Origin of the sequence: Ferruginivarius sediminum (genome assembly GCF_003344765.1) — a bacterium.
In the GTDB taxonomy this organism is placed as follows: Bacteria; Pseudomonadota; Alphaproteobacteria; order Kiloniellales; family Rhodovibrionaceae; genus Ferruginivarius; species Ferruginivarius sediminum.
Genome location: NZ_QPMH01000003.1, coordinates 114086 through 229428 on the forward strand (window position 1 = coordinate 114086; position 115343 = coordinate 229428).

Below are 115343 nucleotides of genomic sequence, written 5' to 3' on the forward strand. Positions count from 1 at the left end.
GGCAGGCGGAGATGCGCGGCCGCTACCGCGACGGCCTGGCCCGGCTGCGGGAGATGCAGGCCGAACGCCTGCGCGCCGAACTGGCCAGCCGGGACAGCAGTAGCTTGACAAGCGATCCGGTGCTGGCCGCGACAGGTGACGGCGAGAACGGTACGGGCGTGGATAGCACGGGCGCGTTGCCGGAGCTTTCCGTGCCCAGGCTGCTGTCCCGGCTCGGCGGCGCGATCCAGGCGGCAAAACCGTGTGTCATGGCCAGTCCGCGCGCGCTTGCGGAGCTCGCCCCGCCGGGCAGTGTTCAGTTCGACCTCGTCATCCTCGACGAAGCCTCGGGCATAAGCCCGGAGATGGCGCTGGGCTCCATTGCCCGCGCCCCGCAGGCGGTCATCATCGGCGACGCGGCGGCGCCGACGCCCGGCGGCACGAAGGACACGCTGCTTGGCCTGGCCCAGCGGCAGGGGTTCCCGCTCGTGCGTCTCTCCACGTACTACCGCGACGCGCGCAGCGGCCTGTTCGCGCTGGCCGGGCGGGCCTTCCACGACGACGGCCCCACCGTCTTCGCCGGACCGGACGACACCGTGCAGGAGCCGCCGCTTACCAGCCGGATGATCGTCACCGGCTGCTATCTTGCGGGCATGAACGTGCAGGAGGCCCAGAAGGTCGCGGAAGCGGGCATCGACATGCTGAAGCAGGACACCCGCCGCTCCCTGGGCGTCGTCGCGGCGAGCGAGGCGCAGGCCGACGTGATCCGCGACATCATGGACCGCCTGGCCGCCATGGACCCGGCGGCGGCCGCGCGCCTGTCCGACACGCGCGAGCGCGGCGACGGGCCGGAGCCGGTGTTCGTCAAGCCGCTGCAGGACATCCAGGGCGACGTCCGCGACGTGATCCTGTTCTCCGCCACCTACGGCCTGGATATCGAGAGTGGCCGACTGGCCGGCCTCGACGGGCCGCTGACGGAGTCGGGCGGCGAGCGCTTCATTCCGGCCCTGCTCGGCGCCGCGCGGCAAAACCTGCACATCGTCACCTCGATGCACCCGAGCGACCTGGACAACCCCGGCACGGCGGGCGCCGGCCTGCGGGCATTGCAAGAGCTTCTGGCGCTGGCCGCCGAGCCGCCCGCCGGCGCGCTCTCCGCGCGCTCGCTGGAGCGCAACGAGCCCGCCAGGATGCTGCGCCAGGAGATGGAAGCCAGGGGCTTCGCGGTCGATTCCAACGTCGGCGTCAACGGCCACCACCTCGACCTCGCCGTGCGCAGCCCAGCGAATCCGAAGGCCTACCTGCTTGGCATCGAGTTCGACGGCACCGGCTATCGCGCGGCCCCGGCGGTTCGGGACAGCGACGCCATGTGGCCGGCGGCGATGGAGCGCCTGGGCTGGCGCGTCGTGCGCATCTGGTCCAGCGACTGGCAGGCCGATTTCGAGGCCGAGCTGGAAGCCCTGGAAAGCCACCTCCAGGAACTCGCCGCCGACGTCCCGCCCATGACCGGAACGGCCTCCGCCACGCCCGTCACCGTCGCCGCCTCCACGGACACCTCGGCGGGCGAAGCGGAGACGGCGGAACCCGTGAGGCAGGCTCGCTCTGCCGGGGAGTAGGCCGGGCAGACGACTGTTTATCGTTTATCGCCAGCCCCTCTTGGCTCCACGGAGGGGGGAGCTGTCCGCGAAGCGGATTGAAGGGCGATCCACGCCCACCTCACCCCCGACCCGCCGCCCCGTAACATCATGTTGACGGATGATGACGAATGATGACGTTTGCAAACGGTAACGGAATCTCCTGCGGCGGCGTCGGTTCCTGGCTCATGCATTGCTCCCGTCGGTTCGTCGTGCAAAGTCGGACGGGCAGCGTAGCGGGACGGTGCTGCGGTTCTGGAACAATGAAGTGCTGGAGAACATCGAGGGCGTGATGGAGCGGATTCTGGCGGCCATCCACGAGCGGCGACGGCCGTGATCCCCCTCAACCTGTCCCTCTCCCCCGACGCGGGGGAGAGGGGGCCATAAACGCACCTCTCCAGCTACACCGCACCATATGCGCCGAGTAGCCGTCCCCCCTCGATTATCGTCCCTTCTCCCCCGCGTCGGGGGAGAAGGACAGGTTGAGGGGGAAGCCGCAAACCCACCGACCTCACCCTTGCAGCCACTTCCGCAGCCGCTTCGCCGCCTCGGCCATTTCGGCTTCGGGGCCGGCGAAGGAGAAGCGCATGTAGCGGCGGCCGCGTGCCGGGTCGAAGTCGATGCCGGGGGTGGCGGCGACGCCGGTTTGGGCCAGCATGCGCTTGCAGAAATCCTGGCTGTCGTCGCTCAGGTGGCCGATGTCGGCGTAGATGTAGAACGCGCCGTCGGCAGGGGCCAGCTTGTCGAAGCCGGCCTTGGGCAGTTCTTCCAGCAGCAGGTCGCGGTTGCGGCGATAGCCGGCGACGACGAGGTCCAGTTCCTCGTGGCAGTCCATCGCCGCCAGCCCGGCCGCCTGCGAGACGGCCGGCGGGGAGATGTAGAGGTTCTGGCCCAGGCACTCCACCGGACGCCGCAGGTCGTCGGGCAGCACCAGCCAGCCCAGCCGCCAGCCGGTCATGGCGTAATACTTGGAGAACGAGTTCACGACGATCGCGTCGTCGCCGAACTCCAGCGCCGAGACCGCGCGGCCGGTGAACTCGATCCCGTGGTAGATCTCGTCCGAGATCAGGCGGATGCCGCGCGCCCGGCAGGCGTCCACCAGTGCCTGCATCGCGCCCTGGTCCAGCATGGTGCCGGTCGGATTGGAGGGGCTGGCCACGATCAGGCCGTCGATCCCGCCCTCGACCTTGTCCAGCAGCTCCGGCGTCGGCTGGAAGCGATGCTCCGGCCCGGTCTCCAGCCACACCGGCTCCAGGCCCAGCGCGCTGAGGATATTGCGATAGGCTGGGTAGCCCGGTGCCGCCAGCGCCACGCGGTCGCCGACGTCGAAGGCGCCGACGAAAGCCAGCATGAACGCGGCGGAGGAGCCGGTCGTCACCATGACGCTTGCCGGATCAACGCCGACGCCATAGGCCCCGCGGTAGTGAAGGGCGATACGCTCGCGCAGCTCGGGATAGCCGCAGGCGTCGGTGTAGCCGAGCCGCTCGGAACGCAGCGCCCGCTCCGCCGCGCGGATGGCGCCCTCGGGCGCGCCGTGGCCGGGCTGCCCCACCTCCAGGTGCAGCACGTCGCCGCCCGCCGCCGCCCGTTCGTTCGCCGCGCGCATCACATCCATCACGATGAAGGGCGACACGCCCGCCCTGTTGGAGACCTTCAACGCCATTGCCGTTCCCCTGTCGCGGCCGTCGTCGTCATTGTGCCCGCACCGCAAGGCCGTGAGCGCGCGGGTCGGTCGCCTGCTGGCACAGTTCCGGCGCGTTGCGTGGCCCGCGCGGACAGTAGATCGCGTTGATCCGCCCCTGCGCCGCGCCGGGCCGCAAATGGTGGTCGCGCCTGCCCAGGCCGTCGAGGACCGCCGGGGGCACGCCGGCCTCGTATTCCACGACGTCCGGCTCACCGGGATGATGCAGCCGCGCCAGCGCCAGCAGGTCGCGCAGCCGCACGCGGTCCGCGCGCTCGTCCCCGCCGTCCGAAACCAGCGTGGTCTTGCCCGTCGGGAATTGGTTGCGGTCGATCTTCTCGCCCAGGCTCTCCAGCGGGCTCAACGCCTGGACCAGAGCGAACTGTCCCGACGCACCGCCAGCCGCGCTGGCCGCAAGATAGCCGGTGCCGGTGAAGGGATTGGCGACGATAGCCGGGGCAAGGCCCGCACCCGCCGCCGCCTCACTCGCGCTGCCCGCAAGCAGGATGCCGGTGCCCTGGGCCTGCTTCCCGCTGCCGAACAGGCCGTTCATGGTGAAGGCGCAGGCGACCATGTTGCCGAAGCGGTCGACCGCCGTCAGGCCCGCCGTGGGCGCGTTCTCCGCCACCGAGCGCGGCGCCGGGCGCAACGCGGCCGCCGGCGTTGCCCGCTGCCGGTCGACGTCGTCCAGCAGCGCCTCGACGGCGGCCTCGTCGACGAGACTTTTCGTTTCCGGCCGCTGTGAGGCGGGCGTGCCCATCCAGGCGCGCTGTTCCGAGAGCGCGCGCTTCCACGCCTCGACCAGGAAGTGCGCGCGCGCCGGCGAGGTCGGATCGTCCATATCCGGCCCCTCCGCGGCCATCGCCCAAAGCTGGCCCAGCCCCAGGCCGCCCATCGCCGGCGGCGGCGGCAGGTAGAGGCGGTGGTCGTCGAAGGGCACCGCGATCGGCTCGACATAAGCCGCTTTATAGCCGCGCAGGTCGCCATCGCTCAGCGGCGCGCCGGCTTGTTGCGCGGCCTGTGCGAACCGCCTGGCGAAATTTCCGACGTAGAGATAACCGGCCCCGCGCCCGCGTATCCCGGCCAGCGCGGCCGACAGCTCCGGCTGGCTTATGCGGTCGCCGACGGCCGGCAGGCTGCCGTCGCGGCGCAGGTAGAGGCTGCGCGCCGCCTCGGTGAGCGTGCCCTGCCCCGCCTCCAGGTCGGTGTGGAATGCCCGGCTGACTTGATAGCCGAAGCGGGCCAGCCGCTCGGCGGGGGAGACCACCTGCGCCCAGGACTGCAGTCCATAACGCGCGTGCAGCGCCGCCATGCCGCGCGCCAGCCCCGGCACCGTTGCGCCCCTCGCGTTCCGCCTCGGCAGGAACAGCAGCGCCTCCGTCGCTTTCTCGCCACGTTTATGGACCACACAGGCACCGCCGCCGCCCAGCCCGACGCGCGAGGGCAGGGTGACGGTCATGGTGAAGGCCATGGCCGTTGCCGCATCGACGGCATTGCCGTTCTGGCCCAGTATGTCGCGTCCGACCAGGGCCGCGCGCGGCTCGTCGGCGGCGGCGATGCCGGCGAAGCCGGACACCGTCTCGATTTTCGCGACCTCCGGCTCGTCGGTGGAGGAGCAGGCCGCAAGGCCCGTCGCCGCGACGGCCAGGGCCGTCAGGCAGGATGTCATGAAGCGATGCATGAACGTCTTCCGGTCCGATTGAAACCACGCCCCGCGATGGCTAGGTTCTTCGTGAAGCACAGGGTTGCCGTCTTGCGCAAGAGCAGACCCCTCACGGCCGTCATTGTTATCCTCCTGGCGCTCGCCTGGATAGTGCTGCCGCTGCGCGCGCAGGCGCAGCAGATGCGCTTCATCCGCGACGCCGAGGTGGAGCATACGATCCGCGCCTATGCCACGCCGATGTTCGGGGCCGCCGGCCTCGATCCCTCGGCGATCGACGTCTACCTCGTCAACGACAACACCCTGAACGCCTTCGTCGCCGGCGGCATGAACCTGTTCCTGCACACCGGCCTGCTTCGCGCCGCATCGGGGCCGATGCAGGTGATGGGCGTGATCGCCCACGAAGCGGGCCACATCGCCGGCGGGCATCTGGCCAGCCGTCGGAAGGAACTGGAGAGCACGGTTCCGGCGATGATCGCCAGCACCCTCCTGGGCCTCGCCGCCGGGGTGGTGACGGGGCGCGGCGACGTCGGCATCGCGGTGGCCCGCGCCGGCCAGGGCGCCGCCATCACGAACCTGCTGTCATACACCCGCAGCCAGGAAGGCTCGGCCGACCAGGCGGCGGTCACCTACATGAACCAGGCCGGCTACTCGCCGGAGGGCCTGCTGGCGTTCATGGAGGTGCTGGAGGGCCAGGAGGTGCTGCTGACGAACAACCAGGACCCGTACCTGCGCACCCATCCGCTGACCGGCGACCGGATCGAGTTCCTGCGCCGCGCGGTCAAGGAGTCGCCCTACACGGGCCAGGACGCGCCGACGCGGCTGAGAGCGATGCACGCGCGCATGGTGGCCAAGCTGGACGGCTTCCTGGACGCGCCGCGCAAGACGCTGCGCAAGTACGAAGGCGAGACGACGCTGGCCGCGCGCTATGCCCGCGCCATCGCGCACTACCGCGAGCCGGACCTGGACAAGGCGCTGGAGATCCTGGACGGGCTGCTCGCCGAGCACCCGGACGATCCGTACTTCCACGAACTGAAGGGGCAGATGCTGTTCGAGCACGGCCGGGTGGAGCAGGCGCTCGACTCCTATCGCAGGGCGGTCGAGCTTCGGCCCGGCGAGCCGCTGATCCGCCTGGCGCTGGCGGAGGCCCAGCTTCAGACCAATGACCCGAAGTTGAACGGTCCGGCCCTGGACAACGTTCAGCGCGTGCTGAACAGTGAGGGCAACAATGCCTTCGCCTGGCGGCTGGCGGCGATCGCGCACGGAAGGGCCGGGAACACCGGCATGACAGCGCTGTCGCTTTCCGAGGGTGCGATGGCCAGGGGCGACATGCGCACCGCGCGCGAGCAGGCGGTGCGCGCGCAGAAGCTGCTGGAGGAGCACTCGCCGGCGTGGCTGCGCGCGCAGGACATCCAGCGCGAGGCGGAGCGCCGCCTGAAGAAGCGAGAGGGCTGAGAGCAGGCCGACGCGAATCCTCCGCCTCGCTGATCGGAAATATTGGCGCCGCCGGGCGCCCAGGGGAAATCAGACCAGGAGCATGCCGATGTTTCGTCTTGCCCAGCGCGGCCTCGCGGCCGCCGTCATGATACTTGCGGCCGCCGCGCTGCCCGCCGCCGCCCAGCAGCAGAGCGAGCCCACGGAAGTGCCGGAGAGCCTGAGCGGGCCGTTCGACGCGAACGAGACGAAGGCGATCCAGGGCATCATCCGCGACTACCTTCTGGAGAACCCGGAAGTCATCATGGAGGCGGTCGAGATCCTGCGCGAGCGCCAGCGTCAGGCGGAGGCGCAACAGCGCGAAGGCGCCATCAAGGCCCACAAGGCGGCGCTGACCGATCCCGGCCCTCTGCCCGTGCTCGGCAATCCCGATGGCGACGTCACCATCGTGGAGTTCTTCGATTACCGTTGCCCGTACTGCCGCAGCGTCGCCGACGACCTCATGGAGACAGTGGAGGCCGACGGCAACGTGCGGCTGGTGATGAAGGAGTATCCCATCCTGGGCGAGGAATCGGTCGCCGCCGCACGCGTCGCCATCGCCACCGCCGCGCAGGGCAAGTACGCCGAGTTCCACCACACGCTGCTCACCGAGGTGCGGGACATCAGCGGCGAAAAGGCCCTCAAGCTGGCCGAGAGCATGGGCCTCGACATGGACAAGCTGAAGGCGGACATGAACGACACCTGGGTAGACGAGGAACTGCGCCGCACCTTCAGTCTGGCGCAGGCCCTGTCGGTGAGCGGCACGCCGGCCTTCATCGTCGGCAACAAGATGGCGCCCGGCGCCGTCCCCGCCGAGCGCCTGAAGCAGATGATCGCCCAGGCCCGCAAGCAGCAGAGCTAGACCGCCACCGGGTCCTCCGGCAGGCCGGCGAGATAGCGCCGTCCGTCGAAGGTCAGCACCTGCCGCCGGTTCGCCCGCAAGAGGGTGTAGGAGCAGTGAATCCAGCCGGCGTGCGGGTCGTGCGGGCGGTGGAACTCCAGGATAAGCTGGTCGAAGTCCAGGTTGTCGCGGATGAACCGGGCGACCGCGAGGTTCGCGATTCCCGGCACCTCGAAGTCCGCCGCCTCGCCGCGCGTGTGCTGCGAATCCGGCGCCCCGCCGACGGCGGCGTTCAACTCGGCACTGCGATAGCCGCTGGACGGCGAGAACGGCACGCCATAGCGCTCGCGCACCGGCTGCAGCACGTTCCGCGCCAGGGCGCGCAGCGCCGTGACCGACTCGGGGCCCGGCGTGTTATCGATGCCGCGGCTGAGGGCCGTGCGGCTCTTCACCAGTTCGGCAAGCGTGAAATTGGGCGACAGGTACAAACGGCTCATGCAGGACTCCGGTTCGCTTCTCTCGCCCGCCCTTTTGACAATGAACCTTATACTAGGAATATTTCCCTGTCCAGCTCGAAAGTCACGCACCGCGTTGCGCGGTACCACGGGCATGTGCTAGCAGTCCCAACCGCCTGAAGGCGGCTGAGGAGACGGCCTTGGCGAACACTCCACGCATACTGATTCTGAACGGACCCAACCTGAACCTCCTGGGCACGCGCGAGCCGGAAATCTATGGCCGCGACACCCTGGCGGATGTCGAACGCCTGTGCCGCGAGCATGGCGCCGCGCGCGGGATGGAGATCGACTTCCGCCAGTCCAACCATGAAGGGGAGATGGTTGACTGGGTGCACGAGGCGCGCGAAAGCTGCGCCGGTATCGTGGTCAACGCCGGCGCCTATTCGCACACCTCGGTGGCCTTGCTGGATGCCCTGCTGGCGGCCCAACTGCCGGTGGTGGAGGTTCATCTTTCCAACCTGTTCAAGCGCGAGGCGTTCCGGCACCACTCGTACGTCACGCAGGCCGCGATGGGGCTGATATGCGGCTTCGGCAAGGACGGGTATCGCTACGCCATTGATGCACTGGCCGCGCGGCTGGGCCGCGAAGAGGGGACCTGATGGCCGACTTCGAATTCGACGAGGATCTGGTGCGGCGGCTGTCGCTGCTGCTTCAGGAGACCGACCTGACGGAGATCGAGTACGAGAACGCCGGCCATCGCATCCGCGTGGCCCGGCAGACGCAGCACGTCGTCGCCGCCCCGGCCGCCCAGCAGGCCGCGCCGGCCGGCCAGGGCCCGGCCGCGCCCGCACCGCAGAGCGACCAGAGCAGCGAGATGGTGCCGGCGGGTGCCGTCACCTCGCCGATGGTCGGCACCGTCTATGTCGCGCCCGAGCCGGGCGCGGCGCCGTTCGTCCAGGTAGGCGATCAGGTGCAGGAGGGACAGACGCTGGTCATCATCGAGGCGATGAAGGTGATGAACCCGCTGCCGGCGCCGCGGGCCGGCACGGTCACGCGAATCCTGGTCAGCGACGCTCAGCCGGTGGAATTCGGCGAGCCTCTGCTGGTCGTAGAGTAAACCGGACGCGGCGGGCGCGATGTTCGAGAAGATCCTGATCGCGAACCGTGGCGAGATCGCGCTGCGCATCCACCGGGCCTGCCGGGAGATGGGCATCCACACGGTAGCCGTTCACTCCACCGCCGACGCGGACGCGATGCACGTTCGCCTGGCCGACGAGAGCGTGTGCATCGGGCCGCCATCGAGCAAGGACAGCTACCTGAACATGCCGGCGATCCTGTCGGCGGCGACGATCACCGGCGCCGACGCCATCCATCCGGGCGTCGGCTTCCTGTCAGAGAACGCGGACTTCGCCAACATGGTGGCCGAGCACGGCCTCGCGTTCATCGGTCCGGACCCTCAGCACCTGCGCGTCATGGGCGACAAGGTGGCCGCGAAGGCGACGATGAAGGAGGTCGGCGTGCCCGTCGTCCCCGGCTCCGAAGGCGCTATCGAAACCGACGACGAGGCCTGGCGCGTCGCCGAGGAAATCGGTTATCCGGTGCTGATCAAGGCCGCCGCCGGCGGCGGCGGACGCGGCATGAAGGTCGCGCACGGCCGCGACGAGATGCACGACGCCCTGCGCCTCGCGCGGAACGAGGCCCGCAACGCCTTCGGCCACGACGCCGTCTATCTGGAGAAGTACCTGGGCCACCCGCGCCACATCGAGGTGCAGATTCTGGCCGACAAGCACGGCAACGTCGTCCACCTGGGCGAGCGCGACTGCTCGCTCCAGCGCCGCCATCAGAAGCTGCTGGAAGAGGCGCCCTCGCCGGCGCTGAACGCCGAGCAGCGGGCCTGGATCGGCAACCGCGCGGCGGAGGCGGCGCGCAAAATGGGCTATCACAGTGCCGGCACGCTGGAATTCCTGTACGAGGACGGCGAGTTCTTCTTCATCGAGATGAACACCCGCCTGCAGGTGGAGCATCCGGTGACCGAGGCGATCACCGGCGTCGATATCGTGCGCGAGCAGATCCGCATCGCCGCCGGCATGCCGCTTGGCATGTCGCAGGATGACGTGCATATCCAGGGTCACGCGGTGGAGTGCCGCATTAACGCGGAAAACCCGCGCACCTTCGCCCCCTCGCCGGGCGTGGTGCGCGACTACCACGCGCCCGGCGGGCTGGACGTACGCGTGGATAGCGGGCTCTACGGCGGCTATCGCATCCCGCCCTACTACGACAGCCTGGTGGCGAAGCTGATCGTCCGCGGCCAGACGCGCAACGAATGCCTGATGCGCCTGCGCCGCGCGCTGGAGGAATTCGTCATTGAGGGCGTGGACACGACAATACCGCTGCACCAGCAGCTTATCGGCGAGCCCGACTTCATCAACGGCAACTATAACATCCACTGGCTGCAGCGCTACGTCGACGCCTTGAGCGCGGAGTGACCCGCGCGACGACAGACACGCTCGCCACGCCCATGCCGCTGCGCTACATTTATTGTGGTTACTGAGCGGACGGGGCGCTATGGAGCTTACGCCGGATCTTCTGCTGCGCGCCTACGCCGTCGGCATTTTCCCGATGGCGGAGAGCCGGCGTGACCAGGAAATCCACTGGATCGACCCCGAGCTTCGGGGCGTGATTCCGCTCGACACCTTCCACGTGCCGCGCCGCCTGCGCCGGCGGATCCGCCACGGCAGCTTCCACGTCACCGCCGATGCGGCTTTCGGCGAGGTGATCGCCGGTTGTGCCGAGCCGACGTCCAACCGTCCAGACACTTGGATCAATCCGACCATCGAGCGGCTGTACAAGGAGCTGGCCGCCATGGGCTTCGCCCATTCGGTGGAATGCTGGCAGGATTCGCGGCTGGTCGGCGGGCTCTATGGCGTGGCGCTCGGCGGGGCGTTTTTCGGCGAATCGATGTTCTCGCGGGTCAGCGACGCCAGCAAGGTGGCGTTGGTGCATCTCGTCATGCGGCTGTGCAAGGGCGGATTCAAGCTGCTGGACACTCAGTTCACAACCCCGCACCTCAGCCAGTTCGGCGCCGTCGAGATCCGCCGCGACCAGTACCGGCACCTGCTCTCGCAGGCGGTCCCGGCCGCGGCGGAATTCCCGAAGGAGTTGACGGACGAGGAGGTCGAGGCCTTCCTCGGCCAGGAGTCGCGTCAGACTCCCTAACGTTGGCCGGGGCACCAGAACTCCACCGGACCCAGCATCCCTTGGATGACTGTACTCACCTCGCCACGCCTCAGGCCGATGTCGGACAGCGTCTCATCGCTCAGCCCGCGAAGCTCGCGCCGGGCCTGCCGCAGTGCTTTCGCGCGCTGGCGCTGAAGTGCCCGGCATTCCATGTAGTGGCCCAGGGCATGCAGCCATCCGGCAACCCGGCTGATCGGCTTGACGGCGGGCGTCTTGGGGAACGCGGTTTCGGTCGTGCATATCGTTGCAACCGTCATGTCAGGCTCCCGTTTATCGTTAAGTTTCCTTTACGGCTCACCGCGCCGTAGACTTCGATTATCATCAAAATACGACCTTGACAGCAGGGTCACAAACGATGTTTTCTCAGGCTACCTTTTAGGAAAGCTAACGCATCTCATGGCTCGACGCTTACCGCCTCTTAACGCACTGCGCGCATTTGAGGCCGCCGGGCGCAACCTTTCGTTCAGCAAGGCGGCGAACGAGCTGAACGTCACGCCGGCCGCCGTCAGCCATCAGATCAAGGGCCTGGAAGAGCATCTGGGCACGGCGCTGTTCCGGCGCGGGCCCCGCCGGCTGCTGTTGACCGACGCAGGGCAACGGTTGCTTCCAGGCGTGCGGCAGGCTTTCGCCGGGCTGGCGGAGGCGCTGGGCGAACTGGACGAGGCGCGGGACGGCGATTTCCTGACGATCAGCGTGGTGCCGTCGCTGGCCTCGAAGTGGCTGCTGCCGCGCATGGACCGCTTCCGCCGCGCCCAGCCGGACATGGAGGTGCGCTTCGACGCCACCAGCCATGTCGTCGATTTCGCGCAGGAGACCGATGTCGACCTCGCCCTGCGCCACGGCACCGGCGACTATCCGGGGCTGGAGGTCGAGCGCCTGACAGGCGGCACGCTGTTGCCGGTATGCAGCCCGAAGCTGCTAGAAGGGCCGTATCCGCTGAAAACGCCGGACGACCTGCGCCACCACACGCTGCTGCACGTCCCGTGGGAGGCCTGCTGCCCCACCGACCCGGACTGGAGCGACTGGCTGAAGACGGCGGGCGTCACCGGCATCGATCCGGATCGGGGCTCGCGCTTTAACCACTCCAGCTACGCCGTCCAGGCCGCGGTGGAAGGACAGGGCGTGGCGCTGGCTGACGAGGTGCTGATTTCCGACGACCTCGCCGCCGGGCGGCTGGTGTGCCCCTTCGGCACCGGGGCTTCGGGCGCAACGCCGTTCGCGTACTACTTGGTTTATCCACCCCAAAAGGCCAAATTGGAACGTGTGCGGGCCTTCCGCGACTGGCTGATGGACGAGATCCGCACCTACGAGGCCACATTGAAGAAGCAGGCAGAGGATACGGCTGCGTGAGCGAGCAACCCCAGAACCCGGATAGACCCACCCCGAATGGACCCACCCCGAGTGGACCGGCATGGCTGCGGCCAGTCGTCGACTACGGGCCGCTGGCCGTGTTCTTCGCGGGCTATATGTGGAAGGACCTGTTCTTCGCCACCGCCGGGCTGATGGCGGCCACGGCCGTCGCGCTGCTGCTGTCACTGGTGCTCACGCGCCGGATTCCCAAGCTGCCATTGATCACGGCGGCCATCGTCGGCGTCTTCGGCGGCCTGACGCTGTGGCTGGACGATCCGACCTTCATCAAGATGAAACCCACTATCGTCCAGGCCATCTTCGCAGCGATCCTGGGTGGCGGGTTCCTTTTCGGCAAGCCGCTGCTCCGCCCGGTGCTGGGGATGGCCATGCCCTGGCAGCTCAGCGAGCGCGGCTGGCGCATGCTCACCGTGCGCTGGGCGGCGTTCTTCGCCGTAATGGCAGTTTTGAACGAGCTGGTCTGGCGCACCCAGCCGACCGACATCTGGGTCAGCTTCAAGGTCTTCGGCATCCTGGTGCTGACCATGGGTTTCGCCGTCGCCCAGGTCCCGCTCCTCACCCGCCACAAGACAGGCGAGGCCCCCGGCGAGGGGTAGCCGCCGGAGCCGGCCGCTCAGTTCGCGGCATCGTCCTTCGAGTCGCCGCCTTCGTCCCGCACCAGGCAGTCGATGACCCAGACGTCATAGACCGGGTGCTCCAGCGCGTTGAGCGCGGGGGAGGAGGAAAACATCCAGCCGGTAAAGACGCCGATGGCCTCGCGGTCGGGGCGGATATCGACGATTTCGAGGAACGCCTTGCGCTCCGGCGGTTCTTCCGGCGGGGTCTTGTCGCAATGCCGGGCCGTGATCTCCAGCGAGCCGAAGCGTTGGCTGGCGCCGACCTCCACTTCGAACGTCGAGGTGCGCGCGGTGATCTTGTCGAGGCCCTGCATCACGACGACGTCGGCCTCCACCGCGGCCGCCGGGCCGGCCAGCGCCAGCCCCGCGCACAATGCGGCCATCGCCGGCCAACCGCGCGCCATCAGCCCTGCCCTCCGGCGCCGTTGCCGCCACGCTTGTAGGGATTGTTCAAGCCGTCGACGATGCCGTGCAGCACCTCGCGGACTTGTGTCTCGTCGCAGCCCATCAGAATGGCATCCTCCAGCGCGTCCTGCGCCATTTCGCGAATCTCGTCCAGATTCTCGTTCAGGACTTTGATCTTTTCGCGGCAGGACACGGGCTGCCCATCGGGCTGCACCCAGGTCGGAAACTCCGGCTTGGTTTCGGCAGGCATGCGACTGATCCCTCCTTCCGGATCCGGCCTTCAGAGGTAATCGCTGCCGGCGCGGGACGCAACGCCATAGGGTGGGGGCGTCTTACTGCTATGACGGCCCTTCAATCCGCCAGCACCGCCTTGAAGCGCAGCCGCACGTAGTCGGCGCTCCACTGGCCGGATTCGTCGCGCTGATGGACCTGGAGCGCCGCGCGAACCTCGGCGATGAAGGCGTCACGCTGGTCCGGCGGGACGTGGCTGAGGAAGCTTTCGGCGAAGGTGGCGAGCCAGCCGGAGATGTCCGCCGGCAGCGGCGTTGGCCGCGGAAAGTGCTCCATCCGCTCGACGGTGAAGCCAACGGCTTGCAGCTTCTCGCGATAAGCGTCGGGCGCCGGGAAGTACCAGGGCCACGCCGCCGAAAAATCGAGGGCGCGCTGCGCCATCGCGCTGGCAACGGCGCCGACGATGCGCGCCACGTTGCCGGCCCCGCCCATTTCGGCGATAAATCGCCCGCCCGGCTTCAGCACCCGACGCACCTCGGCCAGGACGGCGTCGGGTTTTTGCATCCAATGCAGCGCCGCGTTGGAAAGCACGGCGTCGAAGGCATCGTCCTTGAACGGGAGCGCGTGGCCGTCGGCGGCGCAAACCGCGAGGCCGAGCCTGCGCGCGGCCGTCACCTGCTCGACGCTGAGGTCGCTGCCGGCCACGTCGGCGCCTGCATCCGCCAGCTCGGCCGTCAGCCGCCCGTCGCCGCACCCAAGGTCGAGGATGCATTCCCCGGCTTGCGGTTGCAGCAGCTCCAGCAGCGGCCGGCCCAGTTCGGCGACGAATCCGGCTTCGCGGCGATAGCGGTCGGGGTCCCAGTGCTGGCCGTGGCCGGCGCCCCCGCCGCCGGACGTCATTGCGGGAACGCGCCGCCGCCGGCCTGTCCGCCGGAATCCGCCGCGCCCTGGTCGCCGCTGAAGATCAGGCGGCCGACCATGTCGACGATGTTGATGGCGCCCTGGGTGTACTGGATGGTGCCGCCACTCTCGATCATCTCTTCCATGCCGCCCGGCTCCAGCATGACGTAGTTGCCGCCCAGCAGCCCCTCCGGCACGATCCGGGCCGAGGTGTCCTGCGGCAGCTTGATCTGGTCGTCGATGGTCATGGTGACGTCGGCGAAATAGGTCTTCGAATCCAGCTTCTGCTCCACCACGCTGCCGATCTTGACACCGCTCATCCGCACGTCGGTGCCGGGCGAAAGACCGGCGGCGTTGTCGAAGCGGGCATGGACGCGATAGCCGCTGACGGTGGCCACGCCGGTCATCGAGAAGGCGAAGACGACGAACACTGCCGCGACCAGCAGAACGGCCGCACCCATGATCGTTTCGATCGCGTTCCGCCGCATCAGGAGGGCATCCAGGGCTCGTAATCGCCGGTGCCGCGCGCCCGCTTGCCGCCGCGAAGCGTGTGTCCGGGCGGGCGATAAGCCTCCGGCGTCATGGTGGGGTTCGGCTGGTGCGGCTTTTGCCAGGACTTCTTCTCGGGCACGCCGCCCTCGTTCGGGGGCGTTTCGATGGTATGGTGCAGCCAGGCGTGCCAGCGTGGCGGCACGCGGCTGGCCTCCGCATCGCCGTTGTAGACGACCCAGCGCTTCTCGCCACTGGCAAGGCTGCCGGGCGTGAAGCGGCTTTTCTTGTCGCGATAGTACTTGTGGCCGAACTCGTCCGTTCCGACCGGCTCGCCACGCAGGCGCGTATAGATCAACGTGCCGATGCTGTTTCTCATCCGGCGGGGACCTTCCGCGAATCCGTCAAACAAACGCACGCGGAACCACCCGCGCGCGGCGCGCCGACTATGGCACCGCCGCGTCGCGGCGTCCAGACCCGCCGGGCTACCAGCTTCACGGTCCCGCGGCCGATCACGCGGGCACCGGCTGCCGGGCATGCCTGGGCAGCACCAGGACCATGAAGCCGGCGCCCAGCGCGGCCCAGAACGACGCCATCCAGACAAGGCCGTAGTCCCCCGTCGCGTCGATCACATAGCCGCCGAAGTAGGCGCCCATCGCCCCGCCGATGGAATGCCCGGCCGCGATCAGCCCCATTGCAAGCCCCATCACGTGCACGCCCACGTGACTTGCCGTCAGGCTGGCCGTCACCGGCACCGTGGCGTAGTCGACCGCGCCGAAGAATGCGGCGAACGCAAACAGATAGGTAATGTCCAGGCCCGCGATCTTACCCAGGAACAGGAAGCTTCCCGCGCGCAGGATATAGATGGCGGCGAGCAGCAGGGGCCGATTGACCCGGTCGGTCAGCCATCCGGCCGCGATCATGCCGGCAAGGTTGACGGCGGAGAGCACGCCATAGGCGCTGGCGCTGGGAATCGGCGGAAACCCGCAGAGCGCAGCGAACGGCAGCAGGTGGGTCTCGATCACGCCGCTGGTCGTGAAACCGCAGATCAGGAAGCTCCAGAACAGGATATGGAACGTCGGCTTGGACAGAACGAAGCGCAGGTCCCGCGCCAGCGAGGCGTTATCGCCGTCGGGGTGGCTGCGTTCGGCGTGTCCGGCCTGCGGGCGCGCCATGAACCACAGCACGAAGGGCACCATCGCGAGGCTGGCGACGGCGAGGCCACCGAAGCTCCACCGCCAGCTTGCCCAGGCAAGCAGCGCGGCGATCAGGGGCACGATCAGGAACTGGCCGGCGGTGGCGCCCGAGGTGGCGATGCCGGTGGCGAAGCCCAGCCGGCTGTCGAAGTTGCCGGCCACGGCTGTCGAGACGACGTGCGTGGCGACGATGCCGAAGCCGATCCCGCAAAGGCCCGCGAAAGCGAGGGCGAAAACGATCGGGTCGCTGTTGACCGCGACGATGGCGGCGCCGGCCGCGATCAGGATCAGCCCCAGGCTCAACGCGAATCGCGGCCCCAGCTTGTCGACCAGCCGGCCGGCGAAGGGCGCGGTGCACGCCATGACCACCAGCGCCCCGGCGCCGACACCCGATATGAAGCTGCTGGTCCAGCCCAGCTCCTGCTGCCAGACCGGCATGACGAGGCCGAGCGCCGCCCGCGTCGAAAACGCCAGCGCCAGCGCCATGAAACCGAAGACGACGATCAACCATTTCTGGACGAAAACCTCGGACTGACGGGGCATCGTCGGGTCTCTCTCCCTTGGAGTCCTTGGAGTCGGCCACGTCGAGTCTTGGCCGATGGCGCCCGTCCCCGGCACGAGGAACGGCCTGGTGGAGCAGCACTTCAAACATACAATCTAGTCGTGTTATTCGAATCCGAATTACACCATATAGTACGGGCGTGGAATATATCGGTATGGCGCTGAGGGCAAGCCATTTTGGCTACCCAGGCTTGCCGGGTTCCTTGCGGCTCCCGAATGAAGTGCCAGGCCGCCGGGGCCGTTGGCGACGTAAGCCTTTGCGCCGGCACGCTGCCGTCCGCTATGCATGAGACAGGGATGATAGTCAGTAAGGGGACAAGCCCATGGTACGTGCCGCCGTGATGCCCGAACCCATGGTGCCGGTCGAGATTCGCGAATTCGCCGAGCCGACGCTTCAGGACAACGCCGTCTTGCTGGAGACCGTCTTCTCGGAAGTCTGCGGCACCGACGTGCACTTGCGTCACGGCCGGCTTGCCGGCGTGCCCTATCCGATCATCCCCGGCCATGTCTCCGTCGGCCGGGTCGAGGCCGTCAACGGCGAGGTGCGCGATATCGACGGCAACGACGTGCGGCCCGGCTCCCTGGTGACGTTCCTCGACGTGCACGGAACCTGCCATCGCTGCTGGTACTGCCTCGTCGCCAAGGAAACGACGAAGTGCCCCGAGCGCCACGTCTACGGCATCACCCATTCGGCGACGGAGGGTCTGCTGGGCGGCTGGTCGGAGCGCATTTACCTGCAGCCCGACGTGCACATCCTCACCCTGCCGGACGGCCTCGACCCGCGCACCGTCATCGCCGCGGGCTGCGCCCTGCCGACCGCGCTGCACGCGATAGAGCGGGCGGAAATCTCCATCGGCGACCGCGTCGTGGTCCAGGGCGCCGGCCCGGTCGGCATCAACGCGGCGATCCTGGCCCGGCTATCGGGTGCCGGCGAGGTCTTCATCGTCGATCCCGTCGAGACCCGCCTGGAGGGTGCCCGGCGACTCGGCGTCTCCGCCGGAGTCCGTATCGACCCCGAGGATCCGGGCAGGCACATCCGCGCGATCCGGGAGATGACCGGCCAGCGCGGCGCCGACGTCACCATCGAGGCCGCCGGGGTCCCCCAGGCCTTCAAGGAAGGCATCGCCATGACCCGCGACGGCGGCCGCTATGTCGTGGTCGGTCACTACACCGATACGGGCAGCGCCTCGGTCAATCCGCACACGGACATCAACAAGAAGCACCTTGAGATCCGGGGCACCTGGGGGTCCGACCTCAGCCACTTCTACAGGATGCTCGACGTGCTGAAGCGTCACGGGAACGACGTCGGCAACGGTCTGGGCTGGGACGAGATGATCGGCGGCGTCTACAGCCTGGGCGAGGTCAACATGGCCCTGGACGATGTCGAAAATGGCCGCCTGATCAAGGCAATCATCTGCCCGAACGGCGACCGCCCGTCGATCGTGGGCTATCCGTAGCCGCGCGCTGGATGAATGCCGGACGGGCAAAGGTCACTTGACCCCACGTGCCCGTCCTGATTTAACACAACTCACATATGCGAGGTGGTTTCCCGGCCGTCGGCATGCCGGCGTCGGGAAGGACTGAAACAGGGAACGCGGTGCGGCCGGAAACGGCCAATTCCGCGGCTGCCCCCGCAACTGTAAGCGGCAAGCCCGCGTTCGATATCGGCCACTGGGCAGGATGCCTGGGAAGGCCGAACGCAGGCGATAATCCGTAAGCCAGGAGACCTGCCACCTTCGCGTCACCTACCCGAGGGACGGGGTGTGCCGTCGGGGCGGTCTTCCGCAGTGGTGACGCGGCCAACGCGTGACGGGCGGAAGACTTTATCAACTGTTTCCATCCGTCAGGCCTTGAACCGCCGTCACCCCGCTCGGCTCGGTCGAGTGCGGCACTCTTGCCGCGTGTGCGAACGCCGCCTCCGTCACGCCCCGGTTCCGAACCGGGCCACGACTGGGCACACAAGGGGCGGAGGGCTCTATGACCGTGACGACATCAGGGGACGGCTTCGACCGTCGAGGCCAGACAGCACGCATTCTTCGCGCGACCGTGGCCGCCGGGGGACTGGCCGCGGCGGCGGCGCTTCCGGCGGCGGCGCAGACATCGGTGGACGAGGTGGTGGTGACCGCCACCCGCGTTCCCACCCGGATCGAGGCGATCGGCAGCTCGGTCAGCGTGATCGACCGCCAGCAGATCGAGGAACGCCAGTACAAGACAGTGACCGAGGCGCTCGGCAGCGTCCCCGGCCTGCGCATGGTGCAGCAGGGGCCGCGCGGGGCGAACACCTCCATCTTCATGCGCGGCTCGAACTCCAACCAGACGCTGGTGCTATTGAACGGCCAGCGGATCAGCAACCCAAGCACGCCGACCGGCGCCTTCAATTTCGCGGACCTCACCACCGACAACGTGGAGCGGATCGAGGTGGTGCGCGGCCCGCAAAGCTCGCTTTTCGGCAGCGATGCCATCGGCGGCGTCATCAACATCATCACCCGCAAGCCGGGTGCGGAGGGCGTGCGCGGCAGCGTCCGCGCCGAGGCCGGCAGCCTGGAGACCTTCGACGGCAGCGCTCATCTGAACGGCCGCCAGGGCCGGGTCGGCTTCGACGTGAGCCTGAGCGGCGTTACCACCGAGGGCGATACCGTGACGCCGGATCGCTACCGGCCGGCCGGCGTGTCGGAAGAGGACGACGGCTATCGCTCCATCGTCGGCTCGGCGCAGGTAGACGTCGACGTCACCGACCAGGTGACCTTCTCGATGTTCGGCCAGGCGACCGACTCCCGCATTGAGCTGGACACAGCACCGGAGGACCCGAACTCCGAAGAGGACGTGCGCGAGGTCTATACAAGCGCGGAGATCGCCGGCGAGTTCTTCCAGGGCCGCTACCGTCCATCGCTGACTTTCAGCTATTCGGACTTCACGCGCGATAATTCGAACAAGCTGGACGCGGTCGATCCGAGCCTCACTGTCCAGGACACGAGGAACGAGGGCGACCGTGTCGGCGTCACCTTCGAGAACGAGATCGACGTCCACCCGGATCACACGCTGATCGTCGGCGGCGAGTTCTTCGACGAGAGCTTCGACTCCTCCGGCTCCACCAATTTCGGCGGCTTCGTCGTCAATCAGCAGTCGGACGGCAGCGCCGCCGTCGGCGCCGTCTTCGTCCAGGACGTCTTCCAGTTGACCGAGCGGCTCTCGGGCACCGTCGGCATCCGCCACGACGAGACCGAGGACTTCGGCGGCGAGACCACTTGGCACGTGGCGCCCACCTACCGGGTGGAGGCCACACGAACGCGCCTGAAGGGCAGCGTCGGCACCGGCTTCAAGACGCCCTCGCTGCTTGAGCGCTTCGGCTTCAACCCGACCAACTTCGGCACCGCCTTTCGCGGCAACCCCGACCTCGATGCGGAAAAAAGCTTCGGCTGGGAGGCCGGCTTCGAGCAGCCGCTGTTCGAGAACCGCGTGCGGTTCGGCGCGACCTACTTCCAGCTCGACATCGACGACGGCGTGACCACGGTGTTCGACGCCGCCTTCAACTCCACCACGGTCAACAACGTCGACATCGAGACGCGCGGCGTGGAGAGCTTCATCGCCGTCTCGCCCATCGACACGGTCGACCTGCGGGCGGACTACACCTACCTGCTGGCCGAGGACGCGGACACCGGGCAGACGCTGGTGCGCCGGCCCAAGCACAAGATCAGCTTCGACGCCGCCTGGCGGATCACGCCAAGGGCCACGCTGACCGGCGGCGTGGTGATCCTGTCGGACATCAAGGACATCGGCCTCAACGGCGGGCGCGTCGACCTGCCCGACTATGGCGTGGTGCGCGTGGCCGGCAGCTACGGCATCACCGATTCCATTGACCTGACGGCGCGGGTGGAGAACGCCCTCGACCGCGATTACGAGGTGGCCGACGGCTTCAAGGCACCGGGCCTGGAAGCCTTCGCGGGCACCCGCATACGGTTCTGAGGGTGTAGGCGATGCCACGCGCCCGCGCCGTCCTCGTCATCGCCGCCTTCGCTATCCTGGCATGCCTCCAGCCCGGGGCAGCGGGAGCGGCGGACGGCGAGCGGCCGGCGCGCGTGGTATCGCTGAACCTCTGCACCGACCAGCTCGTGCTCGAACTGCTGGAGCGCGAGCGCATCGCCTCGATCTCATTCCTGGGCGCCGACCCGCGCTACTCCGCCGTCGCCGGCAGGGCGCGCGGCATTCCGCGAAACCACGGCCGGGCGGAGGAGGTGCTGCGCCTCGACCCCGACCTCGTGCTGGCCGGGACATACACCAGCCGGGCGACAGTGGCGCTGTTGCGCCGCCTCGACTATCGCGTGGTGGAGATGGCACCGCCGCGCGACATCCCGGCGGTCCGGGCGCAGATTCGTAGAATCGCCGATGTGCTGGGCGTTTCGAAGCGCGGCGAAGCCTTGATCCGAGCCTTCGACCGCAAGCTGCGCGCCGCCGCCCCCGCCGGCGCGGGTGCCCGCCCGAGCGCCGTCATCTACGAGGCCAACGGCATCGCCGTGGGCGATGGCGAGCTGGCCGACGCCGCGGTGGAGGCCGCAGGCCTCAGCAATCTCGCGGCCGAGATGGGGCTGCGTGGCCCCTCGCCGCTTTCCCTCGAACATCTGGTGGTGGCACGGCCTGACGTATTGATCCTGCAGAACCACGGCGAGAACGCGCCGTCGCAGGCGACGCACCTTCTCGACCATCCGGCGTTGCGCCACCTGCGCGAACGGACGGCCGTCGCCATCGTTCCGGAAGCCCTGTGGACCTGTGGCGGGCCGCAACTGGCCGAGGCTGTCGCCCGCCTGGCGGAAGCCCGCCGCGCGGTCCAGCGGGAGGGCGGCTGACATGCGCGGCTGGCTGCTCCCTTCGCTTGCACTGCTGGTGATCGCGGCTTTCGCGGGGTCGCTGCTCGTCGGCCCGGCGGGGCTGGCGCCGCTAGCGGTGCTGGACGGACTGTTCGGCCTGCGTTCGGAGACCGTCGTGCTCGTCGTGCAGGAGATCCGCCTGCCGCGAAGCCTGCTGGCCGCGACCATCGGCGCCACGCTGGGACTGGCGGGCGCGGCGCTCCAGGGCTATCTGCGCAATCCGTTGGCCGAGCCGGGCCTGATCGGCATCTCCGGCGCGGCGGCGCTGGGCGCGGTGCTGACCCTCTACACCGGCCTCTCGGCGGCTTTCTCGCTGGCGCTGCCGATCGGCGGCATGGCCGGCGCCGTCTGCGCCGTGCTGCTGGTGCAGGCGCTGGCCGGGCGCGACGCCGGCACGCTGAGCCTGATCCTGGCCGGCGTGGCGGTGACGTCCTTCGCGGCGGCGCTGACCTCGCTCGCGCTCAACCTCGCGCCAAGCCCGTTCGCCGCGCTGGAGATCGTGTTCTGGCTGCTGGGATCGCTGAGCGGGCGCAGCATGGAGCACGTGGCGCTCGCCGTCCCCTTCATGGCTATCGGCTGGCTGCTGCTGGCGAGTTGCGCGCGCGGGCTGGATGCGCTGACGCTGGGCGAAGACGCGGCGCGAAGCCTGGGCTTCGACTTGCGCGCGCTGCGTCGCCGCCTGATCCTGGGCACCGCGCTGTCGGTCGGGGCGGCGACGGCGGTGGCCGGCGCCATCGGCTTCGTCGGGCTGGTGATCCCGCACCTGCTGCGCCCGCTGGTCGGTTACCGGCCGGGCGCGCTGCTGCCGGTGAGCGCGCTGGGCGGGGCCGTGCTGCTGCTGCTGGCCGACATGGCCGTGCGCGTCGTCACGCCGGGGCAGGAGCTGAAGCTTGGCGTCGTGACGGCGCTGATCGGCGCGCCCTTCTTCTTCTGGCTGGTGGTGCAAAGCCGGCGGGAGGCGACATGACCGCGCTGCTCGAAGCCTCCAGCCTTGCCGTGAGCCTGGGCCGGCGGCCCGTGCTGGACGACGTGGCCTTCACCCTCGCTCCCGGCGAGACCGTCGGGCTGGTAGGGCCGAACGGGGCCGGCAAGACGACGCTTCTGCGCGCGCTGGCGGGTGTCCTGAAGCCCGTGCGCGGCGAGGTTCGCCTGGAAGGGCAGCCGGTGGGCAGCCTGCCGCACGGCCACTTCGCGGCGCGGGTCGCCTATCTGCCGCAGGGCGGCGGCAGCTACTGGGCCGTGCCGGTGCGCACGCTGGTGATGCTGGGCCGCCTGCCGCACCGGGAGCGTTGGTCGAAGCCGGAAACGGCGGACGAGCGGGCCGTCGACACGGCGCTTGCCGCGACCGGGGTGGAACATCTGGCCGAGCGGCCGGTCACGGAGCTTTCCGGCGGCGAGCGGGCGCGCGTGCTGCTGGCCCGCGCGCTGGCCGGGGAGCCGCAGCTTCTGTTGGCGGACGAGCCGGTCTCGGGCCTGGACCCCTATCATCGCCTGGAGGTGATGGAGCACCTGCGCGCACTCTCCCAAGCGGGGAAGGCGGTGGTCGTGGTCCTGCATGACCTGACACTGGCGGCGCGCTTCTGCGACCGGCTGGTGCTGCTGGCCGACGGCAAGGTCGCGGCCAGCGGCCCGCCTGAAGAGGTGCTGACGCCGCAGCGCCTCGACAGCGTCTATCGCGTGCGCGCGGTGCTGGGCCGGCAGGGTGGCGAGCCCTTCGTCGTGCCCTGGGACCGGCTGGGCGACAAAGACGACAGCTCTCTGGCGGAGGGCACGGGATGACGCCGGACGAGCGCCCGGTCCCGCGTGGGCAGCGCGCCCTTCCCGCCCGCCGCGGACGGGTGGCGGCGGCCGCTGCCGTGTCGCTGCTGCTGCATGCCGGTCTCGCGCTTGCTTTTGTGCAGTCGTGGGGTTCCGGGCGCGAGGTCGACGTCGGCGGCAAGGCCATCGCGGTGACGCTGGTCACCGGCCCGCTTGGCGGCGCCAGCGGCCGGGAAGGTACGGAAACGGCGGAGAAAAACGACGCGGAGGAGGCCGCTGCCAGCGCGGCGCCACCGAAGGCAGCGGTAAAGGAGGCGGCAAAGCCCGAAGCGAAGGAGCCCACCGGGCCGCAGCCGCCGGTGCGAAAGGTGGCGAAGAAGGACACCGCGCCGCCAAAGGTATCGGAGGCGGCCACACCGCCGCCTGCCGACCCGACGCCCGAGGCCGCGCCCAAACCCGAACTGGAGGCGCCGCGGTCCGTGACCGCCGAGGCCACGCTCCCGGCGCCGCCGCGCAAGCCCGAGATGCCCGCACGGAAGACGGCTTCCGTCCAAGAGACGCGGCCGCCCGAGCCACCCGCCGAGCCGCCGCGCGAACGGGCCAAGGTCACGAAAGAGCCTGCCTCCGGCGGGCACGAGCAGCCGGCCACGCCCCACCCCGCGACGCGACGGCAGCTGGCCAGCTTGAACGGCTCCGCGCCCGCCGTGGCGGAGGGCGAAGGCAACGACGGTGAGGACAAGGCCCAGCTTGCAGCCAAGGGAAACGGCGAAACCGGCAACGGAACGCAGGGTGCGGGCCGACAGGCGGCCGCCCCGGCGGCCGGCAATCCCGCGCCAAGCTACCCGACCCGCGCGCGGCGGCGCGGCTGGGAAGGCCGCGTGGTGCTGGAGGTGGCCGTGGCGGCGGACGGAACCGTGAAAGCCGTCGAGGTGCGGGAGAGCAGCGGCTATGCCGCGCTGGACCGGGCCGCCCTGGATGCCGTGCGCGGTTGGCGCTTCTCGCCCGCGTCCGAGGACGGAACGTCGGTCGCCGACAAGGTGAGCGTCCCCGTGCGCTTTGCCCTTCGCGATGACTGAGCGCTATCACGCCAGGGCTTGAAAGAGAGCGCCGGGGGCATCATAGCATCTGGCGGGACAACGCGAACTGGAGTGGCGCCATGGACGATAAGACGCGTACCGAGATCGAGGCGCAGGTCTTCCGTGACCTGGTTCAGCACCTGCGCGAGCGCACCGACGTGCAGAACATCGACCTGATGAACCTGGCCGGCTTCTGCCGCAACTGCCTGTCGAAGTGGTACGCCGCCGCGGCAAAGGAGCGCGGCATCGAGGTGGACTACGACGGCGCGCGGGAGATCGTCTACGGCATGCCCTATCAGGAATGGAAGGCGAAGTACCAGACCGAGGCGACTCCGGAACAAAAGCAGGCCTTCGCCGAGCAGCACGGCAGCGGGCACTGACCGCCGCGAACCACACACTGGGCGGGGCATTGCGGGATGGCGTTGCCAACGCGATCCGCCCCGGCTAGTGTCCGCCGCCGTAGCATGCCCCGGCCCCGCGCGGCCGGGGCAAGCGTCTCAGGGCACACACATCATCGGGTTTTCGGAGGTCTTGCGTCATGGCCGACGTCGGCGGCATCGCGGCGGATCAGCTCAAGCAGTACATCGAGCGAATCGAGCGTCTGGAGGAAGAGAAGCAGGCGCTGACGGCGGACGTCCGCGAAGTCTATGCCGAGGCCAAGGCCAACGGCTTCGACACCAAGATCATGCGCCAGGTCGTCAAGCTGCGGAAGATGGACCGCGACGACCGCAGCGAGCAGGAACACCTGCTCGAACTCTACAAGCGTGCGCTGGAAATGGAATAAGGGCGCGGGCGGCGTTCCCGCCCCGTCGTGCTTCGCGGGCCGATGCTCGCAAGTAAGCGGCGGTAATTCCCGTCCCGCTTACAGCGACAGGCCGAAAGAAATGATGCCGGCGACCACCAACATTCCGGTGGCAGTCAGCACGAGGTAGCGGTGCATCGCAGGCGCCGCATCCGACGCCAGTTCCACGACGATTTTCCCGCGGCTGCTCATCCGGGCTCTCCCGTGCGATTGCGACCTATTCGCATTGTTGCCGCACGTGCGAGTGCGAGTCAATCGCAAACCAGCCGCCGTGGGCAGGCTCGCCTACTCCGCCGCCGCTGCGGCCCGGGCGCGCCGCGAGTGTATGGCCCGCCGCCAGGTATCCGCGGAGAAGACGACCAATCCCGCCCAGATGCAGCCGAAAGTTATCAGGTGTGCCGTCGTGAACGGCTCGCCGAAGACAAAGACGGCCAGCAGGAAATGTCCCGACGGCGCCAGGTACTGGAAGAAACCGATGGCGATATAGGTGATCCGCCGGGCGCCGCTTGCGAACCAGATCAGCGGCAGGGCCGTTATCGCGCCGGCGGCAATCAGCAGCAAGTCCGTTCCGGCCCCCATCGTGCCGAACGCCCCGAAACCGGCGTATCCCGCGAAGATCAGATAGCCCAGCGCGACCGGGGCCATCAGCGTCGTCTCCAGGAACAGCCCGTCGATCGAGCCCAAGGCCGTCGTCTTGCGGATCAGGCCGTAGATGCCGAACGAGAACGCCAGGACAAGCGACGGCCACGGCACGCCCGTCGTCTGCACCGCCAGATTGGCGACGCCGACGGCGGCGAGGGCCACGGCCGCGCCCTGCGCCGCGTTCAGCCGCTCGCGCAGGACCAGGACGCCAAGCAGCACGTTCACCAGTGGATTGATATAGTAGCCCAGCGAGATCTCCATTACCCGCTCGACCTGCACCGCCCAGATGAACGTCAGCCAGTTCGCGCAGATGAACAGCGTGCTGCCGCCCAGCATCAGAAGCGTGCGGCGGTCGCGTAGCGCGGCGCGGATGGCGGGCCAGCGCCGCAGCACCGTCACCAGGATCGCCAGCAGCACCACCGACCAGACGACGCGGTGCGAGAGGATCTGCAAGGCCGGGACATGGGCCACCGCCTTGAAGTAGATCGGCAATACGCCCCACGACCCGAAGGCGGCGAAGGCGAAGGCGCCGCCGATGAGCTTTTGGTCCTTGTCGTTCATTCACGCTCGCTTGAAATACGCCGCTGGCGGTCCCCACCCGGCGGGCCGACGTCACGACTATGAATCTTTCGCCAGAAAGCATACTGCCCGGACGGCGACAGGGGAATCGCTAACCCAAAGTTGCACGTCCGCGCGGCTATGCCCCTTTCGCCTGACGGGCCAGCCGGCCGACCGGCGCATCCGCGATCGGCCAGTGCAGCGCCGCGGCCGCCAGACCCAGGAGGACCGCGATCAGCCAGACAATCTGGTAGGAGCCCGTGACGTCATAGCTGATGCCGCCCAGCCAGGCGCCGAAGAAAGCGCCGATCTGGTGGCTGAACATGACGAAGCCGAACAGCGTCGCCATGTAGCGCGGCCCGAAGATCTGGCCGACCAGACCGCTGGTCAGCGGCACCGTCCCCAGCCACAGCAATCCGAACACGGCCGAGAAAGCGTAGACCGTGATGGCAGTCTTCGGCAGCACCAGAAGCAGGACGATCGCCGCCGCCCGGCCCAGGTAGATGTAGGTCAGCACCCGCTTCTTGCGAAAACGCCCGCCCAGCCAGCCGGCGGAAAGCCCGCCGATGATGTTGAAGAAGCCGATGAGGCTCAGGGCCGTCGCGCCGACGAAGGCCGCCAACCCGGTGGCCGAGATGTAGGCCGGCAGATGCGTCGCGACGAACGAGACGTGGAAGCCGCAGACGAAGAACCCGGCCGTCAGCAGCAGGAAGCCGGGATGCCGCCCGGCCTCGCCCATCGCCTCCTTCAGGCTCTGCTCGCCGATGCTGCCCGCGCCCGTGTGAGCCTTCCCGGCCAGCGCGGCGGCCAGCGGCACGATCAGCGCCGAGAGCAGGCCCAGCACCAGCAGCGCGTCGACCCATCCAAGCCCGGCGATCAGGCCCTGCGCGCCCGGCAGCAGCACGAACTGCCCCATCGAGCCGCCGGCGGAAGCGAGACCCAGCCACGCGCTGCGCTTGTCTTCCGGCGCGGCACGGGCGACAGCGGAGAGGACGAGGGGAAAGCCGCTGGCACTGACCGCGATGCCGACCAGGAGGCCGGCGCCGAGATGCAGGCCAAGCGGCGTTTGCACCAGCGCCATCACGGCCAGCCCGATGGCGTAGAGCACGCCGCCCACGGCCATGATGCGGCCGCTGCCATAGCGATCCGCCAGCGCGCCGCATACCGGCTGCAGCACGCCCCACAGCAGGTTCTGCACAGCAATCGCGAGGGAGAAGGTGCCACGGCTGATATCCAGGGCCGCCGTCATCGGCTCCAGGAACAGGCCGAAGGTCTGGCGAACCCCCATATTGAGGCCCAGCACCACCATGGCGGCGAACAACACAAGCCAGGCGGCCGGACGGGCGGCTGCGGGCATGAATCCTCCGAGGTTTACCCTCGCAAAGGGTAAAACAGGTATCGCACATCCCGCAGTGCAAACGCGGAATGGGGGCTATGCGTGGTGGCGAGCCGGACGGCGCGGGGCGCGGTGGTGCCCTACCCCCGCAAATGCCGGCTGAAGAAGGTCAGCGTGCGCGACCATGCGAGCTGGGCGTCTTCCTTGTCGTAGCGCGCGCCGGTCGGGTTCGCGAAGGCGTGGTCCGCCGTGTACCAATGGGCCTCCAGCGTCTTGCCGGCCGCCTGCATCTCGCTTGCGAAGCCGCCGACCATCGCCTCGTCGATCCAGCGGTCCTGGGTGGCGAAATGGCCCAGTACGGGACCCTGCAGGCGTTTCAGGTCGGCCGCCGGGCGGGTGACGCGGCCGTAGTAGATCACCGTCGCGTCCACGGGCGCGGCGATCGAGGCGTTGAGCGACCAGCCGCCGCCGAAGCACCAGCCCACCGTGCCAACCTTGTCCGTGGTCTTGTCGTGCCGGCGCAGCCAGGCAATCCACGAGGCCAGGGCGTCCGTCGCGGCCTCGTCGTCCACGGCGCCCATCAACGCCCGCGCCTTCTCCGGCGTCTCGGCAACCTCGCCGCCATACAGGTCCACCGCAAGCGCGACATAGCCGTGCTTTGCCGCCAGTTCCGCCGCGACCGCCTTGATCTGGTCGTTCAGGCCCCACCATTCATGAATCAGCAGAACCGCTGGTGCGGGTGTTTCCCGCGGCAGCGCCAGTGCAGCGGACACGCTGCGCCCGCCGGCGGTCTCGATGGTCACCTCCTGCAACTCCGCCGCGGCGGCGCGGGCAAGGCGCGGGTCGGCCAGCACAGCCGCCAGCGGCAGGCTGGCAAGTCCGGTCAGGATCTGTCGGCGCGGTATCTCGGTCATGGCGTTTACCCTCCCTGATGCGGAGGCGCAATTATGGGGGAGCGTGCGTCACAGAGTCGTGACATCGGGCAAATTCACACGTAATTGAATGCGTAACCGCCTTGCCATGACCCGAGCGAATCGATGAACGCCATGCGCCTGCTCCGCGCCGCCGGTACCAGCCTGATCCTCGTGGTGTTCGCCTGCACCCTGGCACCGCACCAGGCGACCTCGCGCGGGCCGCTGGATCTCCGAAGCACGGCGGTCCAGCTGGATCCCGAAAGGCCGGACGTCGTGCGTGCCGGCAAACTCATCTGGCGCGGCGGGTTGGTGCTGCGGGCGGATCATGCCGATTTCGGCGGTCTGTCGGGCCTGGTCCTAAGCCAGGACGGCATGCGTATGGTCGCGATCGGCGACAAGGGAAGCTGGGTCGAGGCCGCGTTGACCTACGACTCCGCTGGCAAGCTGTCTGGCGTTGGTGACGCCATCATCGACGGCTACCGCGATCCGGCCGGAAAGACGGTGCACACCGCCAGCGACCGCGACGCCGAGGGCCTGACGCGCCTTGCCGACGGCTCTCTGCTCGTCGCGTTCGAGCAGCGCCATCGCCTGTGGCGCTACCCCGCGGGCCCGCACCCTCTTGCGCAGCCGGCCGAGCCCGTGCCTGCGCCCGACCGCTTGATGGAGGCCCCGCACAATAAGGGTGCCGAGGCGCTGGCCCGGCTTGCCGACGGGCGGCTGCTGATGCTGATCGAAGGGCTGGAGTCGGGCGAGCACCGGCTAGGGTTCCTGCGAAACCAGGATGGCTGGACCGAGGTCGCCTATCCGCGCGAGGACGGCTTCCAGCCGACAGCGGCCGCGCAGCTTCCGGACGGCGATCTCCTCGTGCTGGAGCGGCAGTTTTCCATCCTGACCGGCTTCAGAACACGTATCCGGCGGATCCCGCTCGCCCGTATCGAGCCCGGAAGCCTTCTGACGGGGCCGGTCATCGCGGCGTTCAGGCCGCCCCTGATCGCGGATAACTTCGAGGGGCTCGCCGCGCGCCGCGGCCCGGCGGGGCAAACGCTGGTCTACGTCCTGTCAGATGACAACTTCAACGGCATGCAGCGAAACCTGCTGCTGATGTTCGCGCTTTCTGACTGAACTTAATGACGGCACGCAAAAAGGCCCGCGAGCGAGGCGGGCCCTTGCGAGCTGTCCGCTACGGCCGGGGCGGCCGAAACGGAGGCAATCAGGCCGCGGCGGCCTGCCGCGCCTTGGCCTTCTCGATCCGGCGCTTCAGCTTCAGCGCCTCGCCGCTCAGCTTGCTGTCCGAAATGCCCAGCAGGTAGGCGTCGACGCCGCCCTTGTGCTCCACGGTGCGGATTGCATGTGTGCTGAGGCGCACGCTGACCAACTGATCCAGGGCGTCGCTGTACACCGAAGTGTCCTGCAGGTTCGGCAGGAAGCGACGCTTGTTCTTGTTGTTCGCGTGGCTGACGTGGTTGCCGACCAGGACGGCCTTGCCTGTAAGGGCGCAACGGCGTGCCATGACGTTTGATCCCGCGCTTCGTTTTCTTGAGTAAGTCGCAAACATCTAACGGGCCGCATGCGGCGGCCCGCGTTCGAGCCGAGGTTCTAGGACAGATCGGCGGTGCAGGTCAAGCGATCCCGCTCGCATTTTCCGCGGACCGCCCCCTTGGCCCCGAGCGGAAAGCCGGCGGCGATCCCCAACGCGCCCGACTGGAGAGGCTCCTCGACCATCGCCACGAGTCGTTCCGCTGTATGAGTGGTTGGATTGGGACGGGGTCGGGGCCGCGTTCCGACGCTTAAAGAGCGGGCGGACGACGGCGGCAAGGTTGACGCTCAGGGCAGGACCCTTAGCCTAAGCACGGATTCCGCTCTTTGGGAGTGGATCTTGTTCGAATGTGCGGGCGGTACGGCTTGGCCGCTGCCCTCGCATCAGAAGACGCAACCAAGGGAGGCTGACTCGTGAAATACCTTTCAGGCGTATGCCTGGCGCTGGCCGTCGCCGTTGCCGGCGCTGGCACCGCGCAAGCGGAAGACAACGGCGTCGTCGAGATCGGCTACTTCAACTGGTCCGACGCGCTCTTCACCTCGCACGTGGTCGACTACATCGTCCGAGAGAAGATGGGCCACGAAGTCGAGATGACCAAGGCCGACCCGGCTGCCGTCTATCAGGCGGTCAAGTCGGGTGACCTCGACTTCCACACCGACTCCTGGCTGCCGGAGACGCACTCCGACTACTACGACAAAGTCGCGCAGGACACTGTCAGCATCGGCCCGATCTACAGCCGCGCCCGGCTCGGCTGGATCGTTCCGGACTACGTTCCGGAGGACCAGCTCGATTCGATCGAGGACCTGATGTCCGAGGAGGTCATGGAAAAGCTCGACGGCAAGATCATCGGCATCGGCCCGGGCGCCGGCCTCACGCGGCTGTCGAAAAAGGCCATGGACGAGTACGGCCTCGAGGACATGGGCTACAACCTGGTGATCTCGTCGGGCAGCGGCATGACCGCAGCACTCAAGCGCGCCATCCAGAACGAGGAGTGGATCGTGGTCACCGGCTGGAGCCCGCACTGGAAGTTCGGCCGCTGGGACCTGCGCTACATCGCCGACCCGAAGGGTGTGCTCGGCAGCATCGAACGCGCCGACATCCTCGCGCGCGAAGGCTTCTACCGCGAGTTCCCGGACGTCTACGAGATGCTCGACCGCATAACCATCCCGCTGAACGACGTGCAAGCGGGTATGGACGTCGGCGAGCGCGAGGACTACGAGACGGCTGCCCGGCAGTACGTCGAGAACCACCCGGACCTCGTGAACTACTGGATTACCGGCGAGCTGCCGAAGTAGTATTCGCCGCAGGTCCGACCGAAATGGCCCGGCCGCTTCGGCGGCCGGGCCTTTTCAATGACTGGACGGGACCGCGCGGAAAGGGGCGCTGCTTGTCATTCCAGGATGGCGCTCGGCATTGCCTTGAGCCTCGTCTTGCCGGGCGCCACTCCAAGCCTGGCGTGGATGGAGCCAAAGCTGCCGCTCAACTGTCCGGGTCGTCGATCAGCGGATTGGGCTGGGCGAACGCACGCAGGCGCTCGGCGTCGCGGAACTCGACCTCGTTGCCGCGCACCACCACGCCCTCCTCGCGCAGCACAGACAGGCTGCGCGAGAAGTTCTCCCGCGTCATGCCGAGCAGCGAGGCGGTCACGCCCTTTTCCATCGGCAGGGCGACGCGGTCCGCGCCACCATTGCGCGCGCGCAGGCGCAGCAGGAAGTTGGCGATGCGCACGTTGGCATGGCGCAGCTTCTGATCCTTCAGCGACTTGGTCATGCGCCGGAAGCTCATCGCCAGCTCGTCGATCATGGAATGCGCGAATCCGGGATCGGAGCGAATCGTCTCCTGGATCGTCGCGGCGGGGATCAGAAGAATGCGAGACGGCTCCAGCGTGCGCGCCGACAGCAGGTAGGGCAGGTCCTTCACCACCGCCGCCAGGATGATGGCCGAGATAGGGTGGAAGATCGCCACGGTGGTGCGCCGGCCGCCATGCTCGCTATACATCTCCACCGCGCCTTCGATGACGATGTGCAGCATGTCCGCCGGATCGCCCTCCTCGATGAGGACGATGTCCTTGGGAAAGCGCTGCAGATAACTGGCCGTGACCAGCCGCTCGAAGTTCTCCGACTGCATCGCGGCAAACGGGGCCAGCTCCCGCACCGCCTCGATATCCCTGTCCCTCAGCATGATTTCCCGCCTTGCGCCATATTCCGGACTGGTCTGCCAACATGAGGCATTGCGTGACAAATATCAATCATTGATGTGAAGGAAAATCGATCCCGAGAAGATATTATTTGGCCGCTCCATGACGGCAATCAAAATTACTCTAACGTCCGTAGAATCGGACATATGGATTGATCCAAGTCAACGGCTTAGGACGACAACAGAGCGCATAGGGCCCCTGTCGATTTGAAAGCGACCACCCGGTCACGGCAGACAGGATCAGGAGTCATGAAAGAGCTGGCAGGGGTCACCCGGAACGAACAGTATCGCGCCCTTGGCCTCAGCACGCTTGCCTTCACGACGTGCTTCGCGGTCTGGACCATCTTCTCGATTATCGGCGTGAAAATTAAGCAGGACCTGGGCCTGTCCGAGACCCAGTTCGGTATCCTGGTGGCGACGCCGGTGCTCACCGGCTCGATCAGCCGCATCTTCCTGGGCGTCTGGACCGAGCAGTACGGCGGCCGTCTCGTGTTCACGCTGCAGATGCTGGCCACGGCGGTGGCCTGCTGGCTGCTTTCGATGGTGGAGAGCTATTACGTCTTCCTGCTGGCCGCACTCGGCGTCGGGCTGGCCGGCGGCTCGTTCATCGTCGGCATCGCCTACACCTCGCAGTGGTTCGAGAAAGAGCGCCAGGGCACGGCGCTGGGCATCTTCGGCGCGGGCAACGTCGGCGCGGCGGTGACCAACTTCGTCGCACCCTTCCTGGTCGTCGCCTTCGGCTGGGAGCAGACAGCACAAATCTACGCCGTCGTCCTGGCGATCGTCGCGGTGGGCTTCTACCTCGTCAGCAAGGAGGACCCGACGACCGCTGCCCGGCGCGAGCGCGGGGAGAAGCCGGCCTCGGCGCTGATGCAGCTCGAGCCGCTGAAGAACCTGCAGGTCTGGCGCTTCGCCACCTACTACTTCTTCGTCTTCGGCGCCTTCGTCGCCCTGGCCTCGTGGCTGCCGCGCTACTACGTCGGCGCCTATGGCCTGTCGCTGGAGACGGCGGGCATGCTGGCAGCGGCGTATTCCCTGCCCGCTTCGGTGTTCCGGGCGCTGGGCGGCTGGATGTCCGACAAGTGGGGCGCACGCTCGGTGATGTACCTCACCTTCATCGTCTCGCTCGTTTGCCTGTTCATCCTCAGCTACCCCGAAACCCGCTATGTGGTCAGCGGCATCGAGGGTCCGATCCAGTTCTCCTTCGGCGTCGGCATCTGGCTGTTCGCGGTGCTGACGGTGCTGCTGGGCTTCGTGATGTCGCTGGGCAAGGCCGCCGTCTACAAGCACATCCCCGTCTACTACCCGCAGCACGTCGGCTCCGTCGGTGGCCTCGTGGGCATGATCGGCGGCCTGGGCGGCTTCGTCCTGCCCATCGTCTTCGGCGTGATGAACGACCTCACCGGCGTGTGGACGAGCTGCTTCATGCTGCTGTTCGCCATCGTGCTGGTCAGCCTGGTGTGGATGCATATCGCCATCCGCCTGATGGAGCGCCGGAAGTACCCCGAGCTGGCCGAGGAGAAGGGCCTCTCCGACGTGCCTTGGGAGCCCTACCAGCCCACCCCGGCCAAGGCCACGCCCGACGCGAACCGCCGGCGCGGATCGCGCGGCGGCTCGCAGCAACCCGCCCGCTAAACGCTTGCGAGAAGGGGAGAACGGATGTCTCACGCAAGCTTGTTCAACGGCACCATGGGCCAGGTTCTCACCGACTGGCGCCCCGACGACGAGGTCTTCTGGAAGGACCGAGGCTATGCCATCGCCCAGCGCAACCTGTGGATTTCGATCCCGGCGCTGCTGCTGGCCTTCGCGGTCTGGCTGGTCTGGTCGGTGGTGGTGGCGAAGCTGCCGGCGATCGGCTTCGCCTATTCCACGAACCAGCTTTTCTGGCTGGCCGCCCTGCCCGGCCTGTCCGGGGCGACGCTGCGCATCTTCTATTCCTTTATGGTGCCGATCTTCGGCGGACGCAGGTGGACCGCGATCTCGACCGCCTCGCTGCTGATCCCGGCGCTGGGCATCGGCTTCGCGGTGCAATACCCGGATATGCCCTACGCCGTGTTCCTTCTGCTGGCGCTGCTGTGCGGCTTCGGCGGCGGCAACTTCGCCTCGTCGATGGCCAATATCTCCTTCTTTTTCCCGAAAAAATCGAAGGGGAACGCACTGGCGCTGAACGCCGGGCTAGGCAATGCCGGCGTCTCGGTGATGCAATTCGTGGTGCCGCTGGTCATCACCGCGGGCGTCTTCGGCGGCCTGGGCGGAGACCCGCAGACGCTGTCGGAGGGCGGGCGCATCTGGCTGCAGAACGCCGGATTCATCTGGGTGCCGTTCATCCTGCTGAGCACGCTGGCCGCCTGGTTCGGTATGAACGACATCGCCAGCGCAAAGGCATCCTTCCGCGAGCAGTCGGTGATCTTCAAGCGCAAGCACAACTGGATCATGTGCGTGCTCTACACCGGCACCTTCGGCTCCTTCATCGGCTATTCGGCGGGCTTCCCGCTTTTGGCCACCAACCAGTTCCCCGACGCCAACGCCCTGCAATACGTCTTCCTGGGCCCGCTGGTGGGCGCGCTGTCCCGCGCGGCGACCGGCTGGATCTCCGACAGGTTCGGCGGCGGACGGGTCACGCTGTGGGTCTTCGTCGCGATGATCGCCTGCGTGGCCGGCGTGCTGTTCTTCCTGGGCATCAAGGAGCAGCCGGGCGCCTTCTGGGGCTTCTTCGCGATGTTCATGTTGCTGTTCCTCGCCACCGGCGTGGGCAACGCATCCACCTTCCAGATGATCCCGGTGATCTTCCGCAAGGAGATCCCGCGCCTGATGCCCGAACTGGGCGAGGCGCAGCAGATCCGGCAGGGCGAGAAGGAATCGGCCGCCACCATCGGCTTCACCTCGGCCATCGCCGCCTACGGCGCCTTCTTCATCCCGAAGGCCTACGGCAGCTCCATCGAGCTCACCGGCGGGGCGGAAGCCGCGCTCTACGGCTTCATCGGCTTCTACGTGGTCTGCGTGGTGCTGACCTGGTGGTTCTACACCCGCAGGAACGCGGAGATCCGATGCTGACCGAGGCGCCAAAACAAAAGAACCCGACCCGAACCCACAACGGTCGCGACTGGAGAGATTGAAAGATGAGCCACTTCCTCGACCGCCTGACCTTCTTCCGCAAGAACGTCGGCGAGTTCTCGAACGGCCATGGCATCGTCACCAACGAGAACCGTGGCTGGGAGGAGGGCTACCGCGCCCGCTGGCAGCACGACAAGGTCGTGCGCTCCACCCACGGCGTGAATTGCACCGGCTCGTGCAGCTGGAAGATCCACGTCAAGGGCGGCATCGTCACCTGGGAGACGCAGCAGACCGACTATCCGCGCACGCGTCCCGACATGCCGAACCACGAGCCGCGCGGCTGCTCGCGCGGGGCCAGCTACTCCTGGTACCTCTACTCCGGCAACCGCCTGAAGTACCCGATGATCCGCAAGCGCCTGCTGCGGCTGTGGCGGGAAGCGCGCGAGACCAAGAGCCCGGTCGAGGCCTGGAAGTCGATCGCGCAGGATCCGGAGAAGTCGCGGGACTACAAGTCGCGCCGGGGCCTGGGCGGCTTCGTGCGGGCAAGCTGGGACGAGGCGACCGAGATCGTCGCCGCCGCGAATGCCCACACCATTAAGCAGTACGGCCCCGATCGCATCGCCGGCTTCTCCCCGATCCCGGCGATGTCGATGGTGTCCTACGCGGCGGGCACGCGCTACCTGTCGCTCCTGGGCGGCACCTGCATGTCGTTCTACGACTGGTACTGCGACCTGCCGCCCTCCTCGCCGCAGACCTGGGGCGAGCAGACGGACGTGCCGGAGAGCGCGGACTGGTACAACTCCAGCTTCCTGATCCTCTGGGGCTCCAACGTCCCGCAGACGCGCACGCCAGACGCCCACTTCTACACCGAGGTCCGCTACAAGGGCGCGAAGAGCGTCGTCGTCACCCCGGACTATTCCGAGGCTTCGAAGTTCGCCGACCTGTGGCTGTCGCCGAAGCAGGGCACCGACGCCGCGCTGGCGATGGCGATGGGCCACGTCATCATGCGCGAGTTCCACCTGGACCGGCATTCCGACTACTTCCAGGACTACTGCCGGAAGTACACCGACATGCCGATGCTGGTGCAGTTGAAGGAGAAGGACGGCGTCTACGTCTCGGACCGCCTGCTGCGCGCCAGCGACTTCGAGGACGGCCTGGGGCAGGAGAACAATGCGGAGTGGAAGACCGTCGCCTATGACCGCAAGAGCGGCGCGATGGTGGTGCCGCGCGGCTCCATCGGCTTCCGCTGGGGCGATCCGGGCAAGTGGAACCTGGAGGACAAGGACGCCGAGGGCCGCGACATCGAGCTGCGCCTGACCTCGCTCTACGACAAGGACGATGTGGCGCAGGTTGCCTTCCCCTACTTCGGGAACCGCAAGCACGACTATTTCACCGGTACCGACCACCCCGACACGCTGGTGCGCAACGTGCCGGTGACGCGGGTGGAACTGGCCGACGGCACCGAGGTGCTGGCCGCCACCGTCTTCGACCTGTTCGCCGGCAACTACGGCGTCGACCGGGGGCTGGGCGGCGAGAACGTGGCCGAGAGCTACGACGACGACGTGCCCTACACCCCGGCCTGGCAGGAGCGCATCACCGGCGTGCCGCGCGACCATGCCATCACCGTCGCTCGCGCTTTCGCCGAGAACGCCGACAAGACCCAGGGCAAGTCGATGGTGATCGTCGGCGCCGGCCTGAACCACTGGTACCACATGGACATGATCTACCGCGGCATCATCAACATGCTGGTGATGTGCGGTTGCGTGGGTCAGTCCGGCGGCGGCTGGTCGCACTATGTCGGCCAGGAGAAGCTGCGCCCGCAGACCGGCTGGACGAACCTGGCCTTCGCCCTCGACTGGGCGCGGCCGCCACGGCACATGAACTCGACCAGCTACTGGTACGCCCACACCGACCAGTGGCGCTACGAGAAGCTGCCGGTCTCGGAAATCCTCTCGCCCACCGCGCCGGAGGGCGACTGGACCGACTACAGCCTGATCGACTTCAACGTCCGCGCCGAGCGGATGGGCTGGCTGCCGTCCGCCCCGCAACTCGACCGCAACCCGCTGCATATTGCGGGCGAGGCGGAGAAGGCAGGCAAGGAGGTTCCCGACTATCTGGCCGAAAAGCTGAAGGCCGGCGACATCAACTTCGCCTGCGAGGACCCGGACAATCCGGTCAACTGGCCGCGCAACCTGTTCGTCTGGCGCTCTAACCTGCTGGGCTCGTCCGGCAAGGGTCACGAGTACTTCCTGAAGCACCTGCTGGGTACGCAGCACGGCGTCCAGGGCAAGGACCTGGGCGAGACGGGCGAACAGAAGCCGAAGGAGGTCGCCTGGCACGACGAGGCGCCGGAGGGCAAGCTGGATCTGCTGGTGACCCTCGACTTCCGCATGTCGACGACGTGCCTCTACTCCGACGTCGTGCTGCCGACGGCCACCTGGTACGAGAAGAACGACCTCAACACCTCGGACATGCATCCCTTTATCCACCCGCTGTCGGCGGCGGTGGACCCGGTATGGGAATCGCGCACCGACTGGGACATCTACAAGTCCATCGCGCGCAAGTTCTCCGAGATCGCGCCCGAGGTCCTGGGCGTGGAGAAGGACACCGTGCTGGTTCCCATCCTGCACGACAGCCCGGGCGAGCTTGCCCAGGCCATGGACGTGAAGGAATGGAAGAAAGGCGAGGTCGACCCCATCCCCGGCAAGACCATGCCCGCCATAAAGGTGATCGAGCGCGACTACCCCAACGTCTACAAGCGCTTTACCGCGCTGGGTCCGCTGATGGAGCAGGCCGGCAACGGCGGCAAGGGCATCGCCTGGGACACGAAGGAGGAAGTGGACTACCTGCGCCGGCTGAACGGCACCGTCGTCGAGGAAGGGCCGACCAAGGGCCTGGCCCGGATCGAGACGGACATCGGCGCCTGCGAGGTCGTCATGTCGCTGGCACCCGAGACCAACGGCGAGGTGGCCGTGAAGTCCTGGGAGTCGCTGGGCAAGCAGACCGGCCGCGACCATACGCACCTGGCAGTGCCGCGCGAGGACGACAAGATCCGCTATCGCGATATCCAGGCCCAGCCGCGCAAGATCATCTCCTCGCCGATCTGGTCCGGCCTGGAGAGCGAGAAGGTCAGCTACAGCGCCAGCTACACCAACGTCCACGAGTTGATCCCCTGGCGCACGCTGTCGGGACGCCAGCAGCTCTACCAGGATCACGCCTGGATGCGGGCGTTCGGCGAGCAGCTCTGCGTCTACCGGCCGCCGATCGATACCAAGTCGATCAAGGCGCACCTGGACAACGAGGTGGAGTCCAACGGCAATCCGCAGATCGCGCTGAACTTCATCACGCCGCACCAGAAGTGGGGCATCCACAGCACCTATACCGACAACCTGCTGATGCTCACCCTTTCGCGCGGCGGCCCGATCGTCTGGATCAGCGAGCGCGACGCCCAGAAGGCGGGCATCGAGGACAACGACTGGATCGAGGCCTACAACGCCAACGGCGCGCTTACGGCCCGCGCCGTCGTCTCCCAGCGCGTGAAGGAGGGCATGGCGCTCATGTATCACGCGCAGGAGAAGATCGTGAACGTGCCGGGCAGCGAGATCACCGGCACGCGTGGCGGCATCCACAACTCTGTCACCCGCACCGTTGTGAAGCCGACGCACATGATCGGCGGCTACGCCCAGCAGAGCTATGGCTTCAACTACTACGGCACCGTCGGCTCCAACCGCGACGAATTCATCGTCGTGCGCAAGATGAAGGTCGTCGACTGGCTGGATGACCCGGAAAGCCCGACGCTGGTCCAGGACGGCCAGCAGGCGGCGGAGTAGGAGGGGATGAAGATGCTTCCAGAGGAAAGACCCCTCACCCTGGCCCTCTCCCCGTACACGGGGAGAGGGGACGAAGACTGCTCGATTATCGTCCCCTCCCCCACGCAAGTGGGGGAGGGACAGGGTGGGGGCACGTCCCCCAAACCCCGCCAAAGCAGCGACGCGCTGAGGAGTTAGACCAATGAGAATCCGCGCACAGATCGGCAAGGTCCTGAACCTCGACAAGTGCATCGGCTGTCACACCTGTTCCGTCACCTGCAAGAACGTGTGGACCAGCCGCGAGGGCATGGAATACGCCTGGTTCAACAACGTCGAGACCAAGCCCGGCATCGGCTATCCCAAGGACTGGGAGAACCAGGACCGCTGGAACGGCGGCTGGCAGCGCAAACGCAACGGCAGGATCGAGCCGCGCATGGGCAGCAAGTGGCGCGTGCTGGCGAAGATATTCGCCAATCCGGACCTGCCGGAGATCGACGACTACTACGAGCCCTTCACCTTCGATTACGAGCACCTGCACACCGCGCCCGAGATGAAGGCGCCGCCAACGGCGCGGCCGCGCTCGCTGGTCTCGGGCGAGCGGATGTCGAAGATCGAATGGGGCCCGAACTGGGAGGAGATCCTGGGCGGCGAGTTCTCGAAGCGCTCGAAGGACTACAACTTCGCCGACGTCGAGAAGGAGATCTACGGCGAGTTCGAGAACACCTTCATGATGTACCTGCCCAGGCTGTGCGAGCACTGCCTGAACCCGACCTGCGTGGCCGCCTGTCCCTCGGGCGCGATCTACAAGCGCGAGGAGGACGGCATTGTCCTGATCGACCAGGACAAGTGCCGTGGCTGGCGGATGTGCGTCTCGGGCTGCCCTTACAAGAAGATCTATTACAACTGGGCCACCGGCAAATCGGAGAAGTGCACCTTCTGCTTCCCGCGCATCGAGGCGGGCTTGCCGACGGTCTGCTCGGAGACCTGCGTCGGGCGCATCCGCTACCTGGGCGTCATTCTCTACGACGCCGACAAGATCGAGGAGGCGGCCAGCGTCGCCGACGAGGGCAACCTCTACGAGGCGCAGCTCAAGGTCTTCCTCGATCCCTTCGACCCGGACGTGCAGGAACAGGCCCGCAAGGACGGCATCCCCGAGGCGTGGCTGGAAGCCGCCAAGCACTCCCCGGTGTGGAAAATGGCGATGGAATGGAAGATCGCCTTCCCGCTGCACCCGGAGTACCGCACGCTGCCGATGGTCTGGTACTGCCCGCCGCTGTCGCCGATCCAGAGCGCGGCGGAAAGCGGCAAGATCGCGCTTGAGCAGGGCATGCCCGACGTCTCGCAGCTTCGAATCCCGGTGAAATACCTGGCGAACCTGCTGACCGCCGGCCGCGAGAAGCCGGTCGTGCAGGCGCTGGAGCGGATGATGGCGATGCGCCAGTACATGCGCGCCAAGACCGTCGACGGCTTCATCGACGAGGCGGTGGCCGAGCGCGTCGGCCTGACCGGAAACGAGATCGAGGAGATGTACCGGATCATGGCCATCGCGAACTACGAGGACCGCTTCGTCATCCCCACGACCCACCGCGAGAATGCCGAGGACGCCTATACCCTGCGCGGCTCCTGCGGCTTCTCGTTCGGCAACGGCTGCTCCGGCGGCGACAGCGAGGCGAACCTGTTCGGCCTGGCCCGCCGCGCGACCTCGGCCCGCAATCCGATGGAGATGGAGTGATGCAGACCTACAAGGCCCTGGCCGCGCTGCTCTCCTACCCCGGCGAGAACCTGATCGGAGCAGCGCGCGGCGGCGAGATCGAAGCCGTGTTGACGGCCGAGGGACTGCTGGACGGCAAGTGCATCGCGGCGCTGAAGCCCCTGCTGCAAGAGCTTGCCGAATGGGACCAGATGGACCTGGAGGAGCGTTACGTCGACCTCTTTGACCGCAGCCGCTCCCGCTCGCTGCACCTGTTCGAGCACGTGCACGGCGAATCCCGCGACCGCGGTCAGGCGATGGTCGACCTGCGCACGATGTACGCCCAGGCCGGCCTGGAGATCGCCGACAACGAACTGCCGGACTTCCTGCCGCTCTACCTGGAATACCTCTCCACGCTTGGCGCGGAGCAGGCGCGCCAGCGCCTGGGCCAGCCGATCCACGTCGTCGCCGCCGTGGGCGAGCGGCTGAAGCGCCGTGGGTCCAGCTATGCCGCCGTGTTCCAGGCGCTGGAATACCTGTCGGAGGCCAAGGCCGACCGGGGCGAGCTGGACGTGCTGCTGGCGGAAGGGGACGACGATCCCAACGACAAGGCCCGCCTGGACAAGACCTGGGCGGAAGAGCCGGTCACCTTCGGCCCGCAGGCGCCGGGCACCGGCGGCAACGACTGCGGCCGCATCAAGCAGATCGCCGAGCGGATCGCCGCCGCCAAGGGCCGGGGCAAGGACGCCGGCCAATCCAGCGCGCGCGGCTGAACGAGAGGACGAGAGCCATGGGCGACTACATCAATACGCTGCTTTTCGGCTATTACCCCTATATCTGCCTGGCGGTGTTCTTCCTGGGCAGCCTGATCCGCTTCGACCGCGAGCAGTTCACCTGGCGTAGCGGCTCCAGCCAGCTTTTGCGGCGCAAGCAGCTTCGCTGGGGCAGCAACCTGTTCCACATCGGCGTCATCATCGTCTTCTTCGGCCATCTCTTCGGCCTGTTGGTGCCGGTCGCGGTGTACGATTTCTTCGGCATCGGCCACACCTTCAAGCAGATCATGGCCATGACCGTCGGCGGCATCGCCGGGGTGGCCGCGCTCGTCGGTGCCACCATGCTGATCCACCGGCGGCTGGGCGACCCGCGTATCCGGCGCACCAGTTCGTTCGGCGACATCGCGGTGCTGTTGCTGCTTTACGCGCAGCTCGTGCTGGGCCTGCTGACGATACCTATCTCGGCCGGACACCTGGACGGGCAAATGATGGTGACCTTCATGACCTGGGCGCAGGGCATCTGGACCTTCCAGCCCGGCGTCGCCGACCTGGTGGCCGGCGTACACTGGATCTTCAAGCTGCACCTGTTCCTCGGCCTGACGGTGTTCCTGGTGTTCCCCTTCACCCGGCTGGTGCACATCTGGTCCGTCCCGGTCTGGTACTTCGGCCGGCGCGGTTACCAGATCGTGCGCACCCGCAACCATCGGCGCACCGCCTGAGACATGCGTATCGCCGGGAGGGGGCGTTCCCGCCCTCTTCCGGCAGGGAGTGAATTGCCATGAGCGTCACGGTCAACGGCGTCGAGATCGACGAGCAGCAGATCGCGACCGAAACGCAGAACCACCCTTCCGAAACCCTGAGCGAGGCGCGGGAAGAGGCGACGCGCGCCCTCGTCGTCCGGGAGCTTCTCCTGCAGGAGGCGCGGCGGCTGAACTTCGCGCCCGACCCGCAACTTCTGGCCGAGGGCAAGCGGGAGACCGACGAGGACAGCCAGATCCGCCAGCTTCTGGACGACCAGCTCGACCTGCCGACGGCGGACGAGGCGACCTGCCGCCACTACTACGACAACAACCGCCAGCGCTTCCAAAGCCCGGAACTGTACGAGGCCGCACACATCTTCTTCCCCGCCGACCCCGACGACAGCGCGGCGCGCGAGGAAGCGGAGGAAAGGGCCAAGGTCACCATCGCGGAGATTCAGGATGACCCCGCCCGCTTCGCCGAGCTGGCACGCGCGCGCTCGGCCTGCCCGTCGTCGAAGGACGGCGGCAGCCTGGGCCAGGTGACGCGCGGCCAGACTGTGCCGGAGTTCGAGACCTTCCTGGACAGCCTGGAGGAAGGCCAGCTTTGCCCGGTTCCGGTGCCCACGCGCTTCGGCCTGCATGTGGTCCGCCTGGACCGTCGGGAGCCGGGCCAGGAACTGCCGTTCGAGGCGGTGAAGGAGCGGATCGCCGAATACCTGCGCGAGCGGGTCTATCGCCGCGCGGCCGCGCAGTACGTCCGCATCCTGGCCGGACAGGCGGACATCCGGGGCTTCGAGATGGACGGCGCGCAAAGCCCGCTGGTGCAATAGGGAGGCTTGCCATGCTGCTGGGACAGGTCCTTCGCGACGCCGGCCGCCACCCCGACCCGGTGGCGCTTCTGGCCGAGGAGCCCGACATCGTCCTGCTGGCCCGCGCCCAGGCCGCCGCGGCGGCGGCCGGGGAAAGCCTGGGGACCTTCGTTCAGGAGTCCGTTACAGCCTTCCTGAACGGCGCGGAAGAGGACGAATGGACGCAGCTTGTCGGCTACCTCCAGGACGGCCGGCTGAGCGCGGCCGGCTGCCTCAACCTCATGCTGCGGCGGCGGCTTGCCGGGGAGAACGGTCATGGCGCAGCGGCAACCTGATCCGCGAATAACTGAGATTCCGGCCTCGTTGTTGAAGGATCCCTTCGCCTACCTACGAGCAGAGCACCAGCGTAAGCGCGAGGTCTGCGAGATGATCGACACCATCGCGGCCAGGCGGCGCCCTTCCCGGCGCATGGCGCGCTTCGTGCTGGCCTATATCGCCGGGCCGCTTGCCTTGCACGTGCGCGACGAGGAGGAGGACCTGTTCCCGGCCTTGCGCCGGCGCTGCACGCTCGACGACGAGATCGACGACCTCTTCGGCCAGCTATCGCGGGATCATGCCGGCATCGCGGAGTCCGACGAGGAACTCTTGCGGGGCCTGGAGGCGATTGCCGCGGGAGAAGCGCCCGCCGACCGCACGTCGTTTGGTTTTGCCGCGGCGCGCTTCACCGCCGAGCAGCGCCGGCACATTGGATACGAGAACAACATCGTGCTTCCACTCGCCCGCAAACGTCTGCGAAAATCGGACTGGCGCACGATCGCACGCAACATGGCGAACCGGCACGAAACGGCAAGGAAAGCGCGCGCGGCCGACGACGCGCGGCTTGCCGGAGTACACGCCGGCACGGCAACAACCTCGCCAAAAGAGGAGGTAAACTCATGATCCAGGCGGGCACCGCACAGAATTCCGGGCGTGGCGGCCCTGGCAATTTCCTCGCCCGCTATTGGCGCGGCGAAGGGCTGCTGTGGCGCATCTACTGGCTTTACGGCGTCCTGGGCAGCCTCGTGCTGGCGGCGATCTTCGCCGCCGCGCTGCTGGGCAAGGCCTTCGCGGTCCAGCAGGTGTTGCTACCGATCGTACTGGCCTACACGGCATGGATCGTGGTTGCAGTGTGGCGCTGCGCGCCGAACACGCGCAAGGAACTCTACACGCACCTAGCGCGCGGCCTGACGGTGGCCTGGGCGCTCAACGTCGTGATGCTGATCGGCTTCCTGCAGCTCGAACTGGTGGCGGTCTACGCCGGGTGACGGCAGGCGCCCACCACCGGCGCCCCCCTCAGGCCGCGCGCCGGAAGGTGTCGGACTCCGTCACCACCGCCTCGAAGGGGATGTCGTGCGGCTGCGGGTGGATCGTCTTGAGCCGGCCCATCTCCAGGGCAATACCGATGCAAAACGGCTTGTTCTCGCCGAAAGCCGCCAGGGTGCGGTCGAAATAGCCACCGCCATAGCCCAGGCGATAGCAAGCGCTGTCGAACCCGACCATCGGGACGAGGCAGGCCGTTGGCGTCACCACGCGACGCTCGGGCGGCTGGGGAATGTCCCAGAAGCCCTTGACCATCCGCATGCCGGGCTCCCACGCCCAGAACTCCACCGGCGCGTTCTTCTCCACCACCACGGGCAGCGCCGCCTTGGCGCCGGCCTCGATGAACCCGGCGACGAGGTGGCGCAGGTCCAGTTCGGCCTGGATCGGCCAGTAGAAGCCGATGGTGTGGCCCGCAAGCTCGGGAAAGCCGTCGCGGATGCGCTGCGCCACGGCGTCGCGCAGGGCCTCGCGCCGCTCCCGGCTCAATTCGCCGCGCCGCGCGAGGATCGCCTTGCGCAGGCCGCGCCGCCAAACCTTGATGTCGGCCCAGTCAGTGCTTTCCGGCTCCGGCTTTTCGGGGGCATCCACGCTGGTATCCGGCGTGACGTCGAGCATGTCGTCCTTCCCTTCCTTCGCGCCCAAACGGGCCGCGCGCCGTCGGCACCCAACGCCGGAAGGCGAGCGCACAGCCGTTCATGTGCGTCATTTGCATGTTCGCCGGCGTAATCATCGTTGGAGCTGGGGCAAGCCGCTTGACCGGTCGCGACGGTGAACATTCCCCAACCGACGGCCCGGCGACCGCTATTCGGCTGTGAACGCCGGGAATCGGTTGGTCGCGTAGCGCGCGTGACAGGCGGCGCAGGCCTCGATCATGTCGCCGAACAGCTCGCGCTGCCGCGCCCCATCACCGTCCCGCGCGGCCTGCGCCAAACGGCCCGTGAGTTCATGGAACGCCTGGTCCCGCTTGACGAACGCCTCCGGTACCGCCGCGCGCAAGGCCTGGCGATCCTCGTCGGTCATCTGCTGGTCCAGGATGAAGCTGTCGTAGATCGCCTGGGCCTTCTCGGCGACGACGCCGTCCTGGCCCTGGATGATGGCGTCCTGGATCTCGTGGCTGGCGGCCAGCACCGCGTTCATCTCCTGCAGCAGCAGGCCGCGGACCTTCGGCGGAAGCTTCGGGCCGACCGGCTCCGCCGCGCCCGCGTGAGCGGCCGCGACGGCAAGCGCCAGCGCGAGCAAGGTTCCGGCGGTCGATCTGAAGATGCCCATCTCGATGTCCCTCCGTCTCTCGATGCCATCGCACAGCATGACAGGCAACCAGGTAGACAAGCGATCCACCTGGGCCTGCCAGCGTATGCCGAGCAAGTGCGGCAGTCTTTCACCTCGACGATGCGACTTGCTTGCGCCAGCGCAAACAGCGCCGCTTTCACGCCTGCATAGTCGGGACGGACCAGATTCGGGAGAGGCGCGATGAGCACGTTCGAAACCACCAATCACAGGCGGGGCGGCGCCTTCCGCTTCGCCCTGTTCGATGTGGGATTCCGGCCGTTCTTTCTCCTCGGCGCGGCATGGTCGGCGGTGTCGCTGGCGCTGTGGGTGACCGTTCTGCGCGGCGGCCTGCAATTCGCCGACGCCTATCCCGCCGTGATGTGGCACGCGCACGAGATGGTCTACGGCTTTGCCGCCGCTATCGTCGCCGGCTTCCTCCTGACCGCGGTGCCAAGCTGGACCGGACGGCCCGGCCTGAAGGGCGTGGGCCTCGCCGCGCTTGCCGTGCTGTGGCTGGCCGGTCGGGCGGCGATGCTGGCAAGCGGGACGCTGGGCGTGCCGCTGGTCGCCGCCGTCGACCTGGCGTTCCTGGCGGTTGTCTTCGCCCGCACGGCGGCACAGGTCCTGGCGGGCCGCAACTTCCGCAACCTGCCCGTCGCCATCGCCCCCGGCCTGCTTCTGGCCGGCAACGCGCTCGTCCACGCCGAGGCGCTGGACATCGCCGCCACCGCCACGCTGGGCGGCCGGCTGGGCGTGGTCACCATTGCCATGCTGGTCGCGCTTATCGGCGGGCGCATCATCCCCGCCTTCACCCGCAACTGGCTGAGCGCCACGGGACGCGGCGGGCCGATGCCGGCGGAGTTCGGGCGCTTCGATGTCGCGGTCATGCTGCTCACCGCCGCCACCTTCGTGGCCTGGCTCGCCGGCGCGCAGACCGTCCTTACCGGCGTGCTGGCGGTGCTGGCGACGGCCGGCAACCTCGCCCGGCTGCTGCGCTGGCAGGGCTGGCGGACGTGGCGGGAGCCGCTGCTGTGGATCCTGCACCTCGGCTACCTGTGGCTGCCGGTGGGCCTGGCGCTGATGGCCGCAAGCGCGCTGCTGCCCGCGGCGCTGGGCCCCTCCACCGCGCTGCATGCGCTGACCGCCGGGCTGATGGGCACGATGATGCTGGCGATGATGACGCGGGCGACGCTGGGCCACACCGGCCGCAAGCTGAGCGCAGATCCGGCGACGACGGTGATCTACCTGGCTGTCCTCGCCGCCGCCCTTCTGCGCATCGCGGCGGGGTTGTTGCCGTCTTATTACCTGCCGCTCGTCGCCTGGTCCGGGGGCGCGTGGCTGGGCGCGTTCGCGCTGTATCTCCTGACCTACACCCACAAGCTCTGCGGCCCGCGCGTCGACCGGGGCTGAGTACGAGGCGCCGAAGGAGGCACGCCATGACGAACCACGGTACCGAAGCACCGTCGCTCTTGGACATGCTGGACCCGGCGCGGACCGAGGGCATGACCGCGCGGGCCGGAAGCCGGCTGGCGGCCGGCGAAGCCCCCGCGCCGCGCGAAGCTGTGGTCGAAGCGGTGCGCAAGGTCTACGACCCCGAGATCCCGCTGAACGTCTACGACCTCGGCCTGATCTACGAACTGGACATCAACTCCGCCGGCGACGTCTACGTGGTGATGACCCTGACCGCCCCAAGCTGCCCCGTCGCCGGCGAGATCCCGAAGATGGTGGCAGAGGCGATCACCGGCACCGCAGGCGTCGGCACCGTCAGCGTCACCCTCACCTGGACCCCGCCCTGGTCGCCGGAAAAGATGAGCGAGGACGCCCGACTGGCGCTTGGGTTGTGTTGAAAACGCGACCGCCCCTCTACTCGCTCTCCGCGATCCGCTCCAGCGCGCTCGCGTCGCGCACGATGATGCGCTGGCGGGCACTTTCGACGATGCCTTGCTGGTGCCAGGCCGAGAGGGTGCGGCTGACGGTATGGAGGGTGGTGCCGGTCATCTCGGCCAGGTCCTGGCGCGTGATCGGGAAGGCGATTTCCCGCCCCTGCCTCGTGTCGCGGCCCGAGGCGTCGGCGAGACGCCGCAGGGTGTGGGCGATCCGCCGCTCCACCCGTTCGTTCGAGACCTCGTGCAGACGCGTCTGCATGCTTTGCAGGCGGCCGCTGATGGTGGAGAGTGCGTTGCGGGCGATGCGGGAATGCTCGTCCATCAACCGCTCGATGGTGGCGCGGGACCATGCCAGCAACCAGCTATCCTCCACCGCCGTCGCGGTCCCCGGATAGCCGGTGCCGCCGCACACGGCGACGCAGCCCATCATCTCCCAGGGATTGATGAAGCCGATCACGGTTTCCTGGCCGTCCGCGCCGCGCTTGGCCACCTTGGCGTGGCCGGCCACCATGACGAAGACGGTGTCGGCGGCGTCCTCCTGCTCGAAGATCGCCTGACCGGCCGCGACTTTCCGGATCGAGGCCGCCTGCAGGACGCGTTCCAGGCCCCTGTCGTCCAGTCCTTCGAACAGCGACACCGTGCCAAGCTGGCGCGGGTCCATCGTGGCGCGTATGGACATGTCCCTCACCTCCATCTCCAAGGATTACCCACCCAGGGCCTGGGCGTCGAGTGATAACGCGCGCTTTCCGGCGTGCGATGGTCCATTTCGCCGCGTGACGGCATGTCGCGCTACAGCATTCAAAAATTAGAATTATTTCATTCATGCATTTCCTGATGCATCATCCGAGGCGCTACCCGAACCCAGGCGGGGTGAAGCCATGGACCTCGATCCGCTCTTACTCTCGCGCATCCAGTTCGCCTTCACGGTGTCGTTCCACATCATCTTCCCATCTTTCACCATCGGGCTGGCCGCGTGGCTGGCCGTGGTCGAGGGGCTGTGGCTCTACACCGGGCGCCGCGTCTACTACGAGCTGGCGCGCTTCTGGACCAAGATCTTCGCCGTCTCCTTCGCCATGGGTGTCGTCTCGGGTATCGTCATGTCCTATGAGTTCGGCACCAACTGGTCGCAGTTCTCCAACATTGCCGCGCCCGTCATCGGGCCGCTGCTGGCCTACGAGGTGCTGACCGCCTTCTTTTTGGAGGCGTCCTTCCTGGGCATCATGCTGTTCGGCTGGAACCGCGTGCCGCGCGGCGTCCACTTCGCGACCACCTGCATCGTCGCGGTGGGCACCACCGTCTCGGCGTTCTGGATCCTCTCCGCCAACTCGTGGATGCAGACGCCGGCGGGCTTCGCCATCGAGAACGGCCGCTTCGTGCCGACGGACTGGTTCGAGCTGATCTTCAACCCGTCGTTCCCCTACCGCTTCATGCACATGGTGACGGCGGCCTTCCTCAGTACCGGCTTGGTCGTCGGCGGCGTCGGCGCATGGTACCTGCTGCGCCGCAGAAACCTGCCGCACGGGCGCATCATGGTGGCGATGGCGGTCGGGCTGCTGGCGGTTCTGGCGCCCGCACAGCTCATCATCGGCGACATGCACGGCCTGAACACCATGGAGCATCAGCCGCGCAAGGTGGCGGCGATGGAAGGCCACTGGGAAACCAAGACCGGCGCGCCGCTGATCCTGTTCGCCGTGCCGGACCAGGAGGCGCAGACCAACCACTTCGAGATCGGCATCCCAAACCTCGGCAGCCTGATCCTGACGCACGAATGGAACGGCGAGGTCCACGGCCTCGACCAGTGGGCGCCGGAAGACCAGCCGAACGTACCGATCGTGTTCTATTCCTTCCGCGTCATGGTCGGCATCGGCCTGGCGATGATCGCGCTGGGCCTGACCGGGGCGTTCCTCGGCCTGCGGCGGCGGCTGTTCGAGAGCCGCTGGTTCCTGACCGTGCAGGCATTGATGACGCCGCTTGGCTTCGTCGCCGTGCTGGCCGGCTGGTTCGTCACCGAGGTGGGCCGGCAGCCGTACATCGTCTACGGCCTGATGCGCACCAGCGAGGCCGTGTCGCCGGTGCCGGGCGGCAGCGTGCTGGCTACACTGATCCTGTTCGTCGTGGTCTACGGCATCATCTTCGGGGCCGGCATGTTCTACATGTTCCGCCTGGCCAAGAAGGGGCCTGAGGCCGATCAGGGCGAGCCCGCCCACGGCACCCCGGCCCGGCCCCTTTCCGCCGCCGGCGACGCCGCGGCACCCGCGGAATAAGGAGGCCGCGTCATGGAATTCTGGCTTCCCGTCATCTGGTCGGTCGTCATCGCCATCGCCGTCATCATGTACGTCGTGCTGGACGGCTTCGACCTTGGTATCGGCATCCTGTTCCCCTTCGCCGAGCACGACCAGGACCGCGACATCATGATGAACTCGGTGGCCCCCATCTGGGACGGCAACGAGACCTGGCTGGTGCTCGGCGGCGGCGGATTGATGGCGGTCTTCCCCGTCGCCTACGCCACCATTCTGCCGGCACTCTACCTGCCGATCATCGTGATGCTGCTGGCCCTGGTGTTCCGCGGCGTCGCCTTCGAGTTCCGCTTCAAGGCGGCGCCGCGCAACAGGTGGTGGTGGAACCTGGCCTTCGCCGGCGGCTCCACGCTGGCCGCCTTCGCGCAGGGGGTGACGCTGGGCGCCTTCATCCAGGGTTTCCAGATCCAGGATAACCAGTTCGTCGGCGGGCCGTTCGACTGGCTGTCCGCCTTCGCGCTCTTGACCGGCTTCGGGTTGGTGGCCGGCTACGCGCTGCTGGGCGCCACCTGGCTCATCATGAAGACGGAGGGCGCGCTGCAGGACTGGACGTACGAGCGGACCGTGCCGCTGATGAGCGTCGTGCTGCTGTTCGTCCTGGCGGTCAGCGCCTGGACGCCGTTCCTGGAGAACACGATCCACCAGCGCTGGTTCTCCTGGCCCAACATCGCCCTTTTGTCGCCGGTGCCGATCGTCACCGCCCTGGTGCTGTTCCAGCTCTGGCGGGCGGTGAACCTGCGCCGGGAGATCCAGCCCTTCGTGCTGTCGATCGCGCTGTTCCTGCTTTGCTACCTGGGCCTGGGGATCAGCCTTTACCCGACGGTCGTGCCGCATACCGTGACGGTCTGGGAGGCCGCCTCGGAGACCTCGTCGCTGATCTTCATGCTGGTCGGCGTGGCGATCCTGCTGCCGATCATCCTGGCCTATACCGCGTATACCTACTGGGTCTTCCGCGGCAAGGTGCAGCCGGGCGAAGGTTACCACTGACCGGCGACGCCTGCCCGCTGCGTTCCGGTGTGTGACGGCTCGCACAGCGATCCGGCCGTCATACCGGCATATTCAAGACCGACCACGGGAAGTAGGTGACCGCGGAACAAGAACCCAAGAAACCGCCGGCACACAAAAGAAAGGAGCAGGCGCATCGCACGCCTGCTCCTTCTTGTATCGGCATCGTCTTTCGGTTCGATGGGGCCGCCAGGATCGCCGGCGGCCCGCACCGTCACTCCACCTTAGTGAACGGACCAGATGTTCACGTTGTGGTGCAGCGGATCGAACTGATAGAAGCGCAGCCGGATCGACGGCTCATAGCGGTAGGTGACGTGCACGTTGTGCTCACCCAGGCCATCGGCCGTCCGCGCCTCGGCGATTTCGAAGCCCGGATGCCTCAGCCAGTCGGGCTGATTGTCCACGCCGTTCTTCATCCCGACGTTCGGGTTGGCGAGAGCGTGGTCGCGGATAGCAGCCAGTCCCGGCACGTCGCGCCGGGGTCCAACGCCCGGATGGGCGTCCTCGGTCTCCGGACGCACGGCTCCCGGCACCAGGGTCGGGCGCATGGTGTTCTGGAACCAGTAGGCCCGGCCGAAGGTGAACCACTGCCCCTGGCCGCCGACCGGCAGCGTGTTCTGGAAGGTGTTCTCGTACCCACGCAGACCACCGAAGTCGACGTTGACGTAGGCGTGCGGGAAATAGTCGCCGTTGTAGAGCTTGACCTTGAGGGTCTCGCCGCGGGTTTCCCAGTCGCGCCAGCTTTCCTCGGCGTCCCGGTTCACCTCGTGGACGGTGCCGTAGATCGTGTTGTTCAGATACACGAGCGTCAGGTCGTAACCCTCGGCCTGCTCCACGCCGCGGGGCAGCTTCGTGCGGTCCGACCAGTCCTCATAGGCCGCGCGCAGTTCACGCACCAGCGAACGCAGGGCGACGTTCGGAGAGGCCGGGTCCATTTCGCGGATCTTGCGGAACGCCGTCCACATCCGCTTGGCCGGGGCAAGATCGCTGAGCATGCTGATCGCTTCCAGCTTGCTCTCCTCGCTCGCCGAGGGGGTCTCGCCGAAAACGTCGCTCTCCCACTGCGGCAGGGTCTTGCCCATCGCGACCTTGGTGGCGTTCTCGATCGCCTGAATGCGCGGCGGATGGACGCGCCAGCCCCAGTGGTAGGTCAGGTTCCAGTAACGGCCCGGCGCCATCTTCATCTTGAAGACATAGCGCTTGCCCTCTTCCATCGGGAAGAACGTCTGGTCCATGCCGACGTTCGGCACGCGCTTGCCGATGTCGTTCGGGTCGTCCCAGTAGGTCACGAATGGCGCGAAGTCCTCGTGGCCCCGGTGCATGACGTCGATGACGTAGGTGATCGTCCAGGTTTCGTTCAGCACCGCCGAGGGATCGATGAACATCGTGTCGGACTCGATGCTCTGCTTGCCCCAAAGCTGGTGGACGGTGACGTTCTTGGTCTCCGGATCGACGACCTTGACGCTCTCCGGGCCCTTGTAGTGCAGCAGCGGGATACCGCTGTAGACCCGGTTGGGAACCGGATTGCCTTCGAGGATGTCGATGGCCATCTGGACCTTGTCCCGGTCGATGGAGGGACTGGCCTCGGGCAGGTCGCCCGCGTCCTCGCCGGTGCGCTCGGCACCGCCCCGGCGACCGTCGGCAAGAACCCCCTTGCCGTTCTTGAACACCATCTGGTTGGTCTTTTTACGCACATCCTGGAAGGCGACTTCCTCCAGGTGCTTGATGATGTTGCGCAGATCCTGTCCCTGCGAGGTCGGATTGATGTCCGTGACCACCGGATCGGGGTGCAGGTTGTAGGGATCCTCCGGCGTGGACGGCAGCGTGTTCGGGATGACGTCCCCGCCGCTGTCCCGGGCGTTCTCGTAGATCGTCGGCAGCATGTTCGACGGTGTCGGCTCGGTGAACGGGTTCACCTCGGGAAAGATCGCCGAACCGGTCTGGAAGAAGGACGTCGTGCCGTCGTCGGACAGCTCGAATGTCCTGTCAGCCGGCCGCACCTGCGGCATCGGGTGATTGATTTGTGCCTGAGCCGCGGCGGCACCGGCCAGCATGGCCGCCGCCGACACCGTGGCCAGCACGCTACGCGTGATTCGCTTACGCATCACTGAACTCCGTATATTGCGTCCCAAACTCGATCCCTCGCTGATCGCGCGTGTCGCGGCGAGGGGCTGGGGTTCGCGTCAGACCGCCCGGTTGTTCCAGGGGTACGGGTTTTGGCCCAAGCGTGCGGGACCCGCCAGGCGCGGGGTCGAGGGCACTTCCTTCGGCATCACCCAGGTCACGCGGTTGGCCGCGTCCTCCGGGCGGATCATGCCGGGGAAGGAACCCCAGACGTTCGCCTGACCGTTCCCGTAGAACACGATGCGGCCGAGCTGCGGGCCGATGTTCTTGCCGAAGTGGTACATCCGCTGCAGCAAGGTGCCCGCGTCCTCCGCCGTCGCCCGCATGAAGCACCAGCCGCTGGGCGCGTTGTGCTTGCTGGCGAACTCGGCCAGACGTTCGACCGTGTCCTTCTCGGGGTTCAGCGTGATCGAGGTGATGAACACCTCCCGGCCGACCTTGTCGCCCAGGAGCTGCGCGGTCTTGGCCAGGTTGGCCGTGACCGGGAAATTCTGCTCATCGTCGATCGACATGAAGTTCACGAGGAAGACCTTGTTCTTGATCCGGTCCTCGTAGAACCGTGCCCGCTCGCCAGTGTGGATCTCGGCCTCGACGTGCGGAAAACCGCCGTTCGTCTTGAGGTCGATTTCCCGGAACTTCGCCGGGTTCGTCCCACCGCCGCAGATGGCGGACACGTTCCTGAACAGATCGCGTCGCTCTGTCATCTCATCCTCTCAACTGTTCGGATTTCTGCCGTACCTCTGCGGGGCGATCAGTCGCCCTGGCCCGGCTCGACGATGTCCCACCGGATCATCATCGCGTGGTCCTCGTGCACGACGTTGTGGCAATGCATGACGTGCTTGCCGAAGAAGTCGCGCCAACGGCCGAACAGCTTGACTTCGTCGCCGGGGCCAAGCTGGACCACGTCCTTCTTGGTGTCCTTGATGGTCCCTGGCGGGATCGGTTTGCCGTTGATCTCGAAGATCTGGAACTCTTCCATGTGCGTGTGGATCGGGTGACCCCACTTCACGCCCTCGTTGCGGAAGGTCCAGATTTCCGCGGACCCCTGCTCGATCGCCGCGTCGACGCGGTTCGGGTCCATCAGGCGGCCGTCGATGGTGAACAGGCCACCGTCGTAGTCGAACGTGAACAGGCGCTCGCGCCGGACCTCGTTGAAGTCGATAGTCGGCTGCTTGCGCATCTGATCGGGGATACGGCTCGGATCCTCGACCTCGTCCGCCTGGACACGGAACTGCATGATGAGGTCGCCCTCGTCGAGCTGGCGGCCGCTCGGCCCCTCGCCCGTCGGACGCATCTCCAGACGGTTCACCAGGTAGACGTTGTCGCCCGGCTTGAAGTGCGAGAAATCGACGATGACGTCCTGCCGGTTCGCCACCCAGACCTCGACGTTGTCGCTCTCGATCGGCTCCTCGTGCAGGTTGCCGTCGTTCGACAGGGAGATGAACTTCTCGCCGAGCCTGGCGGCCGGATCGTCGCTGTCCGAACGCAGGAACAGGTTATAGAGCCGGCTGGGACCGCCGTTAAGGATGCGGAAGCGGTACTTGCGGCGCTTCACGTCCAGGTACGGCTGGATGATGCGGTTCACCGTGAACTGGTCGCCCAGCATGCCGAACGTCGTGTGCATGAAGCTCGGCAGCGCGTGGCCATCGATCTCCTGGATGTCCGGGGTGAAGAAGTCCCAGGCAACCTGGCCATCCTGCTGGAACTGCACGTCGTGCAGGATCAGCGGGATGTCGTACTCGCCGCTCGGCAGGCGGCTCGCATTCGGGTTCGGGTCCCGCTCGTTGTCCGAATCGAACTCGTCGAACAGCCAGTAGAAACCGCTGAGCCCGGCGTAGACGTTCGGGGCGGTGAAATCGAGCCTGTGGTCGTGGTACCACAGGGTGTTCATCTTCTCCTGCTCGTCGAAGCCGGCCGGGAAGTTGCCGTAGTGGTGATCCCAGAACTCGCCCGGATCGAAGTAGTCCTGCGGGATGCCGTCACTCTCCGAAGCCGTATGGGCATTGTGGAGATGGATCGTGACGGACGGCAGGGCGAACTTGACATTGGCGTCGGGCGATCCGATCGGCGGCATCTTGTTCAGACGACGCACGAAGATCGGCTCACCGTACCACGCCTTGTAGGTCGCGCCCGGGATCAAGTTGTTGAAGCCGTAGCCCCAGGAACCCGCGGTCGTGCTGAAACCGGTGCCGCCGTCCCCGTACGGCGCCTCCGGGTGGTACCGCCAGCGCATCTCGGTGAGATGCTCGATGTAGAACTTCTGCGGCGGGAAGTCGTTGAACCGCTGATGCCGCTCAGGGTCCGGAGCAACACCGCCATTCTCCGGCTTCAGCAGATCGCTCTGCGGCACCGGCTGTGCCACCGGCATGATATGCAGCGGCGCCACGAACGGCGTGACCTTCGGACTCGGCCGGGCCACCACGCTCGGAACGTGCGTCTGCGGGAAAACCTCGCCGCTTTGCGGGAACGGCCGCAACCCGTGCTGTGGCGCGGCCTTCGCCTGACTTGCCGCGAAACCAGCACCCGCGGCGGCCATACCGGCCTTGAGGGCGTCTCGCCTGTTGAACATTCTGGCTCCTCCAAATTGCGTACACGTGCTTTTTCATCACGCAATGCTTGTGGAGCGCGCAGACGAGGGTCTCCTGGCTTGGTGTTTTCGGCCCACGTGCCAGTTGTTCTTCGCTTAGTCTGATTTCTAGGAAAGCGGGCAGATTTGCCCAGTTCCCACCCCTTTTTCTCGCAACCCCCGATTGCAACGACCCACGCCTCGGATGATATACAGGGTTGATGGGTCGCTCAAGCATAGTTTCTTTACGGGCGGTTAAGGGGATGTGTCACACAATTGATACGGGAAGTTTTTAAAAAAGTCAGTGGGTTAATTGGTGAAGATTTCCGTGCGAAAGTTGTGAATATCATTAAACCCCCGGCAGCGTGCCCAAATGGGGCTAATGCGTGCCTGCGGAAAGAAATCTCTCGCGCGCGCTCTTCAGAGCCGTGCAAGAGCCGGCGGATCAATTCACGGTCGGCGACGACACCCTCCCTGCCAGAGGCGCGTCGATATCCAGAATCAGCCTGCTTTCCAAGGCATTTGGACCGATATGCCGGTGGGGCGAAAGCGGGGAGAGTCCGTTCGAAACTCAACCCACACGAGAATGCGACCTGATCTCGTACACACTTGCGTCGTGCGCGAACAACGCAATCGTACGTGGCATGCGCTGCGGCTATACACGCAACCCGAAATAATCATCCTCATATGAAGTCACACATATTTCTGTTCGTGACTTCATAAAATTGATTTTTATCCTTATTCCACTCCGAAGATTATCTTATTGAGCTATGCCGAAATGCAGGTCGTTCCCGTATTCAGCGGACTTTTTGAGAACGCTGACGATACAACGATTCATGTAAGCCACTCGTTGTGCCCCCTAATGACACAGTCAGGATACAAGCAACTGCAGGTTGAATACGGGCCAAAGCGACGGGGTCAGGCGAATCCGAAGGCCGACGACGTTAAGGCGCGGTCGACGCACGCCCTGATGCCGGGACGGACCACAAACAAAACCGGGCCCGCGCCGGCAGCGCGGACCCGGTTCTTCGGAAAATCGGCGGCGCACGAAGCGCGGCGGCGTGGCCGCCCGTCCATGCCGCCTTACGGCACGATCCAGCCGCTGACCGCCTTGTGCCCCTTGCGCGCCTCCGCATCGAGGGCGATCACGTGCGCGCCCTTGGATGCGAAGCGCTGACCGGGGCCGAGTGCGAGGTTGGGATGCGTGCCGGGGTTCAGCTCGTTCTCCGCCTCGTGCTCGATGATCTCGATCAGGTAGTCGCGGTGGTAGTCGGTCAGCAGATGCTCGAAGCCGAACTGCAGCATCGTCAACGCGTAATAGGTCTGGTACTGCATCCGCCAGTCCGGCAACGGCAGACCACGGCTGCGCATCCACGCCCGCACCCGGAACGAGCGCGGGTGGTAGCCGCTAGGCTTCTCATAGGGGAAGGTCAACCGGACCCGGTCGTGCAGCGCCGGGTCGACCTTCTCCCGCGCCACCTCGAAAGCCGGCGACGGCAACACGATCGTGGCGATATCCGGCGCATGGCGGTTCAACGCCTCGACCGCCGCCTCGGCATGGTCACCGGGCCAGATCACCAGCGTGTCGATGTCCCCGGCGTCCGCCGCGGCCTTGGCAATCGCAACCTCGACCTCTTCGCCGGTCGCGAAGCCCCGGGTCTCCACCTCGGCGTTGGGAAGGTCCCGCGCGGCCGCCTGCACGAAGGCATCGGCCGGCGTGCGGCCAGAGGCGCTGTCGGCGCGTAGTTGCAGGATCGTCTCCGGCGCGGTGTCGCCCTTTGCCAGGAAGCGCGACAGCACCTCCCCTTCCAGCTGCAACCCTCTGGAGAAGTAGAGAGTGTAGTTCCCCTCCGCGTCCTCGATACGAGGCAGAGTGGTATTCGGGAACACGCAAGGCAGGCGTTTGGCGTCGCAGAAGTCGCCGACGGGCTTCCACGCCCCCTTCACCAGGCCGCTCACCACCGCGAACACCGGCTGCTCCGCATAGTAGGCCTCAAGCTGCTCGGGCCAAGTGTCCCGCGGGCCTTCCAGACGCCAGGTATGCATCTCCCAGAGTTTGAAGGAGTCGATGAATTCCGAGCGATAGTAGGGCGAGAAATTCGGGCGCGCGATCTGCGAGCCGAGGTCTTTGTTCGTCCATTCCGCGAAGATGTTGACGGTCTTCAGGAATGCGTCGCGCAGCGTCGGATCGGTGTTGTCGCTGACGATCGTTGCCAGATGGATCTTCTCCTCGCCGACCCCCGGATCGTCCTCGATAGAAATCGTGCGCATGTAAGCGATCAGGTTCGCCACGTCGCGGTCGCTGAGTTCGTAGCGCGGCATGATCGACGCCAGTTCGCGGCCCGTTGGGGCGACGCCGGCACGTATGGCGCGCGCCAGCGTTTCGTTCGTATAGGCCGGGCGCAGGCGCGGCTGGCGCAGCTCGACCCAGAAGCTCTTCGGCTGGGATTCCTTGTAGAATTCCTTGAACCGCTCATTGCGCAGTTCGCGGTTCAGCACACGCTTGTTGAAGACGTGCGACCCGGTGATCGGCGGCACGTAGTTGCCGCCCTCGCTGGAGCCCATGCCGCTGGGCCGGTGGCAGTTCACGCAACTGAACTGCGTGCCGGTGACCGAAATGTCGCCCTTCGTCGTTGCGCGGATAGGTTCGCCGTCCGCCGTCACCCCGTCCTCGTAGAGTTGCCGCCCCTTCTCGGGATCGCCGTTGGCGAACACCTCGTTGCCGGGGACGTCCGCCGGCATGATCCGGCCGTCCTGGATACGCGATTCGGGCAGCGGCTCGACCTTGATGTTCTCGGTTTCAGCCGTCGCGGTGCCTTCGTCGGCCGCGGAGACGGGCAACACGACTGCAAGCGCTAGCGCCCAGGCACTAAGGAAAATCCCCAGGCGCTGAAGGGAGAGGGAGACTGGCCTTATCGGCATGACGGTTTCGGCCCTTCCGGCGATTCGTTTACGGACAAGGATGGCTTGGCCGTACCGCAAGAAGGGCACGGCGTCAGTTCGTCGTTTTACACCACAATCTACGCATGTATAGCAAGGGTGCTTATGTTACCGCTGTTGTGCATGAAGTTAGGCTTTCCGTGGCCTGCCGTAGCGCGCACGGCGGCGCGCGTCGGGTCCGCTTGACGGGCCCATTGACGCGCGCAACGCCGGCGGGAGGTCACATGTCGGCCGAATAGCCAAGTCTGCGATCCTACTCGCTCGCGCTCGCCGCCTTGTTCGCCAGGGTGTCGTCGCCCTTCGCCAGGACGGTGCGGTACTCCTCCAGCAGGGTCTTGACGCTCACCAGGCCGTTGATGCGCAGCCAGGGCTCGCCCGGCGCGGCGCGAAGGTAGGTATAGGGCTCGTGATACATCTTATTGTCGCTTTCGAAGATCGCGTCGAAAGCGCGGACGACGCGGAAGATCGTATCGAACTCGCCCGTAAGGAACGTCCAGTTGTCGCCGGCGGCCTGACGCTTGGCGTATTCGCGAAGGCGCTCGGGCGTGTCGTATTCCGGATCGATGGAGATCGAGATGAGCTGCGTGTCGCTGTCCTGCTCGACGAGGTCGCCCTGCGCCTGCGCGAAGGTCGCGCTCATCACCGGGCAGATGGTGGCACAGCTCGTGAAGATGAACTGCATCAGGACGGGGCGATCCTGGGCCAGCAGCTTGTCGAGCCGTACATCTTCGTCGAAACGGTTGCGCAGCGTGGCTTCCGGGATCTCATACACCCGTTCGGTGCGCTGATAGTCCCGCGATTCCGAGAGGCCTACGCCGTCCTGGGCCGCGCCTTCGGCGGCCTGGGCCGGCAACTGAAAGGACAGCACGCTCGCAAGGACGAACGCGGCAGTGCTGAGTACGCGGTTTTTCGACAAGCTATATTTGAACATTTTGGCCTCCGCTCCCCCGAAAGTGGCAGGGGAGACGCTACACCCACGTCGCCCCTGCCAGAAATCAAAAATCGGTGTCTGCTACCAGCCGTGCGGTGGGGCCGCCGCGGAGGCGACGGCCCGCACCTTTCACGACACCTTAGTGGACCGACCAGATGGCCACGTTGTGGTGCAGCGGATCGAACTGGTAGTAGCGCAGACGGATGGAGGGCTCATACCGGAAGTTGATCGCGATATTGTGCTCTCCGATGCCTTCCGCGGTCGGCTCCGTCCAGTACCCGTTGTTACCCGGGTGCTCCAGCCAGTTCGGCCGCACGCCCTGGGCAACCTCAGAGGCCTCCTCAGGCAGCGCCGCCACCTCGTAGTAGGAGCCCTCTTCGTAGGTGTCCGGGCGCTCGGCCGCGGGCACCAGGGCCGGAGCGGCGGTGTTGATGAACCAGTGGGCACGCCCGAAGGTGAACCACGGACCGGCACCACCGATCGGCAGGGTGTTCTGGAAGATGTTCTCGTACCCACGCAGGCCACCGAAGTCCACGCTGAAGTAGGCGTGGGGGAAGTAGTCGCCGTTGTAGAGCTTCGAGGTCATCGTCGCACCACGGGTCTCCCACTGGTGGAAGATCGGCTGTGCATTGGCGTCCTGGTCGTTGATCGTGCCGTAGATCGTGTTGTTCACGTAGAACAGCGTCTGATGATGGTCCGGCGACGGCTCAACACCACGCGGCAGCTTGTTGCGGTGCTTCCAGTCCTCGAACGAAGCCTGCAGCTCGTCCACCAGCGTGCGGAGGTAGCTGTGCGGCTTCGCCGGAGCGATATCCTCGATCTCCCGGAACGCCTTCCACATCCGCTTGGCCGGCGACAGGTCGCCGATCATGCTGATGGCCTTCAGCTTCTTCTCCTCGGTGGAGGAGGGATTCTCGCCGAAGACGTCGGTCTCCCACTCGACGATATTCTTGCCGGCCACGACCTTGGTCGCGTTCTCGACCGACTGAATGCGCGGGGAGTGTACGCGCCAGCCCCAATGGTACGTCAGGTTCCAGTACCGGGCGGGCGGCATCTTCATCTTGAAGGTGTAGCGCTTGCCCTCTTCCATCGGGAAGAACGTCTGGTCCATCGCGACGTGAGGCAGGGCCGCACCGTCAAGATCGTTCGGGTCGTCGAAGAGCAGCATGAACGGCGCGAAGTCTTCGTGACCGCGGCGAAGAACGTCGATCACGTAGGTGATCGTCCACTCCTCGTTCGGCACGGCGGACGGGTCGATGAACATCGCGTCGGACTCGATGTTCTCGCGCGTCCAGATCTGGTGCACCGTCACGTTCTTGGTCTCGGGGTCGACGGTCTTGACGAACTCCGAGCCCTTGTAGTGCAGCAGCGGAAGGCCGCTGTAGGCACGGTTGGCGACAGGATTGCCCTCGAGGATATCGATGGCCATCTGCACCTTGTCGTAGTCGATCTGCGAGGCACCGTCCTCTTCGATGGTGCCGGCATCGCTACCCGTGCGCTCGATGCCGCCACGGCGGGCATCGGCGGGCACGCCCTTGCCGTTGGCGAAGAACTCCTGGTCCGTCGCCTGGCGGGCCTCGGAGTAGGCCACCTCGTTAAGGTGCTGGATGATCCGCCGCAGATCCTCTTCCGGCGAGCGCGGATTGATGTCCGTGACCACCGGATCGGGGTGCAGGTTATACGGATTCTCCGGCGTGGACGGCAGCGTGTTCGGGATGATGTCCCCGCCGCTGTCCGTGGCGTTCTCGTACACCGTCGGCAGCACGTTGGACGGCGGCCGCTCGGCGAACGGGTTCACCTCGTCATAGAAGGCGGTGCCCGTCGTGAAGATCGTCGTCTTGCCGTCGGGCGACAGCTCGACGCTCAGGTCGCCAGGCAGTGGCAGCGGACCAGGATGGTTGGTCTGTGCCTGTGCCACGGCTGCGCCGGCGACCATAGCCACCGCCGACACAGTGCCGAGCACACTCTTAGTAAAACGCTTTCGCATCGCTGAACTCCGTGTCTTGCGTCCCAAAGTGAATCCCATGTCCGCCTTGGCGGACGGGGATCTGGGTTCGCGTCAGACCGCCCGGTTGTTCCAGGGGTACGGGTTTTGGCCCAAGCGTGCGGGACCCGCCAGGCGCGGGGTCGAGGGCACTTCCTTCGGCATCACCCAGGTCACGCGGTTGGCCGCGTCCTCCGGGCGGATCATGCCGGGGAAGGAACCCCAGACGTTCGCCTGACCGTTCCCGTAGAACACGATGCGGCCGAGCTGCGGGCCGATGTTCTTGCCGAAGTGGTACATCCGCTGCAGCAAGGTGCCCGCGTCCTCCGCCGTCGCCCGCATGAAGCACCAGCCGCTGGGCGCGTTGTGCTTGCTGGCGAACTCGGCCAGACGTTCGACCGTGTCCTTCTCGGGGTTCAGCGTGATCGAGGTGATGAACACCTCCCGGCCGACCTTGTCGCCCAGGAGCTGCGCGGTCTTGGCCAGGTTGGCCGTGACCGGGAAATTCTGCTCATCGTCGATCGACATGAAGTTCACGAGGAAGACCTTGTTCTTGATCCGGTCCTCGTAGAACCGTGCCCGCTCTCCGGTGTGGATCTCGGCCTCGACGTGCGGGAAACCGCCGTTCGTCTTGAGGTCGATCTCCCGGAACTTCGCCGGGTTCGTCCCACCGCCGCAGATGGCGGACACGTTCCTGAACAGATCGCGTCGCTCAGTCATTTTAACCTCTCGATTATCCGAGTGGGCTTTCCATCCGGGTGGCGATCAGTCGCCCTGACCCGGCTCGACGATGTCCCACCGGATCATCATCGCGTGGTCCTCGTGCACCACGTTGTGGCAGTGCATGACGTGCTTGCCTAAGAAGTCACGCCAACGGCTGAAGAACCGGAACTCGTCGCCGGGGCCAAGCTGGACGACGTCCTTCTTGGTATCGAGCTGCGAGTTCGGCGGAACCGGCTTGCCGTTGATTTCGAAGACCTGGAATTCCTCCATGTGCGTGTGGATCGGATGCCCCCACGCGTTGCCCTCGTTCCGGAAGGTCCAGATTTCGGCGGTGCCCTGCTCCATCGCCGCGTCGACGCGGTTCGGATCCATCAGGCGGCCGTCGATGGTGAAGAGGCCGTTGTCGTAGTCGAACGTGAACAGGCGCTCGCGACGGACCTCGCGGAAGTCGATGTCCGGCTGCTTGCGCATCACGTCCGGGATACGGCTGGGATCCTCGACCTCGTCGGCCTGGACACGGAACTGCATGATGAGGTTGCCCTCATCGAGCAGACGGCCGGTCGGGCCCTCGCCGGTGTCCCGCATCTCTTTGCGGTTGACGAGGTAGACGTTGTCGCCCGCGTTGAAGTGCGAGAAGTCGACGATGACGTCGCGGCGGTTGGCGACCCAGACCTCGACGTTGTCGCTCTCGATCGGCTCCTCGTGCAGGTTGCCGTCTTCCGAGATCGTGATGAACTTCTCACCCAGCTTCGCATTCGGGTCGTCGCTGTCCGAACGCAGGTAGAGGTCGTACAGACGGCTGGGACCGCCGTTGAGGATACGGAAGCGGTACTTGCGGCGCTTCACGTCCAGGTACGGCTGGATGGTGCGGTTCACCGTGAACTGATCGCCCAGCATGCCGAACGTCGTGTGCATGAAGCTCGGCAGATGGTGACCGTCGAGTTCCTGGATGTCCGGGGTGAAGAAGTCCCAGGCAACCTGGCCATCCTCCTGGAACTGCACGTCGTGCAGAATCAGCGGGATGTCGTACTCGCCACTCGGCAGGCGGCTGGCGGCGGGGTTCGGGTCGTTCTCGTTGTCCGAATCGAACTCGTCGAACAGCCAGTAGAAGCCTGTCAGACCCGCGTAGACGTTCGGCGAGGTGAAGTCGAGCCTGTGGTCGTGGTACCACAGGGTGTTCATCTTCTCGCGGTCGTCGAAGCCGGCCGGGAAGTTGCCGTAGTGGTGATCCCAGAACTCGCCCGGATCGAAGTAGTCCTGCGGGATGCCGTCACTCTCCGAAGCCGTGTGGGCATTGTGGAGATGGATTGTCAGCGACGGCAGGGCAAAGTTGACCTTCGTGTCGGGCGACCCGATCGGCGGCATCTTGTTCAGACGACGCAGGAAGATCGGCTCACCGTACCACGCCTTGTAGGTCGCGCCCGGCACCAGGTTGTTGAAGCCGTAGCTCCAGGAACCCGCCGTGGTGCTGTACCCGGTGCCGCCGTCCCCGTACGGCGCCTCCGGGTGGTACCGCCAGCGCATCTCGGTGAGATGCTCGATATAGAACTTCTGCGGCGGGAACTCGTTGAACCGCTGGTGACGGTCGGGATCCGGGGCCACACCACCATTCTCCGGCTTCAGCAGATCGCTCTGCGGCACCGGCTGCGCCACCGGCATGATATTCAGCGGCGCAACGAACGGCGTGACCTTCGGACTCGGCCGGGCCACGACGCTCGGGTAGTGGGTTTGCGGAAAGACAAGACCGCTCTGAGGGAACGGCCGCTGGCCGTGCTGTGGCGCGGCCTTTACCTGACTTGCCGCGAAACCAGCACCCGCGGCGGCCATGCCGGCCTTGAGGGCGTCTCGCCTGTTGAACATACTGGCTCCTCCTAATTGCGCTATACGCAAGGTTTCGCACGCTTAGCGTGTGAGCGGGCAAGCGAGGGCCGGGCCCAGGTGCAAATAGAGTGCACCTAGAGAGCTTTTTTTATTGAAGGTACGGAAAATGGAAGTGAGTCAGACGCCGCCCTTATCCGAGAATAAGAAACCGACTGTCGGATCACTCCATATTGACAACCCCCGATTGCTTCACCCCACGCTTCACATCGTATAAAAAGCCAGGGGACAACACAAGGTTAGATTTTCTGTGGCTGTGTGGGCCGGCCGGAAATTCAATCGACAGGCGATTTATGAAGCGACATCAGGGCGCTATAACGGGGCGCTACCCGCAAGGCATGGTTGCAAAAAGCTTGAGGCAGGCTTAACGGCGCAAAAAATTCCCAGGCGTTTCCATGCTTGGGAAGGCGGCGCGATGTCGCACCGCCATGACCGGGGACCACAACACCCCCTCAAGGCGACGGACCCTGCCCAGCATCTCCTTGATAGTGAAACAGCAGCCGAATCATGCACGCAATGGATGTATAGATCGTAAATGTCTCCTCCGAAAAAGGGATTTTCGACACATTTTTAAAATCCCCTACGCCGTCTCCGGAGGACTCCATAAATGAAGATAAATGAAGGATGCGAGTGTCACGGAATAATCTCAAATTCGACTTGTCCCTGCCGCCGTGGACCCGGCAGCTTCGCTGAGGTGGCCGGATTTTGCGGAAGGTGGCACGCGGATTCGGCCACGTTCATTTCTTTAGTGTAGTGGGCCATGCCTAACTCAATCGACGCGCGATTTTGGCTAGGCGGGTGGGCGTGCGATCCGATAGAGTGCTGCGCAATGAGCGACAAAACTTATAGACTGCTCCAACGAGGGAGCGAATGGCTGTAACGCACACAGACACCAAACCGGCGCCGGAGGCCGAGCGCGATGCGCAGTTGGCGCGGCATCTGGTCGACAGCGGCCGGCTGAGCGAGGCCGCCCTCGACCGCGCGCGCCGCGTGGGCGACAGCACGGGCGAGGCGTTGCCCGGCCTGCTGCTGAAACTGGGATTGCTGTCGGAACGCGACCTGGCCGAGGCGCTGGCCCACCTTCATGGCATCACCGTGGTGCAGGGCGAGGACTACCCCGCCGTCGCGCTTTATGAGGACCGGCTGAGCCCCCGATTCCTGCGGGAGGCGCGGGTATTGCCGCTGCACGTGGACGAACAGGGCCTGCATCTGGCGATGGCCGATCCGGGCGACAGCTTCGCGCGCGAGGCGATGTCCCTGGTCGCCAACGTTCAGATTCACGCTTATGCCGCCGTGCCGGCCGAGCTGGAGCAGGCAATCGAGCGCCTCTACGGCGACAGCGCCGGCCGGCTCGATGCCGAGGATAGCGACACCGCGCTGGAAGACGGTCTCGATACCGATATCGAGCGGCTGAAGGACCTTGCCAGCGAAGCGCCGGTCGTGCGCCTGGTGAACCGCATCATCACCCAGGCCATCGAGATGCGCGCCTCCGACATCCATCTGGAGCCGTTCGAGAGCACCTTCCGCCTGCGCTACCGCGTCGACGGTGTGCTGCGTGAGGCCGACCCGCCGCCGGGCAACATGCGCGCGGCCATCGTCTCGCGCATCAAGATCATGGCCAAGCTGAACATCGCCGAGCGGCGGCTGCCGCAGGACGGGCGCATCAAGCTGGCGGTGCGCGGCACGCCCATCGACCTGCGTATCTCGACCATTCCGACGCTCTATGGCGAGAGCGTCGTGATGCGCGTGCTGGACCGGGAAAGCGTGACACTCGACTTCGGCGCGCTGGGGATCGAGGGCCCCAACCTCTCCACCTTCCTTGACGTGCTGGAGCGGCCGAACGGCATCTTCCTCGTCACCGGCCCGACCGGCAGCGGCAAGACCACCACGCTCTACGCCGCGCTGAGCCGGCTGAACCAGCCGGACCGCAAGATCATCACGGTCGAGGATCCGATCGAGTACCAGCTCGAAGGGGTCAACCAGATCCAGGTGAAACCCGCCATCGGGCTGGATTTCGCGAACGTGCTGCGCGCCATCCTGCGCCAGGACCCGGACATCATCCTGATCGGCGAGATCCGCGACCTGGAAACCGCCCAGATCGCCGCGCAGGCGGCGCTGACGGGCCATCTCGTGCTCTCCACGCTGCACACCAACAACGCGGCCAGCTCCATCACCCGCCTGCTCGACATGGGGGTGGAGGACTATCTGGTGACGGCCACGGTGAACGGCGTCGCCGCGCAGCGGCTGGTGCGCCGGCTGTGCCCGCACTGCCGGGAAGCCTATCCGGTCGAGGACGAGCTGTTCGACCATCTGGGCCTCGCGCGCTACGGCGCGCAGCCGGGTGCATCGCTCTACCGGCCGAAGGGCTGCGGCAAGTGTGGCGACAGCGGCTATCGCGGCCGTATGAGCATCCTGGAAACGCTTGTCCTGAACGACGACCTGCGCCGCGCCACCTTGCAGAGCAACGATTCGCGGGCGCTTCACCGCCAGGCGGTGGAAGGCGGCATGCGCACGCTCTATGACGATGGAATGGACAAGGCCCTCGCCGGGGAGACCTCGGTGGAGGAAGTCCTGCGCGCCACACGAGACGCCTGACCGCCATGCCCCGCTTCAGCTACCGCGCCGTGGACTCCGCCGGGGACATCATCAGCGGCGAGATGGAAGTCGCCGATCGCCGCGCCCTGGTGCAGCACCTGCGCAAGCAGGGCTACATGCCGCTGCAGGCCGAACCGCGCGAAGGCGGCGCCCGCAAAGGCGCGCGCAAGACCAAGACGCGCGGCCGCCGGGGCGGCGACGGGCGCATGGACGGCGAGGCGCTGGTCCTGTTCACGCGCGAGCTTGCCACCCTCCTGGGAGCGGGCCTGCCGTTGGACCGGGCGCTGTCGACCATCGCCCAGCAGACGCAGACGGACGCCGGCGCCAGCGTGGCGCAGGGCCTGCTCGACCGCGTGCGCGGCGGCGCCAGCCTGGCCGACGCCCTGAGCGAACGCGGCGAGATCTTTCCCAACTACTACGTCGGCCTGGTCCGCGCCGGCGAGGCTGGCGGCTCGCTCAACGGCGTGCTGGAGGACCTGGCCGACACCCTGGAACGTCAGCGCGCGTTGGCCCATGAGGTGCGCGCCGCACTGAACTATCCGATCCTGGTGCTGATTGCCGCGGGCATCTCGATCGTGATCCTGCTGGTCGGCGTGATCCCCGAATTCGAGCCGCTGTTCGAGGACGCGGGCGCCGCGCTGCCCTTCACCGCGAAGGCCGTGCTTGCCGTCTCGCAGGGATTCCGCGAATACTGGTGGACACTGCCGGTGGGCGCGCTGGTGGTGTTCGTGATCGCCCAGCGCATGCGGCGCAGCGATGCCATGCGCGCGCGGCTGGACGACTTGGCGCTGCGACTGCCCGTGTTCGGCCAGGTGGTGCGCAAGAGCGAGGCGGCGCGCTTTTGCCGCACGCTCGGCACCCTGCTGGCCAACGGCGTCGACGTGGTGCCGGCCCTCGACATGGGTATCGAGACCGTCGGCAACGCCCGGATGTCGCGCGACCTTGCGGCCGTCTCGCCGCAGCTTCGCCGCGGCCAGGGCCTGGCGGGGCCGCTGGAAGCGACGGGGGTGTTCCCGGCGCTTGCGGTGCAGTTGATGCAGGTGGGCGAGACCAGCGGCCAGCTCAGCAAGATGCTGATGACCGTGGCCGGCATCTACGACGAGGAAGTCCGGCGCGACACCCGCAAGATGGTCTCCCTTCTGGTGCCGGTTGTGACCCTGGTCCTCGGCGCCGTCGTGGCGACCATCATCGGCGCGATCCTGTCCGCCATCCTGAGCACTTACGATCTTCCACTATAGCCAGCGAAGAGGTTCATCCGTGGCAAAGGACAACAAGAACGCCGCAACGGCGCGCCGCCGCCGCCAGCGCGGCTTCACGCTTATCGAGCTTCTGGTGGTGCTCGTCATCCTGGGCCTGATCTCGGCTTTCGCCGCGCCCCAGGTGATCAAGTACCTGGGCAGCGCCAAGCGCGATTCCGCCAAGGTCCAGATCGACCGGCTGGGCAGCGTCCTCGACCTCTACCGTCTCGAGGTCGGCAGCTATCCCACCGACTCCCAGGGTTTGAGCGCGCTGGTCGAGAAGCCGGCCGGCGTCAACGGCTGGAACGGCCCCTACCTGAAGAAGGCGGAAACGCTGACGGATCCGTGGGGCACGCCCTACCAGTACCGCTATCCGGGTGAGCACGGGCAGTACGACCTGTGGACCTTTGGCGCGGATGGCCAGCCCGGCGGCGAGGGCGAGAACGCGGACATCACGTCCTGGTAGGTCGCACTTTGGCGAGGCAAGGCGCCGGTAACGGCTTCACACTCGTGGAACTCCTCGTGGTCTTCGCGATCATGGGGTTGATGCTGGCGCTCGCCTCGCCACGGATACAGAACGCCCTGCCCGGCTTCGAGCTGCGCACGGCCGCGCGCGAGCTGGCCGCCGCCATGCGCGAGACCCGCGCCCGCGCCGTTCGCACTGGCGACCCGGTGGGGCTTGTGCTCGACCTTTCGGCCGGGCGCTACAGCATCGGGACCGGCGGCGAGAGCCGCAAGCTGCCGGGCGACCTTGAGTTCGAGGTGACGACGACGCAGGAAGACATCGACGCGGAGCGCCGCCGGGCACGCTTCCGTTTCTATCCCGACGGCACCGCGCTCGGCGGCGGCGTTACCCTGAAGCAGGGCGACAGCGCCTACCGCGTCGATATCGACTGGATGACCGGCCGTGTCCAATTGCGCGAATAGTGACCGACCGAACAGGAAGGGCTTTCCCGGCGGTTTCACGCTGCTGGAGGTGCTGATCGCCTTCACGATCATGGCGGTGGCCCTGGTGGCCCTGCTGCAAGCGTTCAGCACGGGCCTCGCCAGCACCAGCGCGGCGGAGGCACGCAGCCATCTTGTCCAGCGGGCGCAAAGCCGGCTGGCCGACGTCGGCGCGGGCATTCCGCTGGAGCCGGGCGTCCATACTGGCCACGAGGACGGCTTCGACTGGCGCGCCGATATCCAGCCCTTCCCGCCAGAAGCGCAGGGACAGGAGCCGCAGTCACTGGGGCCGAAGCTGTTCCGGGTGGAGGTGACGGTGATCGCTCCAGATGGTCGGCGGCAAGGCCTGACCACCTTGCGGATGGGAGAGGTGCGATGAAGGGCCCTGCGCGCGGGCGCGGCTCGACCGCCGGCTTCACGCTGGTCGAAATGCTGGTCGCGCTGACCCTGATCGGCCTGCTCTCCGCCGGGCTGTTCGGCGGCCTGCGCCTGGGGGCGCGCGCCTGGGAGGCCGGCGGCGAGCGGATCGCGGAAACCAACGACACGGAATCGGCACGCACATTTTTGCGCAAACGCATGGCGCAAATGCAGTCGTTGACGTATTTTTCCAGGAGTTCGGAGGATGCCTTCGCCTTCCGGGGAGAGCGCGATCGCCTGCGCTTTGCCGCGCCCTGGCCGCAGCACCTCGGGGGAATCGGCATCTACGTTTTCGAGCTTGGCCCCGCCGACGACGGCCGGGGACTGCAACTGGATTGGATGCTGTATCGGCCGAATGGACCGGTGGCGTTTGACGAGTCGCGAGAACACCCGCGACGGTTGTTCAACGATGCAGAAGATGTACACTTTAGGTACTATGGCCGCGACGAGGGTGAAGACGACCCGCGCTGGCATGACACTTGGCGGGAAACCGAACGACTGCCGCGCGTGATCGAGATGACCCTGCGGCAAGAGGGGCGCAAGGGGTGGCCGCCCTTCCGGGTCGCAATCGCCGCGGCGGACGGCCGGTAGGACACGGCCGGTAGGACACGGCCGGTAGGACTGGGAGGCTGCAGGATGCGGCTGGGCGGAACGGCTTTGACATCGGCTTCGAGGAGCGCCTGGCGCTGGTGGACGTGCGAACTGCGCGATCTGCTGCCCGAGGATGTGCGCAACGCGCCGACGCTGCTTCGGCGGGACTTCGAAGCGGAAATCGTCGGCGACCGGCTCGTGCTGCGCCTTCGCTTCGGCGTGCGCTATCGCGAGTTGGCCGAGATCCCGCTGGACCCGGAAGACCCCGCCGCCGCCGGAAGCGCAATCCGCGAGGTCGTGCGCCGCGGCCGTGGCGGCTACGACCGGGTGGTCCTGCGGGTCCCCGGCGAGCGGGCGCTGCGCCGGCGCACGCGCCTGCCCCTGGCCGCGCGCGACAGCCTGGACGAGGCGCTGGGCTACGACATGGACCGGCAGACGCCGTTTGCCGAGGACGAGGTCTATTATGGTGCCCGCGAGATCGAGGTAGACCGCGGCGGCGGCTGGCTCGACGCCGAGCTTGAGGTCATCCGGCGTGACGACGTCGACCCGGCGTTGAAAGCCTTACGCCACGCTGGTCTGGATATCGACCGGATCGAAGCCTGGCCCGGGTCGGGGGCCAACCTGCTGCCGTCCGATCAGCGCCCGGCCTCGCGCGGTATTGCAAAGCGCGCCAGCGCTCTCCTGGCGATTGCCGCGCTGGGCCTGACGATCGCGGCCGGCTACCTGCCGTTGCATCACCTGCAAAGCCAGCTTGCCGCGGTCGAGCGCCGGGTTGAGGCGGCACGCAACGCCGCCAACCAGGTCGAGACGTTGCGCCTGCAGCTTGCCGAGCTGCATGAGCGCGAGGACCGGGTCTTCGAGCGCAAACGCAACGAGCCGGCGGCGCTGGCCCTGCTGAACGAAGTGACGCAGGCGATGCCCGACGGCACCTTCGCCATCGACTTCGCACTGGACGGCGAGGAGATCCGGGTGACCGGCTATTCCGACAAGGCCTCGGACCTGATCAGCAAGCTGGAGGGGGCGCCGCTGCTCAGCGAGAGCCGCTTCCGCTCGCCCGTCACGCAGGACCAGCGGCTGGAGGCGGAACGCTACGACGTCGCGGCCAGGATCACCACGGCGGATGAGGAGGGCAAGGAATGAACACCCCCATCCCCCGCTGGGCGCGCCGCGTCGCGGCCGTGCTGCTGCTGCTGGCGGCGGAAGGCCTTGTCTACGTGGCCGTAATCGCGCCCGTGGTGGCCTCCTATGACGATACCCGCCAGCGCCTGGGCGAGCAGAAGGAGCTGCTGTCGCGCTATCTCGCCGTCGCCGGCGGGCGGGAAAGCCTGGAGAAGCGCGTGCAGGCGCTTCGCGAGCGCCAGTCGAACAGCGGCGCCTTCCTTTACGGCAAGACCGAGGCGCTCGCCGCCGCCGCCCTGCAGGACCGCGTCCGATCCGTCATGCGCAAGGCCGGCGGCGACGTGCGCTCGGTGCAGAACCTGCCGGCGGAAAGCGCCGACGGCCTGACGCGGGTCGGCCTGCGGGTCCAGGTTGTCGCCAACATTCGTGACGTGCGGACAATCCTGCACGAACTGGAAACCGGCGATCCGCTGCTGTTCGTCGAGGAACTCGACCTGCGCGGGCGCCTGCAAAGAGGCGAGGACGACAAGCCGACCGTATCCGAGGAATTGCTGGTGCGGCTGTCGGTCGTCGGCTATCGCCTGGGAGAGTTATCGTGAGACGCCGCCGCTGGCCCGCCGCGGTTCCCGTCCTGCTGCTGGCCGGTTTGTGCGCCGGCCTCGGCTGGCAGGTCCGCAAGCAGCTTGAGGGAACCCACGTTCCCGCCGTCGCGCAGGCGAAGGTGGAAGTCGCCGCGAACGAAACCCCGATGGAGCCGGAACCCGCGCCAAGCGTCGACTTGCCACGCATCAGCGCGTTCGAGCCTGTGGTCGCGCGGAACCTGTTCTCGACGAAACGCCAGCCGCCACCGCTCCAGGACGAAAACGACGACGACGCGCCGCGCCGCGTCGCACCATTGAAGCTGACGCTGTCGGGCGTGGTGCTGAGCGACAGCCAGCGCGTCGCCATCCTGAACGACCCGACGCGCCAGGAGACGCTACGCATGGCGCTTGGCGAGAAACACGACGGCTGGCAACTGATCCAGGTGCAGGCGCGCAGCGCCACCTTCGTGCGCGGAAGCGACGAACGGACCATCGACATGTCCTTCGCCACCGCCGGCGAAGAGCAAGGCCCCCGCAAGCTTGGTCAGGATTTGCGCAGCGAGCCGCAACGCCGGCAGCAGACCCAGCGGACGTCGCAACCCTCGCAACCGGCCAGCGGCACGCGGAACTTCGATGTCTCGGTGCAGCCCAGCCGCGTCGACGCGAACGGCAATCCGGTCCGCGCTTCCCGCCAGATCAGCGTCGACGAGCGCCGCAGCGGCTTCAACGATTAGGCTCGTCCCGGCCCCGGACCTCAGAACCCGCTTTCCCGCACAAGGACCGCGGCGGCGGTGCGCCAGAGGCGGTCGATCACGCTGCGCGCCTCGCCGTCGATCATGACCGCTCCACGAACCACCTGTTGCGGGGCCACACTGCCGCCCTCCGGCCGCAGTTCGATGCGATAGACGGCCTCGCGCGGGACCAGTCCGCTGCCGGCAACCTGCGCCTCGGCATCCCGGCTTCGCCGGCTTTCGACCGCGACCGTTCCGCCGTGGACGGAAGCCACATACGGGATATCGATGCGGGCTGCGTTCACACTTTCAATATCCGCGACGCGGGCATCCAGGGGTGGCCGGGCCGGATCCTCGGGATAGAAGCGCGCCTTGGCCCCCGGTGCGAAGCGCGGCAGGTCGCTCCCCCGGACGTAACCGCGCAGCGCGGCTTTTCCCGGCGACACGATACGGCCCAGTGGCTGATTCGGGGCGACCCACTGCCCCACCTGGAGTTCGCGCGGCCGCTCGACCAGGAGTCCCGGTTCCGGCGCGCGGACCGTCAGGCGCGCGCGCTGCGAGAGCAGCCCGCGCAGACGCGTGCGGTCCGCCGCCAGTTCCTGCTCCAGCACGTGCAGACGCTGTAGTGCCGCACTGCTCGCCGCCTGCCGGCGCAGCAGCATTTCGCCAAGCGCGATGCGCCGCCGGGTCTGGGCGATCTCGTGCGACAGCTCCGGCGCCTCCAGGCGATAGAGCACCTCGCCCTTGCGTACGCGTGCGCCCCGCCGGGCATGGATTTCGACGATGCGGGCGGCCACCGGGGGATAGAGTGTCGCGCGCCGCTCGGCCTGTAGCACCGCCGGCGCCTCGACCCGGCCCTGCCACGGCCATGCCAGCAGGAAAACCACGCCGCCCAGCACCGCCAGCGCGATCAGGGTGTTCAGGTTCAGCCGCATCTCGCCCCGCCGCCGCCACCAGACCGCGAACTCCGCCGCGATCGGGCGGCCGATGAACCAGCCAAGCTCGACCGTCATCAGCAGAAGCCCCAGCAGCTTGAAGAAAACCGTGTAGACCAGGAGCGCAATTCCGAGAAACAGGAAGAAGCGCCAAACCCACGTCGAGTAGGCATAGACCAGCAACAACCGGTGTGTTCTGGCATGAAACCGCTCCGGCACCGGATCGCCGAAGCCGAACAGCGCCTCGCGCAGCCGCCACCGCCCAAGCGCGAAGCCGCGCGCCTGCAAGTTCTGGATACCCAGCCAGTCGGACAGCAGGTAATAGCCATCGAAGCGCAGAAACGGGTTCAGATTGACCAGCAGCGTCATCGTCCAGGTCACGGTCGCCAGCAGGAAGGTGGCGCTGCGCACCGGCCCGTCGGGCAGAAAAGCCCAGGCGAAGGTTGCCAGCAGCGCCAGCATCAGCTCCGCCAGCATCCCCGCCGCGCCGATCAGCAGCCGCTGCCGCCGCGAGGTCAGGCGCCAGGCATCGGTGGTATCGGTGTAGAGGACGGGATAGAACACCAGGAACGCCACGCCCATTGTCGTCACCCGGCAGCCGAAGCGCTTGGCGACATAGCCGTGGGCCAGCTCGTGGAACACCTTGGCACAGGCCAGCGCGACAACGAACCAGCCCGCACGCTCCCACGAGAAGAAGGAGACGAAGGTGTGCGTGAACGCTTCCCATTGGCGGATGACCAGGATCAGCCCGATCAGTCCCAGCACGATGCAAAGCCGCACGAAGGCGGCCGTCATCAGCGGACGCACCAGCGGCAGCGTCGCATCCAGGAAGCCGTCCGGCCGCACCAGCGGGATGCGGAAGAACAGATAGCGATGCAGAAGCCAGCGCCAGGGCGATACCCGTGCCTGCGCCGCCCGCCGGGCATGGCGCGCCGTCGCCTTGGGGCCGTCGCCGGCGATCAGGTCGTTCGTCTCCAGGAACCGCAGCAAATGCGCCATCTGCGCGGCGCCAACGCGCGCGGTCGTGCTGTCGTTCACCGCGGAAACCACCTCCGCCGGCGTACCGCGGTGCCACTCGCTCAACAGCAGGAAGGCGACGCGGCCGATGCGGAAGAAGCTGTTGCGTACGGGATCGAAGACCGTCCAGCTCGGCGCGCCGTCCGCGGCCGCCGGCCCTTCCAGCAACTGCAGATCCTCACGCAGGCGCGGCAGGACATCGGGCAGGCCGCCGCCTCCCCCGCCCGTCGCGGCCACGGCGGCGGCGCCGGTCACAGCCCAAGCCATTGCCGCGCGGCCGCAACAGGCCGGCGGAACAGGTACATCGCCAGCGGCACCGGATCGCCCAGCAGCTTCGCCGTGCCCTTAAGGCCGATGCGCGGACGCTCGCGCTTACCCGTGAAGTCCGCCAGGACGCGGTAGGCCAGCACGTCGCCCGGCGTCACCCGCGCCTCGTAGCTGGCCGATTCCAGAACCGCCGGAATGCGCTCAAGCGGCGCGGTGTCGAGGAACAGCGCCACCTTTGCGCCCGGCTCCAGGGCAATGGCGTCCTTCACTGGGAGGTCGACGCGAAGGCGCGTGTGCCGGGGGTCGGCGACCTGCATCACCCGTTCCCCCGTTTGCACCGGACGGCCGATCCAGTCGTTGGCGTCGGTATAGACCGCCACGCCCGCCTGCTCCGCCTTGACGGTGACGCGCGACAGCCGTTCGCGCGCGTGCGCAAGTTCCGCCGCCCGCAGGTCGCGCTTGGCCTCCAGGATACGGAGCTGCGCGGTCTGCTCGCGGTCCGCGAACGCGCCCTGCGCGGCGCGGCGCAGCTCGGCCTCGGCGATGGCAAGCGAGCGTTCCGCCACCGCGACCGCGCTCTCAAGCTCGCTGGCCTCGAAACTGAACAGGGCATCGCCGGACGCCACCTGCTGGTTGGGCCTGACGTGCATCTCCGCGATGACGCCGTTCATCGGCGCGGCGACGACACGCGGCTTGCTGGCCACCACCTCGGCCGGCGCCAGCGCGCTTTGCGGCACCGGCACGGCCAGTGCGCCCAGCGCGCTCGCAACCGCGAGCGCCGTCAGCACTCGGGGCCAGCGCCGCCGGCGGCGGCCCGCCCGCTTGCCCGCCAGCGCGCGCCAAGCATGGGCGTAGCAGTCGGCCAGACGTTCGGCGAGGACACTGTCGCCCGCGTGCCACGGCATTTCCCGGGACAGCCACAGCAGCCCCAGGCGCTCTCCGTCCGGCGCGACCAGGGGGACCAGCAGCACCTGTCCCGCGCCCCATTCCCGCCAGCCATCGCGCAACTCGGCCGGCACGTCGTCTTCCGTGACGGCGCGCGGCGCCGCCTTCGCCTCCCCGTGCGCGCCGCCATACGCACCGCCCAGCGCCGCCATCGCCCGCCCGACCCAACGGACGAAGGGGGCATCCCGCTCGACCACCGAAACGCCGGAGACGTAGTCCACACGCAGGCCCGCCGTCCCGCCGCCGCTTGCCAGCACGGCCTGACGGTACTGCAGCAGCCGGCGCGTCTCGTTCACCATGGTGAAGGAAAGCGCTTCCACGCTTTCCGCGTGGCGCGCGGCACGCTCCAGTTCCAGGAAGGTGGAGAAGCCGCGAAGTTTCGGATCGTCGCTCTGCATCCGCCCTGCCGACCCGTCGGTGATGTACCAGCGGCAATTCCGCGTGATGGATGACCTCAGCCCTGCTCGTCGGGCCGGAAGCGTGCGGTCCCGCTCATGCCCGGGATCAGGTCGGGCGTTTCCGCCGCGAAGCGCCCGATCACCTGCACCGTCTGACTGACCGGGTCAATGCGCGCGCCCACCCGTTCCACGACACCGGGATAAACCGCACCCGTCTCGTCCACCTTGAGTTCAAAGCCCGCCCCCGGCGCCAGCCACGCAACCCAGCGGGAGGGCACGATCAGCCGGACCTCCGGGGCGCCCAGCGCGATTACGCTCAGCAGTTCCTGGTCCTGGCCGACGCTTTCGTAGCGGTTGACCGGCCGCGCCACCACCTTGCCGTCATAGGGTGCCGTCAGGCGGCAACGCTCCACGACAAGGCGCTTGCCGCGCACCGTCGCCTCCGCCTGATCCACCGCGACCTCGGCGAGCCCCACTTCCAGGTCGCCGATGGAGTTCAGACGCGCCAGCTTACGGCTGTTTTCCAGCTTCTTCCGCGCCGCTTCCAGTTCGGCCTCGGCGACGGCAAGCTGGGCCTTGTAGGCGGCGCAGTCGAAGCCGACCAGAAGATCGCCTTCCTCGAAGGCATCGCCCTCGTCGAACGGCAGCTTGACGATGCGCCCGGCGATCTCGCTGGACAGCACGGCCTCGGCCCGTGGCTCAACAAGGCCGCGCGCCTCGTAGCGGCCGAGCGGTCCGGGGCCGTTCTCGCGCAGGATGTCCCGCAGGGCCGGCGAGGGCGAAACGCTCTCCGCCCGTGAGGCAGGCTGCTCCTGCGCCGGCGCGGGTAACGCAAACAGGGTGAGACCGGCCAGGACGGCGGCGCACGCGGCGCCCGGCCAAGCCCCAGTCCCGCGTACGGTCATACGCAAGCGCGCCTCTCGCCTTGCTCCGAACATGAATGGCTAGAACAGCTCACTCGTGGCCCCGGCTTCCGGTTCGCCCTGTTCGCCGCCGATATCCAGCTTGACCGAGCGCATGTGCAGCTCGCCGTTCCGCCAGCCGTCGAGCGTCGTCCTGATCGCCTGGGACACGGCCGCCACGCTGGCCGCCTCGACACGATCCGGCAATGGATCGGCGCCGACGGTGACGTAGACCCGCCCCAGCGCGTTGCGGGCGCGGGCGAAGGCCAGGTCCCGGCGCAGCTTCGCGATCAGGGCGTTCAACTCGCCCTGGATGACGGCGAGCTCGCCGCTGCTGCGCGCCTGGCTCTCCTTGCGAAGATGGCCGACGATGCGCGTCTCCACGTCGGCGACCTCGGCGTTGGTGCGGAAGATATCCACCGCCTGCTGGTAGTTCCTGTACGAGACGTAGACTTGGCTGAGCACCGCCATCGACAGCGCCTGACGCCGCGATATGGCGACCTTCTCCTGCGATTCCGCATGCTCGATGCGCGCCGGCGCCGACAACAGGTTGAGCAGGTTCCAACTCACCCGCACGCCGTAGTCGGCCCAGTCGTTGTTCACCAGGAAATCGTTGGAGTTCAGGTGATACCCGGTGTGGAACTCAAGGCCGGGAAGCAGCCGGACCAGCGCCTTGCGGGTCTCGTCCGCGCTCACCCGCGCCTGGTATTGCTCGCGCCGCAGTTCCGGGCGGTAGGCCAGCGCCAGATCCTCCATCACCTGCGGTTCGAGCGGCAGTTCCGGCACTTCAAGCGAGGCCCCGCCGGGCATCGCGACCTCGAAGTCCTGGTCGGGCGGCAGGTTCATCAGCGTCGCCAGTTCGATCTTCGCCAACGACAGGTCGCGGCGCAGGTCCTGCAGCTTCCGCTTCGCGTTCAGCAGCGTGCGCCGGTAGGTCAGTGCCTTGATCGGCGATTCCAGGCGAAGCTCCTGGATGCGCGCCGAGTCCTTCCGGGCCTTCTCGACGCGCTCCAGCAACGGGCCGACCTGCTTGGCAAGCCGCTGCGCCGCGACGGCGCGCCAGTACGCCGAGCGCACGTCCTGAATGATGCCGTGAACGACGCGCCGGCGCTGCTCATAGGCGATCAGCGCCCGGTCCGCCTGCTGGCGGGCGGTGAAGTAGCTGACGCCGAAGTCCAGAACGTTCCACGCCACGTTCAGGTCGGCGCTGAGGATGTCGCGCTCCTCCGAGGTGGAGGGCGTCAGCGTTTCCTGACCCGTAAAGACATCCTGGCTTGACGAGGCGTTGAAGTTGGACCGGCTGCGGTAACCCGCCTCCGTCATCACCCGCGGCAGGAGGTCATAGCGCGACAGGTCGAGCTGGCGCTGCTTCAGCGCCTCCTCCATCACCGTCAGCCGATGATCCAGGTTATACATCACCGCCCGCGCCATCGCCTCGTGCAGCGTCACGGGTCCGTCGACCGGCTCCTGCTCGCGGAAGATGGAATCCAGATCCTCCTGGATCCGCGCCTCGGTGTCCTTCTGGGTCAGCGGCGTCGGCTCCAGCGCGCAGCCGCCAGCCACCCCGCCCAGCAGCAACACCGCCGCCAGACCGCGAAAGCCCCGCCAAAATCCGGACGCAGCGCGCCCCCTATCCGCCACCCGCAAGATAGTCCCCCTCTCGTTCGAACGCTTCCGGCATCGCGCTTGAAACCGTGCCGGAAACCTGCTCGCCCTTATCGTCCTTAAGCCCGCCCGGATGCACGCCGCGGCGCATCGGGCGGATCAGCCTCGCACTCCCGTCCCCGCGCCGCCGGTCAGCGCGGCCGCCAGTGCGGCGGCATCCCGGTCGAAAGCGGCGGCGCGCTGTGCCACTTGGCGCGAGAAGCCAGCCGCCTCGACAAGCCCCGCATCGCCTCCGGCCGACCCGTTGTCGCCGTCGGCAAGCGCGGCGGCGGCAAGATCGATCCAGTGCGCCCGGCCCGCCGCGCGCTCCGCCGCCACCCGGCCCGGCTGGGCCTCGGAAGCCGCGTCGCCTCCACCGCCGGTGTCCGCACCGGCGGCGGTACGTACAGGCTCCGCGTCCTCGGCTGGCTGCACGGCGGCCTGCCCACCGCCGGAATCCTCGCCGCCAAGACCCAGCAGCGTCTCCAGGTCGAGCGGTCGCCACGCGCCGTCCTCGTAAATCAGCGCCTGATCGGCCTCCCCGGCCAGCCGCTGCAGCGCCAGACTCGTCCGCGGATCGCCCAGCGCCGCCTCGAACACCTCGTTGGCGGGGCCGCTTTCGGAGGCGGAGTCCGCGAAGCTGCGCGACAGGGGCGAGTTGCCGCGGTTCAAGCTGCCCAGCACCGCTTCGACCCCGTTGCCGGAGACGTTCTCCGCAAAGGCCACCTGCGCGGTGCCTTCCGCCGTCTCGACAAGGGCGATGCGCACGGGGCCACGATTCAGGACCTCGATCGCGGGCGGCGCGGTGGTGCCGGATTCGACGGTCACCGCGAAGGTCGTGCTGGCGGTCGCGCCGCCGCTGTCTTCGGCGGTGACGCGAACCTGGAAGCTGCCGGTGTCGCCATCGCCCGGCTCGCCGGAGAACGTCCGCGTCGCCGCGTCGAAGCTCAGCCAGCCCGGCAGGGCCGAGCCATCCGCGCGGCTTGCCGAGAGCGTCAGCGCACCGCTGTCCTCAATGTCGTCGAAGATGCCGGCGGGAAGCTGGAACGACAATTCCTCGCCAATCGCCGCCGTTTGGTCGGCCAACTGCCCTTCCACCATCGGCGCGTCGTTGACGGCCGCCACCTGGATGGTGAGGTTCGTCTGCGCGGCCGCGAAGGTGCCGCCGCTATCGCGGACCGTGTAGGCCAGGGAATCCGAGCCGTTGAAGTTCGCGTCCGGCCGATATTTCAGGCGCCCGGCATCGATGTCCGCCTGCGCCACGACGCTGCCGGCGGTCAAGGTTTCGCCTGCACCCGCGCTGCCGTCGCCGTTGCCATCGACGAACAGCGTCCCGTCGGAGGGTGCGACGTCGATGCGCACGCCGTTCAGGGCATCGCCCGCGTCTATATCGGTGAAGTTGAAGTCCGCCGTGGTCAGCGTGACGGTGCCGTCCTCGGCAATGTTCAGCGTCGTGGCGCCCGTGGTGGTCGGCGCATCGTTGACGCTGTCGACCGTGAGCGAGGCGGTGGCGGTGCCGGCGGAGAAGGCCGTGGCACCGCCGTTCGACGAGGCGTCCGCCACGCCGCCCACCGCGCCGGTAGTCTGGTCCCAGGCCCGCACGTCCAGCGTCGCGGTTTCGCCGTTCTCGCCGTCCGGTACGTAGCGAAGCTGCGCCGCCGCATCCAGCAGCCGGGCGTTGGCGTCGGAGACCGCGCCCAGGTCGCTCCAGGTCGTCCCGCCGTCGGTGGAGAACTGCCAGGTGCCGTTGCCGGTGCTGGCCACCACCGCGATGCCGGAGGATGCACCCGCGTCCACGTCGTCGGCGGTGAGCCCGGCCAGGATCGCGGACACCGCCGTGCCGCCGGTCGTCGTGTCCTCGTCCGTCGTGCCCAGGTCGAACGGACCGCCCGCAAGCGTCGGCGCGTCGTTCAGGCCATCGACGGTGAGCGAGGCTGTTGCCGTGCCGGTCGAAAATGCAGCGGTGCCGCCGTTCGACGAGGCGTCCGCCACGCCGCCCACCGCGCCGGTAGTCTGGTCCCAGGCCCGCACGTCCAGCGTCGCGGTTTCGCCGTTCTCGCCGTCCGGTACGTAGCGAAGCTGCGCCGCCGTATCCAGCAGACGGGCGTTGGCGTCGGAGACCGCACCCAGGTCGCTCCAGGTCGTCCCGCCGTCGGTGGAGAACTGCCAGGTGCCGTTGCCCGTGCTGGCCACCACCGCGACGCCGGAGGATGCGCCCGCGTCCACGTCCCCGGCCGTGAGCCCGGCCAGAATCGCGGACACCGCCGTGCCGCCCGTCGTCGTGTCCTCGTCCGTCGTGCCCAGGTCGAACGGACCGCCCGCAAGCGTCGGCGCGTCGTTGACGCCGGTCACATCGACGCTGACGGTGTTTACCGCACTGGTCGCGGGGTTGGAGCCGGCGGCGGCGTCAGAGACCGTCACCTCGACCGTCCGCGTGCCCGTGGTGGGCGAGTCGCCGTCGGTGTTGCGATAGGCGACGGCGCGCAGCAGTGCATCCACCGAGCCGTCGCCCGGCTTGGCATTGGCGTTCAGCGTGACGACGAGGTCCGCCCCGCCGGTGCCGCCGGCGATGTCGCCGATCTTCACCGGCCCGCCGCCGGGATCGAAGAACACCTCGGTCCCGGTGACGGAGATCGCGCCGTTGTCCACGATCTCCAGCACATCCTCGGCCGCCGCGCCACCGGCCGTGATCGACACGGTCAACGCGCCGCCGTCGAAGTCGGCGGAGTCGGCGTCCGTGACCGTGGCGTCGCCGCCGGAATCCAGCAACACGGCCGCCGCGCCCTCGGCATAGGTACGGCTTTCGCCGTCAAGGCCGGAGAGGACGGGCGGGTTCGGCGTCACGTCGATGGTGAAGGCCGCGCTCGCGTCCTCGTCGCCGCCGTTCGCTATGCCGTCGTTATCCACCACGGTCAGGGTGAAATCGCGCGTGCCCAGACCCGACGGCGCATCGTAGGTCATCGCTTGCAGCAGCGTCTGCAACCGCGCCGGCGTCGCGTTCGCGCCCAGGTCCAGCGTCAGGGTGTTGCCGCCCTGCCCGTCGTTCACGGCGTTCACCGTACCGATGGCCACACCGCCGACGCTCACCGTCTCGCCCGCGGCCATCGTCCCGTCGCCGCCGGAGGTCGCCGTCGTGCCGTCGAGGCCCCAGCTTCCGTTCGCGGTGCCCGCGTTCTGGGCAATGGTGAGCGTGCCGCCGCTGAAGTCGGCGGAATCCACGTCGGCCAGCGTCGCGTCGCCAAGGCCGCTGACCGCCGTGGCGCCCGTGCCGGCCACGACGCCGGAGGTCTCGCCCGCCACGCCGCCGATAACCGGCGCCTCGTTGACGTTGTTTATGGCGATGTTGAAGACCTGGGTCGCGCTGTTGCCGGCGTCGTCGGTCGCCTGCACCGTAATCGGGATGCTGGCCTCGGTCTCGGCGTCGAAGCTGGTGCCCGCGGTCACCGTCACGGCCCCGGTGTTCGCATCGATCTGGAAGCGCCCGCCGGCATCGTCGTTGAGCGCGAAAGTCGTGTTGCTGGCGTCCGTCAGGCCCACCGTGCCCGCCGTATCTCCCGGTCCCTCGTTCTCGAACAGCGACAGGCTGCCGTTCAGCACGGGGTCGGTGCTGTCCACGTCGAAGGTCAGCACGCCGCTGGTGCCCTCGTTCCCGGCCACGTCGGTGACGCGCGCCCGCGCCCGGTAGCTGCCGTCGGCCAGCGCGGGCAGGTCGATCGTCACGGCGCCGCCGGAGAGCGTGCCGGTCGCATAGCCTGCCTCGCCGGGGTCGGTGAAGTCGCCGTCGTTGTCGAGGTCCACGTCGATGGCGACCGTGGTGCCGTCGGGCACGCCCGACAGCGTGTCGCTGGCGCTCACGTCGATGCTTGGCGTCGTGTCCGAGGTCAGATCGTCGGAATTCGACACGCCGGTGTCGGAGCCCGCCACGATATCCGGCGTCCCCACCGTCGGCGCCGCCGTGTCGAGCTGCGCCCCCGCCGTGCCCGCCGTCGATGTATTCCCGGCGCCGTCCGTCTGCGTGGCCGAGATCGTCAGCGTGCCGTCGGTCAGCGCCCCCAGGTCCACCGCGTTGAAAGTGATGTTGCCCGAGCCGTCGGCTGCACCCATGGCCGTCACCGGCCCGCCGCCGCCGCTGCTGGAAATCGACAGGTTCACGGTGGCGCCCGCCTCCGCCCCGGTGACGGAAACGGAGATCGAGCCCGCCTCGCCCGCGTTGACGACGCCGTCGCCCGAGATCGGCGAGGTGACCGAGGGCGCCGCGATGTGCGCATCCACCGTCTCGCCGCCGTCGTTCGCTGCCGCATGCGTCAGATCGGCGGTGTCGCCGTCGGCATCCGCGATGGTGCCGCCGTTCAGCGCCAGGCTGTTCGCCGCCACGTCCACGCCGTCGGTGTCGTTGCCCGCGCCGGTGTCGCCGTCGGCCACGGTATAGCGGAATGTCGCGTCCGCGCCGGCAACGCTGACGAAGTCGGCCTGGCGCGTGTTGCCGTCGATGACGATGTCGACGCTGGGCGTGCCGCCGGCCGTATCGACCGTGACGTTGCCGTCGAAGGTGACGGTGACGTCGATGTCGTCGCCAATGCCGTACGTCCCGTCGGCCACCGCCACCTGCGTGATGTCGGGGGCCGAATCGACGGTGACGTCGCGCGTGGCCGCCGAACTGGTGCTGCCCTGGGCGTCGGTGGTGGTGATCGATATGGTGCGCGTGGCGGTATCGGGCGCCTGCGCCGTGTTGTTGTAGGTCAGCGTCCGCAGGACCGTCTGGTAGTTCGCGGCCGTGGTGGTGCCGCTCAAGGTCAGAACGCCCGTCGTGCCGTCGTAGCTGGACGTGATGCCGAGTTGATCGGTAACCGCCAGCGTTTCCGCCCCGGCGTCGAGGACGCCGCCCTGGATACTGACGGTGGCGCTGTCGATGTTTTCGCCGTCCGGCTCGCTGACCGTCAGCCCGGCATCGACGGCAATCGCCCCGCCGTCCTCCGCGAAGGCCGCCGAGCCGCCTGTGGTCGTGACCTGCGGCGGCGCGTTGAACGAGATGGTGGCGGTGCGGACGGTACCGCTGAGGTCGTCGTTCGCCTGCACGTCGATGTCGCGGCTGGCGCCCGTCGGCGAGCCGGCGGCGTTGTCGTAGACGATCTGCCGCAGCACGGTCTGATAATCGGTAAGTGCCGCACCGCCCGAGAGCGTCAGCGTCGCGCTGTTGTTGCCGGATACCGTGATGCCGTTCTGCGCCGCCGCCGTCACCTGCATCGCCGTCAACGACAGCGTTTCCTGCCCGGCGTCCTGCACGTTGGTGATGGTGGCGGTAAGGCTGGTCAGCGTGGTGTCGCTGTCGCCCTGGATCAACGTGGCGTCGCTGTCGACGATGTTGACGCCCGACGAGAAAGCCGTCGTGAAGTCGTTGCCGCCGCCGTCCGCGCCGTTCAGGTCTGCATCCGGCGCCGTGCCGGGGTTGGAAACGCCCGACGAAACGAAATCGAACGGCGATTCGAACGCGCCGATATCCACCTCGCCCTGGCGGATACGGTCGACGCCGCGGATGTCGAGAGCCGCATCGACCAACGAGTTGTCGCCCTGGTCGATGGCGTCCGTATCGGTTTGCGCCAAACGATAGTCATCGTTTGCCGAATCAACGAAGGCGACCGAGCCGCCGATCAAGGAACTGCCGTTTACGTTGGTTGCGGTACCGGACACGTTTGGATCGGTATCGTCAGTCGTGTTCCCGGATATCAGTGTATTTTCAAGCGAGACCGTTTGCGCATTTAAGATGATTCCACCGCCGACCGCGGTTCCCCCACCTGAGTTCGTCACATTATTATCGGCAATGGTCACATTCTCAAATGTTGTCGATCCGACTCCATCCAACATAAGGCCGCCGCCCGAGAGAACTCCGGCGTCACCACCAGATACGGTGTTTTTCACAAATAAAGAATTCGATACATCTACACTGTTATCACCGGTAATTTTTAAGCCGCCAGCTTGTCGTTGAGCCGAATTGTTTATAAATTCTGAATCAAAAATACTTATACTTGTGTAATCTCTAATTGATCCACCACCCCCATCACGCTCACTGGAGTTACCCTCAACTATTATGCCATCAATAGAAACTGCCCCAACATCAACGAGACTAAAGGCACCACCATCTCCATTGCCAATTGTTCGGTTATTCGTGAACGTCACATTCGTAAACGTTACGTCAATGGGCGTTGCGGGCGCATCAAGGTCCTGAACATGAACCGCGCCACCAAGATTGGACCCGCTTTGATCCTGGAAATTTGTCAAAGTAATGTTTTTTATGCTTAAAATCTCGTCGTTCGCCGTAAAAATAAGACCCTGATTGCCGCCACCATCTATTGTGATGTCTGCCTGTCCGTCGCCGTCCGCGTCACCATCAATCGTAAGGCTTCCCTGGTCGAAGAAGTCGCCCAGTCCCCTGTCCGTCACGTCGTTACTCAAGCTGATGGTTTGGCCAGCGATGCCGGCGTCGAAGACGATCGTATCGTCGGCGGCCGTGCCATCGGCCTGCTGGATAGCCTCCCTGAATGTCGTGACACCATCCGCCGCGATCGTATCGGCGGTGGAGTCGACGACGATGGTGGCGAGCGACCCGCCGAAGCCGGTCATCGCGGCGGCCGAGAACGCCGAACCACTTTCCACGACTCCGGCGTTGTATTCGAAGTCCCAATCGTCCGTGCCGGTCATGTCGGTCGATGCCCCAACATCCGCGCCGGTCAGCGCCGACAGCCGATCCACAAAGGCCGCGCCGGCCTCACCCTGCGCGACGTTGCAGCCGTAGATGAGAATATCGGCATCATCAGACAGGGCATTGCCAAACACCCGAAGGTCATCGGCGGAAGCACCCAGGTCGTTCGAGGTGACGGCATGACGGCCCAGGTACAGCCCGCCGGCGTAGCCGTGGCTGACGATATGCACGGCATCGATGTCGTCCCGGCCCCGCACCGCGTCCGCCATCGCGGAAAGCCCATCCTGGCCTTTGCCGATGAAGACGACCTCGGCACTTGGATCGACGCCGTCGACCAGCGTCTGCCAGTCCTGGACGGAGGTATCGACGAAGACGATCTCGTTGCGGCCGCCGTTTTCGCCCAATTCGGCCAGCGCCCTTGCCGCCGCCGCATCACCCGGCGCGGCGTCGCCGGCATCCTTCGGCGCGCTGCTGCCGCCGTCGTCGGGCGCGGTGGCGGCGCCGTCGTCGTCCTGCTGCGCGGCCTCCGCCCCCGTGGCCGCCGCCGCGGCGTCCAGCAGCAGCCGGGGTTCCAGCGCCAGGGCGGTCAGCGACTCGGCCGGCAAGCCGTTCCCGGCCAGCGCGGAATCGTGGCGTTCCGAGGCGACAGAGCCGGATACGCCGTGCCGGGACGCATCGCCAGCCGCCCGCCTGGAGTCGCGCCGCATTGTCCACATCGCCTCGATCCTCCACGCCCTATGGCCGCGCGCGTCGCTTGCAGGCGGCCCATACCTGAATGCGCGTTATCTTATCCATCGGTGGTGGTAAAAACAAAACTAAATCGGGCACGAATCGATGATACTGCAACTGATAATGGGGAAAGCGGGCGTCCGCGTTACATCGGTCGGCAAGACTCCGTGGACTGCGGCGGAAGCAGTGCCGGGCATCCCGGCGGCGCCTGTTCAGCAACCAACGGACTTGGCGGCAAATACGGTGGCTATTGTTGCGACCAAAACTAGATATTTGTGTAACAGATAAGATTGCCGGTTGAAGTCGGCAATATCCGCTTCTAACATCTTTCCGCCGCGCGGCACACGACGGTCCGCGCGGGCATCGAACGACTTGACGGCCAAGTGCGACAGCCCCTTGCCGGACGGGCGGGGCCGCATCGACTCAGGGGAAACCGGGGCGCCACCGATCCGCCGCGCCCGCGAACGAACGATAGAGGGGGCTTCTCGTATGGAAGGCACAATGGCGACGATCATGATGTTCGGCGGCAACTTCGCGCCGCGGACCTGGGCGTTCTGCCACGGTCAGCTTATCGCCGTCTCGGCGAACAGCGCGCTGTTCTCGCTGCTGGCCACGCAATACGGCGGCGACGGGCAGACGACCTTCGCCCTGCCGGACCTGCGCGGGCGCGTGCCGGTGGGCGCGGGCAACGGCGCCGGCACCACGCCGCGCGCGCCCGGCCAGATGTGGGGCGTGGAAACGCAGACCCTGACCGTCGCCGAAATGCCGCCGCACAACCATCCGGCGCAGCTTTCGAACGCCGCGGCCCAGATCCAGGCAAGCGGCGATGCCGCTGACACGGACGACCCTGCGGGGAATGTGCTGGCGAAGACCAATGTTCCGGACGGGCTGCAGAAAAATCCCGCCAACGCCTACACCTCCAGCGGCTCCGAGACGATGGCGCCCGCGCCGGTGACGGGCAGCGTCGCGGTCGGCAACGCCGGCGCAGGGATGCCCTTCAACATCATGCAGCCGTCGACCTGCACGCATTTCATCATCTGTCAGACGGGCATCTACCCGTCCCGCAGCTAATAGTCGAACCCCCCGGACGGGCCGATGCGCCGCGGCGCCCGGCCCGTCCATCCTTTTTCCGTTGGCGGCCGCGCGATCCGGAAGGGAACGTCATGAGCGATCCGATCGACCAGCAGACCTTCGCCAAGAAAATCGGCGAGACCTTCACCGTGACCCACCTGGGCCACGAACACACCCTGACCCTCGTCGCCTGCGAGGCGGAGGACATCGGCAAGGACGCGCCCGAGGCCGGCGAGGCCCGCAAGCGGCATCCGTTCACCCTGATGCTGCGCGGCGAGCCGGGGATGGAGGCGCGCAGCGACGTCTACACCCTCGCCGGCCCCGGCATGGAAGCGATCGAGGGCGTGCTCGTCACCCGCGTCGAGGGCCGCGCGAAGGCGACGGCCGAGGCCGGCACGCCCGACGACGGCACGCCGTACTACGAAATCTGCTTCGCCTGATCGGCCCGGCGGCGACAAAAGGCGGCGACAAAAGGCGATAAGGGGAGACACGCGAATGCAGCCGATCCCGGCCATGATCGAGTTGAAGAAAGAGCATTTCCAGCCGCTGGTCGGCCGGCTGCTGCGGGTCGAGAGCCAGATGGGCCACATCGACCTGCGCCTGGTGAAGATCACCGCCTATCCGCATTTCACGCTGCCCAACGCGATGCGGGAGACCTTCTCGCTCTTGCTGTGCGACGACCACGCCCGCGTGATCCCGTCGCTGGGCTACACTCTCCACCATCCGCAGTTCGGCGCACTCAACGGCGTGCTGGTGACCCCCGTGATGCCGCCGCCGGAATACATCCAGCCGGGCCAGATCGGCGGCCCCACCTTCTACGAAATCTGCTTCAACTGAAGCGGGCGCGGACAGCCGGAGCGGCGGGCGGAACTCTCTATTCCACCGGGACGTTGTCGATCAGCCGCGTGTGGCCCAGCCATGCGGCGGCGAGCAGGCGTGCCGGGCGATCCGCCTGCGCAAGCGGCGTCAGGTTCGCGCTGTCGCGAAGCTCCAGGTAGTCCACACTGTCGAAGCCGGCGCGCAGCAGCGCCTCGCGACCCTCGTCCAGCACGAGGCCGGCATCGACGCCGCCGCCCGACAGCCTGGCCGCGATGTCGTACAGCGTTTTTGCCAGCGCCGGGGCGATGCGGCGCTGTTCGGCCGTCAGGTTGCGATTGCGCGAGGACAGCGCCAGGCCGTCCGCCTCGCGCACCGTCGGCACGCCCTCGATGGCCACGGGGATGTCAAGGTCGCGCACCATGCGGCGGATGGTCTGAAGCTGCTGGTAGTCCTTCTCGCCGAAGAAGGCGATGTCCGGCAGACCTTGCAGCAGCAGCTTGGTAACGACGGTCGCCACGCCGTCGAAGTGGCCGGGACGGTGCGCGCCCTCCATCGACCCGGTGACGCCCGCGACGGACACCGTGGTGGCGAAGCCGTCGGGATAGACCTCCTCCGCCGGCGGCGCGAACAGCAAGTGGCACCCCGCGCCGGCCAGCAACTCCGCGTCGCGCGCCTCGGTACGCGGATAGCGCTCCAGGTCGTCGGGGCGGTCGAACTGCTTGGGATTGACGAAAAGCGTCGCCACCACGCGATCGCAGGCCGCCCCCGCGCGGTGGGCCAGCTCAAGGTGTCCCTCGTGCAGGGCACCCATCGTGGGGACAAGGGCAACCGTCTCGCCGGCCTGCCGGAAGCCGCGGATGCGGGTGCGCAGGGCGCCCACCGTGCGCACGATGGGTAGCGGCGCCGCCTCGGACGAGACATTGGTTTCGGCCCGCCAGGGCATGGACCGCGTTTCCCCCCTAGCGGCCGCCGCCGACGGCCTTGAAGACGTGCGCCTCATCCGGGAAGCGGCGGGCGCGGACGTCGTCGGCGAAGTTGGCGACGGCGCGGTCGATCTCCTCGCCAAGGTTGGCGTAGCGCTTGACGAACTTCGGCAGATGCTCGCCATAGAGGCCCAGCAGGTCTTCGCTCACCAGGATCTGGCCGTCGCAGGCGGCCGACGCGCCGATGCCGATGGTCGGCACCTCGATCCGGCTGGTGATCTCTCGGGCGAGATGTTCCACCACGCCCTCGACGACAACGGCAAAGGCGCCGGCCTCGGCCACGGCGCTGGCGTCGCGCAGGATACGCTCGGCATCCGGACCGCTGCGGCCCTGGGTGCGGAAGCCGCCCATGGCGTTGACCGCCTGCGGCGTCAGGCCGACGTGGGCCAGAACGGGAATGCCGCGCGCCGTCAGGAAGGAAATGGTCTCCGCCATCTCCGAGCCGCCTTCCAGCTTCACGGCGCGGCAGCCGGTCTCGGTCATCACGCGCGCGGCGTTGCGGAAGGCCTGCTGAGGGGATTCCTGATAGCTGCCGAACGGCAGATCGACAACGACGCAGGCGCGCCTGGCCTTGCGCATGACGCCGGCGCCGTGGGCGATCATCATGTCAAGGGTGACGCCCAGCGTGGTCTCCATGCCGTAGACCACGTTGCCGAGCGAATCCCCGACAAGGATCAGGTCCACATGCGGGTCCAGCAGACGCGCCATCGGCGCGGTATACGCCGTCAGGCACACGATGGGCGTGCCGCCCTTCCGGTTGCGGATATCGCGCGTGGTAATGACCTCGCGCCGGTTGGCCGGCTGACTTGCACTCACGACAACCTCCCGCGGAGCCTTGCTCCTGCACACGGCGGAGTGTCGTTTGTACACCCGGTTTTGCCGCAGTGCAAACAAACGTGTTGCAGTGCGCTGTCAGCGCCTGGAGGTAGCAGCCGCCGCGACGGGTTTGGCGCGCGTCAAGCGGTCGGCCGCGAGGACACCGATGCTACAGACCATCACCATCGCCGCGCCCACCAGCGTCTGCGGCGTGAAGCTCTCGCCCGACAGCAGCAATAGGACCGTGGACAGCAGCGGCGTGCCATAGCCGACGGGCGCCAGCCGCTTCGCGCCCTCGCCGCTCATCGCCCACGTCCATAGGCCGAAGCCAGCGGCCATCGGCCCCACGCCGATATATAGGGCCGTCCACCACGCCGCCGGTGCCGGCCACGGCGTTCCTTGCCAAAGGCCAAGGCCGAATGCGGTGATCGTGCCAAGCATTGTGGCGGGCAGCATCAGGCGGTCGCCGGACACCGGAATCCGCGAGGAGGCGACGGTGTAGAAGGCCATGCAGGCCGCCGATGCGACGGCGAAGATGTAGCCGAGTTGCATCCCGCCGGCGAAAGAGAGGCCGCCACGCGCGTCGAAAATCAGCCCGACGCCGGCAAAGCCGATCACGGCCAGCAGCAGCCCCAGCCGCGCTTGCAGATTGCGCACGACGGCCGCTGCCCAGACGGCGACGAACAGCGGCCAGGCGTAGGCGATGACGTTCGCCTCGACGATGCGTGCCAGATCGAAAGCCAGGTACTGCAGGAAGATCGTGCCCGTCAGACCGATCAGTCCTACCAAAATATGACGCGGCGCGGGCCAGCCACCGGCAAGGTCGCGCGGGCCCCTTTGCACGGCACGCATCGCCGCAAGCGCCAGCGTCGCCGCGCCGAACTGAAGCGTCAAAAGCTGTAGCACAGGAAGATCCGCCAGCGCGTACTTGGCCGCGAAGGCATTCGTCGACCAAAGCAGCACGGCGCCGACCGCCGCCAGCGCGGGGGCCTTCATGCACTCTCGCCCGCCTGCGCAACGCCGCCCTGCCACCGTCTCGTCCACTGCCGTTCTCCCCCTGCCCTTCCTGGAATTGCCGTTGTCCGTCGGCTCTCCAAGCAATACAGGCAAAGTTTTAACGGCAATAGTTAGAATAATTCACACGCCGCCTGAGAATAATTGTGCACCCGCCATACGGCGTCGCTGCCGTAATGGCGTTCCGGGACTGGCTGCTGGATGAAGCCCACGGCGGCGAGGCGGCCTGAGGCCGGAGCGCCTCAACCGCCCTCGGAGATGTCCTGCAGGGCCTCGCGGTCGCGGAGTTCGACCTTGCCGCCCTGTTGCAGGGCGATCAGACCGCTGCCGCGGAGTTGGGTGAAGGTGCGGCTGACGGTTTCCGTGGTCAGGCCGAGGTAGTCGCCGATGTCGGCGCGGCTCATCGCCAGCGTCACCGGGTCGGCCGGCTGGCCGCGCTCCTCGGCGCGGCGGGAAAGGGCCAGCAGGAAGGTGGCCACCTTCTCCTTCGCCGTCTTGCGGCCGAGGACCAGCATCTGCTCCTGCGCGGCGGCAAGCTCGTGGCTGGCCATGCCCAGCAGGCGCTTCTCCATCTTCGGGAACTGCTCCAGCAGTCCCTCCAGCTTGCGCCGGGGGAAGCGGCACAACGTCGAATGCGACACCGCCTCGGCGCTGTAGGCATAGATGTCGTTGTTGGCGAGTCCCAGGAAATCGCCGGGGAACAGGAAGCCGGTCACCTGCCGCCGCCCGTCGGAGAGCAGCTTGTAGACCTTCATGGTCCCGGCGGTGACGTTATACACGTTGTTGGCCGGCTCCCCCTCGTCGAACAAGGGATCGCCGGGGCCAAGCTCCACCGAGTGGGTGATCGCGGCAACCTGGTGAAGCTCGGACTCTTCCAAAGGTGCGCAAACCGTCAGATGACGGATCTTGCATGCGCTACAGGGGGATTGCGACGGGCGCGGATTGGGTGCGGCCTCGCCCAACGTAGCCATCTTTTGGACATCGAATGCCGACATCAGCGGTTGGCTCTCACCTTGCTGGCAAAAAACTTATCTACGCAGTGTGACCATATTCGTCCGACTATTCAACAATGCTTAATTGCTTCCGCCTCGTCCCATTGACGTATATCAACGCCAATTGTCGGCGTGCCGGCGCAGCATGAAGCGATCAAGACGGGCCAGGGAGACCGAGACAACCATGCGCAAACTGCGCCTTGTACCGCTTTCGCAGGACCGCGCGGCGCTGGCATATCCGCTGATCCAGACGGTGCGCCCGGCGCTCGATCTGGAATCGTGGGAAGAGTATGCCAACAGCATCCTGAACGCCGGCGCGGACGGCAGCGGCGGCATCATGACCCTGCAAAACCCGCGCGGCCTGATCGCCGGACTGTTCGTGTACCGAATCGAGGACGTGCCCGATCACGGCCGTACCCTGGTGGCCGAGGACTTCGTCGCCCTGGACATCATCGATTCGGAGGTTGTGGCCGAAAGCCTTGCCGATGCCCTTGAACAGGTGGCGCGGGAGCACGATTGCCAGGCGGTCCACACCTCCATCACCTGCAACGGCGGCCCCGGTTCGCGGCGTGTCGTCGACATGATGCGCCGGATGGGCCACCACGTCGAAAGCTTCCGCATGTGCAAACCCCTGCGCGCGACCGGCTGATCGCCCCTTCCCCCGCGCCAGTTATCGGTTAGGCTGCGCCCCGAAACACCTATTTCGGGAGGCTCAGCCGCATGCCGCTTGCAACCGTAAGGGCCACCTTCGCCGCCGTCGTCCTGGCCGTCCTCTCGGCCTGTTCGCAGCATCCGGGCGCGTCGTTCGACGCCGCGCAGCGCGAGGCGCGCGACAGTTTCATGATCGCCGCCGCCCACCCGCTGGCCGCGCAGGCGGGGCAGGACATCCTGGCCCGGGGCGGTAACGCGACGGACGCCGCCATGGCGGTGCAGGCGGTCTTGACGCTGGTGGAGCCGCAATCCAGCGGCATCGGCGGCGGCGCCTTCATGCTCTATTACGATGCCGGATCGAAAGGCGTGCAGGCTTTCGACGGGCGGGAAACAGCTCCGTCAACCGCCACGCCTGACCTCTTCCTAAAGGCCGACGGCACGCCGATGGACTTCTGGGACGCGGTCGTCGGCGGCCGTTCCGTGGGTGCGCCGGGCGTGCTGCGCATGCTGGAGCTTGCGCACGCCGAACACGGCAAGCTGCCGTGGGCGACGCTGTTCCAGCCCGCCATCCGTCTGGCCCGCGAGGGCTTCGAGGTGACGCCGCGCCTGCACGAACTCATCGCGCACGACAAGTACCTGAAGACCTATGCACCCGCACGCCGCTACTTCTATCAAGCGGACGGCAGCCCCCTGCCGGTCGGCGCCACGCTGCGCAACGCAAAGCTGGCGGACACCCTCGAAGCCGTGGCGGAGAATGGCGCCGAAGCCTTCTACGAGGGTGCCATCGCGGGCGACATCGCCCGCGCCGTTCGGAACGCGGAAGGCAATCCCGGCAAGCTGACGGCCGCCGATATCGCCGGCTATGAGGCGAAGCAGCGGGACGCGATCTGCCGGCCCTACCGTGAATACAAGGTCTGCGGCATGCCCCCGCCGACCAGCGGCGGCGCCACGGTAGCGCAGATCCTGGGTATCCTGGAGAGCTTCGACATGGAAGCGCACGCGCCCACCTCGGCCGACGCCGTGCATCTGGTGGCCGAGGCCAGCCGCCTTGCCTTCGCCGACCGCAACCGATTCCTGGCCGACACGGATTTCGTCGAGGTTCCCCTGGAGGCTCTGCTGGACGAAAGCTACCTGAAGCGCCGCGCCGCCCTGATCTCACCCCGGCACGCCATGGGCGAGGCGCAGCCCGGCCTGCCGGCGCAACAGGCCGCCATGCCGGACCAGCCGTCCGGCGCCTCCACCAGCCATTTCAGCATCGTCGACGCCCAGGGCAACGCGGTCTCCATAACCACGTCCATCGAGCAGGCCTTCGGCTCGCGCATGATGGTGCGGGGCTTCCTGTTGAACAATCAGCTGACCGACTTCTCGTTCCGGCCGGAGGTCGATGGCCGCCCCGTCGCCAATCGCGTCGAGGGCGGCAAGCGCCCGCGCAGCTCGATGTCGCCCACCATCGTGCTGGACGAGGACGGCGACTTCGTGCTCGCCATCGGCTCGCCGGGCGGCAGTCGCATTATCGGCTACGTCGCCGAGCGCCTGGTGGCGTTCATCGACTGGGACCTGGATGCCCAGGCCGCCATCGACCTGCCCAACTACACCAACCGCAACGGCCCGACCGAGCTTGAGAAGAACACCGCCGTCACCCGGCACGCCGAGGAACTTCGCCGCCGAGGCCACGTGCTGGAGGTCGAGACCATGACCAGTGGCCTCCACGCCGTAGCCCGCACCCCCGATGGCCGGCTGCAGGGCGGGGCGGACCCGCGGCGAGAGGGCGTGGTGCTGAGCGGGGTGCGCTAGACCGGATCGCGTTCACCCGCGATCTGCTCTAGAGTGCGCGCCATCATGAACACCGAATCGCTGACCGACCGTCCGGTCGTCCGCCTGAAGCCCGGCGGCCGGAAGAAGCGCCCGCAACGCGGCAGTCCCTGGATCTTCGCCAACGAGGTCGCGATGAATGCGGCCGCGAAGGCGTTGCCGCCGGGCGAGATCGTGCGGCTGGAGACCGACGCCGGCGAGGCGTTGGGCGCTTACGTCTTCAACAAGCACCCGCTGATCTGCGCCCGGCGGCTGAGCCACGATCCCGCCGCCCGCATCGACGAGGCGTTCCTGGCCGAGCGGCTGCGCCGTGCCGCCGCCGTGCGCGACCGGCTGATCGGCGCGCCGTACTATCGCCTGGTGCATGCCGAGGCGGACGGGCTGCCCGGAACCATCGTCGATCGCTTCGACGACGTGCTGGTGCTGCAGGTCAACACCGCCGGAATGGACCGCCTTCTGCCGCAACTGACGGCGGCGCTGGAGGCCACGCTCGCGCCGCGCGCCATCGTACTCCGGAACGACTCGGCCGCGCGGGAGCTGGAAGGCCTATCGAGCGACGTGCGGATGCTGAAGGGGCAACTGGACGGCCCGCTGGAGCTGGTGGAGAACGGCACCCGCTTCCTGGCCGACCCGCGAGAGGGGCAGAAGACCGGCTGGTTCTACGACCAGCGCGACAACCGCGCCTTCGCCGCCCGCCTGGCGCAAGGTGCCCGCGTGCTGGACGGATACTGCTACACTGGCGGCTTCGCCGTGCAGGCGGCGCTCGGCGGCGCGGCGGAGGTGGTCGCCATCGACCGCTCGCAGCCCGCGCTCGACCTTGCCGCCCAATCGGCGAAGCTGAACGGGGTGGAAGAGCGCTGCTGCTTCGTCAAGGCCGATGTCTTCGGTGAGCTGCAACGCCGGCGCGATGCCGGAGAGGCCTTCGACACGGTCATCGTGGACCCGCCCGCCTTCGTCAAAAGCAAGAAAGACTACTGGCAGGGCCTGAAGGGCTATCGCAAGCTGACGCGGCTGGCGGCGGCGCTGGTCGCGCGCGGCGGCTATCTGGTGGCGTGCTCCTGTTCGCACCACGTCACGCCGGATGATTTTGGCGAACAGGTCCGCCGGGGCCTGTCGGAGGTCGGGCGCGACGGGCGCATCCTTCGCTTCGCCGGCGCGGGGCCGGACCATCCCGTGCATCCGTCACTGCCGGAGACCGGCTATCTCAAGGCACAGGCCCTGGCGCTGGATTAGGGGTTCTGGCCGGAAGTTCCGCAGCTTCCCGCCGGCTATGCGGCTCCCCCTCATCAACGCTTTCCTGCGCGACAACCGGACCTACGAGCACGGAGCCGTTTTCCAGATACAAGGGGAACCAGTAGGCCGCCCTGCTCGCCTGACGGCAAGCCGTCCCCGCCTGAAAAGAAGGGGGAGACATAGTAAAGCGCCCGCTCCACCGGGCATTGGACGCCAGCCCGTTCAGCGCGTAGCATTCCCGGCATCGAATCCGGAACACGCAGCGAACGCCCCGCCCGCCCATGCCCGAGCTTCCCGAAGTCGAGACGGTCTGCCGCGGCCTGCGCCCGTGGCTGGAAGGCGCGCGGCTGGCCGAGGTGATGCAGCGCCGGGCGGATTTGCGCTGGCCGCTGCCGGAGGGCTTCGCGGCGCGCCTGTCGGGACACATGGTCGACAGGGCGCCGAAAAGGAAAAGCCGTCCCCTGCTGCTTTGACCGTAGATGGCTTCTGATGCGCACCAACCCAAGGGCTTGATACTTCACAGTTCAATTATTCGATGTAACAATTTTTGATTTGACGCTGGAGTGTTACAGAGTAATGTGCGTTTTCAGCAAACGTAGCGATCGTTATTAGTACGGAATATCTCAGGTAACAGAAAATGCAAAACGATGCGCCCGTGGTAACCACCGACATGATTTCAAATAATGTTGGCATAGACGAAAAATGGTACGAGTTTTCATGGTACAATTCTTTTGAAAATCCTGATAAAGTTGACGAGATAAAAAAATATCTTGAGTATTCATGTGCAAGCGAGTTACTCTCTAATGCAGTTCCCTGTGGGAAAAGCCTTGATATTGGGACCGCTACGGGGCGTTATCTCAGGGCTTGGGCGCGACTTGGTTACGACTCGTTTGGTATAGATATTTCTTCTGATGCGGTTTCAATTACGCAGCAACAATTGGTCAAAAGCGGACTAGAGGCGGAGCGCGTCCAAAAGATGGATGCATGCGGTTTAGAATTTGCAAACGATACATTTCGCCTTGTCTCCTGTATGATGGGCACGCTCGCTTATATCGAAACTCCTCAAGCCGCAATGCATGAAGTTGCTCGTGTGCTCGAGCCGGGCGGGCAATTTGTGGTTTCGAATTGGTTAACATCGAATCCAGAATTAGATTTTTTGGTAGCCAACTCGCCAATGCACAATGAAAGGCTAAGGGCACAAACGCCTGATCCCGCTCAGCTTATGAGGAGTTTAAGCGATGCGGGTCTCGTTCCAGCGAAAAGTCAGTACGCTGTCCTTCTTCCCGTACAAACAATACTGCACTTAGTTACAAGTCACGAGGGCGAACCGGCTGGTTTTCTGGACCGGGTAGCGCTTCTGGAACGGAACGTGCGTAATCTGTTTCCGCGACGTCAGGGACAAATATTTGTCATACTGGCACAGAAGGCCATCTAAAAGATGGTTCGCGCATACGGTACTTTCCTCGTCCTGCTTGGCGCCGGTGCGTGGGGTGCCCTGGGCGTCCTTGCCACAGGCATTTATGAGCATGGACTACAGCCACTCGATGTTGTGACCTCCCGGGTCGTGGTGGCTTGGCTCGGTTTCGCTATCGTAAGCGCCGTAACCGGGCGTGGCCGGAGTATTCTCTCAAAGAGCGGTTGGCGTGGCCTTGCCATCCACGGGTTAGTTGCCGTTGTGCTCTATAACCTATTATATTTCGCGGCAATCGAGCAGCTTGGCGTGTCGCTGTCAGTGGCCCTGCTCTATACAGCACCTGCTTGGAGCGCGATGTTATCCGCATTGTTCCTGGGAGAGCGACCGGGCAAAGCGGCCCTTCTCGCCGTACCGCTTTGCGTGATCGGGGTGGCGCTTGCCGTCGGCGTACTGACCGATGGCATATATATCGAATTGTTGGGATTTGCCGCCGGCCTGGGTGCGGGCTTGACCTATGCGTTGTTCAGCGTGCTTGGAAAGCCCATTCTCGATCGTTGGGCGCCAATAGATCTCCTGTTCGTCTCGTTCGGCGTCGCTAGTGTCTGCCTCCTATCACTGTTTACCGTGACAGGCGGTTGGGCACGGCTTGCTCAAGCCGGCCCGGAAAGCTGGACGCTTCTTATGATCATGGGCGTGTTCGCGACTTTTTGTGCCTATATGGCCTACACGACCGGATTACGCTGGGTGGATGCATCGAAGGCGACGATTCTAGCCACCATCGAGCCGGCTGTGGCAGTCACCTTGGCAACCTTAGTGACATCGGAAACGCTCGGTCGCGTGGAATTCGTCGGGATCATACTTATTATCGCGGCGGGAACCATAGCCGGCTTATCCCGCAGCCGCGCCGACGCCCATTAGACAGGCGAACGCGCAGCGCGTAGCATTCCCGGCATCGAATCCGGAACACGCAGCGAACGCCCCGCCCGCCCATGCCCGAGCTTCCCGAAGTCGAGACGGTCTGCCGCGGCCTGCGCCCGTGGCTGGAAGGCGCGCGGCTGGCCGAGGTGATGCAGCGCCGGGCGGATCTGCGCTGGCCGCTGCCGGATGGCTTCGCGGCGCGTCTGCAAGGCCGGCGGATCGAGCGGGTGGAGCGGCGCGCGAAATACATCCTCTGCCACCTCGACAACGACGAAGTTCTGCTGGCGCACCTTGGCATGTCGGGGCGCATGGTGGTCGCCGCCGACGCCGATGCGCCGTTGGAGCCGCACGACCATATCGTTCTCGTCACCGACGCGGGCGCGCAGGTGCGATTCAACGACACCCGGCGCTTCGGGATGATGGATCTGGTGCCGGAGTCGGGGCTGGAACGGCACTGGCTGCTGAAAGACCTGGGGCCGGAGCCGCTGGGCAACGCGTTCAACGGCCCGGCCCTGGCGGCGAAGCTGGCCGGGCGGCGCACGCCGATCAAGGCGGCGCTGCTGGACCAAAAGACGGTTGCCGGCCTGGGCAATATATATGTGTGCGAGGCACTGTTCTTCGCCAGGCTGTCGCCGCGCCGCCTTGCCTACACCGTGCAGGGCCGGCGAGCCGAGTCGCTGGCGCATGCGGTGCGCGAGGTGCTGACCCGCGCCATCGCCGCCGGCGGCTCCTCCCTCAGGGACTATCGGCAGAGCAACGGAGAGCTTGGCTACTTCCAGCACGACTGGGCGGTTTACGACCGCGAGGGCGAGGCCTGTCCGGGCTGCGACTGCGAGATTGCGGCTTGCGGGGGTATCCGGCGCATGGTGCAGTCCGGACGCTCGACTTTCTATTGCCCGCGCCGCCAGCGATAGGCTACATGGGCGGATCATGATGCAGCGCACCATACGCTTCGCCCTGGCCGCAATGCTGTGCGCGGCCATGCTGCTGCCCACGGCGCCGGCCATCGAGGCGGCCGGGGACGAGCACGCCTACATCGCCGACATCGAGGATCTGCCGCTGATGGACGGCCTGGACGAGGTGCCGGAGGCCGGCGTGTCCTTCGACAAGCCGGTCGGGCGTATCGTCGAGGCCTTCGCGCACGGCGCCGTCGACCGGCAGGCGGTACGCGCCTTCTATCGGCGGACGTTGCCGCAGCTTGGCTGGAGTCGCGATGAGGCCGACCGCTTCATGCGCGAGGGCGAGCTGCTGGAAATATATTATCTCGGCGCGGACGGCGACCTGACCGTGCGTTACACGCTGCAGCCGCGCTGAGGCCTTCCACCCAGACACCTGACACGAGGGACGGGAAGATGAGCTATCAGACCATCAAGACGGAGACGCTTGGACGCGTCGGGCTGATCACGCTGCACCGGCCGGAGGCGCTGAACGCGCTGAACGCGCAACTCATCGACGAACTGGGCCGTGCGGCGCGCGCGTTCGACGAGGACGACGGCATCGGCTGCATCGTCGTCACGGGATCCGAGAAGGCCTTCGCCGCCGGCGCCGACATCAAGGAGATGAAGGACAAGGACTACGCCCAGGTGAAGAACGAGGACTTCATCACCGACGATTGGGAGGTCCTGTCCCGCCTGCGCAAGCCCACGGTGGCCGCGGTAGCCGGCTTCGCGCTGGGCGGCGGCTGCGAAATCGCGATGATGTGCGACATCCTGATCGCCGCGGACAGCGCGAAGTTCGGCCAACCGGAGATCAAGCTGGGCACGATTCCCGGCTCCGGCGGCACACAGCGGCTGACCCGCGCGGTTGGCAAGGCGAAGGCGATGGAGCTTTGCCTGACCGGGCGGATGATGGACGCCGAGGAGGCCGAGCGCGCCGGGCTGGTCGCCAAGGTTGTTCAGGCCGACCAGCTTCTCGACGAGGCGATGAAAACGGCCGAGGCGGTTGCCGGGATGTCGCTGCCGGTTGCCATCACCTGCAAGGAAGCGGTGAACCAGGCCTTCGAAAGCACCCTGGCCGAGGGCGTGCACTTCGAGCGGCGCGTGTTCCATGCCACCTTTGCATTGGAGGATCGCAAGGAGGGCATGGAGGCCTTCGCCGCCAAGCGCAAGCCGGCGTGGAAGCACCGCTGAGGCGGTGCGGCGCGCCTGTCGCGCAAAGTGCCCGCGGGTGCTTGACGCGGCGCGGCGGCGCGGATATAACCCGCGCCTTGAATTCACCCGGAACAGCCTGAGTAAGAGAGCACCATGGCGCACCACAAGTCCGCCAAGAAGCGCATTCGCCGCAACGGACGCCGCTACGAGATCAACCACGCGCGTAAGAGCCGTATTCGGACCTTCGTGAAGAACGTCGAGGCCGGCATCGCCAAGGGCGACAAGGACGGCGCGCGAGAAGCTCTCAAGATGGCAGAGCCAGAGTTGCAGCGCGGGGCACGCAAAGGCGTGATTCATCGCAACACGGCAGCGCGCAAGATTTCGCGGCTTTTCCATCGTATAAACGCGATGAGCTAACGCGTTACAAAGACGAGACTATTTTATTTCAAATACCGCGCCCTGATAACGCACAGGGCGCGGTATTTTTGTGTTTTTCCTTGTGAATCAGGATGTTATTGCCCCATTGGCAATTAGATTCGACTGTTCGCCATTCGGTCCGGTTGCCTTCGCGAACAATGACGAGTAAGTTACGAGTCCTCTCAGCGGCGGTGCCGCCCACAATAAATGGCGTGTCATGACCTGAAATAAATATGTTTAAAGATCAGTTCATGCCTCCGTCGGGGGAGTAACTGGGGTAAAGACTCAATATACTGGTCGCTGAACGCTTGTGCGCCTCTTGTTGCTATTGGCGCATAGGAAAGTATGCGGGCACAAGAAAAACACCGAGACAAGCTGTGTCGGAACTGGGGAACCTGGCGATGGATCGGTCCCGTGCCTTTCGCGGCGAACGTGCACCTGAACAATCCGAAGGAGGAGCCTGGACCGACTCTGGCCGCCAGGATGAGTCTGTCCCGCCGCTGCCCGGCGTGACTCATGCCTTCCGCGCCAAGGCTGAATGTCGGAACGACGGGATGGATGGTGTACGGCAGCGCGTGGCCGGGAGTGATCGCATGTTGGAAAGCGGGTGCGAAGGCGCAGGCGAACTGGCGGAGCAATGGGCGCGCGTGCGCGGCCGTCTGAGGACCGAGGTCGGCGAGGCCGCGTTCCGGTCGTGGCTGAAGCCGTTGACGCTGGTCGGCGACCGCGACGGCGTCGTGCGCATGGCGGTGCCGACGCGTTTCATGCGCGACTGGGTTTCCGGAAACTACGCCGATCGAATCCGCGCGCTGTGGAAGAGCGAGAACCCCACGGTTGGCGGGGTGGAGATCGTCGTTGCGCCGCCGGCGCAGAAGACGGCGGCAAGCCAGGACGCAGGCCCCATGGATTCGGATCAGCCGCGCGAGCCGGCGCCCAACGGCGCCGCGCAAACCGCGCCGGCGCCCGCGCCAAGCGAGAGGGCGCACGGGACGGCGGGGTCCGCCGCGAATGATTCGGGCCTCTACGAGACGCCGGAATCCGGTGGCTTCGATGACATCTCGGCGCCGCTGGATCCGCGCTTCACCTTCGAGAACTTCGTCGTCGGCAAGCCGAACGAGCTGGCCTATGCCGCCGCGCGGCGCGTCGGCGAGGCGGATGCCGTCCCGTTCAACCCACTGTTCCTCTATGGCGGGGTGGGCCTCGGCAAGACCCACCTGATGCATGCCATCGCCTGGCACATCCGCGCGCGCAGCCCGCGCAAGAAGATCATCTATCTGTCGGCCGAGAAGTTCATGTACCAGTTCGTGCGGGCGCTGCGCACGAAGAACACCATGGCCTTCAAGGAGCAGTTCCGCTCGGTCGACGTGCTGATGATCGACGACGTCCAGTTCATTGGCGGGCGCGAGGCGACGCAGGAGGAGTTCTTCCACACCTTCAACGCCCTGGTGGACCAGAACCGGCAGGTGGTGATCTCCGCCGACAAGAGTCCCTCGGACCTGGAGGGCGTGGAAGAGCGCATGCGCTCCCGCCTCGGCTGGGGTCTCGTCGCCGACATCCACCCCACGACCTACGAGTTGCGGTTGTCGATCCTGCAGGCCAAGGCCGAGGAGATGGGCGTGGCGATTCCGGCCAAGGTGACGGAGTTCCTGGCCCACAAGATCACCTCCAACGTCCGCGAGCTGGAAGGCGCGCTGAACCGGATCGTAGCGCACGCGACGCTGGTCGGCCGCTCGATCACGCTGGAGACGACGCAGGACGTGCTGCACGACGTCCTGCGCGCCAACGACCGCCGCGTCACCATCGAGGAAATCCAGAAGAAGGTGGCCCAGCACTACAACGTCCGCGTCTCGGACATGAGTTCGGCCCGCCGGGCGCGCGCCGTGGCCCGCCCCCGGCAGGTCGCGATGTACCTGGCCAAGCAGCTCACCGCCCGCTCCCTTCCCGAGATCGGACGGAAGTTCGGCGGCCGGGACCACACCACCGTCATGCACGCGGTACGCAAGGTCGACGAGTTGCGGGCCACCGACGCCGCCTTCGCCGAGGACGTCGACCTGCTGAAACGCATGCTGGAAGGCTGATCCGCGGGCTTTGCCGCGGACCTTGCGGCCCGCCCGGCGGCATGCCGCCGCCGGTGTATGCGGGGTTATGGTTCCCGGGCATCCATGTGCTATATTTGCCGGCCGATTCGCGCGGACCGGTTCGCTCCGGCTGCCGCGCCGCGCGGTCGGGAGATCCATGATGGCTGGCCGCCGCCCCGATGCGGTGCCGCGAGCGGTCGGCCTCCGCGCAGAACACCGGGAAAAGGCCCGGCGGAAGTAGTCGAAGACTGGTCCCATGAATGGGTCAACGGGGTCCCATGAAGCTCACGATTGAACGCGCCGCTCTCCTGAAATCTCTGGGTCACGTCCACAGCGTGGTCGAGCGCCGAAACACGATTCCGATTCTCTCGAACGTCCTGCTGGACGCGAGGGACGGCCGGCTGGGGCTTACCGCCACCGACATGGATCTCACCATCGTCGAGGAGGTCGCGGCCGAAGTGGGCGAGCCCGGCGCCACCACCGCACCGGCGCACACGCTGTACGACATCGTGCGCAAGCTGCCCGACGGCGCGCAGATCGAGCTGGCGGTCCAGGGCGACGGCGGGCAGATGAAGCTGACGGCGGGGCGCTCCACGTTCCAGCTTGCGACGCTGCCGAAGGAGGACTTCCCAGCCGCCAACGACGGGGAGCTGCCGCAGGGCTTCACGATGCACAGCGAGGAGTTGCGCCATCTGATCGACCGCACGCGCTTCGCCATCTCGACGGAAGAGACCCGTTACTATCTGAACGGCATCTATCTCCACGCGACAAAGGGCAACGAATCGCAGGTTCTGCGCGGTGTCGCCACGGATGGCCACCGCCTGGCGCGCTTCGAGATGTCGCTGCCCGACGGCGCGGCCGGCATCCCCGGCGTGATCATCCCGCGCAAGACGGTGAACGAGCTGCGCAAGCTGATCGACGAGACCGAGGGCGCGATCGAGATCGGGCTGTCGGACACCAAGGTCCGCTTCAAGTTCGATTCGACCCTGCTGACCTCGAAACTGATCGACGGCACCTTCCCGGATTACGAGCGGGTGATCCCCTCGGGCAACGACAAGACGATGAACGTGGATTGCAAGGTCTTCGCCAAGGCGGTGGACCGCGTTTCCACCATCTCGACCGAGAAAAGCCGCGCCGTGAAGCTCAGCCTGGAGGACGGCACCCTGACGCTCTCGGCCACCAGCCCCGAGAACGGCAGCGCCAGCGAGGAGCTTGAGGTCAACTACGGTGGCGAGCGGATCGAGATCGGCTTCAACTCGCGCTATCTTCTAGACATCGCCGAGCGGATCGACGGCGGCGAGGCGGAGTTCAGCCTGTCGGATTCGGCTTCGCCGACGATCGTGCGCGACGTGAGCGACAGCAGCGCGCTTTACGTCCTGATGCCGATGCGCGTGTGAGAAATCACGCGGCTTTAGGGTTCGCGGAATTGCGCACCAGGATTTGATGGAGCATGCCACGCTGACAGCGCCGCGCGGCCACGCGGGCGGAACGACGGAGGGCGCAGCCCAGGGTGCGTACCACCGCCCTGCCCTATGGATCGAAACGCTCCGTCTGACGGCGTTTCGGAACTATGCGCGCGCCGACATCGTCTGCGACGGCCGGCCGGTCGTGCTGACCGGACCGAACGGCGCCGGCAAGACCAACCTGCTGGAGGCGATCTCCTTCCTGGCGCCGGGCCGGGGCCTGCGCCGGGCGCGCATGTCGGAGGTGGAGCGCCAGTCCGACGGGCGGGAAGACCCCGCCACGCAGCCGGGAACCGCGTGGGCCGTGGCGGCGCGGGTCCATACGCCCGACGGTGAGCGCGACATCGGCACGGGCCGCGATCCGGCCGCCGAGGGACGGGAGCGCCGGGCCGTGCGGCTTGACGGTGGAAATGCCGGCAGTCAGCAGGCGCTTGGCGAGGTGGTGGCGATCACCTGGCTGCTGCCGTCGATGGACCGTCTGTTCCAGGAGTCGCCCTCGGGCCGGCGGCGCTTCCTGGACCGGCTGGTCTTCGGCCTGGATCCCGCTCACGCAGGCCGGGTCAACAAGTACGAACATGCCATGCGCGAGCGGGCGCGCCTGCTGCGCCAGGGCCGGCCGGCCGATCCCGCCTGGCTGGCGGCGCTGGAGCAGCGGATGGCCGAGACCGGCGTTGCCATCGCCGCCGCGCGGCGGGATTTGGTGGACCGCCTGGCCCGCGCCTGCCGGCGGGAGCCGGGGCCGTTTCCGAAGGCCGGCCTGGGTCTCGCCGGGGACATCGAGACTTGGCTGGACGAGCTGTCGGCGCTGGACGCGGAAGACAGGCTGCGCGCCGCACTGGAATCGGCGCGGGAGCGCGACGCGGAAAGCGGCGGGGCGGCCCATGGACCGCATCGCGGCGATCTGGTCGCCCGCCATCTGGAAAAGGACCGCCCGGCGGAGATGTGCTCCACCGGGGAGCAGAAGGCACTTTTGATCTCGCTGGTGCTGGCTCACGCCCGGCTGCTCTCGGCCGAGCGGGGTTTTCCGCCATTGGTCCTGCTGGACGAGGTGGCGGCGCACCTGGACGAGGATCGGCGGCATGGACTGTTCGAGGAACTTCTGGGGCTGGGGGCGCAAGCGTGGCTGACCGGAACCGACAGCAGCCTGTTCGACGGGCTGGGCGAGCGCGCCCAGGCATTCGAGGTATGCGATGCACGGATCACGGCGCATGGCTGACGTGCAGGAAATCTCCTTTCACCATCACTATATAACGTATCGATGACACAAGATCCGGAACGCCAGGAATTGGAACCCGAAACCGACGTGGAGCGCCGCAGCGCGGCCTCGGCGGCTTACGGTGCTGAATCGATCAAGGTGCTGCGCGGGCTGGAAGCCGTGCGCAAGCGCCCTGGCATGTATATCGGGGACACCGACGACGGCTCGGGCCTGCACCATATGGTCTACGAGGTCGTCGACAACTCGATCGACGAGGCGCTCGGTGGCTATTGCGACCGCATCGACGTGACGCTGAATGCCGACGGCTCGGTCACGGTGACCGACAACGGGCGCGGCATTCCCGTGGACATGCACCCGGAGGAGGGCGTCTCGGCGGCCGAGGTCATCATGACGCGGCTGCACGCCGGTGGTAAGTTCGACCAGAACTCCTACAAGGTATCGGGCGGCCTGCACGGCGTCGGCGTTTCCGTGGTGAACGCCCTGTCGGAGAGCCTGGAACTGGCCATTCACCGCAACGGCCGAAAATACCTCTGCGCCTTCGCCGACGGCGAAACCGTCAAGCCGTTGACCGACGTGGGAGCGGCCGAAGGCAGCGGCACCGCCGTCACCTTCCTGGCGTCCAGGGACATCTTCACCCGCACCGACTACGACTTCGACGCGCTGGAACATCGCCTGCGCGAGCTGGCCTTCCTCAATTCGGGCGTCACGCTGAACCTGATCGACGAACGCGGCGAAGAGCCACGCCGCGTCGAGATGCACTACGATGGCGGCATCGTCGCGTTCGTGCACTATCTCGACCGCAACAAGCAGGCGCTGATCGAGCCGCCGGTCTCGGTGAAGGACGAGAAGTCCGGCATCGTGGTGGAAGCCGCGTTGCAGTGGACGGACACTTACCACGAGACCGTTCTGTGCTTCACCAACAACATCCCGCAGAAGGATGGCGGCACGCACATGGCCGGCTTCCGCGCGGCACTGACGCGGCAGATCAACAACTACGCGCAGGAATCCGGCCTCATCAAGAAGGAGAAGGTGACGCTGACCGGCGACGACGCGCGCGAGGGGCTGACCTGCGTGCTGTCGGTCAAGGTGCCGGACCCGAAGTTCTCCAGCCAGACCAAGGACAAGCTGGTGTCCTCCGAGGTTCGGCCGGTCGTGGAGAGCGTGCTCAACGAGCACCTGCACCGCTATTTCGAGGAGCACCCGAACGAGGCCAAGCGTGTCGTCGGCAAGGTCGCCGAGGCGGCCGCCGCGCGCGAGGCGGCGCGCAAGGCGCGCGAACTGACGCGGCGCAAGGGCGCGCTGGACGTCGCCAACCTGCCCGGCAAGCTGGCCGACTGCCAGGAGCGCGATCCGTCGCGCTCGGAACTCTTCATCGTCGAGGGCGACAGCGCCGGCGGCTCGGCCAAGCAGGGCCGCGACCGGCGGTTCCAGGCCATCCTTCCACTGCGCGGCAAGATCCTGAACGTGGAGCGCGCGCGCTTCGACAAGATGCTGTCCTCGCAGGAGATCGGCACGTTGATCACCGCGCTTGGCACCGGCATCGGCCGCGAGGAGTTCAATCCGGACAAGCTGCGCTATCACAAGATCATCATCATGACGGACGCGGACGTGGACGGCAGCCACATCCGCACCCTTCTGCTGACCTTTTTCTACCGTCAGATGCCCGAACTGATCGATCGCGGCCACCTCTATATCGCCCAGCCGCCGCTTTACCGCATCAAGCGCGGCCAGAAGCAGGAGTACCTGAAGGGTGAGCGCGAGATGGAGGAATACCTGATCGCGCAGGGTGTCGACGGCAGCGTGCTGATCCTGGCGGACGGCCAGCAGATCGCCGCCAACGACCTCCTCGACCATGTCGGCCGGGCGAACCGGGCGCAGCACTTGATGTCGCCGATGATCCGAAAGGTGGGCAGCGCCCGCGTGGTGGAGCAGGCGGCGGTGCTGGACGCGCTCTCCCCCGCCCTGCTGGAGGATGTCGACGGCGCCGCCGCGCGGGCCGAGGCTTTGGCCGCGCGCCTGAATCGCCTTGCCGAGGAAGGCGAGAAGGAATGGGCCGGCACGGTCGAGGGCGAGGGCAACCTCGTCCTCACGCGCACACTGCGCGGGGTGACCGAGCGCCGGGTCATCGACCACAACCTGCTGAAGAGCGCGGAGGCGCGCCGCCTGCACGAGATGGCCGGAGAGCTGAAGGCCATTTACGGCGACACCGCGCGGCTGGAATCCAAGGACAAGACCTATCCGATATGGGGTCCGCTGGATTTGGCGGATGCGATCATGGCGCTGGGCCGCAAGGGCATCACCGTGTCGCGCTACAAGGGGCTTGGTGAAATGAACCCGGGCCAGCTCTGGGAAACCACGCTTGACCCGGAGGCACGTTCGCTGTTGCAGGTGAAGGTGGCCCACGGCGACCAGGCGGAGGATATCTTCTCCACCCTGATGGGCGACGTGGTCGACCCGCGCCGGGAGTTCATCCAGTCGCACGCCCTGGAGGTCGCGAACCTCGACGTCTAGGACAGCCCGGTTCGCCAGGGGCGCGACCCGACAGGCCAGCGTGCCGCAACGCCGCATGGGACAGGGCAAGGGTAACGTGCGCTATCAGGTCGGCTGCATCCTGGAATATCAAGTTTCCACGCCATCGACGTTCATCATGAACATCGGCGTCGCGCGCACGCGCCATCAAAGCGCCGAGTGGGAGGACTTGCGCATCACGCCCGAGGTGCAGCGGGACTTTCACGAAGACCCGGCCACGGGCAACCGCTATCACCGCTTCGTCGCGCCCGTGTGTCACCTGAGCCTGCGCTACACGGCGCTGGTGGAGCACGCCCCGGACGTTCAGGACCCCGCCGCGATCCCGGCCGTGCCGCCCGAGCGCCTGCCGCTGGAGACGCTGCCCTATCTGCTGCCCAGCCGCTATTGCCAGTCGGACCACCTGATGCGTCTGGCGCACCGGGAGTTCGGCGGCATTTCGCCCGGCTATCCGCAGGTGCAGGCGATCTGCGAGTGGATCGCGGCCAACGTCGACTATCTGGCCGGCAGCACCGGTTCGCTGACCTCGGCCTTCGACACGGCGACGCAGCGCGTTGGCGTGTGCCGCGACTTCGCGCATCTGGGTATTGCCTTCTGCCGCGCCATCAACATCCCGGCGCGCTTCGTCAGCGGCTATGCCCACAATCTGAGGCCGCCCGACTTTCATGCGATGTTCGAGGCCTGGCTGGGCGACCGCTGGTACCTGTTCGACCCGACACGGCAGGTCTCGCCCATGGGCATGGTGCGTATCGGGACCGGCCGCGACGCGGCGGACGTGTCCTTCGCGCTGATTATCGGGCCCGCCGTCATGACCTATATGCAGGTGTACGCGGAGCCGGCGGACGGCGACGCGGTGGAGGCGGAGCGGCCGACCAACCTTGCGATCACGACGGCATAGCCGCGTGCGCCCCGGCGGCGGCGATCGGGTGAAAACACGATGACCCGGCTGAGAATCAACCACATCACGACATACGAGTACCCGCGGCCCGTCGGCTTCGGCGAGCATCGCCTGCTGTTCCGGCCGCGCGACAGTCACGACATCCGCCTCGTCTCGACCCGCCTGGCCATCACGCCGAAGGCGCAGTTGCGCTGGCTGCACGACGTTTTCGGCAATTCCATCGCGGTTGCCAGCTTTGCCGGAGAGAACGCGCTGCTGCGCTTCGAAAGCGATATCGTCATCCAGCACTACGGCGTCAACGATCCAAGCATTCCCATCGAGGACTACGCCCGCACGCTGCCGTTCAGCTATCCCGCCAGCGAGCAGCCGGACCTCAGCGCCCTGGTGGCACGCCACGACCCCGATCCGGACGGCGTCACGGACGCCTGGGCGCGGCAGTTCCTGGCGCAAAGCGGGGCGAGCGACACCATGGACACGCTCGCCCGGATGACGCGGACGATCCGGGACGACTTCACCTATGCGGCGCGCGAGGAAGAGGGCGTGCAAAGCTCGGTCGAGACGATACGGCTGGGCTCCGGTTCATGCCGCGACTTCGCACTATTGATGATGGAAGCCGCGCGCGCGCTCGGCCTCGCGGCCCGCTTCGTCACCGGCTACCTTTACGACCCCGCGCTCGACACCGGTGTGGACAGCGGCACGGTGGGCGCGGGCGCCACGCATGCCTGGTGCCAGATCTACTTGCCGGGCATGGGCTGGACCGAGTTCGACCCCACGAACGGCAGCTATTGCGGCACCAACCTGATCCGCATCGGCGTCGCCCGCAGGCCGGAGCAGGCAAAGCCCGTGCAGGGCACCTTTATCGGCGATCCCGGCGGCCCTCCCACCATGACGGTCCAGGTCAAGGTCACGCGCGAGGCGGAGCCGGTAGCCACCACCGCCGCCTCGTGACACTGGAAATCCCCGCCGATCTTGGTGCCGCGTGTCTGGACAGTTAATCTGACCACTCGGATGTGGCGCTTCGACGCACAGGCAGGGAGGGCCAGACCATGACGGGAAAAACCGAGGACCGGATCGAGGTCGTTCAGGACGACATCACCAGGCTTGACGTCGACGCAATCGTCAACGCCGCCAATTCGCAACTGAAGCGCGGCGGCGGCGTGGACGGCGCGATCCATCGCGCGGCCGGCCCGGAACTCCAGAAGGCTTGCAACGAAATCGGCAGCTGCCCGACCGGCGAGGCCGTGGTCACGCCCGGCTTCAACTTGCCGGCCCGTCACGTCATCCACACGGTCGGTCCGGTGTGGGGCGGCGGCGGAAAGGGAGAGGACGACGCGCTTGCCGACGCATATCGCAACTCGCTTCAGCGCGCTAAGGAACAGGGCGCGCGAAGCGTCGCGTTCCCGGCCATCTCCACCGGTGTTTACGGCTATCCGCTGGAGCGCGCCACGGATATTGCGGTGCGAACGGTCCGCGACTGGTTGCAGGACCACGATCTGCCGGAAAGGGTCTTTTTCTGTGCCCTCGACGACGCGACGAAGGAGACCTACGAGCGGGCACTCGCCGGCTGAGACGCAACCGGCGCGCGCTTGTCAGTCAGGAGACGTCGGCTTACATGTTGCACTGCAACATAGGTGTCGACGCCGCACCGCCGGCCACGGAGAAATGTCGTGAGCATCCGCAACCTGAAAGCGCTGTTCCAGCCGCGCTCGGTCGCTCTGATCGGGGCATCGCGCAGGCCGCATTCGGTCGGAAAGGTCCTGGCACGCAACCTGTTCCACTCTGGCTTCGAGGGACCGATCATGCCGGTCCACCGGGAGCAGGAGGCGGTCGAAGGCGTCCTGGCCTATCCTTCGGTGCGTGACCTGCCGCGCGTGCCCGACCTGGGTGTCATCGCCACACCGCCCGATGTCGTGGCGGATGTCGTGCGCGACCTTGGCGAAATGGGCACGCGCGCGGCCGTGATCATCACCGCCGGCTTCGGCGAGGGCGGCCGCGAGGAAGGCCAGACCCGGCGGCAGGCGGTCCTCGACGCGGCGCGGCCCTACACGCTGCGGCTGGTCGGCCCGAACTGCGTCGGCCTGATGCTTCCGGCGCTTGGCCTGAACGCCAGCTTCGCGCACATATCGCCGCTGAAGGGGGATCTGGCCTTCGTCACGCAGTCCGGCGCCATGGTGACGGCGATGCTGGACTGGGCGACACCGCGCGGCATCGGCTTTTCCCACATCGTTTCGCTGGGCGACAAGATCGACGTCGATTTCGGCGACACGTTGGACTACCTGGCAAGCGACGGCCGCAACCGCGCGATCCTGCTGTATGTCGAGGCGATCACCGACGCGCGGAAGTTCATGTCCGCGGCCCGCGCGGCCGCGCGGACCAAGCCGGTGATCGTCATCAAGGGCGGCCGCCAGGCCGAGGGCGCGAAGGCCGTCAGTTCCCATACCGGGGCGCTGGCCGGGTCGGACGCAGTCTACGATGCGGCGTTCCGGCGCGCCGGCATGCTACGCGTCTACGACTTGCGCGAACTGTTCGACGCGGCCGAAACGCTGGCGACCTCTCCGCCCATCACGGGCGAGCGCATGGCGATCCTGACCAACGGCGGCGGGCTGGGCGTGCTGGCGGTCGACGCACTCATCGGCGGTGGCGGCAAGCTGGCGGAGCTTTCGCAGGACACCCTCGGCAAGCTGAATGCTGTCCTGCCCGACACATGGTCCAGGGGAAACCCGGTGGACATCATCGGCGACGCACCCGGCGAGCGTTACGCCGAGGCGCTGAAGATCCTTCTGGACGAACCGGACGCCGACGCGGTGCTGGTGCTGAACTGCCCGGTCGCCGTGGCCGACAGCACGGACGCCGCCCACGCGGTGATCCGCACGCTGGGCGGGCGCCGGCATCCCGTCTTCACCTCATGGCTTGGCGAGGGCGCGGCGCAAGAGGCCCGTCAGCTATTCTCCGAGCGCCGCATCCCCAGTTACGAGACGCCCGAAGACGCGGTGCGCGGGTTCCTGCACCTGGTGCGCTACCGGCGCAACCAGGACGAGTTGATGGAGACGCCACCGTCTATTCCCACCGACTTCGAACCCGACCCCGCCGCCGCGCGCAAGCCTGTCGATGCCGCCCTGGCCGCCGGCAACCAATGGCTGTCGGAGGCGGAATCGAAAACGGTCCTGGCGGCCTATGGCCTGCCGATCGTGGAGACGCGCACCGCCTCGACCCCCGAAGAGGCCGTGCAGGCGGCGGAAGCCATCGGCTTCCCAGTGGCGCTGAAGATCCTGTCGCCCGACATCACGCACAAGAGCGAGGTGGGCGGCGTCAAACTGGAGTTGGAGGACGCCGACGGCGTCCGCTCGGCCGCCGAGGCCATGCTGCGGCGCGTCGCCCGGAACCGGCCGGACGCCAGGGTCGACGGCTTCACGGTGCAGCGGATGGTCCGGCGGGCCGGCGCGCATGAGCTGATCATCGGCGCCACCGAGGACGTGCTGTTCGGCCCCGTCCTGCTGTTCGGCCAGGGCGGCACGGCGGTCGAGGTTCTGCGCGACCAGAGCCTGGCGCTGCCGCCGCTGAACATGAATCTGGCCCATCGGATGATGGCGGACACCCGCGTCTATCGGCTGCTGGAAGGCTACCGGGACCAGCCGCGCGCGGCGCTGGACGAGATCGCGATGGCGCTTATCAAGCTGTCGCAACTGATCATCGACCTGCCGGAGATCGCCGAGGTCGACATCAATCCGCTGCTGGCCGACGACAAGGCCGTGGTGGCGCTCGACGCCCGTATCAAGGTGCAGCAGCCGACGGTAACGGGCACCAGGCGGCTGGCGATCCGCCCCTATCCGAAGCAGCTTGAGGAGCGGACGCGGACCCACGACGGGCTGGAAGTGATGCTGCGCCCGATCCGGCCCGAGGACGAGCCGGCGCTGCGCGAGGCGTTCAAGAAGCTGTCGCCGGAGGACGTGCGGCTGCGCTTTTTCACCCCCATCAGGGAACTGTCGCACCAGTTCGCCGCGCGGCTGACGCAGATCGACTACAACCGCGAAATGGCCCTGGTGGCCACCACGCCCGACAAGCCGGAGGACCTGCTTGGTGTGGTGCGCATCACGATGGACCCGGACAACCGCCGCGGCGAGTACGCGGTCGTCGTGCGCTCGGACCTGAAGGGGCGCGGCCTCGGCTATCTGCTGATGAACCGGATCATCGCCTATGCCCGGGCGCGCGGCACGGCGGAGGTTGTGGGCGACGTGCTGGCGGAAAACCGGGGCATGCTGGATATGTGCAAGGAACTGGGATTCGACCAGCACCACGACCCCGAAGACCCGCAGCTTATCCACGTGCGTCTCACGTTGAACAAGCGGGCGGCGTAAAAATCGGGCAGGAACACGTTCCAGCGTTGACGCGAGTGGGGCGGCGCCACTGTCGACGCCGCCCCTTACCCGTGGCTCGCCCGTCAGTTCATGAGCGTGCCCTGGCCAAGCTCTTTAAGGATGTAAAGCCCGCCATTCCGGTCGGAGCCGTACACCCAAGGTTTGCCAGGGGTCTTGTAGACACCCCAGATATCCTGGTTGCCGCCGTTTTCAAACTGGAACTCCAGGCTCTGATCGCTGTAGCGGGCGATCTCCACTGGATTGTAGGGATCGGTCACGTCCAAAACGAGCATCCCGTCCCAGTACCATGAGATATAGGCCTTCACGCTCCGCTCACCGTCTCTGTCCGGCTCGGTCGATTCCACAATGACATTGTGCGACGAATAGGTGCCGCCATCGAGGCAATCCGGACCGATCACGTTGGCGCTGCATTCGGTGTTGAACGTCGAAGCGAGGACCGGGTTCGCGGGGTCCGTGTAGTCCCAGATCCGTACGCCGCTCCAGCCATTGGGAATAGTCTCGACCTTCACGCTCGCGCCGGGCGCTCCCAGCACCAGGTCCGCCGCGCTTGCAACGCCTGCAATCGCCAGGCCGGTGCTGTGGCCGACAAAGACGCCGGGTAGATTGACGGGGTCGCCACCCATCACGACCAGCTCGTCGCCCCTGGCGGCATCGTTGAATACGACGACGCCGGTATAACCTGCAGCTTCCGCGTTATCGATCTTCTCGCTGAAAAAGCAGGTGCCGCGCTGGATAAGGGCGATGCTGTCGGAACTCGGCGCCGGGGGAACCATATCGCCGGGGCAGGCGAGACCGGCGTAGGTCGTCGGCCCCTCCATCACGGGGGGCGTGAGGTTGGCGATAGGCACCGTGATGTCACCCTCAACGGCTGGGTAGTCCCCCGCGGCCGGCCCCGAGGTGATCGAGAACACGGTCGAGAACGGCGCAAAATCCTCCTCGCCTTCCACGACGATACTGCCGTCTTCACTTGGCCAGACAGAATGGCTGTTGACCTCGCCGTCCTCGCTTGCGGGATCGAGCGCCACCGAGACAAGCCGTGGGTCAGTGACGTCGCTGATGTCGAGGAGAACGAGGCCGGCGTCCCAGTTCGCCAGATAGGCCTGCTGCCCGTCCTCGGTAATCGTGACATCGTGGAGGAAGCGGTTTCGCGAGGCTCCGAAGCCGTCGAAAAGATAGGCATCCAGATCGAGGATGATACCAAAGTCGTCCGCGTCAAGATCCGCCGCGTCGGTCTCACCCAGTCCCAGTTCGGCCAGCCTCAATTGCTCGGCGCCCCACCAGCCGACAAGCGTCGGTGCGGTCGGGATCGTGATGTCGAAGATCTGGAAATTCCCGAATTCGGATTCCACGACCGCGGCGACATAGTCTTTCTCTCCCTGCGTGAAGAGGAACAGGTTGTGCACGCCAAAGTCCTGAAAACCGAGTTCGTCGCGCAAGAAGGCGTTCACGTCATCCGTCTGTACCGAGGCCAGCCACATCGGATCTTCCGGGTCGTCGACGGAATAGATCTCGAAACCGCCAGGGCCGCCATTACACGATTCATTGGAATGGACGAGGATGTCACCCGAATTCATCGCCGCGGCCTTGACGTCGTTCGACCTGCTCCCGTCGGGCGACTGGATGATCGTCACCGGCGTATTCTTATCCTTTTGGGCGTTACGGACATCCCAGACCCAGATACCGGCCTCGAACGCGCCGCCACAAGGCTCGTCGAAAGTGCCTGTATAGGCATAATTGCCGAGTACCCAGACATCCGTCGTGCCGTCCGGCGACAGACGCGTGCCGCGCGCGGTTGGCGTAAGGTTCTTGATCACCTTGGCGTTCGGACCCGAGCTAACGAATTCGTCCGACAGGCTATCGCGCATAATCAGTGGCAGTTCCGGATCGGGCCGTTTGTTCGGATCGAGAACACCATGCTCGTGTGCGTCTTGATCCGGACCGTCCGTCACCACCTGAGGATGATCGGCAAGAGCCCAGACCGGAAGGGCAATAGCCAGCAAGATACTGAGCGCACCACGAAGTAGAAAAGCCATCTCGACTCTCCTTCGATTGATTGTGGTCATTGCGTCAAGCACAAGCAAATGTTTGCCCGGACTGCGCCTGCTCAGTATCTCCCCCCGATCCGGAGGTCCCCATTTTGCTTGCTTTATTTAATATACACCGAATTTAATCGGTGAGCGAGGTGCTTTTCTCTGCTGGTTTGTGGAAAAATGGTATGCTTGTCGGCGACTACGCGGGCGGACGCTTCGCTGCACCGACCGGGCGAGGCCATCAACGTCGCCAGCACTTGCCCGCCAGGCACCGCGCAAGGCTGGCATGCAGCCGCCGGTCTTGCGCCGCACGCGCGGAGATGCACAGTGGGCGGCCCATCCACCCCGCGCCCACGCCTGACTCGCCATAATGTCCCTGCTATTCGACGTCATCACGCAGATCACGCTGCCCATCGTCGCGCTCGCGGCGGGCGGGTTCGGCCTGCAGAAATGGGCAAGATTCGACGTCACCACGCTGAATCGCCTGCTGATCTATGCCACCTTTCCCTGCTTCATCGTCGTCACGCTGTCGA

The 115343-nt window shown here is 66.9% G+C and carries 103 protein-coding genes and 1 riboswitch (2 of these 104 running past the window's edge); of the genes, 65 read left to right on the forward strand and 38 right to left on the reverse strand.

Features of this window, described 5'->3' with window-relative positions; genetic code table 11:
- Positions 1-1592, forward strand: partial view of a DUF4011 domain-containing protein gene (locus tag DRB17_RS04310; protein ID WP_114580956.1) — the 3' portion only. 3847 nt of this gene lie to the left of the window's left edge; 1592 of the gene's 5439 nt are visible here — the last part of the coding sequence; its start codon lies off the left edge, out of view; the stop codon is at positions 1590-1592.
- A gap of 262 nt (positions 1593-1854) precedes the next feature.
- Positions 1855-1947 (forward strand): DUF559 domain-containing protein, encoded by a 93-nt coding sequence (locus DRB17_RS04315; protein WP_206607778.1) that lies wholly within the window; start codon positions 1855-1857, stop codon positions 1945-1947.
- Positions 1948-2121: 174 nt separating this feature from the next.
- Here the strand turns inward: DRB17_RS04315 and DRB17_RS04320 are convergent, their stop codons facing one another.
- Both DRB17_RS04320 and DRB17_RS04325 read right to left on the reverse strand, forming a co-directional pair.
- A complete protein-coding gene (locus tag DRB17_RS04320) occupies positions 2122-3273 on the reverse strand; it encodes a pyridoxal phosphate-dependent aminotransferase (protein ID WP_114580957.1) in 1152 nt (383 codons plus the stop codon).
- A gap of 28 nt (positions 3274-3301) precedes the next feature.
- Positions 3302-4972: a gamma-glutamyltransferase gene (locus DRB17_RS04325; RefSeq protein ID WP_114580958.1), complete on the reverse strand. Its 1671-nt coding sequence runs from the start codon at positions 4970-4972 to the stop codon at positions 3302-3304.
- Here DRB17_RS04325 and DRB17_RS04330 point away from each other — a divergent pair.
- Both DRB17_RS04330 and DRB17_RS04335 read left to right on the forward strand, forming a co-directional pair.
- A complete protein-coding gene (locus DRB17_RS04330) occupies positions 4967-6406 on the forward strand; it encodes a M48 family metalloprotease (protein ID WP_241503740.1) in 1440 nt (479 codons plus the stop codon). The two genes, DRB17_RS04325 and DRB17_RS04330, sit on opposite strands and share 6 nt — an antisense overlap.
- A gap of 88 nt (positions 6407-6494) precedes the next feature.
- Complete coding sequence (locus DRB17_RS04335; protein WP_161958696.1) at positions 6495-7286, forward strand: DsbA family protein; 792 nt, start codon at positions 6495-6497, stop codon at positions 7284-7286.
- Here DRB17_RS04335 and DRB17_RS04340 read toward each other — a convergent pair.
- Entirely contained in the window at positions 7283-7762 is a 480-nt protein-coding gene (locus tag DRB17_RS04340) for a D-Ala-D-Ala carboxypeptidase family metallohydrolase (protein WP_114580961.1), read from the reverse strand. The genes DRB17_RS04335 and DRB17_RS04340 overlap by 4 nt on opposite strands.
- Before the next feature lie 158 nt (positions 7763-7920).
- Between DRB17_RS04340 and aroQ the strand changes: the two genes are divergently transcribed.
- The 4 genes from aroQ (at position 7921) to aat (ending at position 10936) form a co-directional block, all read left to right on the forward strand.
- A complete protein-coding gene (aroQ, locus tag DRB17_RS04345; protein ID WP_114580962.1) occupies positions 7921-8379 on the forward strand; it encodes a type II 3-dehydroquinate dehydratase in 459 nt (152 codons plus the stop codon).
- On the forward strand, positions 8379-8837 hold the full coding sequence (accB, locus tag DRB17_RS04350) for an acetyl-CoA carboxylase biotin carboxyl carrier protein (protein WP_114580963.1): 459 nt from the start codon (positions 8379-8381) through the stop codon (positions 8835-8837). Before aroQ ends, accB begins: the two co-directional genes overlap by 1 nt.
- A 19-nt stretch (positions 8838-8856) precedes the next feature.
- The gene (gene accC / locus DRB17_RS04355) at positions 8857-10206 is read left to right on the forward strand and encodes an acetyl-CoA carboxylase biotin carboxylase subunit (protein WP_114580964.1); all 1350 of its coding nucleotides are present in this window, start codon (positions 8857-8859) and stop codon (positions 10204-10206) included.
- A 79-nt stretch (positions 10207-10285) separates the two neighbouring features.
- Positions 10286-10936: a leucyl/phenylalanyl-tRNA--protein transferase gene (gene aat, locus DRB17_RS04360; protein ID WP_114580965.1), complete on the forward strand. Its 651-nt coding sequence runs from the start codon at positions 10286-10288 to the stop codon at positions 10934-10936.
- On the opposite strand, the gene DRB17_RS04365 is transcribed toward aat, so the two are convergent.
- Positions 10933-11214 carry a DUF1127 domain-containing protein gene (locus tag DRB17_RS04365; protein ID WP_114580966.1) on the reverse strand — a complete coding sequence of 94 codons (282 nt, stop codon included), beginning with the start codon at positions 11212-11214 and terminating at the stop codon, positions 10933-10935. The genes aat and DRB17_RS04365 overlap by 4 nt on opposite strands.
- 139 nt (positions 11215-11353) lie before the next feature.
- Here DRB17_RS04365 and DRB17_RS04370 point away from each other — a divergent pair, with 139 nt between their 5' ends.
- A complete protein-coding gene (locus DRB17_RS04370) occupies positions 11354-12307 on the forward strand; it encodes a transcriptional regulator GcvA (RefSeq protein WP_114580967.1) in 954 nt (317 codons plus the stop codon).
- The gene (locus tag DRB17_RS04375) at positions 12304-12921 is read left to right on the forward strand and encodes a septation protein A (RefSeq protein WP_193725725.1); all 618 of its coding nucleotides are present in this window, start codon (positions 12304-12306) and stop codon (positions 12919-12921) included. Before DRB17_RS04370 ends, DRB17_RS04375 begins: the two co-directional genes overlap by 4 nt.
- 17 nt (positions 12922-12938) lie before the next feature.
- On the opposite strand, the gene DRB17_RS04380 is transcribed toward DRB17_RS04375, so the two are convergent.
- The 6 genes from DRB17_RS04380 to DRB17_RS04405 form a co-directional block, all read right to left on the reverse strand.
- Positions 12939-13346, reverse strand: a complete 408-nt coding sequence (locus tag DRB17_RS04380) for a DUF2155 domain-containing protein (protein WP_114580968.1) — start codon at positions 13344-13346, stop codon at positions 12939-12941.
- Complete coding sequence (locus tag DRB17_RS04385) at positions 13346-13597, reverse strand: hypothetical protein (RefSeq protein WP_114580969.1); 252 nt, start codon at positions 13595-13597, stop codon at positions 13346-13348. The genes DRB17_RS04380 and DRB17_RS04385 overlap by 1 nt, the downstream gene beginning before the upstream one ends.
- A 101-nt stretch (positions 13598-13698) precedes the next feature.
- Positions 13699-14478, reverse strand: coding sequence for a class I SAM-dependent methyltransferase (locus DRB17_RS04390; protein ID WP_114580970.1), 780 nt, complete (start codon positions 14476-14478; stop codon positions 13699-13701).
- Positions 14475-14966, reverse strand: a complete 492-nt coding sequence (gene mlaD, locus DRB17_RS04395) for an outer membrane lipid asymmetry maintenance protein MlaD (protein WP_114580971.1) — start codon at positions 14964-14966, stop codon at positions 14475-14477. The genes DRB17_RS04390 and mlaD overlap by 4 nt, the downstream gene beginning before the upstream one ends.
- Positions 14966-15346: an NADH:ubiquinone oxidoreductase subunit NDUFA12 gene (locus DRB17_RS04400; RefSeq protein ID WP_114580972.1), complete on the reverse strand. Its 381-nt coding sequence runs from the start codon at positions 15344-15346 to the stop codon at positions 14966-14968. The genes mlaD and DRB17_RS04400 overlap by 1 nt, the downstream gene beginning before the upstream one ends.
- Before the next feature lie 133 nt (positions 15347-15479).
- The gene (locus DRB17_RS04405; protein ID WP_114580973.1) at positions 15480-16706 is read right to left on the reverse strand and encodes an MFS transporter; all 1227 of its coding nucleotides are present in this window, start codon (positions 16704-16706) and stop codon (positions 15480-15482) included.
- Positions 16707-17047: 341 nt separating this feature from the next.
- On the opposite strand from DRB17_RS04405, the gene DRB17_RS04410 reads away from it, so the two are divergent.
- From DRB17_RS04410 to DRB17_RS04445, 8 genes are all read left to right on the forward strand, one after another.
- Positions 17048-18181 (forward strand): zinc-binding dehydrogenase, encoded by a 1134-nt coding sequence (locus tag DRB17_RS04410; protein ID WP_114580974.1) that lies wholly within the window; start codon positions 17048-17050, stop codon positions 18179-18181.
- 69 nt (positions 18182-18250) lie between these two features.
- A riboswitch (cobalamin riboswitch) is annotated at positions 18251-18473 on the forward strand.
- A gap of 228 nt (positions 18474-18701) precedes the next feature.
- A complete protein-coding gene (locus DRB17_RS04415; protein ID WP_114580975.1) occupies positions 18702-20687 on the forward strand; it encodes a TonB-dependent receptor plug domain-containing protein in 1986 nt (661 codons plus the stop codon).
- An 11-nt stretch (positions 20688-20698) separates the two neighbouring features.
- Positions 20699-21565, forward strand: coding sequence for an ABC transporter substrate-binding protein (locus tag DRB17_RS04420; RefSeq protein WP_114580976.1), 867 nt, complete (start codon positions 20699-20701; stop codon positions 21563-21565).
- A gap of 1 nt (position 21566) precedes the next feature.
- A complete protein-coding gene (locus DRB17_RS04425; protein ID WP_114580977.1) occupies positions 21567-22553 on the forward strand; it encodes a FecCD family ABC transporter permease in 987 nt (328 codons plus the stop codon).
- A complete protein-coding gene (locus tag DRB17_RS04430) occupies positions 22550-23365 on the forward strand; it encodes an ABC transporter ATP-binding protein (RefSeq protein WP_114580978.1) in 816 nt (271 codons plus the stop codon). Before DRB17_RS04425 ends, DRB17_RS04430 begins: the two co-directional genes overlap by 4 nt.
- Positions 23362-24420: an energy transducer TonB gene (locus DRB17_RS04435; protein WP_114580979.1), complete on the forward strand. Its 1059-nt coding sequence runs from the start codon at positions 23362-23364 to the stop codon at positions 24418-24420. The genes DRB17_RS04430 and DRB17_RS04435 overlap by 4 nt, the downstream gene beginning before the upstream one ends.
- A gap of 80 nt (positions 24421-24500) precedes the next feature.
- Complete coding sequence (locus DRB17_RS04440) at positions 24501-24800, forward strand: DUF1244 domain-containing protein (protein ID WP_114580980.1); 300 nt, start codon at positions 24501-24503, stop codon at positions 24798-24800.
- Positions 24801-24958: 158 nt separating this feature from the next.
- Positions 24959-25204, forward strand: a complete 246-nt coding sequence (locus DRB17_RS04445; protein WP_114580981.1) for a DUF2312 domain-containing protein — start codon at positions 24959-24961, stop codon at positions 25202-25204.
- Between the two features lie 78 nt (positions 25205-25282).
- Here the strand turns inward: DRB17_RS04445 and DRB17_RS20805 are convergent, their stop codons facing one another.
- The 4 genes from DRB17_RS20805 to DRB17_RS04460 all read right to left on the reverse strand — a co-directional run bounded on the left by DRB17_RS20805 (position 25283) and on the right by DRB17_RS04460 (position 28672).
- A complete protein-coding gene (locus DRB17_RS20805; protein WP_277738562.1) occupies positions 25283-25414 on the reverse strand; it encodes a hypothetical protein in 132 nt (43 codons plus the stop codon).
- A 93-nt stretch (positions 25415-25507) separates the two neighbouring features.
- Positions 25508-26425, reverse strand: coding sequence for an EamA family transporter RarD (gene rarD, locus DRB17_RS04450; protein WP_114580982.1), 918 nt, complete (start codon positions 26423-26425; stop codon positions 25508-25510).
- 136 nt (positions 26426-26561) lie between these two features.
- Complete coding sequence (locus DRB17_RS04455) at positions 26562-27779, reverse strand: MFS transporter (RefSeq protein ID WP_114580983.1); 1218 nt, start codon at positions 27777-27779, stop codon at positions 26562-26564.
- A 119-nt stretch (positions 27780-27898) separates the two neighbouring features.
- Complete coding sequence (locus tag DRB17_RS04460) at positions 27899-28672, reverse strand: dienelactone hydrolase family protein (protein ID WP_114580984.1); 774 nt, start codon at positions 28670-28672, stop codon at positions 27899-27901.
- Between the two features lie 123 nt (positions 28673-28795).
- Here DRB17_RS04460 and DRB17_RS04465 point away from each other — a divergent pair, with 123 nt between their 5' ends.
- Entirely contained in the window at positions 28796-29794 is a 999-nt protein-coding gene (locus DRB17_RS04465) for an esterase-like activity of phytase family protein (RefSeq protein ID WP_114580985.1), read from the forward strand.
- 88 nt (positions 29795-29882) lie between these two features.
- On the opposite strand, the gene rpmB is transcribed toward DRB17_RS04465, so the two are convergent.
- Positions 29883-30182 (reverse strand): 50S ribosomal protein L28, encoded by a 300-nt coding sequence (gene rpmB / locus DRB17_RS04470; protein ID WP_114580986.1) that lies wholly within the window; start codon positions 30180-30182, stop codon positions 29883-29885.
- A gap of 440 nt (positions 30183-30622) precedes the next feature.
- Here rpmB and DRB17_RS04475 point away from each other — a divergent pair, with 440 nt between their 5' ends.
- A complete protein-coding gene (locus tag DRB17_RS04475) occupies positions 30623-31504 on the forward strand; it encodes a glycine betaine ABC transporter substrate-binding protein (RefSeq protein WP_114580987.1) in 882 nt (293 codons plus the stop codon).
- A 184-nt stretch (positions 31505-31688) separates the two neighbouring features.
- Here the strand turns inward: DRB17_RS04475 and DRB17_RS04480 are convergent, their stop codons facing one another.
- Positions 31689-32390: a helix-turn-helix domain-containing protein gene (locus DRB17_RS04480; protein WP_241503741.1), complete on the reverse strand. Its 702-nt coding sequence runs from the start codon at positions 32388-32390 to the stop codon at positions 31689-31691.
- A 264-nt stretch (positions 32391-32654) separates the two neighbouring features.
- On the opposite strand from DRB17_RS04480, the gene DRB17_RS04485 reads away from it, so the two are divergent.
- From DRB17_RS04485 to DRB17_RS20125, 10 genes are all read left to right on the forward strand, one after another.
- Entirely contained in the window at positions 32655-34040 is a 1386-nt protein-coding gene (locus DRB17_RS04485) for an MFS transporter (protein WP_114580988.1), read from the forward strand.
- A gap of 24 nt (positions 34041-34064) precedes the next feature.
- Positions 34065-35459 carry a NarK family nitrate/nitrite MFS transporter gene (locus DRB17_RS04490; RefSeq protein ID WP_147274799.1) on the forward strand — a complete coding sequence of 465 codons (1395 nt, stop codon included), beginning with the start codon at positions 34065-34067 and terminating at the stop codon, positions 35457-35459.
- Between the two features lie 65 nt (positions 35460-35524).
- Positions 35525-39289 carry a nitrate reductase subunit alpha gene (locus DRB17_RS04495; RefSeq protein WP_114580989.1) on the forward strand — a complete coding sequence of 1255 codons (3765 nt, stop codon included), beginning with the start codon at positions 35525-35527 and terminating at the stop codon, positions 39287-39289.
- A 181-nt stretch (positions 39290-39470) separates the two neighbouring features.
- Entirely contained in the window at positions 39471-41000 is a 1530-nt protein-coding gene (gene narH / locus DRB17_RS04500) for a nitrate reductase subunit beta (RefSeq protein WP_114580990.1), read from the forward strand.
- Complete coding sequence (gene narJ / locus DRB17_RS04505) at positions 41000-41731, forward strand: nitrate reductase molybdenum cofactor assembly chaperone (RefSeq protein ID WP_114580991.1); 732 nt, start codon at positions 41000-41002, stop codon at positions 41729-41731. The genes narH and narJ overlap by 1 nt, the downstream gene beginning before the upstream one ends.
- A 17-nt stretch (positions 41732-41748) precedes the next feature.
- Positions 41749-42450 carry a respiratory nitrate reductase subunit gamma gene (gene narI / locus DRB17_RS04510; protein ID WP_114580992.1) on the forward strand — a complete coding sequence of 234 codons (702 nt, stop codon included), beginning with the start codon at positions 41749-41751 and terminating at the stop codon, positions 42448-42450.
- A gap of 59 nt (positions 42451-42509) precedes the next feature.
- Positions 42510-43301 carry a peptidylprolyl isomerase gene (locus tag DRB17_RS04515; RefSeq protein WP_114580993.1) on the forward strand — a complete coding sequence of 264 codons (792 nt, stop codon included), beginning with the start codon at positions 42510-42512 and terminating at the stop codon, positions 43299-43301.
- 11 nt (positions 43302-43312) lie between these two features.
- Positions 43313-43615: a hypothetical protein gene (locus DRB17_RS04520; protein WP_114580994.1), complete on the forward strand. Its 303-nt coding sequence runs from the start codon at positions 43313-43315 to the stop codon at positions 43613-43615.
- On the forward strand, positions 43596-44219 hold the full coding sequence (locus DRB17_RS04525; RefSeq protein WP_114580995.1) for a hemerythrin domain-containing protein: 624 nt from the start codon (positions 43596-43598) through the stop codon (positions 44217-44219). Before DRB17_RS04520 ends, DRB17_RS04525 begins: the two co-directional genes overlap by 20 nt.
- Positions 44216-44584: a hypothetical protein gene (locus tag DRB17_RS20125; RefSeq protein WP_153242354.1), complete on the forward strand. Its 369-nt coding sequence runs from the start codon at positions 44216-44218 to the stop codon at positions 44582-44584. Before DRB17_RS04525 ends, DRB17_RS20125 begins: the two co-directional genes overlap by 4 nt.
- Positions 44585-44612: 28 nt before the next feature.
- Here DRB17_RS20125 and DRB17_RS04535 read toward each other — a convergent pair whose 3' ends face one another.
- On the reverse strand, positions 44613-45254 hold the full coding sequence (locus DRB17_RS04535; RefSeq protein WP_147274800.1) for a 5-formyltetrahydrofolate cyclo-ligase: 642 nt from the start codon (positions 45252-45254) through the stop codon (positions 44613-44615).
- Positions 45255-45440: 186 nt separating this feature from the next.
- On the reverse strand, positions 45441-45908 hold the full coding sequence (locus tag DRB17_RS04540; RefSeq protein ID WP_161958697.1) for a cytochrome c: 468 nt from the start codon (positions 45906-45908) through the stop codon (positions 45441-45443).
- A gap of 201 nt (positions 45909-46109) precedes the next feature.
- On the opposite strand from DRB17_RS04540, the gene DRB17_RS04545 reads away from it, so the two are divergent.
- Together DRB17_RS04545 and DRB17_RS04550 are read left to right on the forward strand one after the other, a co-directional pair.
- Entirely contained in the window at positions 46110-47318 is a 1209-nt protein-coding gene (locus DRB17_RS04545; protein WP_114580999.1) for an NnrS family protein, read from the forward strand.
- Positions 47319-47344: 26 nt separating this feature from the next.
- Positions 47345-47755, forward strand: coding sequence for an iron-sulfur cluster assembly protein (locus DRB17_RS04550; protein ID WP_241503742.1), 411 nt, complete (start codon positions 47345-47347; stop codon positions 47753-47755).
- Positions 47756-47771: 16 nt separating this feature from the next.
- Here DRB17_RS04550 and DRB17_RS04555 read toward each other — a convergent pair whose 3' ends face one another.
- A complete protein-coding gene (locus DRB17_RS04555; RefSeq protein ID WP_161958698.1) occupies positions 47772-48473 on the reverse strand; it encodes a Crp/Fnr family transcriptional regulator in 702 nt (233 codons plus the stop codon).
- Between the two features lie 199 nt (positions 48474-48672).
- On the opposite strand from DRB17_RS04555, the gene DRB17_RS04560 reads away from it, so the two are divergent.
- Both DRB17_RS04560 and cydB read left to right on the forward strand, forming a co-directional pair.
- Positions 48673-50058, forward strand: a complete 1386-nt coding sequence (locus DRB17_RS04560) for a cytochrome ubiquinol oxidase subunit I (protein WP_114581001.1) — start codon at positions 48673-48675, stop codon at positions 50056-50058.
- A gap of 12 nt (positions 50059-50070) precedes the next feature.
- The gene (cydB, locus tag DRB17_RS04565) at positions 50071-51078 is read left to right on the forward strand and encodes a cytochrome d ubiquinol oxidase subunit II (RefSeq protein WP_114581002.1); all 1008 of its coding nucleotides are present in this window, start codon (positions 50071-50073) and stop codon (positions 51076-51078) included.
- Positions 51079-51320: 242 nt separating this feature from the next.
- Here cydB and DRB17_RS20130 read toward each other — a convergent pair whose 3' ends face one another.
- The 8 genes from DRB17_RS20130 to DRB17_RS04605 all read right to left on the reverse strand — a co-directional run bounded on the left by DRB17_RS20130 (position 51321) and on the right by DRB17_RS04605 (position 64224).
- Positions 51321-53201 (reverse strand): hypothetical protein, encoded by a 1881-nt coding sequence (locus DRB17_RS20130; RefSeq protein WP_153242355.1) that lies wholly within the window; start codon positions 53199-53201, stop codon positions 51321-51323.
- A gap of 78 nt (positions 53202-53279) precedes the next feature.
- On the reverse strand, positions 53280-53924 hold the full coding sequence (locus DRB17_RS04575) for an SCO family protein (RefSeq protein WP_114581003.1): 645 nt from the start codon (positions 53922-53924) through the stop codon (positions 53280-53282).
- Positions 53925-53971: 47 nt separating this feature from the next.
- On the reverse strand, positions 53972-55789 hold the full coding sequence (locus DRB17_RS04580; RefSeq protein WP_114581004.1) for a multicopper oxidase family protein: 1818 nt from the start codon (positions 55787-55789) through the stop codon (positions 53972-53974).
- A gap of 1080 nt (positions 55790-56869) precedes the next feature.
- The gene (locus DRB17_RS04585) at positions 56870-58708 is read right to left on the reverse strand and encodes a c-type cytochrome (protein ID WP_114581005.1); all 1839 of its coding nucleotides are present in this window, start codon (positions 58706-58708) and stop codon (positions 56870-56872) included.
- A 271-nt stretch (positions 58709-58979) separates the two neighbouring features.
- On the reverse strand, positions 58980-59657 hold the full coding sequence (locus DRB17_RS04590; RefSeq protein WP_114581006.1) for an SCO family protein: 678 nt from the start codon (positions 59655-59657) through the stop codon (positions 58980-58982).
- 139 nt (positions 59658-59796) lie between these two features.
- Entirely contained in the window at positions 59797-61593 is a 1797-nt protein-coding gene (locus DRB17_RS04595) for a hypothetical protein (protein ID WP_114581007.1), read from the reverse strand.
- Between the two features lie 123 nt (positions 61594-61716).
- Complete coding sequence (locus DRB17_RS04600; RefSeq protein ID WP_114581003.1) at positions 61717-62361, reverse strand: SCO family protein; 645 nt, start codon at positions 62359-62361, stop codon at positions 61717-61719.
- Positions 62362-62406: 45 nt separating this feature from the next.
- Complete coding sequence (locus DRB17_RS04605; RefSeq protein WP_114581008.1) at positions 62407-64224, reverse strand: multicopper oxidase family protein; 1818 nt, start codon at positions 64222-64224, stop codon at positions 62407-62409.
- An 888-nt stretch (positions 64225-65112) separates the two neighbouring features.
- Here DRB17_RS04605 and gspE point away from each other — a divergent pair.
- The 9 genes from gspE to DRB17_RS04650 are packed head-to-tail and all read left to right on the forward strand — an operon-like array spanning position 65113 to position 72462.
- Positions 65113-66837, forward strand: a complete 1725-nt coding sequence (gene gspE, locus DRB17_RS04610) for a type II secretion system ATPase GspE (protein ID WP_114581009.1) — start codon at positions 65113-65115, stop codon at positions 66835-66837.
- Positions 66838-66842: 5 nt separating this feature from the next.
- Positions 66843-68075, forward strand: a complete 1233-nt coding sequence (locus DRB17_RS04615) for a type II secretion system F family protein (RefSeq protein WP_114581010.1) — start codon at positions 66843-66845, stop codon at positions 68073-68075.
- A 19-nt stretch (positions 68076-68094) separates the two neighbouring features.
- Complete coding sequence (gene gspG, locus DRB17_RS04620; RefSeq protein WP_114581011.1) at positions 68095-68541, forward strand: type II secretion system major pseudopilin GspG; 447 nt, start codon at positions 68095-68097, stop codon at positions 68539-68541.
- 8 nt (positions 68542-68549) lie between these two features.
- Positions 68550-69002 carry a GspH/FimT family pseudopilin gene (locus DRB17_RS04625; RefSeq protein ID WP_147274802.1) on the forward strand — a complete coding sequence of 151 codons (453 nt, stop codon included), beginning with the start codon at positions 68550-68552 and terminating at the stop codon, positions 69000-69002.
- On the forward strand, positions 68983-69399 hold the full coding sequence (locus tag DRB17_RS04630) for a type IV pilus modification PilV family protein (protein WP_114581013.1): 417 nt from the start codon (positions 68983-68985) through the stop codon (positions 69397-69399). Before DRB17_RS04625 ends, DRB17_RS04630 begins: the two co-directional genes overlap by 20 nt.
- A complete protein-coding gene (locus tag DRB17_RS04635; RefSeq protein WP_114581014.1) occupies positions 69396-70028 on the forward strand; it encodes a prepilin-type N-terminal cleavage/methylation domain-containing protein in 633 nt (210 codons plus the stop codon). The genes DRB17_RS04630 and DRB17_RS04635 overlap by 4 nt, the downstream gene beginning before the upstream one ends.
- Positions 70029-70073: 45 nt before the next feature.
- On the forward strand, positions 70074-71168 hold the full coding sequence (locus DRB17_RS04640; protein WP_114581015.1) for a PilN domain-containing protein: 1095 nt from the start codon (positions 70074-70076) through the stop codon (positions 71166-71168).
- On the forward strand, positions 71165-71746 hold the full coding sequence (gene gspM, locus DRB17_RS04645; RefSeq protein ID WP_114581016.1) for a type II secretion system protein GspM: 582 nt from the start codon (positions 71165-71167) through the stop codon (positions 71744-71746). Before DRB17_RS04640 ends, gspM begins: the two co-directional genes overlap by 4 nt.
- Positions 71743-72462, forward strand: coding sequence for a hypothetical protein (locus DRB17_RS04650; protein WP_114581017.1), 720 nt, complete (start codon positions 71743-71745; stop codon positions 72460-72462). The genes gspM and DRB17_RS04650 overlap by 4 nt, the downstream gene beginning before the upstream one ends.
- 20 nt (positions 72463-72482) lie before the next feature.
- Here DRB17_RS04650 and DRB17_RS04655 read toward each other — a convergent pair whose 3' ends face one another.
- The 6 genes from DRB17_RS04655 to DRB17_RS20515 all read right to left on the reverse strand — a co-directional run bounded on the left by DRB17_RS04655 (position 72483) and on the right by DRB17_RS20515 (position 86376).
- Complete coding sequence (locus DRB17_RS04655; RefSeq protein ID WP_147274803.1) at positions 72483-74678, reverse strand: site-2 protease family protein; 2196 nt, start codon at positions 74676-74678, stop codon at positions 72483-72485.
- Positions 74663-76021 (reverse strand): efflux RND transporter periplasmic adaptor subunit, encoded by a 1359-nt coding sequence (locus DRB17_RS04660; RefSeq protein ID WP_114581019.1) that lies wholly within the window; start codon positions 76019-76021, stop codon positions 74663-74665. Before DRB17_RS04660 ends, DRB17_RS04655 begins: the two co-directional genes overlap by 16 nt.
- Before the next feature lie 56 nt (positions 76022-76077).
- On the reverse strand, positions 76078-76926 hold the full coding sequence (locus DRB17_RS04665) for an efflux RND transporter periplasmic adaptor subunit (protein ID WP_161958699.1): 849 nt from the start codon (positions 76924-76926) through the stop codon (positions 76078-76080).
- 39 nt (positions 76927-76965) lie between these two features.
- Entirely contained in the window at positions 76966-78501 is a 1536-nt protein-coding gene (locus tag DRB17_RS04670; RefSeq protein WP_206607779.1) for a TolC family protein, read from the reverse strand.
- Between the two features lie 186 nt (positions 78502-78687).
- A complete protein-coding gene (locus DRB17_RS04675; protein WP_147274804.1) occupies positions 78688-85980 on the reverse strand; it encodes a DUF4347 domain-containing protein in 7293 nt (2430 codons plus the stop codon).
- A 225-nt stretch (positions 85981-86205) separates the two neighbouring features.
- The gene (locus DRB17_RS20515) at positions 86206-86376 is read right to left on the reverse strand and encodes a hypothetical protein (protein ID WP_153242356.1); all 171 of its coding nucleotides are present in this window, start codon (positions 86374-86376) and stop codon (positions 86206-86208) included.
- 118 nt (positions 86377-86494) lie between these two features.
- Between DRB17_RS20515 and DRB17_RS04680 the strand changes: the two genes are divergently transcribed.
- The 3 genes from DRB17_RS04680 (at position 86495) to DRB17_RS04690 (ending at position 87901) form a co-directional block, all read left to right on the forward strand.
- Complete coding sequence (locus tag DRB17_RS04680; protein WP_206607780.1) at positions 86495-87064, forward strand: phage tail protein; 570 nt, start codon at positions 86495-86497, stop codon at positions 87062-87064.
- 92 nt (positions 87065-87156) lie between these two features.
- Positions 87157-87504: a DUF6916 family protein gene (locus DRB17_RS04685; RefSeq protein ID WP_114581023.1), complete on the forward strand. Its 348-nt coding sequence runs from the start codon at positions 87157-87159 to the stop codon at positions 87502-87504.
- Between the two features lie 55 nt (positions 87505-87559).
- Positions 87560-87901 (forward strand): DUF6916 family protein, encoded by a 342-nt coding sequence (locus DRB17_RS04690; protein ID WP_114581024.1) that lies wholly within the window; start codon positions 87560-87562, stop codon positions 87899-87901.
- A 37-nt stretch (positions 87902-87938) separates the two neighbouring features.
- On the opposite strand, the gene panC is transcribed toward DRB17_RS04690, so the two are convergent.
- The 4 genes from panC to DRB17_RS04710 all read right to left on the reverse strand — a co-directional run bounded on the left by panC (position 87939) and on the right by DRB17_RS04710 (position 91691).
- Positions 87939-88826, reverse strand: a complete 888-nt coding sequence (gene panC / locus DRB17_RS04695; protein ID WP_114581025.1) for a pantoate--beta-alanine ligase — start codon at positions 88824-88826, stop codon at positions 87939-87941.
- 16 nt (positions 88827-88842) lie between these two features.
- Positions 88843-89682 (reverse strand): 3-methyl-2-oxobutanoate hydroxymethyltransferase, encoded by an 840-nt coding sequence (panB, locus tag DRB17_RS04700; protein ID WP_114581026.1) that lies wholly within the window; start codon positions 89680-89682, stop codon positions 88843-88845.
- 96 nt (positions 89683-89778) lie between these two features.
- Positions 89779-90678 (reverse strand): DMT family transporter, encoded by a 900-nt coding sequence (locus DRB17_RS04705; RefSeq protein WP_114581027.1) that lies wholly within the window; start codon positions 90676-90678, stop codon positions 89779-89781.
- 260 nt (positions 90679-90938) lie between these two features.
- A complete protein-coding gene (locus tag DRB17_RS04710) occupies positions 90939-91691 on the reverse strand; it encodes a helix-turn-helix domain-containing protein (protein ID WP_241503743.1) in 753 nt (250 codons plus the stop codon).
- Between the two features lie 181 nt (positions 91692-91872).
- Between DRB17_RS04710 and DRB17_RS04715 the strand changes: the two genes are divergently transcribed.
- From DRB17_RS04715 to DRB17_RS04800, 18 genes are all read left to right on the forward strand, one after another.
- Positions 91873-92337: a hypothetical protein gene (locus tag DRB17_RS04715; RefSeq protein WP_114581028.1), complete on the forward strand. Its 465-nt coding sequence runs from the start codon at positions 91873-91875 to the stop codon at positions 92335-92337.
- Between the two features lie 71 nt (positions 92338-92408).
- Positions 92409-94133: a gamma-glutamyltransferase gene (ggt, locus tag DRB17_RS04720; RefSeq protein WP_114581029.1), complete on the forward strand. Its 1725-nt coding sequence runs from the start codon at positions 92409-92411 to the stop codon at positions 94131-94133.
- Positions 94134-94178: 45 nt separating this feature from the next.
- Entirely contained in the window at positions 94179-95384 is a 1206-nt protein-coding gene (locus DRB17_RS04725; protein ID WP_114581167.1) for a class I SAM-dependent rRNA methyltransferase, read from the forward strand.
- Between the two features lie 281 nt (positions 95385-95665).
- Positions 95666-95857: a DNA-formamidopyrimidine glycosylase family protein gene (locus DRB17_RS04730; RefSeq protein ID WP_114581030.1), complete on the forward strand. Its 192-nt coding sequence runs from the start codon at positions 95666-95668 to the stop codon at positions 95855-95857.
- Between the two features lie 182 nt (positions 95858-96039).
- Positions 96040-96819, forward strand: a complete 780-nt coding sequence (locus tag DRB17_RS04735) for a class I SAM-dependent methyltransferase (RefSeq protein ID WP_161958700.1) — start codon at positions 96040-96042, stop codon at positions 96817-96819.
- A 3-nt stretch (positions 96820-96822) separates the two neighbouring features.
- Complete coding sequence (locus DRB17_RS04740; RefSeq protein WP_114581032.1) at positions 96823-97716, forward strand: DMT family transporter; 894 nt, start codon at positions 96823-96825, stop codon at positions 97714-97716.
- A gap of 71 nt (positions 97717-97787) precedes the next feature.
- Entirely contained in the window at positions 97788-98630 is an 843-nt protein-coding gene (gene mutM / locus DRB17_RS04745) for a bifunctional DNA-formamidopyrimidine glycosylase/DNA-(apurinic or apyrimidinic site) lyase (RefSeq protein ID WP_114581033.1), read from the forward strand.
- Between the two features lie 16 nt (positions 98631-98646).
- Entirely contained in the window at positions 98647-99030 is a 384-nt protein-coding gene (locus DRB17_RS04750) for a hypothetical protein (protein WP_114581034.1), read from the forward strand.
- 38 nt (positions 99031-99068) lie between these two features.
- Positions 99069-99845 carry an enoyl-CoA hydratase gene (locus DRB17_RS04755; protein ID WP_114581035.1) on the forward strand — a complete coding sequence of 259 codons (777 nt, stop codon included), beginning with the start codon at positions 99069-99071 and terminating at the stop codon, positions 99843-99845.
- Positions 99846-99959: 114 nt separating this feature from the next.
- Positions 99960-100223, forward strand: coding sequence for a 30S ribosomal protein S20 (gene rpsT, locus DRB17_RS04760; protein WP_114581036.1), 264 nt, complete (start codon positions 99960-99962; stop codon positions 100221-100223).
- 593 nt (positions 100224-100816) lie between these two features.
- The gene (gene dnaA / locus DRB17_RS04765; RefSeq protein WP_114581037.1) at positions 100817-102301 is read left to right on the forward strand and encodes a chromosomal replication initiator protein DnaA; all 1485 of its coding nucleotides are present in this window, start codon (positions 100817-100819) and stop codon (positions 102299-102301) included.
- 278 nt (positions 102302-102579) lie between these two features.
- Positions 102580-103698 (forward strand): DNA polymerase III subunit beta, encoded by a 1119-nt coding sequence (dnaN, locus tag DRB17_RS04770; RefSeq protein WP_114581038.1) that lies wholly within the window; start codon positions 102580-102582, stop codon positions 103696-103698.
- A gap of 46 nt (positions 103699-103744) precedes the next feature.
- Positions 103745-104980 carry a DNA replication/repair protein RecF gene (gene recF / locus DRB17_RS04775; protein WP_114581039.1) on the forward strand — a complete coding sequence of 412 codons (1236 nt, stop codon included), beginning with the start codon at positions 103745-103747 and terminating at the stop codon, positions 104978-104980.
- A 42-nt stretch (positions 104981-105022) separates the two neighbouring features.
- The gene (gene gyrB, locus DRB17_RS04780; protein ID WP_114581040.1) at positions 105023-107491 is read left to right on the forward strand and encodes a DNA topoisomerase (ATP-hydrolyzing) subunit B; all 2469 of its coding nucleotides are present in this window, start codon (positions 105023-105025) and stop codon (positions 107489-107491) included.
- Positions 107492-107531: 40 nt separating this feature from the next.
- Positions 107532-108404 carry a transglutaminase-like domain-containing protein gene (locus tag DRB17_RS04785; RefSeq protein ID WP_206607781.1) on the forward strand — a complete coding sequence of 291 codons (873 nt, stop codon included), beginning with the start codon at positions 107532-107534 and terminating at the stop codon, positions 108402-108404.
- A 39-nt stretch (positions 108405-108443) separates the two neighbouring features.
- Complete coding sequence (locus DRB17_RS04790) at positions 108444-109352, forward strand: transglutaminase family protein (protein WP_114581041.1); 909 nt, start codon at positions 108444-108446, stop codon at positions 109350-109352.
- A gap of 98 nt (positions 109353-109450) precedes the next feature.
- Entirely contained in the window at positions 109451-109972 is a 522-nt protein-coding gene (locus tag DRB17_RS04795; RefSeq protein ID WP_114581042.1) for an O-acetyl-ADP-ribose deacetylase, read from the forward strand.
- 99 nt (positions 109973-110071) lie between these two features.
- Positions 110072-112759, forward strand: coding sequence for a bifunctional acetate--CoA ligase family protein/GNAT family N-acetyltransferase (locus DRB17_RS04800; RefSeq protein WP_114581043.1), 2688 nt, complete (start codon positions 110072-110074; stop codon positions 112757-112759).
- Positions 112760-112842: 83 nt separating this feature from the next.
- On the opposite strand, the gene DRB17_RS20810 is transcribed toward DRB17_RS04800, so the two are convergent.
- Entirely contained in the window at positions 112843-114813 is a 1971-nt protein-coding gene (locus DRB17_RS20810; RefSeq protein ID WP_161958701.1) for a PA domain-containing protein, read from the reverse strand.
- A 367-nt stretch (positions 114814-115180) separates the two neighbouring features.
- Here DRB17_RS20810 and DRB17_RS04810 point away from each other — a divergent pair, with 367 nt between their 5' ends.
- Positions 115181-115343: the beginning of an AEC family transporter gene (locus tag DRB17_RS04810; RefSeq protein WP_114581045.1), read on the forward strand. It continues 749 nt past the right edge of the window; only the first 163 of its 912 coding nucleotides appear in the window; its start codon is at positions 115181-115183; its stop codon lies off the right edge, out of view.

Coding starts and splice junctions, on each gene's coding strand:
- DRB17_RS04465 (WP_114580985.1), top strand. CDS start 28,796: ATGAACGCCATGCGCCTGCTCCGCGCCGCCGGTACCAGCCTGATCCTC.
- DRB17_RS04490 (WP_147274799.1), top strand. CDS start 34,065: ATGTCTCACGCAAGCTTGTTCAACGGCACCATGGGCCAGGTTCTCACC.
- DRB17_RS04575 (WP_114581003.1), bottom strand. CDS start 53,924: ATGACAGAGCGACGCGATCTGTTCAGGAACGTGTCCGCCATCTGCGGC.
- DRB17_RS04560 (WP_114581001.1), top strand. CDS start 48,673: ATGGACCTCGATCCGCTCTTACTCTCGCGCATCCAGTTCGCCTTCACG.
- DRB17_RS04545 (WP_114580999.1), top strand. CDS start 46,110: ATGAGCACGTTCGAAACCACCAATCACAGGCGGGGCGGCGCCTTCCGC.
- DRB17_RS04740 (WP_114581032.1), top strand. CDS start 96,823: ATGGTTCGCGCATACGGTACTTTCCTCGTCCTGCTTGGCGCCGGTGCG.
- gspM (WP_114581016.1), top strand. CDS start 71,165: ATGAACACCCCCATCCCCCGCTGGGCGCGCCGCGTCGCGGCCGTGCTG.
- aat (WP_114580965.1), top strand. CDS start 10,286: ATGGAGCTTACGCCGGATCTTCTGCTGCGCGCCTACGCCGTCGGCATT.
- dnaA (WP_114581037.1), top strand. CDS start 100,817: ATGTTGGAAAGCGGGTGCGAAGGCGCAGGCGAACTGGCGGAGCAATGG.
- DRB17_RS04320 (WP_114580957.1), bottom strand. CDS start 3,273: ATGGCGTTGAAGGTCTCCAACAGGGCGGGCGTGTCGCCCTTCATCGTG.
- mutM (WP_114581033.1), top strand. CDS start 97,788: ATGCCCGAGCTTCCCGAAGTCGAGACGGTCTGCCGCGGCCTGCGCCCG.
- DRB17_RS04525 (WP_114580995.1), top strand. CDS start 43,596: ATGGCGCAGCGGCAACCTGATCCGCGAATAACTGAGATTCCGGCCTCG.
- DRB17_RS04725 (WP_114581167.1), top strand. CDS start 94,179: ATGAACACCGAATCGCTGACCGACCGTCCGGTCGTCCGCCTGAAGCCC.
- DRB17_RS04365 (WP_114580966.1), bottom strand. CDS start 11,214: ATGACGGTTGCAACGATATGCACGACCGAAACCGCGTTCCCCAAGACG.
- DRB17_RS04430 (WP_114580978.1), top strand. CDS start 22,550: ATGACCGCGCTGCTCGAAGCCTCCAGCCTTGCCGTGAGCCTGGGCCGG.
- DRB17_RS04550 (WP_241503742.1), top strand. CDS start 47,345: ATGACGAACCACGGTACCGAAGCACCGTCGCTCTTGGACATGCTGGAC.
- DRB17_RS04330 (WP_241503740.1), top strand. CDS start 4,967: ATGCATGAACGTCTTCCGGTCCGATTGAAACCACGCCCCGCGATGGCT.
- DRB17_RS04795 (WP_114581042.1), top strand. CDS start 109,451: ATGACGGGAAAAACCGAGGACCGGATCGAGGTCGTTCAGGACGACATC.
- narH (WP_114580990.1), top strand. CDS start 39,471: ATGAGAATCCGCGCACAGATCGGCAAGGTCCTGAACCTCGACAAGTGC.
- DRB17_RS04685 (WP_114581023.1), top strand. CDS start 87,157: ATGAGCGATCCGATCGACCAGCAGACCTTCGCCAAGAAAATCGGCGAG.
- DRB17_RS04705 (WP_114581027.1), bottom strand. CDS start 90,678: ATGAAGGCCCCCGCGCTGGCGGCGGTCGGCGCCGTGCTGCTTTGGTCG.
- DRB17_RS04410 (WP_114580974.1), top strand. CDS start 17,048: ATGGTACGTGCCGCCGTGATGCCCGAACCCATGGTGCCGGTCGAGATT.
- DRB17_RS04460 (WP_114580984.1), bottom strand. CDS start 28,672: ATGACCGAGATACCGCGCCGACAGATCCTGACCGGACTTGCCAGCCTG.
- DRB17_RS04640 (WP_114581015.1), top strand. CDS start 70,074: ATGCGGCTGGGCGGAACGGCTTTGACATCGGCTTCGAGGAGCGCCTGG.
- DRB17_RS20810 (WP_161958701.1), bottom strand. CDS start 114,813: ATGGCTTTTCTACTTCGTGGTGCGCTCAGTATCTTGCTGGCTATTGCC.
- DRB17_RS04665 (WP_161958699.1), bottom strand. CDS start 76,926: ATGACCGTACGCGGGACTGGGGCTTGGCCGGGCGCCGCGTGCGCCGCC.
- accB (WP_114580963.1), top strand. CDS start 8,379: ATGGCCGACTTCGAATTCGACGAGGATCTGGTGCGGCGGCTGTCGCTG.
- cydB (WP_114581002.1), top strand. CDS start 50,071: ATGGAATTCTGGCTTCCCGTCATCTGGTCGGTCGTCATCGCCATCGCC.
- DRB17_RS04340 (WP_114580961.1), bottom strand. CDS start 7,762: ATGAGCCGTTTGTACCTGTCGCCCAATTTCACGCTTGCCGAACTGGTG.
- accC (WP_114580964.1), top strand. CDS start 8,857: ATGTTCGAGAAGATCCTGATCGCGAACCGTGGCGAGATCGCGCTGCGC.
- DRB17_RS20130 (WP_153242355.1), bottom strand. CDS start 53,201: ATGCGTAAGCGAATCACGCGTAGCGTGCTGGCCACGGTGTCGGCGGCG.
- DRB17_RS04440 (WP_114580980.1), top strand. CDS start 24,501: ATGGACGATAAGACGCGTACCGAGATCGAGGCGCAGGTCTTCCGTGAC.
- DRB17_RS04615 (WP_114581010.1), top strand. CDS start 66,843: ATGCCCCGCTTCAGCTACCGCGCCGTGGACTCCGCCGGGGACATCATC.
- DRB17_RS04400 (WP_114580972.1), bottom strand. CDS start 15,346: ATGAGAAACAGCATCGGCACGTTGATCTATACGCGCCTGCGTGGCGAG.
- ggt (WP_114581029.1), top strand. CDS start 92,409: ATGCCGCTTGCAACCGTAAGGGCCACCTTCGCCGCCGTCGTCCTGGCC.
- DRB17_RS04435 (WP_114580979.1), top strand. CDS start 23,362: ATGACGCCGGACGAGCGCCCGGTCCCGCGTGGGCAGCGCGCCCTTCCC.
- DRB17_RS04520 (WP_114580994.1), top strand. CDS start 43,313: ATGCTGCTGGGACAGGTCCTTCGCGACGCCGGCCGCCACCCCGACCCG.
- rpsT (WP_114581036.1), top strand. CDS start 99,960: ATGGCGCACCACAAGTCCGCCAAGAAGCGCATTCGCCGCAACGGACGC.
- DRB17_RS04390 (WP_114580970.1), bottom strand. CDS start 14,478: ATGACGTCCGGCGGCGGGGGCGCCGGCCACGGCCAGCACTGGGACCCC.
- DRB17_RS20125 (WP_153242354.1), top strand. CDS start 44,216: ATGATCCAGGCGGGCACCGCACAGAATTCCGGGCGTGGCGGCCCTGGC.
- dnaN (WP_114581038.1), top strand. CDS start 102,580: ATGAAGCTCACGATTGAACGCGCCGCTCTCCTGAAATCTCTGGGTCAC.
- DRB17_RS04335 (WP_161958696.1), top strand. CDS start 6,495: ATGTTTCGTCTTGCCCAGCGCGGCCTCGCGGCCGCCGTCATGATACTT.
- narI (WP_114580992.1), top strand. CDS start 41,749: ATGGGCGACTACATCAATACGCTGCTTTTCGGCTATTACCCCTATATC.
- panC (WP_114581025.1), bottom strand. CDS start 88,826: ATGCCCTGGCGGGCCGAAACCAATGTCTCGTCCGAGGCGGCGCCGCTA.
- DRB17_RS04455 (WP_114580983.1), bottom strand. CDS start 27,779: ATGCCCGCAGCCGCCCGTCCGGCCGCCTGGCTTGTGTTGTTCGCCGCC.
- recF (WP_114581039.1), top strand. CDS start 103,745: ATGGAGCATGCCACGCTGACAGCGCCGCGCGGCCACGCGGGCGGAACG.
- DRB17_RS04715 (WP_114581028.1), top strand. CDS start 91,873: ATGCGCAAACTGCGCCTTGTACCGCTTTCGCAGGACCGCGCGGCGCTG.
- DRB17_RS04590 (WP_114581006.1), bottom strand. CDS start 59,657: ATGTTCAAATATAGCTTGTCGAAAAACCGCGTACTCAGCACTGCCGCG.
- DRB17_RS04750 (WP_114581034.1), top strand. CDS start 98,647: ATGATGCAGCGCACCATACGCTTCGCCCTGGCCGCAATGCTGTGCGCG.
- DRB17_RS04325 (WP_114580958.1), bottom strand. CDS start 4,972: ATGCATCGCTTCATGACATCCTGCCTGACGGCCCTGGCCGTCGCGGCG.
- DRB17_RS04485 (WP_114580988.1), top strand. CDS start 32,655: ATGAAAGAGCTGGCAGGGGTCACCCGGAACGAACAGTATCGCGCCCTT.
- rpmB (WP_114580986.1), bottom strand. CDS start 30,182: ATGGCACGCCGTTGCGCCCTTACAGGCAAGGCCGTCCTGGTCGGCAAC.
- DRB17_RS04555 (WP_161958698.1), bottom strand. CDS start 48,473: ATGTCCATACGCGCCACGATGGACCCGCGCCAGCTTGGCACGGTGTCG.
- DRB17_RS04515 (WP_114580993.1), top strand. CDS start 42,510: ATGAGCGTCACGGTCAACGGCGTCGAGATCGACGAGCAGCAGATCGCG.
- DRB17_RS04480 (WP_241503741.1), bottom strand. CDS start 32,390: ATGCTGAGGGACAGGGATATCGAGGCGGTGCGGGAGCTGGCCCCGTTT.
- DRB17_RS04635 (WP_114581014.1), top strand. CDS start 69,396: ATGAAGGGCCCTGCGCGCGGGCGCGGCTCGACCGCCGGCTTCACGCTG.
- DRB17_RS04580 (WP_114581004.1), bottom strand. CDS start 55,789: ATGTTCAACAGGCGAGACGCCCTCAAGGCCGGTATGGCCGCCGCGGGT.
- DRB17_RS04605 (WP_114581008.1), bottom strand. CDS start 64,224: ATGTTCAACAGGCGAGACGCCCTCAAGGCCGGCATGGCCGCCGCGGGT.
- DRB17_RS04425 (WP_114580977.1), top strand. CDS start 21,567: ATGCGCGGCTGGCTGCTCCCTTCGCTTGCACTGCTGGTGATCGCGGCT.
- DRB17_RS04600 (WP_114581003.1), bottom strand. CDS start 62,361: ATGACTGAGCGACGCGATCTGTTCAGGAACGTGTCCGCCATCTGCGGC.
- DRB17_RS20805 (WP_277738562.1), bottom strand. CDS start 25,414: ATGAGCAGCCGCGGGAAAATCGTCGTGGAACTGGCGTCGGATGCGGCG.
- DRB17_RS04660 (WP_114581019.1), bottom strand. CDS start 76,021: ATGCAGAGCGACGATCCGAAACTTCGCGGCTTCTCCACCTTCCTGGAA.
- narJ (WP_114580991.1), top strand. CDS start 41,000: ATGCAGACCTACAAGGCCCTGGCCGCGCTGCTCTCCTACCCCGGCGAG.
- gyrB (WP_114581040.1), top strand. CDS start 105,023: ATGACACAAGATCCGGAACGCCAGGAATTGGAACCCGAAACCGACGTG.
- DRB17_RS04420 (WP_114580976.1), top strand. CDS start 20,699: ATGCCACGCGCCCGCGCCGTCCTCGTCATCGCCGCCTTCGCTATCCTG.
- DRB17_RS04540 (WP_161958697.1), bottom strand. CDS start 45,908: ATGGGCATCTTCAGATCGACCGCCGGAACCTTGCTCGCGCTGGCGCTT.
- DRB17_RS04755 (WP_114581035.1), top strand. CDS start 99,069: ATGAGCTATCAGACCATCAAGACGGAGACGCTTGGACGCGTCGGGCTG.
- gspE (WP_114581009.1), top strand. CDS start 65,113: ATGGCTGTAACGCACACAGACACCAAACCGGCGCCGGAGGCCGAGCGC.
- DRB17_RS04585 (WP_114581005.1), bottom strand. CDS start 58,708: ATGCCGATAAGGCCAGTCTCCCTCTCCCTTCAGCGCCTGGGGATTTTC.
- DRB17_RS04535 (WP_147274800.1), bottom strand. CDS start 45,254: ATGCTCGACGTCACGCCGGATACCAGCGTGGATGCCCCCGAAAAGCCG.
- DRB17_RS04675 (WP_147274804.1), bottom strand. CDS start 85,980: ATGTGGACAATGCGGCGCGACTCCAGGCGGGCGGCTGGCGATGCGTCC.
- DRB17_RS04385 (WP_114580969.1), bottom strand. CDS start 13,597: ATGCCTGCCGAAACCAAGCCGGAGTTTCCGACCTGGGTGCAGCCCGAT.
- DRB17_RS04790 (WP_114581041.1), top strand. CDS start 108,444: ATGACCCGGCTGAGAATCAACCACATCACGACATACGAGTACCCGCGG.
- DRB17_RS04405 (WP_114580973.1), bottom strand. CDS start 16,706: ATGCCCCGTCAGTCCGAGGTTTTCGTCCAGAAATGGTTGATCGTCGTC.
- DRB17_RS04380 (WP_114580968.1), bottom strand. CDS start 13,346: ATGGCGCGCGGTTGGCCGGCGATGGCCGCATTGTGCGCGGGGCTGGCG.
- DRB17_RS04595 (WP_114581007.1), bottom strand. CDS start 61,593: ATGGTCGCCGGCGCAGCCGTGGCACAGGCACAGACCAACCATCCTGGT.
- DRB17_RS04370 (WP_114580967.1), top strand. CDS start 11,354: ATGGCTCGACGCTTACCGCCTCTTAACGCACTGCGCGCATTTGAGGCC.
- DRB17_RS04690 (WP_114581024.1), top strand. CDS start 87,560: ATGCAGCCGATCCCGGCCATGATCGAGTTGAAGAAAGAGCATTTCCAG.
- DRB17_RS04495 (WP_114580989.1), top strand. CDS start 35,525: ATGAGCCACTTCCTCGACCGCCTGACCTTCTTCCGCAAGAACGTCGGC.
- DRB17_RS04445 (WP_114580981.1), top strand. CDS start 24,959: ATGGCCGACGTCGGCGGCATCGCGGCGGATCAGCTCAAGCAGTACATC.
- DRB17_RS04680 (WP_206607780.1), top strand. CDS start 86,495: ATGGCGACGATCATGATGTTCGGCGGCAACTTCGCGCCGCGGACCTGG.
- mlaD (WP_114580971.1), bottom strand. CDS start 14,966: ATGCGGCGGAACGCGATCGAAACGATCATGGGTGCGGCCGTTCTGCTG.
- DRB17_RS04710 (WP_241503743.1), bottom strand. CDS start 91,691: ATGTCGGCATTCGATGTCCAAAAGATGGCTACGTTGGGCGAGGCCGCA.
- rarD (WP_114580982.1), bottom strand. CDS start 26,425: ATGAACGACAAGGACCAAAAGCTCATCGGCGGCGCCTTCGCCTTCGCC.
- DRB17_RS04415 (WP_114580975.1), top strand. CDS start 18,702: ATGACCGTGACGACATCAGGGGACGGCTTCGACCGTCGAGGCCAGACA.
- DRB17_RS04730 (WP_114581030.1), top strand. CDS start 95,666: ATGCCCGAGCTTCCCGAAGTCGAGACGGTCTGCCGCGGCCTGCGCCCG.
- DRB17_RS04655 (WP_147274803.1), bottom strand. CDS start 74,678: ATGGCTTGGGCTGTGACCGGCGCCGCCGCCGTGGCCGCGACGGGCGGG.